This window comes from Phenylobacterium sp. T106 (genome assembly GCF_057219735.1).
Genome location: NZ_JBXVWA010000015.1, coordinates 1 through 81,797, shown reverse-complemented (window position 1 = coordinate 81,797; position 81,797 = coordinate 1). Strand labels below are relative to the sequence as shown.

At 71.4% G+C, this 81,797-nt stretch carries 81 protein-coding genes; 42 read left to right on the top strand and 39 right to left on the bottom strand.

The window, feature by feature from the left end; all coding sequences use genetic code 11:
• Positions 1–119: 119 nt before the first annotated feature.
• Positions 120–1,643, bottom strand: a complete 1,524-nt coding sequence (locus tag AC2D8W_RS21980) for a carboxylesterase/lipase family protein (RefSeq protein WP_484673324.1) — start codon at positions 1,641–1,643, stop codon at positions 120–122.
• Between the two features lie 118 nt (positions 1,644–1,761).
• On the opposite strand from AC2D8W_RS21980, the gene AC2D8W_RS21975 reads away from it, so the two are divergent.
• Complete coding sequence (locus AC2D8W_RS21975; protein ID WP_293483455.1) at positions 1,762–2,055, top strand: DUF1330 domain-containing protein; 294 nt, start codon at positions 1,762–1,764, stop codon at positions 2,053–2,055.
• Between the two features lie 2 nt (positions 2,056–2,057).
• Positions 2,058–2,804: an AAC(3) family N-acetyltransferase gene (locus tag AC2D8W_RS21970; RefSeq protein ID WP_484673323.1), complete on the top strand. Its 747-nt coding sequence runs from the start codon at positions 2,058–2,060 to the stop codon at positions 2,802–2,804.
• Between the two features lie 12 nt (positions 2,805–2,816).
• On the opposite strand, the gene ligD is transcribed toward AC2D8W_RS21970, so the two are convergent.
• The 3 genes from ligD to otsB are packed head-to-tail and all read right to left on the bottom strand — an operon-like array spanning position 2,817 to position 7,581.
• On the bottom strand, positions 2,817–5,447 hold the full coding sequence (gene ligD / locus AC2D8W_RS21965) for a DNA ligase D (protein ID WP_484673322.1): 2,631 nt from the start codon (positions 5,445–5,447) through the stop codon (positions 2,817–2,819).
• Positions 5,447–6,856: an alpha,alpha-trehalose-phosphate synthase (UDP-forming) gene (gene otsA, locus AC2D8W_RS21960; RefSeq protein WP_484673321.1), complete on the bottom strand. Its 1,410-nt coding sequence runs from the start codon at positions 6,854–6,856 to the stop codon at positions 5,447–5,449. Before otsA ends, ligD begins: the two co-directional genes overlap by 1 nt.
• Complete coding sequence (gene otsB, locus AC2D8W_RS21955; protein ID WP_293483463.1) at positions 6,853–7,581, bottom strand: trehalose-phosphatase; 729 nt, start codon at positions 7,579–7,581, stop codon at positions 6,853–6,855. Before otsB ends, otsA begins: the two co-directional genes overlap by 4 nt.
• A gap of 135 nt (positions 7,582–7,716) precedes the next feature.
• Between otsB and zwf the strand changes: the two genes are divergently transcribed.
• Positions 7,717–9,180 carry a glucose-6-phosphate dehydrogenase gene (zwf, locus tag AC2D8W_RS21950; protein ID WP_484673320.1) on the top strand — a complete coding sequence of 488 codons (1,464 nt, stop codon included), beginning with the start codon at positions 7,717–7,719 and terminating at the stop codon, positions 9,178–9,180.
• A 206-nt stretch (positions 9,181–9,386) separates the two neighbouring features.
• Here the strand turns inward: zwf and AC2D8W_RS21945 are convergent, their stop codons facing one another.
• Positions 9,387–11,270, bottom strand: coding sequence for a glycoside hydrolase family 15 protein (locus AC2D8W_RS21945; protein ID WP_484673326.1), 1,884 nt, complete (start codon positions 11,268–11,270; stop codon positions 9,387–9,389).
• Between the two features lie 259 nt (positions 11,271–11,529).
• On the opposite strand from AC2D8W_RS21945, the gene pgl reads away from it, so the two are divergent.
• From pgl to glk, 3 genes are read left to right on the top strand one after another with little or no spacing between them, the layout of a single operon-like run.
• Complete coding sequence (pgl, locus tag AC2D8W_RS21940) at positions 11,530–12,189, top strand: 6-phosphogluconolactonase (RefSeq protein WP_484673319.1); 660 nt, start codon at positions 11,530–11,532, stop codon at positions 12,187–12,189.
• Between the two features lie 6 nt (positions 12,190–12,195).
• Positions 12,196–14,022, top strand: a complete 1,827-nt coding sequence (gene edd, locus AC2D8W_RS21935; protein ID WP_484673318.1) for a phosphogluconate dehydratase — start codon at positions 12,196–12,198, stop codon at positions 14,020–14,022.
• Positions 14,019–14,990: a glucokinase gene (glk, locus tag AC2D8W_RS21930; protein ID WP_484673317.1), complete on the top strand. Its 972-nt coding sequence runs from the start codon at positions 14,019–14,021 to the stop codon at positions 14,988–14,990. The genes edd and glk overlap by 4 nt, the downstream gene beginning before the upstream one ends.
• A gap of 4 nt (positions 14,991–14,994) precedes the next feature.
• Here glk and AC2D8W_RS21925 read toward each other — a convergent pair whose 3' ends face one another.
• The 3 genes from AC2D8W_RS21925 to AC2D8W_RS21915 are packed head-to-tail and all read right to left on the bottom strand — an operon-like array spanning position 14,995 to position 17,770.
• The gene (locus AC2D8W_RS21925; protein ID WP_484673316.1) at positions 14,995–15,816 is read right to left on the bottom strand and encodes a hypothetical protein; all 822 of its coding nucleotides are present in this window, start codon (positions 15,814–15,816) and stop codon (positions 14,995–14,997) included.
• Positions 15,813–16,589: an enoyl-CoA hydratase/isomerase family protein gene (locus tag AC2D8W_RS21920; protein ID WP_293483475.1), complete on the bottom strand. Its 777-nt coding sequence runs from the start codon at positions 16,587–16,589 to the stop codon at positions 15,813–15,815. The genes AC2D8W_RS21925 and AC2D8W_RS21920 overlap by 4 nt, the downstream gene beginning before the upstream one ends.
• A gap of 14 nt (positions 16,590–16,603) precedes the next feature.
• Positions 16,604–17,770, bottom strand: a complete 1,167-nt coding sequence (locus AC2D8W_RS21915; protein ID WP_484673315.1) for an acyl-CoA dehydrogenase family protein — start codon at positions 17,768–17,770, stop codon at positions 16,604–16,606.
• Between the two features lie 124 nt (positions 17,771–17,894).
• Between AC2D8W_RS21915 and AC2D8W_RS21910 the strand changes: the two genes are divergently transcribed.
• The 6 genes from AC2D8W_RS21910 (at position 17,895) to AC2D8W_RS21885 (ending at position 22,957) form a co-directional block, all read left to right on the top strand.
• Entirely contained in the window at positions 17,895–18,629 is a 735-nt protein-coding gene (locus tag AC2D8W_RS21910; RefSeq protein ID WP_484673314.1) for an IclR family transcriptional regulator, read from the top strand.
• An 11-nt stretch (positions 18,630–18,640) separates the two neighbouring features.
• Positions 18,641–19,876 (top strand): CaiB/BaiF CoA transferase family protein, encoded by a 1,236-nt coding sequence (locus tag AC2D8W_RS21905; RefSeq protein ID WP_484673313.1) that lies wholly within the window; start codon positions 18,641–18,643, stop codon positions 19,874–19,876.
• A 104-nt stretch (positions 19,877–19,980) separates the two neighbouring features.
• Positions 19,981–20,802, top strand: coding sequence for a diaminopimelate epimerase (gene dapF, locus AC2D8W_RS21900; RefSeq protein WP_484673312.1), 822 nt, complete (start codon positions 19,981–19,983; stop codon positions 20,800–20,802).
• Positions 20,799–22,079 (top strand): tRNA (N(6)-L-threonylcarbamoyladenosine(37)-C(2))-methylthiotransferase MtaB, encoded by a 1,281-nt coding sequence (mtaB, locus tag AC2D8W_RS21895; RefSeq protein WP_484673311.1) that lies wholly within the window; start codon positions 20,799–20,801, stop codon positions 22,077–22,079. The genes dapF and mtaB overlap by 4 nt, the downstream gene beginning before the upstream one ends.
• Positions 22,076–22,513, top strand: coding sequence for a GFA family protein (locus tag AC2D8W_RS21890; protein WP_484673310.1), 438 nt, complete (start codon positions 22,076–22,078; stop codon positions 22,511–22,513). The genes mtaB and AC2D8W_RS21890 overlap by 4 nt, the downstream gene beginning before the upstream one ends.
• A 9-nt stretch (positions 22,514–22,522) precedes the next feature.
• On the top strand, positions 22,523–22,957 hold the full coding sequence (locus tag AC2D8W_RS21885; RefSeq protein WP_484673309.1) for a GFA family protein: 435 nt from the start codon (positions 22,523–22,525) through the stop codon (positions 22,955–22,957).
• Here the strand turns inward: AC2D8W_RS21885 and AC2D8W_RS21880 are convergent.
• Positions 22,954–23,592, bottom strand: a complete 639-nt coding sequence (locus AC2D8W_RS21880; protein ID WP_484673325.1) for a trimeric intracellular cation channel family protein — start codon at positions 23,590–23,592, stop codon at positions 22,954–22,956. The genes AC2D8W_RS21885 and AC2D8W_RS21880 overlap by 4 nt on opposite strands.
• Positions 23,593–24,294: 702 nt before the next feature.
• Between AC2D8W_RS21880 and ftsY the strand changes: the two genes are divergently transcribed.
• A complete protein-coding gene (gene ftsY / locus AC2D8W_RS21875; RefSeq protein ID WP_293479099.1) occupies positions 24,295–25,239 on the top strand; it encodes a signal recognition particle-docking protein FtsY in 945 nt (314 codons plus the stop codon).
• Positions 25,236–25,820, top strand: coding sequence for an inner membrane-spanning protein YciB (locus tag AC2D8W_RS21870; protein WP_293479097.1), 585 nt, complete (start codon positions 25,236–25,238; stop codon positions 25,818–25,820). Before ftsY ends, AC2D8W_RS21870 begins: the two co-directional genes overlap by 4 nt.
• A gap of 5 nt (positions 25,821–25,825) precedes the next feature.
• Here AC2D8W_RS21870 and AC2D8W_RS21865 read toward each other — a convergent pair whose 3' ends face one another.
• The 9 genes from AC2D8W_RS21865 to AC2D8W_RS21825 all read right to left on the bottom strand — a co-directional run bounded on the left by AC2D8W_RS21865 (position 25,826) and on the right by AC2D8W_RS21825 (position 30,403).
• Positions 25,826–26,020 carry a hypothetical protein gene (locus tag AC2D8W_RS21865; protein ID WP_484673308.1) on the bottom strand — a complete coding sequence of 65 codons (195 nt, stop codon included), beginning with the start codon at positions 26,018–26,020 and terminating at the stop codon, positions 25,826–25,828.
• 78 nt (positions 26,021–26,098) lie between these two features.
• Positions 26,099–26,356, bottom strand: a complete 258-nt coding sequence (locus AC2D8W_RS21860) for a hypothetical protein (protein ID WP_484673307.1) — start codon at positions 26,354–26,356, stop codon at positions 26,099–26,101.
• Between the two features lie 61 nt (positions 26,357–26,417).
• Positions 26,418–26,930: a DsbE family thiol:disulfide interchange protein gene (locus AC2D8W_RS21855; protein ID WP_484673306.1), complete on the bottom strand. Its 513-nt coding sequence runs from the start codon at positions 26,928–26,930 to the stop codon at positions 26,418–26,420.
• Positions 26,927–27,064, bottom strand: a complete 138-nt coding sequence (ccmD, locus tag AC2D8W_RS21850) for a heme exporter protein CcmD (protein WP_293479089.1) — start codon at positions 27,062–27,064, stop codon at positions 26,927–26,929. Before ccmD ends, AC2D8W_RS21855 begins: the two co-directional genes overlap by 4 nt.
• 1 nt (position 27,065) lies before the next feature.
• Positions 27,066–27,794, bottom strand: a complete 729-nt coding sequence (ccmC, locus tag AC2D8W_RS21845; protein WP_293479087.1) for a heme ABC transporter permease CcmC — start codon at positions 27,792–27,794, stop codon at positions 27,066–27,068.
• A gap of 91 nt (positions 27,795–27,885) precedes the next feature.
• Entirely contained in the window at positions 27,886–28,611 is a 726-nt protein-coding gene (locus AC2D8W_RS21840) for a Spy/CpxP family protein refolding chaperone (RefSeq protein ID WP_484673305.1), read from the bottom strand.
• 79 nt (positions 28,612–28,690) lie between these two features.
• Positions 28,691–29,356 carry a heme exporter protein CcmB gene (gene ccmB / locus AC2D8W_RS21835; RefSeq protein WP_484673304.1) on the bottom strand — a complete coding sequence of 222 codons (666 nt, stop codon included), beginning with the start codon at positions 29,354–29,356 and terminating at the stop codon, positions 28,691–28,693.
• A complete protein-coding gene (gene ccmA / locus AC2D8W_RS21830; RefSeq protein ID WP_484673303.1) occupies positions 29,353–29,955 on the bottom strand; it encodes a heme ABC exporter ATP-binding protein CcmA in 603 nt (200 codons plus the stop codon). Before ccmA ends, ccmB begins: the two co-directional genes overlap by 4 nt.
• Positions 29,956–30,025: 70 nt before the next feature.
• Entirely contained in the window at positions 30,026–30,403 is a 378-nt protein-coding gene (locus AC2D8W_RS21825) for a GxxExxY protein (protein WP_484673302.1), read from the bottom strand.
• Positions 30,404–30,661: 258 nt separating this feature from the next.
• Between AC2D8W_RS21825 and acnA the strand changes: the two genes are divergently transcribed.
• Entirely contained in the window at positions 30,662–33,361 is a 2,700-nt protein-coding gene (gene acnA / locus AC2D8W_RS21820) for an aconitate hydratase AcnA (protein WP_293479080.1), read from the top strand.
• 97 nt (positions 33,362–33,458) lie between these two features.
• Here the strand turns inward: acnA and AC2D8W_RS21815 are convergent, their stop codons facing one another.
• The gene (locus AC2D8W_RS21815; RefSeq protein ID WP_484673301.1) at positions 33,459–33,989 is read right to left on the bottom strand and encodes a GNAT family N-acetyltransferase; all 531 of its coding nucleotides are present in this window, start codon (positions 33,987–33,989) and stop codon (positions 33,459–33,461) included.
• A 63-nt stretch (positions 33,990–34,052) separates the two neighbouring features.
• Between AC2D8W_RS21815 and AC2D8W_RS21810 the strand changes: the two genes are divergently transcribed.
• Positions 34,053–34,556 carry a DUF2939 domain-containing protein gene (locus AC2D8W_RS21810; RefSeq protein ID WP_293479077.1) on the top strand — a complete coding sequence of 168 codons (504 nt, stop codon included), beginning with the start codon at positions 34,053–34,055 and terminating at the stop codon, positions 34,554–34,556.
• A gap of 37 nt (positions 34,557–34,593) precedes the next feature.
• Positions 34,594–35,379 carry a dienelactone hydrolase family protein gene (locus AC2D8W_RS21805; RefSeq protein ID WP_293479075.1) on the top strand — a complete coding sequence of 262 codons (786 nt, stop codon included), beginning with the start codon at positions 34,594–34,596 and terminating at the stop codon, positions 35,377–35,379.
• Here AC2D8W_RS21805 and AC2D8W_RS21800 read toward each other — a convergent pair.
• Positions 35,376–36,142 (bottom strand): IS5 family transposase gene (locus AC2D8W_RS21800; RefSeq protein ID WP_484673300.1). Its coding sequence is split into 2 segments (ribosomal slippage): positions 35,376–35,818 and positions 35,818–36,142, totalling 768 coding nucleotides; the frame shifts between segments, so codons are not numbered across the junction. The genes AC2D8W_RS21805 and AC2D8W_RS21800 overlap by 4 nt on opposite strands.
• 368 nt (positions 36,143–36,510) lie before the next feature.
• Between AC2D8W_RS21800 and rbfA the strand changes: the two genes are divergently transcribed.
• The 7 genes from rbfA (at position 36,511) to AC2D8W_RS21765 (ending at position 43,518) form a co-directional block, all read left to right on the top strand.
• Entirely contained in the window at positions 36,511–36,948 is a 438-nt protein-coding gene (gene rbfA / locus AC2D8W_RS21795) for a 30S ribosome-binding factor RbfA (protein ID WP_293479073.1), read from the top strand.
• Positions 36,949–37,917 carry a tRNA pseudouridine(55) synthase TruB gene (truB, locus tag AC2D8W_RS21790; protein ID WP_484673299.1) on the top strand — a complete coding sequence of 323 codons (969 nt, stop codon included), beginning with the start codon at positions 36,949–36,951 and terminating at the stop codon, positions 37,915–37,917.
• On the top strand, positions 37,895–38,164 hold the full coding sequence (rpsO, locus tag AC2D8W_RS21785) for a 30S ribosomal protein S15 (RefSeq protein WP_293479069.1): 270 nt from the start codon (positions 37,895–37,897) through the stop codon (positions 38,162–38,164). The genes truB and rpsO overlap by 23 nt, the downstream gene beginning before the upstream one ends.
• 233 nt (positions 38,165–38,397) lie before the next feature.
• Entirely contained in the window at positions 38,398–40,545 is a 2,148-nt protein-coding gene (pnp, locus tag AC2D8W_RS21780; protein WP_484673298.1) for a polyribonucleotide nucleotidyltransferase, read from the top strand.
• A 251-nt stretch (positions 40,546–40,796) separates the two neighbouring features.
• The gene (locus AC2D8W_RS21775) at positions 40,797–41,753 is read left to right on the top strand and encodes a prolyl oligopeptidase family serine peptidase (RefSeq protein WP_484673297.1); all 957 of its coding nucleotides are present in this window, start codon (positions 40,797–40,799) and stop codon (positions 41,751–41,753) included.
• Positions 41,754–41,899: 146 nt separating this feature from the next.
• Complete coding sequence (locus AC2D8W_RS21770; protein ID WP_484673296.1) at positions 41,900–43,126, top strand: serine hydrolase domain-containing protein; 1,227 nt, start codon at positions 41,900–41,902, stop codon at positions 43,124–43,126.
• Positions 43,123–43,518, top strand: coding sequence for an HXXEE domain-containing protein (locus AC2D8W_RS21765; protein ID WP_484673295.1), 396 nt, complete (start codon positions 43,123–43,125; stop codon positions 43,516–43,518). Before AC2D8W_RS21770 ends, AC2D8W_RS21765 begins: the two co-directional genes overlap by 4 nt.
• Positions 43,519–43,686: 168 nt before the next feature.
• Here the strand turns inward: AC2D8W_RS21765 and dnaA are convergent, their stop codons facing one another.
• From dnaA to mutM, 6 genes are all read right to left on the bottom strand, one after another.
• Positions 43,687–45,171 carry a chromosomal replication initiator protein DnaA gene (gene dnaA, locus AC2D8W_RS21760; RefSeq protein WP_293479059.1) on the bottom strand — a complete coding sequence of 495 codons (1,485 nt, stop codon included), beginning with the start codon at positions 45,169–45,171 and terminating at the stop codon, positions 43,687–43,689.
• A 412-nt stretch (positions 45,172–45,583) separates the two neighbouring features.
• A complete protein-coding gene (gene rpsT, locus AC2D8W_RS21755) occupies positions 45,584–45,853 on the bottom strand; it encodes a 30S ribosomal protein S20 (protein WP_293479057.1) in 270 nt (89 codons plus the stop codon).
• A gap of 119 nt (positions 45,854–45,972) precedes the next feature.
• Positions 45,973–46,530: a DUF5655 domain-containing protein gene (locus AC2D8W_RS21750; protein WP_484673294.1), complete on the bottom strand. Its 558-nt coding sequence runs from the start codon at positions 46,528–46,530 to the stop codon at positions 45,973–45,975.
• Position 46,531: 1 nt separating this feature from the next.
• Entirely contained in the window at positions 46,532–47,311 is a 780-nt protein-coding gene (locus AC2D8W_RS21745; protein ID WP_484673293.1) for an enoyl-CoA hydratase, read from the bottom strand.
• A 28-nt stretch (positions 47,312–47,339) separates the two neighbouring features.
• Positions 47,340–48,200 carry a TraB/GumN family protein gene (locus AC2D8W_RS21740; protein WP_484673292.1) on the bottom strand — a complete coding sequence of 287 codons (861 nt, stop codon included), beginning with the start codon at positions 48,198–48,200 and terminating at the stop codon, positions 47,340–47,342.
• Positions 48,197–49,060, bottom strand: a complete 864-nt coding sequence (mutM, locus tag AC2D8W_RS21735; protein WP_484673291.1) for a bifunctional DNA-formamidopyrimidine glycosylase/DNA-(apurinic or apyrimidinic site) lyase — start codon at positions 49,058–49,060, stop codon at positions 48,197–48,199. Before mutM ends, AC2D8W_RS21740 begins: the two co-directional genes overlap by 4 nt.
• Before the next feature lie 103 nt (positions 49,061–49,163).
• Between mutM and AC2D8W_RS21730 the strand changes: the two genes are divergently transcribed.
• Both AC2D8W_RS21730 and ubiB read left to right on the top strand, forming a co-directional pair.
• Positions 49,164–49,922: a class I SAM-dependent methyltransferase gene (locus tag AC2D8W_RS21730; protein WP_484673290.1), complete on the top strand. Its 759-nt coding sequence runs from the start codon at positions 49,164–49,166 to the stop codon at positions 49,920–49,922.
• Between the two features lie 7 nt (positions 49,923–49,929).
• Positions 49,930–51,423 (top strand): 2-polyprenylphenol 6-hydroxylase, encoded by a 1,494-nt coding sequence (gene ubiB, locus AC2D8W_RS21725; RefSeq protein ID WP_484673289.1) that lies wholly within the window; start codon positions 49,930–49,932, stop codon positions 51,421–51,423.
• 19 nt (positions 51,424–51,442) lie between these two features.
• On the opposite strand, the gene AC2D8W_RS21720 is transcribed toward ubiB, so the two are convergent.
• Positions 51,443–52,012 carry a hypothetical protein gene (locus AC2D8W_RS21720; protein ID WP_484673288.1) on the bottom strand — a complete coding sequence of 190 codons (570 nt, stop codon included), beginning with the start codon at positions 52,010–52,012 and terminating at the stop codon, positions 51,443–51,445.
• Positions 52,013–52,124: 112 nt separating this feature from the next.
• Here AC2D8W_RS21720 and coaBC point away from each other — a divergent pair, with 112 nt between their 5' ends.
• From coaBC to AC2D8W_RS21700, 4 genes are all read left to right on the top strand, one after another.
• Positions 52,125–53,315 carry a bifunctional phosphopantothenoylcysteine decarboxylase/phosphopantothenate--cysteine ligase CoaBC gene (gene coaBC, locus AC2D8W_RS21715; RefSeq protein WP_484673287.1) on the top strand — a complete coding sequence of 397 codons (1,191 nt, stop codon included), beginning with the start codon at positions 52,125–52,127 and terminating at the stop codon, positions 53,313–53,315.
• Positions 53,316–53,318: 3 nt separating this feature from the next.
• Positions 53,319–53,777, top strand: coding sequence for a dUTP diphosphatase (dut, locus tag AC2D8W_RS21710; RefSeq protein WP_484673286.1), 459 nt, complete (start codon positions 53,319–53,321; stop codon positions 53,775–53,777).
• A gap of 44 nt (positions 53,778–53,821) precedes the next feature.
• Positions 53,822–54,598 carry an exodeoxyribonuclease III gene (gene xth / locus AC2D8W_RS21705; RefSeq protein ID WP_484673285.1) on the top strand — a complete coding sequence of 259 codons (777 nt, stop codon included), beginning with the start codon at positions 53,822–53,824 and terminating at the stop codon, positions 54,596–54,598.
• Positions 54,599–54,673: 75 nt separating this feature from the next.
• Positions 54,674–55,459 carry an SDR family NAD(P)-dependent oxidoreductase gene (locus AC2D8W_RS21700; RefSeq protein ID WP_484673284.1) on the top strand — a complete coding sequence of 262 codons (786 nt, stop codon included), beginning with the start codon at positions 54,674–54,676 and terminating at the stop codon, positions 55,457–55,459.
• Positions 55,460–55,472: 13 nt separating this feature from the next.
• Here the strand turns inward: AC2D8W_RS21700 and AC2D8W_RS21695 are convergent, their stop codons facing one another.
• From AC2D8W_RS21695 to AC2D8W_RS21680, 4 genes are all read right to left on the bottom strand, one after another.
• Positions 55,473–56,408 carry an oxygenase MpaB family protein gene (locus tag AC2D8W_RS21695; protein WP_484673283.1) on the bottom strand — a complete coding sequence of 312 codons (936 nt, stop codon included), beginning with the start codon at positions 56,406–56,408 and terminating at the stop codon, positions 55,473–55,475.
• Positions 56,409–56,449: 41 nt separating this feature from the next.
• Entirely contained in the window at positions 56,450–57,886 is a 1,437-nt protein-coding gene (locus tag AC2D8W_RS21690; RefSeq protein ID WP_484673282.1) for an amidase family protein, read from the bottom strand.
• A gap of 1 nt (position 57,887) precedes the next feature.
• The gene (gene dapB, locus AC2D8W_RS21685) at positions 57,888–58,664 is read right to left on the bottom strand and encodes a 4-hydroxy-tetrahydrodipicolinate reductase (protein ID WP_484673281.1); all 777 of its coding nucleotides are present in this window, start codon (positions 58,662–58,664) and stop codon (positions 57,888–57,890) included.
• A 164-nt stretch (positions 58,665–58,828) separates the two neighbouring features.
• Positions 58,829–59,290 carry a hypothetical protein gene (locus AC2D8W_RS21680; RefSeq protein WP_484673280.1) on the bottom strand — a complete coding sequence of 154 codons (462 nt, stop codon included), beginning with the start codon at positions 59,288–59,290 and terminating at the stop codon, positions 58,829–58,831.
• A 147-nt stretch (positions 59,291–59,437) separates the two neighbouring features.
• On the opposite strand from AC2D8W_RS21680, the gene AC2D8W_RS21675 reads away from it, so the two are divergent.
• Entirely contained in the window at positions 59,438–61,729 is a 2,292-nt protein-coding gene (locus AC2D8W_RS21675; protein WP_484673279.1) for an NADP-dependent malic enzyme, read from the top strand.
• A 900-nt stretch (positions 61,730–62,629) separates the two neighbouring features.
• Here AC2D8W_RS21675 and AC2D8W_RS21670 read toward each other — a convergent pair.
• Entirely contained in the window at positions 62,630–63,163 is a 534-nt protein-coding gene (locus tag AC2D8W_RS21670; protein ID WP_484673278.1) for a hypothetical protein, read from the bottom strand.
• A gap of 61 nt (positions 63,164–63,224) precedes the next feature.
• Between AC2D8W_RS21670 and AC2D8W_RS21665 the strand changes: the two genes are divergently transcribed.
• Complete coding sequence (locus AC2D8W_RS21665; RefSeq protein WP_484673277.1) at positions 63,225–64,517, top strand: Hsp70 family protein; 1,293 nt, start codon at positions 63,225–63,227, stop codon at positions 64,515–64,517.
• 133 nt (positions 64,518–64,650) lie between these two features.
• Here the strand turns inward: AC2D8W_RS21665 and AC2D8W_RS21660 are convergent, their stop codons facing one another.
• Positions 64,651–64,848, bottom strand: coding sequence for a hypothetical protein (locus tag AC2D8W_RS21660; RefSeq protein WP_484673276.1), 198 nt, complete (start codon positions 64,846–64,848; stop codon positions 64,651–64,653).
• Here AC2D8W_RS21660 and AC2D8W_RS21655 point away from each other — a divergent pair.
• Positions 64,847–65,500, top strand: a complete 654-nt coding sequence (locus tag AC2D8W_RS21655) for a PEPxxWA-CTERM sorting domain-containing protein (RefSeq protein ID WP_484673275.1) — start codon at positions 64,847–64,849, stop codon at positions 65,498–65,500. The genes AC2D8W_RS21660 and AC2D8W_RS21655 overlap by 2 nt on opposite strands.
• A gap of 42 nt (positions 65,501–65,542) precedes the next feature.
• Here the strand turns inward: AC2D8W_RS21655 and AC2D8W_RS21650 are convergent, their stop codons facing one another.
• On the bottom strand, positions 65,543–68,377 hold the full coding sequence (locus AC2D8W_RS21650) for a M16 family metallopeptidase (RefSeq protein WP_484673274.1): 2,835 nt from the start codon (positions 68,375–68,377) through the stop codon (positions 65,543–65,545).
• 502 nt (positions 68,378–68,879) lie between these two features.
• On the opposite strand from AC2D8W_RS21650, the gene AC2D8W_RS21645 reads away from it, so the two are divergent.
• The 4 genes from AC2D8W_RS21645 to ftsH all read left to right on the top strand — a co-directional run bounded on the left by AC2D8W_RS21645 (position 68,880) and on the right by ftsH (position 73,290).
• Positions 68,880–69,839, top strand: coding sequence for a LysR family transcriptional regulator (locus tag AC2D8W_RS21645; RefSeq protein WP_293479012.1), 960 nt, complete (start codon positions 68,880–68,882; stop codon positions 69,837–69,839).
• 133 nt (positions 69,840–69,972) lie between these two features.
• Positions 69,973–70,770, top strand: a complete 798-nt coding sequence (locus AC2D8W_RS21640; RefSeq protein ID WP_484673273.1) for a PEPxxWA-CTERM sorting domain-containing protein — start codon at positions 69,973–69,975, stop codon at positions 70,768–70,770.
• A gap of 180 nt (positions 70,771–70,950) precedes the next feature.
• Positions 70,951–71,184 carry a 30S ribosomal protein S21 gene (rpsU, locus tag AC2D8W_RS21635; RefSeq protein WP_111275467.1) on the top strand — a complete coding sequence of 78 codons (234 nt, stop codon included), beginning with the start codon at positions 70,951–70,953 and terminating at the stop codon, positions 71,182–71,184.
• 219 nt (positions 71,185–71,403) lie between these two features.
• Positions 71,404–73,290 (top strand): ATP-dependent zinc metalloprotease FtsH, encoded by a 1,887-nt coding sequence (ftsH, locus tag AC2D8W_RS21630; protein ID WP_484673272.1) that lies wholly within the window; start codon positions 71,404–71,406, stop codon positions 73,288–73,290.
• 72 nt (positions 73,291–73,362) lie between these two features.
• On the opposite strand, the gene AC2D8W_RS21625 is transcribed toward ftsH, so the two are convergent.
• Together AC2D8W_RS21625 and AC2D8W_RS21620 are read right to left on the bottom strand one after the other, a co-directional pair.
• The gene (locus AC2D8W_RS21625; RefSeq protein ID WP_484673271.1) at positions 73,363–74,181 is read right to left on the bottom strand and encodes an SDR family NAD(P)-dependent oxidoreductase; all 819 of its coding nucleotides are present in this window, start codon (positions 74,179–74,181) and stop codon (positions 73,363–73,365) included.
• A gap of 84 nt (positions 74,182–74,265) precedes the next feature.
• Positions 74,266–76,083 (bottom strand): PQQ-dependent sugar dehydrogenase, encoded by a 1,818-nt coding sequence (locus AC2D8W_RS21620; RefSeq protein ID WP_484673270.1) that lies wholly within the window; start codon positions 76,081–76,083, stop codon positions 74,266–74,268.
• 130 nt (positions 76,084–76,213) lie between these two features.
• Here AC2D8W_RS21620 and folP point away from each other — a divergent pair, with 130 nt between their 5' ends.
• A complete protein-coding gene (gene folP / locus AC2D8W_RS21615) occupies positions 76,214–77,041 on the top strand; it encodes a dihydropteroate synthase (protein ID WP_484673269.1) in 828 nt (275 codons plus the stop codon).
• Here folP and AC2D8W_RS21610 read toward each other — a convergent pair.
• Genes AC2D8W_RS21610 through AC2D8W_RS21600 form a run of 3 tightly spaced genes read right to left on the bottom strand, consistent with a single transcriptional unit; the run spans position 77,014 to position 78,385 of the window.
• Positions 77,014–77,535 (bottom strand): SRPBCC family protein, encoded by a 522-nt coding sequence (locus tag AC2D8W_RS21610; RefSeq protein WP_484673268.1) that lies wholly within the window; start codon positions 77,533–77,535, stop codon positions 77,014–77,016. The genes folP and AC2D8W_RS21610 overlap by 28 nt on opposite strands.
• A complete protein-coding gene (locus AC2D8W_RS21605) occupies positions 77,532–78,086 on the bottom strand; it encodes an SRPBCC family protein (RefSeq protein ID WP_484673267.1) in 555 nt (184 codons plus the stop codon). Before AC2D8W_RS21605 ends, AC2D8W_RS21610 begins: the two co-directional genes overlap by 4 nt.
• The gene (locus tag AC2D8W_RS21600; protein WP_293479646.1) at positions 78,083–78,385 is read right to left on the bottom strand and encodes an ArsR/SmtB family transcription factor; all 303 of its coding nucleotides are present in this window, start codon (positions 78,383–78,385) and stop codon (positions 78,083–78,085) included. Before AC2D8W_RS21600 ends, AC2D8W_RS21605 begins: the two co-directional genes overlap by 4 nt.
• 131 nt (positions 78,386–78,516) lie before the next feature.
• Here AC2D8W_RS21600 and thiD point away from each other — a divergent pair, with 131 nt between their 5' ends.
• The 4 genes from thiD to AC2D8W_RS21580 all read left to right on the top strand — a co-directional run bounded on the left by thiD (position 78,517) and on the right by AC2D8W_RS21580 (position 81,681).
• Positions 78,517–79,317: a bifunctional hydroxymethylpyrimidine kinase/phosphomethylpyrimidine kinase gene (thiD, locus tag AC2D8W_RS21595; protein WP_484673266.1), complete on the top strand. Its 801-nt coding sequence runs from the start codon at positions 78,517–78,519 to the stop codon at positions 79,315–79,317.
• Positions 79,314–79,880, top strand: coding sequence for a nucleotidyltransferase family protein (locus AC2D8W_RS21590; RefSeq protein ID WP_484673265.1), 567 nt, complete (start codon positions 79,314–79,316; stop codon positions 79,878–79,880). Before thiD ends, AC2D8W_RS21590 begins: the two co-directional genes overlap by 4 nt.
• A gap of 113 nt (positions 79,881–79,993) precedes the next feature.
• A complete protein-coding gene (locus AC2D8W_RS21585; protein WP_293479652.1) occupies positions 79,994–80,629 on the top strand; it encodes a LolA family protein in 636 nt (211 codons plus the stop codon).
• A 245-nt stretch (positions 80,630–80,874) separates the two neighbouring features.
• The gene (locus AC2D8W_RS21580) at positions 80,875–81,681 is read left to right on the top strand and encodes an exodeoxyribonuclease III (protein ID WP_293479654.1); all 807 of its coding nucleotides are present in this window, start codon (positions 80,875–80,877) and stop codon (positions 81,679–81,681) included.
• Positions 81,682–81,797 lie beyond the last annotated feature (116 nt).

The following is an 81,797-nucleotide window of genomic DNA, read 5'->3' as shown; positions in this document are numbered from 1 at the left end:
CGGCTCGATCTTCGCCCACTGCTCGTCGCTGAACCAGAATTCGTTGCTCATGATCCACCTCCGCAGAGCTTGAATCACGATTTGGCAAACACCATCAACAAGCTGATCGAGTTTTCACCCTAGCGGGCCCCGGCCTCCACGTAGTCGCGCCACGCCTTCTGGAAATGGCTGCGCGGCTGCGGCCCTTCCGCGCCGAACTCGATCTGGCGCTCGCCGGCCAGGTCGAAGCGGGGCCAGGTCACGCCTGCGGCCCGGCCGGGGTTTCCGGTCCTGGCGAAGTTGGCCCAGTAGGCGTTCATGGCCTCGGTGAGGGGCAGGTCCTCGGGCGCGAACCGCGCGCGCGGCTGGCCGAAGACGAAGCGCACCTCGTCCACGTGGCCCGCGCCATAGGGCTTGCGGGCGCGCTCGGCGGCCGGGACGTACGAGAAATAGAACAGCCACGTCGGGTTGCCGGCCTTCGCATGCAGCCGCGCCAGGGCCCGGTCGGGCTCGGTGATCGTGCTGACCGTGACGAGGTCGTTGATGACCCGCCCCTTGTCGCCCGAGCCCTGCGGATCGAACACCTTCAGGATCGCCTCTCGCCGGTCGGCGGGCAGGGCGTCGAACATGGCCGCGGTGGGCCGCGTCAGGCTGGCCTCGTTGGACGTGCCCCCGATGATCAGCGGGATTTTCATCTGCCGTCCGGCCCCAAAGCCCGAGATCACGGTCTCGACGTAGAGCCGGCCGTCCATCATCGGGAACGGCCGCCCCGGCGCGGTGACGCCGCCGCCGCTTCCCGCCAGCGCCGACAGCGGCAGCCTGCGCAGGGCCGCCGCCGCCTCGGGCCCGTCGCCCGTGACCCCGGCGGCCTGGGCCAGCTTCAGCCCGTTGGCCTCGGCCTCGGCGCGGGGCGTCGGCCCGGTCCGCGCGAAGCCGGACTCCACGACCGCCTTCTGGAACAGGCCGCGGGCTTCCGGCGAGATCATCATGTTCAGGATCGACATGGCCCCGGCGCTCTCGCCCACCGCGGTCACGTTGCCTGGGTCGCCTCCAAAGGCGGCGATGTTGGCCTTCACCCACTTCAGGCCGGCGATCTGGTCCATGTTGCCGTAGTTGGCGGTCAGCCCCGGCTCCCGGCTGAGCGCCGGGTGGGCGAACCAGCCGGCGCGGCCCAGGCGGTGGTTCACGCCCACCACGATGACGCCCTTCTTCGCGAACTCGGTCCCCTCGGTGTCGGCGCCGAACGCGCCGATCGCCTGGCCGACCCGGAACGCGCTGCCGTGGATCCAGACGATGACCGGCAGCCTGGCGCCCGGTTTCGCGCCCGCGGGGCGCACCACGTTCAGGTAGAGGCAATCCTCCACCATCTGGCAGCTCGGCGGGGCCTTGGTGGCGTCGCGCGCGCCGGTCCAGCCGGGGGCCGCGCCCGGTGGGCGCCAGCGCAGGTCGCCCACCGGCGGCAGCGCGAAGGGAATGGCGTAGAAGTGGTCGACCCCGTCCGCGCGGGCGCCCTTCAGCGACCCCTGCCGGATCTTCAGCGTGACCGGCTCCCCGGCGGGCGCGGCGGACGGCGGCTGGTAGGCCTGGGGCGCCTGGGCCCACGCGGCCAGCGGCGCGACGGCCAGGCCGAGGGCCACCAGGGCGGCCACGGTGCGACGGATCATGTCTCCCCCCGGAGAAGGTGGTCTTTGCCCCCGACTAGCCGCCGGCTGTTGCGCGATTGTGTCGTGGCCGATCCGCCCCGAGGTTCATCCCGGCCCGAACTCGCTCTACCGTGGCGGAATGGTCGCCTACGTCATCAACGAGATCGTCGTCACCGAGCCCGAGCGGTTCCAGACCTACGCGAGCCAGGTCCCCGCGATCCTGGCGAAGTACGGCGGCGCCTACGTGGTGCGCGGCGGCGCGCCCGAGCCGGTCGACGGCCCCACGCCGCCCGAACGGCTGGTGGTCCTGCGCTTCGAGAGCCGCGCCGCCGCCCGCGCGTGGCGGGAGTCCCCCGAGTACCGCGCGATCCTGCCGATCCGGGAGGCGACCTCCACCAGCCGCGTCTACATCGTCGACGGCTACGAGGGCTGAGCTTGCGGACGCCGGACGACGTCGCCGCCGACCTCGCCAGGCTGGGCGTCGCGCCGGGCCGGGCCGTCATGGTCCATGCGTCGCTGCGCCGGATCGGACCCGTGGCGGGCGGCACGGCCGGCGTCGTGGCCGCGCTCGACAAGGCCGTGGGGCCCCACGGCGGGCTCCTGATGGTGATGGGCTCTGCGGACGGCCCAGAGCCGTTCGATCCCCTGACCAGCCCCGTCGATCCGGACGTCGGGCGCCTCGCCGAGGCGTTCCGTACGGCGCCGGGCACGATCGTCACCGACAACCCGGAAGGCCGCTTCGGCGCCCGCGGCGGCCTCGCGGGCGCCCTGCTGCAGGACGCGCCCTGGGACGACTACTTCGGCCCCGGCTCGCCCCTGGCGCGGCTGGTGGGGCTGGACGGCGCGGTCCTGCGCCTGGGCGCCGACCCGGATACGGTGACCCTGATGCACTACGCCGAGTACCTCGCGCCGGTCCCCGACAAGCGCCGCGTGGTCCGCGAGCGCTGGGTCGCCGCCCCCGGCGGGCCGGTGCGGCGCACCGTCGCCTGCCTCGACGACAGCGACGGCATCGTGCCCTGGGACGGCGAGGACTACTTCAAGCTGATCCTGGAGGCCTATCTCGCCACCGGCGCCGGCGCCCGCGGCCGGGTGGGCGACGCCGCCTCCGAGCTCCTCGACGCCCGTGACCTCGTGGACTTCAGCGTCCGCTGGATGGCCGACAACCTCGTCCGCGCGTCGTGAGCGGCGCCGGGGTCAGCCCCCCTTCAGCCGCCTGATCGCCTCGGCGAGCGGCCGCTCGGCGTCGAAGTAGTCGGCCCAGGCCTTGGTCTTCGCCAGCGCGGCGGGCGCGGTGCGGATCGTCCAGGCCTTGGGGTTGAGGCCCTTCTTCACCTGGGTCCAGGTCAGCGGAAAGCTCACCGGGGCCAGCGGCCGCGCGCGAGGCGACAGCGGCGCCACCGCCGTCGCCATGCGGTCGTTGCGCAGGTAGTCCAGGAAGATCCGTCCCTTGCGCCTGGCCTTCGACATGTTGACCACGTAGCGGTCCGGCGCGTCGGCGGCGATGGCGAGGCAGATGTCCTGGGCGAAGGCCTTGGCGATCTTCCAGTCGGTCTCGCCCTTCCCGTCGGCCAGCGGCGTGACCACGTGCAGCCCCTTGCCGCCCGTCGTCTTGCAGAAGGCGGCGAGACCCACCGCCTCCAGGCGCTCGCGGACCTCCCTGGCGGCCTCGATGACCCGCTCGAACGGGATGTCCTCGTCGGGGTCCAGGTCGAAGACCAGGCGGCCGGGGACCTCGGGCTGGAAGGGCTGGCAGTTCCAGGGGTGGAACTCCGTGGCCGCGATCTGCGCCAGCGCGATGAGGGCTTCCAGCCGATCGGCCTGGAGGTAGGGCTTGTGGTCGCCGAAGACCTGCACCTCCGAGATCAGCGCCGATGAGCCCTTGCCGGCGTGGCGCTGGAAGAACCGCTCGGCGCCGATGCCGTCGGGCGTTCGGACGATCGAGCAGGGCCGGCCCTTGAGGTGCGGCATCATCCAGGGGCCCACGGCCTCGAGGTAGCGCGCCAGGTCCAGCTTGGTGACGGGCCGGCCCTTGCCGTCGTCGGGCCACAGGGCCTTGTCGGGGCTGGAGATCGTCACGCCCAGCACGACGTTTCCGGCCGCCGCGGGCGTCTTGCGCGGCGCGGGCGTCGCGAGCTCGGCCTCGGCGACGGGCTCGGGCGGCTCAGCCTCCACCTCGCGGGCGGGCTTGTCCTCGCGCAGGCCCTTGAAGGCGCCTTGCCGGACGTTGCCGTCCGCGGTGAAGCCGGCGAACTCGATCTCGGCCACCAGGTCCGGCTTCGCCCAGTTGATGTCGCCCGCCTTGCGCGGCGCGCCCGGGCCCGTGAACGGGCTGCGGTCGGCGGCCACCGCCTCCAGCCTGGGCAGCACGCGGGCGACCTTGTCCCGCCCGAAGCCCGTGCCCACCCGGCCGACGTACACCAGCTTGTCGCCGCGATGGACGCCCACCAGCAGCGAGCGCAGCTGGCCGGGCTCGCCGGTCCAGCCGCCGATCACCACCTCGTGCCCCGCCCGGCATTTCGACTTCTGCCACGCGCCGGTGCGGTCCGAGCGATAGGGCGCGTCGAGCTTCTTCGAGACGATGCCCTCCAGCGACATGCGGCACGCCGACTGCAGCACCGCATCGCCCGCCGTCTCGAAGTGGTCGACGTAGCGGATGCGCCTGGCCGGCGTCCGGCCCGCAGCCTCGAGCGTCGCGGCAAGGCGCGCCTTGCGTTCGCTCAAGGGCCGCTCGCGCAGGTCCTCCCCGTCGAGGAACAGGGCGTCGAAGGCGAAGAAGATCAGGTCCTGCGTCTTGCCGTCCGAGAGCGCGGCCTGCAGGGCGGGGAAGTCCGGCGAGCCGTTGTGGTCCAGCGCGCAGGCCTCGCCGTCGTAGATCCCGTCGGGCAGGCCCGCCGCGTCGGCGGCGATCTCGCGGAACTTGGCGGTCCAGTCGAGCCCCTTGCGGGTCTTCAGCGTGGTCCGGCCCGCTTCCACGCGAAGCTGCAGGCGGTAGCCGTCGAACTTGATCTCGTGCGCCCAGCCCGCGCCCTGCGGGGGCCGCGCCGCCGGCGTCGCGAGCTGAGGCGGCACGAAGCCCGGCAGGGCGGCGGCGCGGCGGCCCGGCGCCGCTTTCGCCTTGGCCGCCTTAGCCTTCGCCGCCTTCGCGGGCGCCGCTTCCGGCGGCGTGTCGTCGGCGCGGTTCGATCGCCAGACGTCCTTGCCCGAGGCGCGGCCCTTGCCGGTCATGAAGCGGCTCGGCCCCTTGCCCTTGCCTTCGGCGATGGCCTCCATCGGGCGGCCCGAGGCCACCGAGTCGGTCTCCGCCTCCACCAGCGCTTCCCCGTGCGCGTCCACCGACCAGCCGTCGTGGTGCTTGATGAGCAGCCAGTTGTCGCGGGTCTCGCGCTCGCGCCGCTTCATGCGCACCAGCACCCACGAGCCCTTCATCCGCTCGCCGTCCAGCGTGAACTTCAGGTCGCCCTTCCTGAGCCCGACCCGCGGGTCGCCCTCCGGGGTCCAGTAGCCGCGATCCCACAGCATCACCGTGCCGCCGCCGTACTCGCCCTTGGGGATCGTGCCCTCGAAGTCGCCGTAGTCCAGCGGATGGTCCTCGGTCTGCACCGCCAGCCGCCGGTCGGCCGGGTTCAGCGACGGGCCCTTGGTCACCGCCCACGACAGGAAGACGCCGTCCAGCTCCAGCCTGAAGTCGTAGTGCAGCCGTGTCGCCGCATGCTTCTGCACGACGAACCGCAGCCGCTTCGAGGCCGTGGTGCGGTCGGCGCCCGCCGGCTCTGCGGTCTTGGAGAAGTCCCGCATGGACCGATAGCGGGCCAGCTTGTCGGCCATCACACGGCCAGCCCCTGGCGGACCGCGCCCTCGTCGGCCAGGGCGGCGACGAAGCTGTCGCGCCACGCGGTGACGTCCTCGCGGACCACGTTCTCGTACAGCGCCTGCCAGCGCCGGACGCGCTCGGCCTTCTCCATGCTCAGCGCCCGCTTCAGCGCGTCGGCGATGTCCTCGGGGCTGTTGGGGTTCACCAGCAGCGCCTCTTCCATCTGGCGCGCGGCGCCGGCGAAGCGCGAGAGCACCAGGACGCCGGGGTCCTCGGGATCCTGCGCCGCCACGTACTCCTTCGCGACCAGGTTCATGCCGTCGCGAAGCGGCGTCACCAGCCCCACGCGCGCCGCGCCGTAGATGCCGGCCAGCTCGTCGCGGCGGTAGTTCCGGTTCACCCACCGGAACGGCGCCCAGTCCACGTCGGCGAACTCGCCGTTGATGCGGCCCGAGAGCGCGTCCAGCCGGCCGCGGATCTCCTGATACGCCTCCACCGACTCGCGGCTGGGGGGCGCGATCTGCAGCATGAGCACCTCGCGGCGCAGGTCGGGGTTCTGCTGCAGGAACGTCTCGAACCCGAGGAACCGCTCCTCCAGGCCCTTGGAGTAGTCCAGCCGGTCCACGCCGACGATCAGGTGGCGGAACACGGTGCAGGCCGTCATCAGGTCGCGCATCCGCCGCGCCCGCCCGCTTTTCATCATCCGGGCGAAGTCGTCGACGTCGATGCCGATCGGGAAGCTCCCGGTCTCGACCGTGCGGCCGAAGGCGCGCAGCCGGCCGGGCGGCAGGGTCACCCCGTCGGCCTCGTTCAGCACGTACTCCTCGAACGCCTGCTGGTACTCGGCCGTGTGGAAACCGATGAGGTCGTAGTCGAACATCGACTCCACCAGCTGGCGGTGTCGGGGCAGGTTGATCATCACCTGGTGCGCCGGCCACGGCACGTGCAGGAAGAAGCCGATCCGGTTCTTCACCCCCAGCCTGCGCAGCTCCCGCGCCAGCGGGATCAGATGGTAGTCGTGGATCCAGATCAGGTCGTTCGGCTGGATCAGCGGGCGCAGGGTCTCGGCGAACCGCCGGTTCACCCGCCGGTAGCCCTCGCCGAACGCGCGGTCGAAGGCGGCCAGGTCGGTGCGGTAGTGGAACAGCGGCCACAGCGTCTTGTTGGCGTAGCCGTTGTAGTACTCGTCGAGATCGATCTCCTCGAGATCGACGGTGGCCGTGGTGACGCCGCCCTGCTCGACGATGTTGAGCTCGCCCGTGAACTCGGGCGTCGTCTGGCCCGACCAGCCGAACCATACGCCCGAGTACTGCTTCAGCGCCGCCGCCAGGGCCATGGCCAGGCCGCCGACGCTCTCCTCGCCCTGGGCCGCGGGCGGGTTCACGCGGTTCGACACCACCACGAGGCGTTGCGGGGCCGTCATCGCGCCGACTCCAGCCAGGCCAGGACGTCCTCGACGTTGCGAAGCCCGAACAGCGCGTGGGTCTCGCGCGGCCGGCCGACCAGCACGCCGAAGCCACCCTGGCGGGCCACCTCGGCGAAGCCGTGCTCGTCGGTGGCGTCGTCGCCGGCGAACACCGGAACCGACCCGGCGAACGGCGCCTGCCGCATGAAGTCGCGGATGGCGTCACCCTTCGACGGACCGGGCGTGCGCAGTTCTTCCACCATGTCGCCCTCCTGCAGCGTCAGTCCTGTTTCGGCCGCGAGGCGCCGCGCGAGCAGGCGCGACTCCGCGGCGCGGGCGCGCGCCAGCCGGAAGTGCAGCGCGACGCTGGCGCCCTTCTCCTCGACCATCAGGCCGGGATCGCGCCCGGCGAAGGCGCGCAACGCCTGCGCCGCGGGCGCCAGGCCCGGATGGGGCTCGACCCGGCGCACCTCGCCGTCGGCGTCGCGGCGCACGAGGCCGTGGACGGCCGACACGCACGGGATGCTGCCGTCGAGGATGCGGTCGATGTCCTCGAGCGTACGGCCGCTCACCACGGCGAGCCGCCCCTCGAGCGCCCGTCCCAGGCGCACCAGCAGGCGCGTCCGGCGCAGGTCCGGCCTCACGTCCTGCGGCCGGGGCGCAATGGGCGCCAGAGTGCCGTCGAGATCCAGGAACAGCGAAACCTCCGACAGCCGCAGGGGCTTCGGGGCGGGTGGCGTCACGACTGCGACTTCAAACGACATCACGCTCCAGACCGACCTGCCCAGAACGCTGCGCGGGCGGTTTTGATCCTGGGCCGGGCCGCGCGCGGGGGCCGCAGGCTTGACCCGTCGGCCCGGCCGCGCTCTCTCCAGGGCATGCCCGACACGCCTCAGTCCGACGCGATCGTCCTCTTCGGCGCCACCGGCGACCTGTCGCGGCGGATGCTGCTGCCGTCGCTCTTCTTCCTCGACGTGGACGGCTTCCTGCCGCCCGGCGTCCGCATCGTCGGGACGGCGCGCGGCGAGCTCACCCGCGAGGCCTTCGTGGAGACGGTGCGGCGCGTGCTGGACGAGCGCGCCGAGGAGATCGACGAGGCGGCCTGGACGCGCTTCGCCGCGCGGCTGGACTACGTGGGCGCCGACGCCACGACCCCGGAGGGCGCCGCGCTCCTGAAGCCGGCGCTCGAGGGCGCCGAGCGGCCCCTGTTCTTCCTGGCCATCTCCCCCAGCCTCTACGGGCGCGTCTGCGAGGCGCTGCACGTGGCGGGCGTCGCCGGCGAGGGCTCGCGCATCGTGCTCGAGAAGCCCATCGGCCGGGACCTCGGCACGTCGCGGGAGATCAACGCCGCGCTGTCGGACATCTTCGACGAGAGCCAGATTTTCCGGATCGACCACTACCTGGGCAAGGAGACGGTCCAGAACCTGATCGCCCTGCGCTTCGCCAACACGCTGTTCGAGCCGCTCTGGAACTCCCTTTCCATCGACCACGTGCAGATCACCGTGGCCGAAACCGAAGGGGTCGGCGCGCGCTGGCCCTACTACGACGAGTACGGCGCCCTGCGCGACATGCTGCAGAACCACATGCTGCAGCTCCTCTGCCTCGTGGCCATGGAGCCGCCGGCCGACATGGAGCCGGACTCGGTGCGCAACGAGAAGGTGAAGGTGCTGCGCAGCCTGCGACCGTTCACCCGCGCCGACGCCGCCGACAAGTCCGTGCGGGGCCAGTACGGCGCGGGCGTGGTGGCGGGCCGTGAAGCCGCGGCCTACGAGGCCGAGCGCGGCCAGAAGAGCGGCGTCGAGACGTTCGTGGCGCTGCGGGTCGACATCGACAACTGGCGCTGGGCCGGCGTCCCCTTCTTCCTGCGCACCGGCAAGCGGATGCCCGAGAAGCGCACCCAGATCGTCGTGCAGTTCAAGCCGGTGCCGCACTCGATCTTCGGCCAGGCCTCGACGCACGACCTCGTGGCCAACCGCCTCGTGATCGACCTGCAGCCGGACGAGGACATCAACCTTACCCTGATGAACAAGGCGCCGGGGCTCACCAAGGGCGGGATGCGGCTGCAGTCGATGCCGCTCTCGCTTTCGCTCCTGCGCACCTACGAGGGGCCGGGCGCGCGGCGGCGCATCGCCTACGAGCGCCTGCTCCTCGACGTCATCCACGGCGACGCCACCCTGTTCGTCCGCCGCGACGAGGTGGAGGCGGCCTGGGCCTGGGTCGACGGAGTCGCCCACGCCTGGGCCGAGGCGGGCCTGCAGCCCAGGCCCTACGCCGCGGGCAGCTGGGGTCCCCCCGGAGCCTTCGCCCTCATCGAGCGCTTCGGCCGCGACTGGCGCGACTGATCCTGACGCCCTGCGCGCAGGCGGGAAGGGGCGCTCGCCCAGCCCGTAGGGCGCCGCAGGCGCTCGATTGAACCGCGGAGGACGCAGAGAAGAACGCAGAGCGCGCAGAGACCTCCGCGCCCTCCGCGCCACCTCCGCGATCTCTGCGGTTCAGAAGGGCGGCTCCACCATCGCCCCGCGGCCGGAAAGGGACGAGGCGCCTTGTCCTATCGGATGCTCTGCCAGCTCTTGGAGAGCAGGTTGGCGCAGTTGATCAGGCCGACCAGCGAATAGGTCTGGGGGTAGTTGCCCCACAGCTCCTGGCCATCCAGGGCCATGTCCTCGGACAGCAGGCCGGCCGCCGTCCGCCGCTCCAGCATCTCCTCGAAGAGCTTGCGCGCCTCCTCGGTGCGGCCCGACAGGTGCAGGGCCTCGATCAGCCAGAAGGTGCAGAAGTTGAAGGCGGTCTTCGGCAGTCCGAAGTCGTCGGGGATGGCGTACCGCAGCATGTACGGCCCGCGGCGCAGGCCGCGCTCGACGGCCGCCATGGTGGCCTGCATGCGCGGATCGTCAGCCGGCAGGAACCGCACGTCCACCAGCTGCAGCAGGCTCGCGTCCAGCTCGTCCCCGTCGAAGGTGGCGGCGAAGCGGCCTTCCTGCGCGTTCCAGGCGCGGGTCTCGATGGTGCGGCGGATGTCGGCCGCCCGCGCGTTCCAGTAGGCCGCCCGCTCGGCGAGGCCCAGGCGCGCGGCGGCGTTGCCCAGGCGGTCGCAGGCGGCCCAGCACATCACCGACGAATAGGTGTGCACCGCCTCGCGCCCGCGGAACTCCCACAGGCTGGCGTCCGGCTCGTCGTGCAGCTCGAAGGCGCGCTCGCCGATGGGCTCCAGGGCGCGGAAGTCGTCCACCGTCGCCGGGCGCAGAAGCCGCTCGTCGAAGAAGGCCTGCACCGTCGAGAGCACGATCTGGCCGTAGACGTCGTGCTGCAGGTGCTCGTGCGCCTGGTTGCCCACCCGCACCGGACCGATGCCGCGATAGCCGGGCAGGTGCGGCGCGATCCACTCGGTCAGCACGGGCTCGAGCCCGACGCCGTAGACCGGCTGCACGTGGCCCGCCTTGCCCGAGGCCGCCGTCGGCAGGTCGAGGCCGGGAAGCGCGCGCTGCTCGGGGCGGATCGCCGACGGCTTCATGTCGCCGCGGTTCGCCTGGTCCACGAGGTTGCGCAGGTAGCCGAGGTAGTTCTCCAGCATGTCGGCCGCGCCCAGCCGGTTCAGCGCCTGGACCACGTAGTAGGCGTCCCGCAGCCAGCAGTAGCGGTAGTCCCAGTTGCGGCCGCCGCCGTCGTCGGCGTCGTGCTCGGGGATCGAGGTGGTGAGCGCCGCCACGATCGCCCCGGTCTCCTCGTAGGCGCAGAGCTTGAGCGTGATCGCGGCGCGGATCACCGCCTCCTGCCATTCCAGCGGCACCGTCAGCGTCCGCACCCAGCCGCGCCAGTAGTCCGTCGTCTCGCGCAGCATCCTCTGGGTGGTGGTGGAGACGTCGGCCTCCAGGCCCTCGTCCGGTCCGAGGAAGAAGCCGATCGGCTCCTCGAGGCGGAAGGCCCGCTCGGCCGCGACGTGGCTCACCGGGGCGTCGGTGGTCAGCCGCAGCGTCACCGCCTCGCCCACGTAGCGGATGTGGTTGGAGCCGACGGTCTCGTAGCATCGCCGCTCGCCGTAGTTCATCACCGGGCGCAGCCGCATGCGGATCCGCGGGGCGCCGCTCAGGGGCCGCACCATGCGCACGAACGCCAGCGGCCGGTACTGCCGGCCGTGGTGCCGGTAGCGGGGGCAGAAGTCGAGGATCTCCACCGCCGCGCCGTCGGCGTTGCGGATCTCGGTGCGCAGGATGGGCGTGTTGCGCAGGTAGGCCTGCCGGGTCTCCACCGCGCCTTCCACCTCGAGGGTCCAGACGCCGTCCGCCTCACCCGGCTCGGCGCCGGACAGCAGGGCCGAGAACATCGGGTCGCCGTCGACGCGCGGAACGCAGGCCCACACATAGCGGCCCGCCCGGTCGATCAGCGCGCTGGCGGCGCAGTTGCCGATCGGAAACAGGTCGAGGGATTGGTCCAGGTGCCCGTCCTCCGGTTCGGCGCAAGCGGGAACGGCCGCGCCCCGCCGGCCGTCCGCCGATGGCGAAACGCCGCGCGCGAACCTTGGCTCCCGGCGACGGCGCCGCAGGCGCAAGCCGATAGAGCCACAGAATGCGCGGAAGCACGCGGAAGGGCGCCCGGCGGCGGGCGCCTCCAGCTTGTTCCGTGTCGTTCCGCGTGTTCCGTGGTTAGCCTTGAAAGTGGCTCGCGCGGCCGGGTTGCGCGTTATGAGCGGATCCATGATCGAAACCTTCCCGAACGCCCCGGCTCTGGCCGACGCCGCCGCGCAGGCGGTCGCCGCCGCGCTGGCCGAGGCGGTGACGGCGCGCGGCCGCGCGTCCCTCGTGGCCACCGGCGGCCGCTCGCCCGGGCCGATCTACGACCGTCTGGCCGGCGCGCCGCTGGACTGGACCCGGATCGCGGTGACCCTGTCCGACGAACGGTGCGCGCCGTCCGACGATCCCGTGTCAAACGCCCGGCTGGTGCGCGAGCGCCTCCTCGTCGGTCCCGCCGCGGAGGCGACGTTCCTGCCCCTCTGGCCCGCGCCGGAGCCGGCGGCGGTGGCGGCCCTCACGCCCTTCGACGCGGTCATGCTGGGGATGGGCGAGGACGGCCACGTGGCCTCGCTGATCCCGGGCGATCCCGGCCTGGAGGACGCCCTGACCACGGCGGACCCGTTGCGGTCCGTGCCGGCCGGCCTGGGCCGGCCGCCGGTCGCGCGCATCACGCTCACGCTATCGGCCCTGCGACACGCTCGGGCCATCTTCCTTCTGGTCGCGGGAGAGACTAAGCGCGGGGTCGTCGAGCGGGCGCTCGCCGGCGACGACCTGCCGGTGGGCCGACTCCTCTCGCGCGCGAAGGCGCCGGTTCGCATCTTCTGGACCCCCGACGGAGGTTGAACGCCCATGGCTCCGCTGAACCCCGTCACGGCCGAGGTCACGCAGCGCATCGTCGAGCGCAGCCGCGAGAGCCGCGCCGACTACCTGGCCCGGATGGCCGCGGCCCGCGAGGCCGGCCCCGGGCGCGGCAAGCTCTCCTGCGCCAACTGGGCCCACGCCTTCGCCGCCCAGCCCGACGACGACAAGCAGCGACTGCGCAATCCAGCCGCGCCCAACGTGGCCATCGTCTCGGCCTACAACGACATGCTCTCGGCGCATCAGCCCTACGAGCGCTTCCCCGACATCATCCGCCAGGCGGCGCGCGAGGCCGGCGCCACGGCGCAGTACGCGGGCGGCGTCCCGGCCATGTGCGACGGCGTCACCCAGGGGCGGCCCGGCATGGAGCTGTCGCTGTTCTCGCGCGACGTGATCGCCATGGCGACGGCCGTGGCGCTGACCCACGACGCTTTCGACGCGGCCCTGATGCTGGGCATCTGCGACAAGATCGTGCCCGGCCTCTTCATCGGCGCGGCCTCGTTCGGGCACCTGCCGGTGATCTTCGTGCCCGGCGGCCCGATGACCAGCGGAATCTCCAACGCCGAGAAGGCCCGCGTCCGCGGCCTCTACGCCGAGGGCAAGGCCACGCGCGACGAGCTGCTGACGTCGGAGATGAAGAGCTACCACGGCCCCGGCACCTGCACCTTCTACGGCACCGCCAACTCCAACCAGATGATGATGGAGATGACCGGCCTGCACCTGCCGGGCGCGGCCTTCGTCACGCCGAACACGCCGCTGCGCGACGCGCTCACCGCCGCCGCGCCCCGCCGCGCCGTCGAGATCCGCGACGGCGCGAACGACTACACGCCGTTCTCGGCGGTGGTCGACGAGAAGAGCCTCGTGAACGCCGTCGCCGGGCTGCTCGCCACCGGGGGCTCGACGAACCACACCCTGCACATCCTGGCCATGGCGCGCGCCGCGGGCGTCCAGATCACGTGGGAGGACTTCAACGACCTGTCGCGCGTCACCCCGCTGATCGCGCGCGTCTATCCGAACGGCAGCGAGGACGTGAACGCCTTCCACGCCGCGGGCGGCATGAGCTTCGTGACCCGCCAGCTGCTCGACGCCGGCCTCGCCCACGAGGACGTCATGACCGTGGCCGGCCGGGGCCTGCGCCGCTACCAGCAGGAGCCCTTCCTCGACGCCGGCCGCCTCGTCTGGCGCGAGGGCGCTCCGGCCAGCCTCGACCGCGACATCCTGCGGCCGGCCGACGACCCGTTCCAGCGCGAGGGGGGGCTGCGCATCGTGACCGGCGCGCTCGGCCGCGGGGTGATCAAGACCTCGGCCGTGAAGCCCGAGCATCGGACGGTCGAGGCGCCGGCCATCGTCTTCGACGACCAGGACGCGCTGCTCGCCGCGCACCGCCGGGGCGAGCTCGAGCGCGACTTCGTGGCCGTCGTCCGGTTCCAGGGACCGCAGGCCAACGGCATGCCCGAGCTGCACTCGCTGACGCCGGTCCTGGGCGTGCTGCAGGACAAGGGCTTCAAGGTGGCGCTGGTCACCGACGGGCGGATGAGCGGCGCCAGCGGCAAGGTGCCGGCCGCCATCCACGTCACGCCCGAAGCCGCGGCGGGCGGGCCGCTCGCGCGCGTGCGCACGGGCGACGTCATCCGCCTCGACGCCGAGGCCGGGGTGCTCGACATCCGCCTCGATCCCCGCGAGCTGATGGGCCGCGAGGCGGGGCCTGCGCCGCCGTCCGCGCCGGGCTACGGGCGCGAGCTGTTCGGCTGGATGCGCCGCGCGGCGGGTCCGGCCGACACCGGCGCCTGCGCGCTGTTCGAGGCGGCGGCGTCATGAAGCCCCAGTATGTCGGCATCGTGGGCGACGTGGGGGGCACGAACGCGCGCTTCGCCGTGGTCGACGCCCAGGGCCACGTCCGCAACCCGCGCAGCTTCGCCAACAAGGACTACGCCAGCCTCGCCGACATCATGGCCGAGTACATCGAGACCACCGTCGGCCGGAAACGGCCGCCGCGGGCGGTGATCGCCGTCGCCGGGCCGGTCCTGCACGGCGAGATCGAGTTCACCAACCTCGACTGGGTCGTCTCCGAGGGCGACCTGCTCGCGCAGTTCGAGTTCGAGGCGGTCCGGCTGATCAACGACTTCGCCGCCCAGGCCATCGCCTGCCCGCTGCTCGAGGGGCCTGACCTGCGCGTCCTCGGCCCGAACCTGGCGAAGGGTCCCGTGGACTGTCCGATGGTGGCGCTGGGCGCCGGCACGGGCTTCGGCGTCGCGGCCCTGGCCCGCAGCGCCCGCGGCGACGTGGCGCTGGCCACCGAGGGCGGGCACGCCGCCTTCGCGCCGACCGACGAGGTCGAGGTGGAGGTCTGGAAGCGGCTCGACGCGCGGTACGGCCGGGTCTCGATCGAACGCCTGCTGTCAGGCCAGGGCCTCTACGACCTCTACTGCGTCCTGGCCGAGCTGGCCGGCAAGGCGCCCGAGCTGGCGGACGAGGCCATGGTCACCCGCGAGGGCCTGGTCGGCGATCCGCTGGCGTCGGCGGCCCTGGACCGGTTCGTGGGCATCCTGGGCGCGGTGGCGGGCGACCTGGCCCTGACCTTCGGCGCCCGAGGCGGGGTCTTCGTCTCCGGCGGCATCGCCCCGCGCATCGCCGAGCGCCTGGCCGGCGGCGCCTTCCGCGCGCGTTTCGAGGACAAGGGCCGCCTCTCCGACTACGTGCAGACCGTGCCCACCTACCTGGTGCTGCATCCCTATCCCGCGATCCTGGGCGCCGCCCGCCAGCTGGAGCTGCTCGAGCGTCTCTGAGGCCTCAGCAGGCGGGGGCGGGGCTCACGCGGCGGATGTTGACGCTCTCGTCCACCGACGAGGCGCCGGCGCGCTCCACGCGGCGCTGGGCCAGGGTGATCACGCGCCCGTCGCGGCTCGAGACCACGGCGTCGGTGGTGAAGTCCTGGCGCACCCCGGTCGAGCCGCCCACCGCCGCGCGCGTCACCCGCACCGTGCAGCCGGCCTTCAGCACGCGCACGTCCGACAGGGCCCGGCCCGGGGGGCTTCGGCGGAAGTCGGTCACCACCTTGGAGCCCAGCGGCGTCGGGCCCACCGGCTCCATGATCGCCATCAGCCGCACGTCGCCCAGCACCATGTCCTGCGCGGCGTACAGCGGCTCCTGCGCAAAGCGCTGATGGTAGATGTTGCGGATGGTGTCGAGCCGCGGCAGGGCCGAGTCCACCCCCGCCAGCACGCGCGTCTTGAACGCTTCCCAGTTGTCCAGCCCCGCCAGCGTCCCGTCGTGCCGCAGGCGGAACTCGAGCGGGACCCCGATCAGCGCCTTCAGCGCCGTCTCCATGGAAGGTCCGGACGAATCCGTCAGCGACGCCTCGCGCAGGGTGTAGCGCAGCTTCAGCCCGTCGGGCGTAACGCCCAGGACCTCGACGTCGAAGGCCTGGCTGTTGGTCTGGCTGGCGTCGCCGTCGGCGTTGCGCTCGGCGTACCTGGCCTCGCTGCGGAAGCGGTACAGGTCGCCCACCGCGTCCGGCCGCGTGCGCACCGTCACCGACTCGGCCGCCTCCTGCGCGCCGGCCGGCCACGGCAGGGCGAGAGCCAGGGCCGCGGCGACGAACGCTTGCCTCATCGCCCGACGAAGTTCCCGACCCGGCGCTCGGCCACCGAGCGCACGCCCTCGGCGTAGTCGGCGGTGTCGCGCAGCCAGCCCTGTTCGGCGGCCTCCTTGTCGGTCTGGGCGCGCACCGCGGCGGCCAGGTCGCCGCGCATGGTCTTGCGCGTGGCGACGATGGCCAGCGGCGCGTTCTCGGCGATCTCCTTCGCCAGGCGCAGCGCGGCGCTCCGCAGCTCTTCCAGGGGGACCACCTCGTCCACGAGGCCCCAGGCCAGTCCGTCCTCGGCCTTCACGCGGCGGCCGGTCAGGCACATCAGCTCGGCCTTCGAATGCCCCACCAGCCGCGGCAGGGTGTGGGTCAGCCCGAAGCCCGGGTGGAAGCCCAGCTTCACGAAGTTGGCCGCGAACCGGGCGTCGGGCGAGGCGACGCGGAAGTCGGCCATCACCGCCAGGCCCAGGCCCGCGCCCACCGCCGCGCCCTGCACGGCGGCCACGATCGGCTTCTTCGCCGAGAACAGCCGCACCGCCTGGTCGTACAGGGGGTTCACTGCGCCCAGCCCGCCCTGGTCCTCGCGCCGCACCAGGTCGGCCCCGGCGCAGAAGTTCTTGCCCTCCGCCTGCAGCACCGTGCAGCGCAGCGCCGTCTCGCCGTCGATGGCGTCCAGCGCATCGGCCAGGTCGCGCATCAGCTCGACCGAGACGTGGTTGTGCGGGGGCTTGTCGATGGTCACCACGGCGACGTTGCCGTCCACCGCCACCGACACGTGCTCGCCGAATTGCGTCTGCATCTGGTCCCCCGTCCCTATTTCCGCGTGCCCAGGAGGTTCCGGGCCACGACCCACTTATGCACCTCGCTGGGCCCGTCGTAGATGCGCATCGTGCGCAGCTTGGCCTGCATGAGCTGCAGCGGCAGCTCCTTGGTCATGCCCATGGCGCCGAACGCCTGCATGGCGCGGTCCACGGTCTCGTACGCCATCTCGGTGGCGAACCACTTGATCATGCTGATCTCGGACCGCACGTCGCGGCCGTTGTCCAGCTTCCACGCGCAGTCGTAGGTCATCAGCCGGGCCGCATGGATCTTGGTCGCCGCCTCGGCCACCCAGAACTGGATCGCCTGGCGCTCCGAGAGCGGCACGCCGAACGTCTTCCGCTGCGGGACGTACTCGATGACCATGTCCAGCGCCCGCTGGGCCATGCCTACCGACCACGCCGCCATCTGGATCCGGCGGGTGCCCAGCCGCACCTGCATCGGCGCGAAGCCGGCGCCCTCCTGGCCCAGCAGCTTCCAGCCCTCGACCCGGCAGTCCTCCAGGGCGATCTCGTAGCTGTACTGCCCGCCCAGCATGGGGATGCGGCGCAGGATGTTGAAGCCGGGCGTGCCCTTGTCGACCAGGAACGCGCTCATCCCGCCCCGGGCGCCCTTCTCCTTGTCGGTCACCGCCATCAGGATGGTGAAGTCGGACTCCGCCGCCCGCGTGATCCAGATCTTCCGGCCGTTGATCACCCAGTCGTCGCCGTCGCGCCGGGCGAAGGTGGTCATCCCCGCGGGGTCCGACCCTGCGCCGGGCTCGGAGATGCCGATGGCCGAGCTCAGCTTGCCGGCGACGTAGGGCGCCAGGTACGCTTCGCGCTGGCGGTCGTTCACCGTCGCCATCAGCATCCGCAGGTTCGGGCTGTCCGGCGGCAGGGTGTAGGGCGTCACGCAGCGCCCGATCTCCTCCTCCACGCCCACCATCGCCAGCATCGGCAGGTCCGAGCCGCCCACGTCCTCGGGCGCGTCCAGGCCGAACAGCCCCAGTTCGTGCGCCTTCGCGTCGAGCCGGGCGTGGTCCTCGGGCGACAGCCCCAGACCCTGGCCCTCGGCCTCGCGCTGCATGACGCCGGCCTCCAGCGGCATCAGCTCGTCCTTCACGAACCGCGCCACCAGGTCCTTCAGCATCCGGTGCTCTTCCGAGAGCTCGAAGTGCATGGGGTTCCCTCTTGTCCTTGGCGGCCATTGAACAGGCCTGCGCGAACGGATACTAGGCTCCTGAGCATTCGCCCATATGTGGACAGCATTTCCACATACGTGGAAGGTTGCTCCGGGAGACTGGATGAGCGAGGCGGTGAAATCGGCCAAGCGGGCGCTGGAGATCCTCGAGGTCTTCGCGCGCCACCGCCGGCCGCTGGCGCTGAAGGAGATTCTCGACGCCCTGGGTTATCCCTCGTCGTCCGGGTCGGCCCTGCTGAAGTCCCTCGTGGCTCTGGGCTACCTCGACTACGACCGCGAGCGCCGAACCTACTTCCCCACCATGCGCATCGCCGTCCTGGGCGCCTGGGTGCCCGGCGCGCTCTTCGGCGACGGCCAACTGTTGCCCGCGCTCGAGGCGCTGGCCGCGCGCACCGGCGAGACGGTGATCCTGGCGGTGCAAAGCGACCTCCACGCCCAGTACGTCCACCTGATCCATTCGGCCGAGCCGCTGCAGGCCCGCGTCCAGCCCGGGACGTTGCGGCCGCTGGCCCGCTCGGGGCTGGGGCTCGTGCTGCTCTCGGGCAAGGCCGACGCCGAGATCGAGCGCCTGCGCCGCCGCATCAACGCCACCCGCGAGGGCGGCGAGACGCGCGACGAGCTGATGGCCCGGGTCCGCGAGGTGCGCGCCCGCGGCTACGCTTTCTCGAAGAACGCCATCTCCCCCGGCGTCGGCATCATCGGCGCGGCCCTGCCCAAGGGTCCCTTCGGCCGAATGTCGGCCGTCGGCGTCGCGGCGGCCGTGCCGCGGCTCGAGGCGCGGGAAGAGGCGATCGTTGCCGAACTGCGGGCGATGATCCAAAGGCTGGAAAACGCGTGAGGGACGATCCGATGACGAGCGGCAAGGCCACCAGCCAGATGGGCGCGAAGCCGACCGGCCCGCTCGCGGGCATCCGCATCCTCGACCTCACGAGCGTGGTGAACGGCGCCTACGGGACCCAGATCCTCGCCGACCAGGGCGCCGACGTGATCAAGCTGGAAGATCCCGGCTCGGGCCGCGGCGACGGCGGCGACATCATGCGCTGGGCGGGCCACCTGCCCGAGGGCGCGCCCAAGGGCCTGGGCCCCATCTTCCTCACCATCAACCGCAACAAGCGCTCGATCCTGCTCGACCTGAAGACCGAGCGTGGGAAGAAGGCCCTCCACCGCCTCATCGCCTCGTGCGACGTGCTCACCTCCTCGATCCGCTACGAGGGCATGAAGCGCCTGGGCCTCGCCTACGAGGACGTCTGCGCGATCAAGCCCGACATCGTCTTCGTCCACGCCGCCGGCTACGGCTCGGACGGCCCCTATGCGGGCGAGCCGGCCTATGACGACCTGATCCAGTCGGCCAGCGGCCTCGCCGACGTCCTGCCGCGCACCGACGGCAACCCTGTCCCGCGCATCCTGCCCACCCTGGTGGCCGACAAGGTCTCGGGCCTCTTCTTCGCCCAGGCGGTCACCGCCGCGCTCTTCCACCGCCAGCGCACGGGCGAGGGCCAGTTCGTGGAGGTGCCGATGTTCGAGTGCGTCACCAGCTTCCTGCTGGTCGAGCACCTCTACGACCACACCTTCCAGCCGCCCACGGGCCAGTGGGGCTACCAGCGGGTCATCAACCCCAACCGCAAGCCGTTCAGGACCAAGGACGGCTACATCGGCCTCCTGCCCTACACCGACCGCCAGTGGGACCAGTTCTTCGACGCCGCCGGCTTCGGCGAGCAGGTCAAGAACGACCCCCGCTTCGCCGACTACGCCACCCGCGCGAAGCATACCCGCGAGCTCTACGGCCTGATCGAGCAGGCGGCCGCCACCAAGACCACCCAGGAGTGGCTGGATATCCTGAAGCCGCTGTCGATCCCCGTGGTGAAGACCAATACCCTCGAGGACCTGGACGCCGACCCGCACCTCGCGGCCGTGGGCTTCTTCCAGGAGCACCACCATCCGGACCTCGGCGCCTACCGCCTCATGAAGCCCCCGGTGAAGTTCTCGAAGTCCCCCAGCAATATCCGCCGCCACCCCCCCAAGCTCGGCGAGCATACCGAAGAGATCCTGGCGGAGTTCGGCGCCGCGGAGGGCGAGGGAAACTAGGGAGACCGGGCCGCGCCTTCTGCGCGCATCGGGGCCTCACGACCGTAGGCCGGCCAGAGCGCGTTTCGTGCGCGCGCGGCGCGTTTCGCCTATATAGCCGGCCCATGAGCCGCCCGTTCCTGAAGATGAACGGGCTCGGCAACGACTTCGTCGTGGTCGAGACCCGCAGCGCGCCGTTCGAGCCGACGGCCGAGGAGGTGCGCGCCATCGCGAACCGCGAGACGGGCGTCGGCTGCGACCAGCTCATCGCCATCGACAGGGCCGAGGGCGCCGACGCGCGCGTCCGGTTCTGGAACGCCGACGGCGAGGAGGTCGGCGCCTGCGGCAACGGGACCCGCTGCGTGGGCTGGCTCCTGATGCAGTCGTCGGGCAAGGACGAGGCGGTGATGGAGACCGCCGCGGGCCGCCTGGTCGCCACCCGGGCCGGCGAGCGCCTGGTGAGCGTCGACATGGGCGAGCCCCGCCTGGACTGGCGCGAGATCCCCCTGGCCGAGGCGCACGACACCGCCGCCCTGCCGGTGGCGCTGTACCACCACGCCGACCTCATGGCGCCCCCCGGCTGCGTGTCGATGGGCAACCCGCACGTGGTCTTCTTCGTGCCCGAGGTCACCCAGGCCCCGGTGGCCGAAGCCGGGCCCGCCGTGGAGACGCATCCGCTGTTCCCCCAGCACGTCAACGTGGGCTTCGCCGAGATCAGGGCGCGCGACCGCATCCGCCTGCGCGTGTGGGAGCGCGGCGCCGGCCTCACCCAGGCCTGCGGCACGGGCGCCTGCGCGGCGCTGGTGGCGGCCGCCCGGCGCGACCTGACGGGCCGCCACGCCACGCTCGAGCTGGACGGCGGCGAGCTCTTCATCGAGTGGCGCGACGACGGCCACGTGATCATGACCGGCCCGGCGGCCGTGGACTTCACGGGCGAGCTGCCGTGAGCCGCGACGTCGATATCGTCACGTTCGGCTGCCGGCTGAACGCCTACGAGAGCGAGGTCATCCGCACCCGCGCCGCCGAGGACGGGCTTTCGGACGCCGTGGTGTTCAACACCTGCGCGGTGACGGGCGAGGCGGTGCGGCAGGCCCGCCAGGCCATCCGCAAGGCGCGGCGCGAGCGGCCGGGCGCCCGGCTTATCGTCACCGGCTGCGCGGCGCAGATCGACCCCGCCGCCTTCGCCGCCATGCCCGAGGTCGACCTCGTGCTGGGCAACGCCGAGAAGAGCCAGGCCGGCGCCTACGCCCCGCTGTCGCAGGCAGACGGGGCCGAGCCCCCGCGCGTGCGCGTCAACGACATCATGAGCGTGCGCGAGACGGCCGGGCACCTGATCGACGGCCTGAAGGATCGGGCCCGGGCGTACGTCGAGGTGCAGAACGGCTGCGACCACCGCTGCACCTTCTGCATCATCCCCTACGGCCGCGGGAACTCCCGCTCGGCCCCCGCCGGCGAGGTGGTGGAGCAGGTCCGGAAGCTGGCCGCCCAGGGCTATCGCGAGGTGGTGCTGACGGGCGTGGACGTGACCAGCTGGGGCGCCGACCTGCCCGGCCGGCCGACCCTGGGCCAGCTCGTGGCGCGGATCCTGAAGCTGGTCCCCGAGCTGCCGCGCCTGCGCCTCTCGTCGATCGACGCCGCCGAGATCGACCCCGACCTGATGCGGTGCCTCGCCGAGGAGCCGCGGCTGATGCCCTACCTGCACCTGTCGCTGCAGGCCGGCGACGACATGATCCTGAAGCGGATGAAGCGCCGGCACAGCCGCGCCGATGCGCTGAAGCTGGTGCGCGAAGTCCGCGCCGTGCGGCCGGACGTGGCGTTCGGCGCCGACCTCATCGCGGGCTTCCCGACCGAGACGGACGAGATGTTCGCCAACACGCTGAAGCTGGTGGAGGAGGCGGATCTGGCCTTCCTGCACGTCTTCCCCTTCAGCCCCAGGCCGGGCACGCCGGCGGCCCGGATGCCGGCCGTGAAGCGCGACGTCGTCAAGGCGCGCGCGGCCGCGCTGCGGAGCGCAGGTGCGGCGGGGCTGGCGCGCCACCTGGCGCGGCAGGCCGGGCGGACGCTGTCGGGCCTGGTCGAACGCCCGGGCGTCGCGCGCGCCGAGGACTTCACCGAGATCGCCTTCGAAGGCGAGGCGCCGGTGGGCGGGATCGTGGACCTGCGCGTCACCGGGCGCGACGAGCGGCGGCTGCTGGCACGCACGCTGCACATGGCGCCGGCATGAGCATCACCGGCGGCTGCCAGTGCGGGGCCGTCCGGTTCCGCGGGGCGCGTCTGGGCGAGGCCAGCATCTGCCACTGCCGCATGTGCCAGAAGGCCACCGGCGGCCTGTTCGGGCCCTATGTCGCGCTCGAGGAGCTGGAATGGACGCGCGGGGCGCGGAAGCGCTTCCAGAGCTCCAACAAGGTCTGGCGGGGGTTCTGCGAGGCCTGCGGCACGCCGCTGACCTGGGAGCACGCCGCGGGCCTCACGTCGGTGATGATCGGCGCGCTGGACGATCCCGCGGCCGCGCGGCCCGGCGAACAGCTGGGCAGCCCCGCCAAGCTGCCCTGGGTCGACGGGCTCCCGGACCTCCCGACCCACGCGCCCGACGAGCCGCGGGCCGCCGCGCATCTGGCCAGCATCGTCGGCCTGCAGCATCCTGACCGCGACACCTGAGGAGGCGGCATGACGTTCACCGGCGGATGCCAATGCGGCGCGGTGCGGTTCGAGGCGGGGCGGCTGGGACGGTCCAGCATCTGCCACTGCCGCATGTGCCAGCGGGCGACGGGCGGCTTCTTCGGGCCGTACGTGGACGTGTTCGAGTTCCGCTGGATCCCCGGGCCCCCGAAGTACTTCCAGAGTTCCGAGGCCGTGAAGCGCGGCTTCTGCGAGGCCTGCGGCACGCCGCTCAGTTTCGAGATGGGCGACAGCGTCGGCGTCTCGATCGGCGCCCTGGACGACCCCGAGGCGGCGGCCCCGGCGACCCAGCTGGTCTGGCCGGCCAAGCTCTCGTACGTGGACCACCTGGGCGACCTGCCGCCCTGGACCCATCCCAGGACCGGCGAGAGCCCGTCCGAGGCCTTCGCCGGCGTGGTGTCGAAACAGACGGACAGGCCCTAGGGCGCAGCGTCGGGCGGCGGGCCGCGGCCGGGGAAGCCCGGCATCCGCCAGCCGAACAGCATCGCGCCCGCCCGCAGCGCGAAGGCGCAGAGGAAGCCGAGCACGCCCGCGACTCCCGGCGCGAGGCCCATGGCGTCCAGGCCGACGAAGACGCCCGCGCCCAGGAGCGCCGGGGTGATGTAGAGCTCGCGCTTCAGCAGGATCGACGGCTCCTCGGCCAGGACGTCGCGGATGACGCCGCCGAACGCCGCCGTGAGCACGCCCATGACCACCGCCGAGAAGGCCGGCACGCCCAGGGACAGCGCCTTCAGGGCGCCCACGACGCAATAGGCCGCCATTCCCAGCGCATCGAGCCAGTTCAGCATCCGCTCGCCCCGCCGGCCCCAGCCGAACACCCAGACGGCGGTCGCGGCGGCGAGGCAGACCGCCACGTACTCCGGCTTGGCCACCCAGAAGACGGGCGCGCCGATCAGGAGGTCGCGCAGCGTGCCGCCGCCCACGCCGGTGACGGCGGCGAAGAAGCCGAAGGTGATGATGTCGTGCTTGCGCCGGGCGGCCGCCAGCGCGCCCGAGGCGCCGAACACGGCCACGGCGGCGTAGTCGAGCACCATCAGCGTGGTCGCCAGCGGATCCATGCGCCCCTTGATGCGGTCGACCGCGATCCACCGCAAAGCAAATTCCCTTCCCGCTTGCGGGAAGGGGGGACCGCCCGCCGAAGAGCGGGTGGTGGGAAGGGCAAGCGGCCGGCAGGGGAGCGGGTCTCGAACGCGGGGACTGAGGCTTACCCTTTCCACCCCTCGCTCTACGCCCTTCGGGCTCGGCGAGCGGTCCCCCTTTCCCGCAAGCGGGAAAGGAAGAGGGTGCGGGTTGCACTTTCCCTTCCCAGGGTGGTGGGAAGGGCGAGCGGCGGGCAGAACGCGTGTCTCGACCGCAGCGCCTGGGGCTTACCCTTTCCACCCCTCGCTCTACGCCCTGCGGGCTCGGCGAGCGGTCCCCCTTTCCCCGCAAGCGGGAAAGGAAGGGGGGCGCGGGTTTCACCTTCCCTTCCCGCAAGCGGGAAGGGGGGACCACCCGCCGAGCGAAGCGGAGAGCGGGTGGTGGGAAGGGCGAGCGGCGGGCAGGGGGCGTGTCTCGATAACAGCGCCTGGGGCTTACCCTTTCCACCTCTCGCTCTACGCCCTGCGGGCTCGGCGAGCGGTCCCCCTTTCCCGCAGGCGGGAAAGGAAGAGGGTGCGGGTTGCACTTTCCCTTCCCAGGGTGGTGGGAAGGGCGAGCGGCCGGCAGGGCGCGTCGCGCCCGGTTTCCAGGTCGGCCGGAGACGGCTAGAAGCCCGCCCCATGTCCGAACCCAAACGCGGTTGGTTCCAGAGGCTCACCGAGGGCCTGACGAAGTCGTCGAAGCAGATGGGCGAGCAGATCGCCCAGGTGTTCGTCGCCAAGGAGCCGCTCACCCAGGCCAAGCTCGACGAGCTGGAGGAGATGCTGATCGAGGCCGACCTCGGCCCGCACTCCGCCGCCCGCATCACCGAGCGCTTCGCCGCCGAGAAGTTCGGCAAGGACGTCGACGAGGCCGAGATCCGCGAGGCGCTGAGCAAGGCCATCGGCGAGGAGCTGGCGACCCGCGCGGGCAGCTTCGAGCCGCTGGCCGGCCCGCGGCCCTACGTGGTCCTGTTCATCGGCGTGAACGGGTCGGGGAAGACCACGACCCTGGGCAAGATCGCCACGGACCTGGTCCGCCAGGGCGCCAAGGTGCTGGTGGTGGCCGGCGACACCTTCCGCGCCGCCGCCGTCGAGCAGCTCAAGATCTGGGCCGAGCGGGCCGGGGCCGACTTCATGGGCCGGCCCACGGGATCGGACGCCGCCGGACTGACGTTCGACGCCGTGCAGAAGGCGAAGGACGAGGGCTACGACGTGGTGCTCGTCGACACCGCCGGACGCCTGCAGAACAAGCAGGGGCTGATGGACGAGCTGCTCAAGATCATCCGGGTGGTCAAGAAGATCGATCCCGACGCGCCGCACGAGACGCTGCTGGTGCTGGACGCCACCGTCGGCCGCAATGCGCTCGCCCAGGAGAACATCTTCGGCAACCAGATCGGCGTGTCGGGGATCGTGATGACCAAGCTGGACGGCACCGCCCGCGGCGGCGTGCTGGTGCCCGTGGCCCAGGCGTCGGACAGCCCGATCAAGCTGATCGGCGTCGGCGAGGGCGTGGACGACCTGCAGCCCTTCGACGCCCACGCCTTCGCCCGCAGCCTCGTGGGCCTTTCGGAGCCCATCAGATGAGCGATTCCAGCCGCAGGCACTGGGTGCGCTGGTTCGTCGACTATTCGGCGCTGGCGATCTTCCTGGCCGCCTACTTCGCCACGGGCCGCAATCTCGTGCAGGCGAGCTGGTGGCTCGTCGGCGGCTCGGCGCTGGCCCTGGCCGTGGGCCTGGCCGTGGAGCGGCGGATCGCGCCCTTCCCCGCCATCGCCGGCGGCGCGGCGCTGCTGTTCGGCGGGCTCACGCTGGTCTTCGACGACGCGCGCTTTCTGAAGATCAAGCCCACGATCATGAACGGGCTGTTCGGCGCCGCCCTGCTGGTCGGCCTGGCCATGCGCAAGAACCCGCTGAAGCTGGTGCTGGGCGACGCCTTTACCATGCCCGAGCCGGTGTGGCGGCAGCTCACCCTGCGCTACGCGGGGATGTTCTTCGCGCTCGCGGCGATCAACGAGGTGGTCTGGCGCACGCAGCCGGACACCGTCTGGGTGGTGTTCCGCTTCCCCGGCCTGATGATCCTGACGCTCGTCTTCACACTCAGCCAGGTGCCGCTGCTGATGCGCTACATGAAGACGGAAGACCTGCCGCCGCCGCCCACCGAATAGGGCGCTCAGCGCTTCGGGAAGCTGATGTTCGCCGGCCGCAGGTGCGGGTTCGAGATCCTGTCATAGGAGGGCTCGGGCAGGCCGCCCACGATCATGTCGAGCAGGTCGGCGCCCTCGGCGGCCGGCGGCGGCTCCTGGTAGAGCTCGCGCCATAGGGCGGCGGCTTCCTGCCGAATCCGACTGTCGCGCTGGGTGGCCATGATGCTGCTAAACCCGCAGCCCCGAACCGTGTTCCCAGATAAATTCTAGTTAATTTCGAGCCTTAGCCGTCCGACCGGTCACACGCGGATGTCGATCAGGGACCCTGGGCGCAGGATCTTCTGCGGCGCCTCGGCGCTGGACGGCGAGGCGGCGGTCCGGGCGGCCGCGACCGTCGCGCCCGAGGAGACCGGCGCCGAGACGGGCGACGGGGCGGGCGCCTGCGCCTGGCCCATGGCCTGGGCGAAGAACGCGCGCTGGGCGGCCATGCGGTCGCGGTCCTGGGGCTGTGGGCCCTGGTGCGACGGCGGCAGGATGTTCGGGCGAATGGTGGTCACGGGGCTGGCCGAACATGGTTAACGGGTCCGGCGACATTGCCGCCGGTCCCTCAACGCGCGGTTAACGCGCGCGGTTCGCGAGCCGCGTCGCGTCGGCCTCGGTGAGCGGCCCGGTGTGCTTCTCGATGACCTTCCCGTCCGCCCCCACGAGGTAGGTCTCGGGCACGCCGGTGACGCCGAACTCGACGCCGGCCCGGCCGGCGCGGTCCACGAGCACCTCGGCGAAGGGGTCGCCCAGGCGGGTGAGGAAGGCCTGCGCATTCGACGGCGCGTCCTTGTAGGCCACGCCGACCACCCGCACGCCGCGGCCCTTCAGCCCCATCAGCACCGGATGCTCCACCTCGCAGGGGGCGCACCAGGACGCGTAGAAATTGACCAGCGCGGGCCCCTGCACGGCGCTCCGCAGGCGGACGGGCTGGCCTTCGGCGAGCGTGGGAAGCGTCAGGTCGGGCATCTCGCGGCCGACCAGGGCCTTGGGCTGGACCTGCGGATCGCGCCGCAGGGCGTAGAAGTAGAAGAGGCCGCCCAGGGCGACCAGCGCCACCAGCGGCAGGGCGGCGAGCCAGCGGCTCACTTGCGGTCCAGCTCCTCGAAGCGCTTCCGCCAGCGCCGCGCGTGCGCCAGCGACGTCCAGAGCATTCCGGCGAACACCACGGCGGTGACGGCGAACGCGGGGATGATGAACTCGGCGTACTTCGCGTCGAACACGTCAGCCCCTCGCCGTCCGCATCGCCGCCGCCTCGGCGCGGCGCTTCCAGACCTCGCCGCGGATGCGCACGAGCCAGAGCGAGCCGAAGGCGGCCAGGTAGGCCACGCCCATGATGAGCAGCGGCCAGAGGAAGACCGGCGCCAGGGTGGGCCCGTCGGCGCGGAAGACCGAGGCGCCCTGGTGCAGCGTGTTCCACCATTCCACGCTGTACTTGATGATCGGCAGGTTGATGGCGCCGACCAGCGCCAGGATCGCGGCCGCGCGGCTGGCCTTGGTCTCGTCGTCGAGCGACGCCCGAAGCGCGATGTAGGCCAGGTAGATGAGGAACAGCACCAGCACCGACGTCAGGCGCGCGTCCCAGACCCAGTAGGCGCCCCACATGGGCCGGCCCCAGAGCGCTCCGGTGACGAGCGCCAGGAAGGTGAAGGCGGCGCCCAGGGGAGCCGCGGCCTGGGCGGCCGCGTCGGCCAGGGCGTGGCGGAAGATCAGCGACAGGAAGCTCGCCACCGCCAGGCAGACGTAGATGAACATGCAGATCCACGCCGCCGGCACGTGGATGAACATGATCCGCACCGTCTGTCCCTGCTGGTAGTCGTCGGGGACGTTGAAGCCCAGCCACAGGCCCCAGACCCCTAGGCCGACGGCGATCAGGCCGAACAGCGGGGCGGCCCAGCGTGAGAACGCCATGAACCGCTCGGGATTGGACAGGAAGGCGGGCGCCCAGCTCATGTGCTCGCCATAGGGCCCGGCGCGGCCCCCCGCAAGCGCCCGCAGCGGGGACGCAGGCGATCGCGAGGGGCCGTGGGCGACGCCGCCCGGCTCAGAGGCTGCTCGGGGGGGAGGGCGGCGCCGGGGGGACCGGCGGCGCGGGCGGCGCGCGAAGCACGACCGGCATCGGACCGGGCAGCACCATCGGGCCCACCGCGGGGCCGACCAGCATCAGCATGGGCATGGAGTCGAACGCCTTCCGCTGGGTGGCGTCGAGCTGCCCGTAGAAGGTCCTCACGGCCGCGATCCGGCGGCCGGCCTCGGCCTGCTGCTCGGCCATGCGGGCCTGCATGTCGTCGAGCCGCTGCAGGGTCGTGCGGCCGTCGCCGCGGCTGCGGTCGAGGCGGACATCCTGGCGGCCCTGCCGCTTCGTCGCCTCGAGGAACGCGTTCAGCGCCGGTCCCTGGTCGGGGCGAAGCTGCAGCGCCCGGGTCAGGTACTCCGCCCGGCCCTCGCCATGGTCGATGTGCGCGAAATCCCGATGGGCCGAGCCCAGCTCGCGACCGTAGCGGGCCGCCTCCAAGGCCGCCTCGCGCGCGCGTTCGCCGGCCTCGCGGGCGCGGGCCGCGGCCTCGTAGGCGCGCTCTCGCGCGGCCTCCCGGGCCTCGCGGGCCTGCTCGCGGCTGGCCATCGCGGCCTCGCGGCTCCGGATCATGGCGTCGCGGGCGTCGGCCTCGGCTTCACGGGCGGCGGTTTCCGGGCTCGCCGCCGCGATCGCGCCGCCCGCGCAGAGCGCGAAGGCCGCGCCGGCCAGCAGCCAGGTGGTGGTGGTCGTCATGTCGGCGTCTCCTGCAGGCCCCTCCGAGGGCCCAGGATGCGACGGCGCGATCCCGACGCCAGTTAAGCTTTGGTCATGGTCAGGACAGCGCGTTGCGGCAGGCGGCCGCCATGGCGATGGGCCCGACCGCCGCCGTCGCCAGCGCATAGGCGCCCAGCAGCGCGAAGCCGCCCGTCCAGGGCAGGCCCGCGGCGAAGGCGTCCAGCGCGCCGCCGCCGAAGATGATCGGCGGCACGAACAGCGGCAGGACGATCACCGCCGTCAGCAGCCCGCCTCGCCGGGCGCCGAGGCTGAGCGCGGCGCCGATCCCCCCCAGGAAGGCGAAGGCGAGGCCGCCCAGCAGCGCGCAGGCCAGGGTGAGCGGCGCCGAGGCGGGACCGGCCCCGAGGCCGATGGCGGCCACGGGCGCGGCCAGGGCCAGCGGGGCGCCGTTCGCCATCCACTGGCCGAGGCACTTGATCAGGCAGGTGAGCTCGAGCGGCGCGGGCGAGAGCACGAGCTGGTCCAGCGCGCCGTCCTCGTAGTCCCGCTCGAACAGGCGCTCCAGCGACAGCAGCGAGGCGAGGGCGAGGGCGACCCAGGCCGCGCCCGGGGCGATGGCGGCGAGCCGCGTCGGCTCGGGCCCGATGGCCAGCGGCAGGAAGGTGGCCACGCCGGCGTAGAAGGCCACGGCGACCATCGGGCCGCCGCCGCGCCCCCAGGCCAGGGCCGTCTCGCGCGCGAGCAGGGCGACGAGCCGGTTCACGCGGGCAGCTCCAGGCTCAGGGTCGGGATCGGCAGGGGATCGTGCACGGCGGCCAGGATCAGGCCGCCTTCCGCCAGGTGGCGGCGCATTAGGCTTCCGAACGTCTCGCGCCAGCGGGCGTCCAGGGGGCTGAGGGGTTCGTCGAGGAGCCAGAGCCCGCGCGGCGCCGCCAGGAGCCGCGCCATCGCCAGCCGCCGCCGCTGGCCCGCGGACAGGCGCCGCACCTCCAGCCGCAGCAGCGGGACGAGCTCGAGCGCCTCGGCCGCCGCCTGGGCGGTGGCCTCCGAGCCGCCGCACCAGCGGCTCCAGAACGCCAGCTCCTCGGCCGCCGTGCGCGCCGGCTTCAGCCCGTCGGCGTGGGTCACGAAGTGCAGCCCGCCGCCGCGCGCGTCGTGCGGGTCGACGTCGCCGAAGCCGATGGCGCCGCCTTCGAGCCGCACGAGGCCGGCCACCGCGCGCAACAGGCTGGTCTTGCCCGAGCCGTTGGGGCCGGTGAGCGCGCACGCCTGCCCCGCCTGGAGCGTCAGCGACACCCCCTCGAACAGCAGCCGCCCGCCCCGCCGCAGCGCCGCGTCCTCGATGTTCAGCGTCCGGATCAACCTGACCGCCCGATCTTACCGCAGAGGACGCAGAGGATTTTCGCGGAGGACGCAGAGGGTTCGTAGCGGTTCATATGCCGTTGGCCACCCGCCAGATCCCCTCCTTGAGGGTGTTGACGTTGAAGTTCAGGACGTAGCCCAGCCTGAAGCCCCCGAGGCGCAGATAGCTGATCACCTGCGCCCGATGCACCTCGACGAGGCGCTCGACAGCCTTCACCTCGACAACCACGAGGCTCTCTACAAGGAGATCGAGGCGATAGCCTAGGTCAACCTGCACTTCCTCATAGCGAACCGGCAGCGCGAGCTGTCGCTCGCATCGAAGGCCCGCCTTGCCGGTCTCATAGGCGAGGCAGGCCTCATACGCATTCTCAAGAAGCCCAGGACCGAGAGCGCGATGCACCTTGAGGGCGCAGCCCAGGATCTTCTCGCCCACAGCGTTCTCGTTCATCTGCCCTCCGCGACCTCCGCGAAGACCTCTGCGCGCTCTGCGGTCAAGTTGGGCGCCGGCCGGGCAACCAGCCCTCACGCGTCGCGCCGTCGTCGCATGCATGGACGGCGTAAGAGGGCGGGTCTATGAACGTGTCGGCCGCCGCACCTGGGGGGAGCCAACGCCGCGCGGAGACGAACCCTGTGAGTCCGTCTCTCCGATAGCGCGCGATCCCTCGGGTGGTCCTGGGTGGCCGGAACAGAGAAAGGATCTCCCTCTATGGCGTCCGTGGACACCCTCAAGACCCGCCGTCTCCTGACGGTCGGCGACAAAGCCTACGCTTACTACAGCCTTCCGGCCGCCGAGGAAGCGGGGCTGACCGGCATTTCGCGGCTTCCGATCTCGATGAAGGTCCTGCTCGAGAACCTGCTGCGCAACGAGGACGGCGTCTCGGTCGGCGCAGACGACCTCAAGGCGGTCGCCGCCTGGCTCGACAACAAGGGCAAGGTCGAACACGAGATCAGCTTCCGTCCCGCCCGCGTGCTGATGCAGGACTTCACCGGCGTGCCCGCGGTGGTCGACCTGGCCGCCATGCGCGACGCCATGACCAAGCTCGGCGCCAACCCCGAGAAGATCAACCCGCTGAACCCGGTGGACCTCGTCATCGACCACTCGGTGATGATCGACTACTTCGGCACGTCGAAGGCCTTCGCGCAGAACGTCGAGCGCGAATACGAGCGCAACATGGAGCGCTACAACTTCCTGCGCTGGGGCTCCTCGGCCTTCAACAACTTCCGCGTCGTGCCGCCCGGCACCGGAATTTGTCACCAAGTGAACCTGGAGTACCTGGCGCAGACGGTCTGGACGAACGCCGACGAGGGCCAGGAAGTGGCCTACCCCGATACCGTCGTCGGCACCGACTCCCACACCACCATGATCAACGGCTTGGCCGTGCTGGGCTGGGGCGTAGGCGGCATCGAGGCCGAGGCGGCCATGCTGGGCCAGCCGATCCCGATGCTGATCCCCGAGGTCATCGGCTTCAAGCTGACCGGCGAGCTGCCCGAGGGCACGACGGCCACCGACCTGGTGCTCACCGTCACCCAGATGCTCCGCAAGAAGGGCGTGGTGGGCAAGTTCGTCGAGTTCTACGGCCCGGCGCTCGCCAACATGACCCTCGAGGACCAGGCGACCATCGCCAACATGGCGCCGGAGTACGGCGCCACCTGCGGCTTCTTCCCGGTCACCCAGGCGACCATCGACTACCTGGCCGCCACCAACCGCGATCCGGCCCGCGTGGCCCTCGTCGAGGCCTACGCCAAGGCCCAGGGCATGTGGCGCGACCCGACCGATCCGGATCCCGTCTGCACCGACACGCTGGAGCTCGACCTCGGCACGGTCACGGCCTCGCTGGCCGGTCCGAAGCGCCCGCAGGACCGCGTGGTGCTCACCTCGGCGGCCGACGAGTTCAAGGCCGCCCTCGCCGGCGACTTCGGCAAGGCCGACACGCTCTCCGAGCGCTACAAGGTCGAGGGCGAGAACTACGACCTCGGCAACGGCGACGTGGTGATCGCCTCGATCACCTCGTGCACCAACACCTCCAACCCCAGCGTGCTGATCGCGGCGGGCCTGGTGGCCAAGAACGCTGTCGAGAAGGGCCTGCGGGTGAAGCCGTGGGTGAAGACCTCGCTGGCGCCCGGAAGCCAGGTGGTCACCGACTACCTGAAGGCCGCAGGGCTGACGAAGCACCTCGACGCGCTGGGCTTCAACCTGGTGGGCTACGGCTGCACCACCTGCATCGGCAACTCGGGCCCGCTGCCCGAGCCCGTGAGCGAGTCCATCCAGAAGAACGACCTGGTGGCCGTCTCGGTGCTGTCCGGCAACCGCAACTTCGAGGGCCGGGTGAACCCGGACGTCCGCGCCAACTACCTGGCCTCGCCGCCCCTGGTGGTGGCCTACGCCCTGGCCGGCTCGATGCTGACCGACCTGGCCAACGACCCGCTGGGCGAGGGCAAGGACGGCAAGCCCGTCTACCTGCGCGACATCTGGCCGAGCACCGCCGAGATCGCCGCCCTGCAGCGCAAGCACGTCACCAACAAGATGTTCGCCACCCGCTACGCCGACGTCTTCAAGGGCGACAAGAACTGGCAGGGCATCAAGGTGAAGGGCGGCCAGACCTACGAGTGGGACATGACGTCCACCTACGTGGCCAACCCGCCCTACTTCGACGGGCTGGAGATGGAGCCGAAGGCCGTCACCGACATCGTCGAGGCCCGCGTCCTGGCCGTGTTCGGCGACTCGATCACCACCGACCACATCAGCCCGGCCGGCTCGATCAAGGCGACGTCGCCCGCCGGCGTCTACCTGCGCGACCGCCAGGTGCCGCAGTCCGAGTTCAACTCGTACGGCGCGCGGCGCGGCAACCACGAGGTGATGATGCGGGGCACCTTCGCCAACATCCGCATCCGCAACCGGATCACGCCCGACATCGAGGGCGGGGTCACCAAGCACTTCCCCTCGGGCGACGAGATGTCGATCTACGACGCGGCCATGCGCTACCAGGGCGAGGGCCGGCCGCTGGTGGTGTTCGCGGGCAAGGAATACGGCACCGGCTCGTCGCGCGACTGGGCGGCCAAGGGCACCAAGCTGCTGGGCGTCCGGGCCGTGGTGGCCGAGAGCTTCGAGCGGATCCACCGCTCGAACCTGGTGGGCATGGGCGTGCTGCCGCTGCAGTTCCTGCAGGAAGGTTGGCACAAGCTGGGCCTCACCGGCGAGGAGATCGTCACCATCCGCGGCCTCACCGACCTGGCGCCCCGCAAGCAGCTGATCGTGGAGATGTACCGCCCGAGCGACGGCCGCATCGCCCGCTTCCCGGTCCGCTGCCGAATCGATACGCCCACCGAGCTCGAGTACTTCAAGCACGGCGGCGTCCTGAACTACGTGCTGCGCGGCCTGGCCCGCGCGCCGGTCGCGGCCGAATAGTCCGCCCGGACCTGCCGACGCCCGCCGCGGCGTGGACTGGAGCCTCGGGCCCGCGCCCGGGGCTCCTTTCACGAGCGGCCCGTCGGTCACGGCGCGCCTACCGCGCCGGCCGCTCCATGCGGAAGAAGGCGCTGGGGGTCGCGAACCCCATGTCGCGGTCGGCCTGGCGGATCATGCCGATCCGCTCCAGCACCCGCTGGGAGCCGTAGTTCTGCGGCTCGGTGAAGGCGATCAGGTAAGGCGCCTCGGTGTTGGCGAAGGCCCACGCCGCGACCGCCCGGGCGGCTTCGGTGGCGAGGCCCTGGCCCCAGAACTCCGGCCGGAAGGCGTAGCCCAGCTCGAACTCGTCCGTGGCGCGCCACAGGCTGAGGCCGGCGCGGCCCACGAACACGCCCTCGCGGGTGTGGACGCACCACTTGGAATGCCCCCGCCGCGCGTGCTCGGACACGAAATCGTCCAGGACCGCGGCGATCTTGGCGTCGTCCCAGACGCCGCCCATGTAGCGGCCGACCTCGGGATCGCGGTGCAACTCGGCCAGGAGACCGAAGTCGTCCGCGGTGAACGGACGGAAGGTCATCCGCGCCGTTTGCAGGATCGGCGGGTCCGGATCGGAGCCTTGCGCGTTCATCTGCGGTTTCGGTTCGCCATGCGATGCCGTCCTGTTGTAGCGCAGCTTGGGTGGAGGATGCACATGCGCGGATTCGTGATCGCCGTTCTGGCCCTGGCGCTGTCGGCCTGCGCCACCGTCCAGAAGCTGGACGCGGCGAGCGACGTGCACGCCCTGCTCATCTCCATCCGCGACAACGACCGCGCCGCCTTCGACGCCCTGGTGGACCGGCCGGCCCTGCAGCGCGAGATCGAGGGCCGCCTCGTCGCCGAGGCGGGCAAGGACAGCCGCGTGCCCGCCGGCCTCGCCGCCATCCTTGCGCCGAGCCTGGCCCGGATGGCCGGAGACGCCCTGATCCAGCCCGACGTGTTCCGGGCGGTGGCGGCAAGCTACGGCTACCGCAGCGACACCAAGATCCCCGGCCCGATCGGCATCTCCACGCTGCTCCGGCCGCTGCCGGACGGGCGGGTCTGCGCCACGAGCAAGAAGGACGGACCGTGCCTGCTCATGTTCACGCACGCGCCCGACGGACGATGGAAGCTGTCCGGCTTCGAAGGCGACGTCGGGATGCTGCGCGTCCGCCGCTGATCGCGCTAAGCTGCTCCGTCGACGGGGGAGCGAGGACATGGGCTACGAAGCGGCGCTGAAGGACTACGCGAGGTTCGATTTCACCCATGACGGCCGGACGTTCCCCGTCTGGACGCGCGGGTCGGGCCCGGCGGTGATCGTGATGCACGAGATGCCGGGGCTGCACCCGCAGGTCATCCGGTTCGCCGACCGGGTGGCGGCCGCGGGGATGACCGTCTACTGCCCAAGCCTGTTCGGAAAGCCGGGGAAGCCCGCGAGCCGCGGCTACGCGCTGCAGAGCATGCTGGGCGTGATCTGCGTCCGCCGCGAGTTCACGATCTGGGCGAAGGACAAGTCGAGCCCGGTGGTCGACTGGCTGCGGGCCTTGGCGCGCAAGGCGCACGCGGACTGCGGCGGCAAGGGCGTCGGCGCGGTGGGCATGTGCTTCACGGGCGGGTTCGCGCTGGCGATGATGACCGAGCCTTCGGTCGTGGCGCCGGTGCTCTCGCAGCCGTCGATGCCCGCCGGCGCGGCCAAGGACAAGGGCGGCATCGACGCCACCGAGGCCGAGATCGCCTGCGCGCGCCGCCGGTTCGCCGAGGAGGACCTGTCGATGATCGGCCTGCGCTTCAAGAGCGACAAGCTGGTCGGCGACGCGCGCTGGGAACGCTACCGCCGCGAGTTCGGCGACCGCTTCGAGGCCATCGAACTGGAAGACGAGGACGCCGCGCCGTCGTTCATCCCGCCGCACTCGGTGCTCACCCTGCACCTGAAGGAGGACGGCCCGACCAAGGCCGCCGAGCAGCGCGTGATCCAGTTCTTCCGCGAGCGCACCGGGGCCTAGGGCGTGGACTCATAAGCTCGCATCCAGAGTCTCGCTGAGGCGAGGAGGACGGCGGCGAGGAAGTTCCTGGCGAGCTTGTCGAAGCGGGTTGCGATGCGCCGGAAGTGCTTCAGTTTGCAGAAGAAGCGCTCGACCTGGTTTCGCTGGCGATAGATGGCTGGATCGACGGAGCGCTGCACCTTTCGGTCGCGCTGGGTCGGGATGTGGGCGCAGCCACCGCGCTCTCGGACAAGGTCAATGATGGCTTGGGCGTCGTAGCCACGATCAGCGACAAGCGCCTGGGCCGGAGGTAGGCCTTCGATGAGTTCGGCGACGGCGGCCTTGTCCGAGGCCTGTCCGGCCGAGAGCGTGATCCTGAGCGGCAAACCGTCTTGGTTCACCAGGGCGTTGATCTTGGTGCTCAGTCCTCCACGAGAACGGCCGATGGCGTGATCCGGGCCCCCTTTTTTCCACCGGCAGCGTGCTGGTGGGCCCGGATGATGGAGCTGTCGATCAAGTGCAGCGACTGCGGCGAGGTCGCCGCCAGCGCCTCGAAGACCCGCAACCAGACCCCGGCCTTCGCCCACCTGTTGTAGCGGTTGTAGACCGTCGTGTGCGGACCGTAGCGGCCCGGCAGGTCACGCCAGGGCGATCCCGTCCGCAGCACGTAGAAAATCCCGTTGATCACCCGACGGTCGTCGACCCGGGCCACACCCCGCGGCTTGTTCGGCAGCAGTGGCTCGATCAGCCGCCACTCCGCCTCGCTCAGATCGTATCGCGCCATCCTCGGCTCCTTTCGGAGCCTTGAATCGAGCGTCGCCCACCGCCGCAAGCTTTATGGGTTCAGAACCTAGTTCTTCCACTCCGGGAAGGGCTTATCGCGGATCGCCGACGGCCTTCCGTGCGGACGCCGCAGGCGCTCTCTTGGACCGCGGCGGACGCGGAGAGCGCAGAGATCTCCGCGTCGCCTCCGCGATCTCCGCGGTTGAATCGGGCGGCTCCTGCGACAGGGAAGCCGTCCCCCAACCCCTGGCTCGAGGGCCGGGGCGGGCGAGCGGTCCCCCTTTCCCGCCGACGGGAAAGGAAGTAGAAGCCGCCGCTTTCCTGCGCGGGCGTCCGATCCGCCCGCCAGGTCGCTGAAGGCCGACTTCCATGAAACGACCCCATTCCAGCGGCCGCGCGGCCCCGAAAGGTCCGTCGCAGCGGCAGCTCCGCGCCGGCGAACTGGTGCGCCATGCGCTGGTGGAGATCTTCCGCGAGGAGGAGATCAACGATCCCGTCCTGGCCGGCGTGTCCGTCACCGTCACCGAGGTGCGGGTGAACCCCGACCTGCGCCACGCCACCGTCTTCGTCGAGCCGCTGGGCGGGGAGAACGCCGACGAGGTCGTCAAGGCGCTGAACCGGCACGCGAAGTTCGTGCGCGGCCACCTCGGCCGGATGATCGACATGCGCTTCACGCCCGACCTGCACTTCCGCCACGACGAGAGCTTCAACGAGGCCGCGCGGATGGCGAAGCTGTTCGACGACCCCCGCGTCCGGCGCGACCTGACCCCCGACGCGCCCTCGGACTCCTGGAAGGACGAGGACTAGGTGGCTCGCCGCAAGAAGGGGCAGGCGATCTCGGGGTGGATCAACCTCGACAAGCCCTACGACCTGACGTCGACCCACGCCGTGAGCCGCGTCCGGCGGCTGTTCGACGCCCAGAAGGCGGGCCATGCGGGCACGCTGGATCCGCTGGCCACCGGCGTGCTGCCGATCGCCCTGGGCGAGGCGACCAAGACCGTCCCGTTCCTGGTGGACGCCGACAAGAGCTACCGCTTCACCATCGCCTGGGGCCGCACGACCGCCACCTACGACCGCGAAGGCGCGACGCTGGCGGAGTCGGGCGTGCGCCCGACGCTGGCCCAGGTGCAGGCCGTGCTGCCGCGGTTCATCGGCGAGATCGACCAGGTTCCGCCCGCCTACTCGGCGATCAAGGTGGACGGGGAGCGCGCCTACGACCTCGCCCGAGCGGGCGAGACGGTGGAGCTGGCCGCGCGGAAGGTGCGGATCTTCGACGCCCGCGTCGTGGACGCCGAGGACGAGGACCACGTGACGCTCGACGTGGATTGCGGCAAGGGCACCTACGTCCGCGCCCTGGTCCGCGACATCGCCGAGGCGCTGGGCGCGTGCGGCCATGTGAGCGCCCTTCGCCGCACGCGTGTGGGGGCCTTCACCGAGCAATCGGCGGTGGCGCTGGCGTTTCTGGAGGATTTGGGCTATGAGGCCCGCCAATCGGAGGCCCTGCTTCCGGTCGAGACCGCACTGGACGACATCCCGGTGCTGGCCGTGACCGACGAAGACGCCTTCCGATTGAAGCAGGGACGATCGATCGTTCTCGTTCCCCGACAGGTCGAAGCGGTGAAGGCCAGGCTCAAGCCGGGCTCACGCACCGTTTCCGCGATGGCGGGCGGGTCGATGGTGGCGCTCTGCGAGATGCGTGCGGGCCGGCTCGAACCTTCGCGCGTCTTCAACCTTTTAAGAGCGGAGAAACCCGATGTCGATCACGGCCGAACGTAAAGCCGAAGTCATCAAGACCCACGCCCGCGGCGACGCGGACACGGGCAGCGCCGAAGTCCAGGTGGCGATCATGTCCGAACGGATCGCGAACCTCACCGAGCACTTCAAGACGCACAAGAAGGACAACCACTCGCGCCGGGGCCTGCTGAAGCTGGTTTCCGCCCGCCGTTCGCTCCTCGACCACCTGAAGAAGTCCGACGCGGCTCGCTATCAGGCGCTCATCGAGAAGCTCGGCCTGCGCCGCTAGGTTGAAGTGACCGGACCCGTTCCCCGCCTGGGGCCGGGTCCGTTTCGTTTGAAGGCTGCTCCTCCGTCACAGGCCGGAGGTCCGATGCAGCGCCCGGAGCCAAGGCTCCATCCCATACGCCGAGGGTCGCAACGAGATCCTCTTGAGCCTGTGCCATTGGAGAGGATTTCGGAAGACCGATCCCCTGTCCGCCCCCGCCGGGAATACGCCCGCGGGACCAGAAAGAAGCCAAGATGTTCGATATCAAACGCAAGACCATCGAGTGGGGGGGCAAGACCCTCACGCTCGAAACCGGCCGCATGGCCCGTCAGGCCGACGGCGCGGTCCTCGCCACCTACGGCGAGACCATCGTGCTGGCCACCGCCGTCTACGCCAAGAGCGCGAAGCCCGGTCAGGACTTCTTCCCGCTGACGGTGAACTACCAGGAGAAGTTCTACGCCGCGGGCAAGATCCCCGGCAGCTTCCCCCGCCGCGAGGGCGCGCCCTCGCAGAAGGAAACCCTGACCAGCCGCCTGATCGACCGTCCGATCCGCCCGCTGTTCGTGAAGGGCTTCAAGAACGAGGTCCAGGTGGTCGCCACCGTGCTGGCGCATGACCTCGAGAACGACCCCGACATCGTGGCCATGGTCGCCGCCTCGGCCGCCCTGGTGCTGTCCGGCGCGCCCTTCATGGGCCCGATCGCCGCCGCCCGCGTGGGCTTCATCGACGGCGAGTACGTCCTCAACCCGACGCTCGACGAGATGAAGGAAAGCCGGATGGACCTGGTGGTCGCCGGCACCGAAGACGCCGTGATGATGGTGGAGTCCGAGATCCAGGAGCTCTCCGAGGAGCAGGTCCTGGGCGGCGTGACCTTCGCCCACAAGTCGATGCAGCCGGTGATCGATGCGATCATCGAGCTCGCCGAGCACGCGGCCAAGGAGCCCTTCGAGTTCCAGCCGGACGACACCGACGCCATCAAGGCCGAGATCAAGAAGGTGGTCGGCGCCGACCTGGCCGCCGCCTACAAGATCGTCGCCAAGATGGAGCGCCACGCCGCCGTGGGCGCCGCCAAGGAGAAGGCGGTCGCCGCGTTCGGGAAGTCCGAGGCGCGTCCCGACGGTCTGGCCCCCGACAAGCTGGGCGCCATCTTCAAGGACCTGGAAGCCGACGTCGTCCGTCGCAACATCCTGGACACCGGCGTGCGCATCGACGGCCGCAAGGTCGACCAGGTGCGACAGATCGTGGCCGAAGTGGGCGTCCTGCCCCGCGCCCACGGCTCGGCCCTGTTCACCCGCGGCGAGACCCAGTCGCTCTGCGTGGCCACCCTGGGCACCGGCGACGACGAGCAGCTGATCGACGCCCTCGAAGGCAAGTACTTCGAGAAGTTCATGCTGCACTACAACTTCCCGCCCTTCTCGGTGGGCGAGACCGGCCGCATGGGCGCCCCCGGGCGTCGTGAAGTCGGCCACGGCAAGCTGGCCTGGCGCGCCCTGCGCCCGATGCTGCCCGCCTACGACGAGTTCCCCTACACGATCCGCCTCGTGTCCGAGATCTTCGAGTCGAACGGCTCGTCGTCGATGGCGACCGTCTGCGGCGGCTCGCTGGCCCTGATGGACGCCGGCGTTCCCATCAAGAAGCCGGTGTCGGGCATCGCCATGGGCCTGATCCTCGAGCAGGACGGCTTCGCGGTCCTCTCCGACATCCTGGGTGACGAAGACCACCTGGGCGACATGGACTTCAAGGTCGCCGGCACCGCCGACGGCATCACGTCGCTTCAGATGGACATCAAGATCGCCGGGATCACCGAGGAGATCATGAAGAAGGCGCTCGAGCAGGCCAAGGGCGGCCGCGAGCACATCCTCGGCGAGATGAAGAAGGGCCTGGAGGCGCCGCGCGAGCAGCTCGGCGAGTTCGCCCCGAAGATCGAGACGATCAAGATCCCGGTCGACAAGATCCGCGAAGTGATCGGTTCGGGCGGCAAGGTGATCCGCGAGATCACCGCCGAGACGGGCGCCAAGGTCGACATCGGCGAGGACGGCACGATCAAGATCGCGGCCGCCGAGCAGTCGAAGATCGACGCAGCCCGCGACTGGATCAAGTCGATCGCCAGCGAGCCGGAGGTGGGCCAGATCTACACCGGCAAGGTGGTGAAGATCGTCGACTTCGGCGCCTTCGTGAACTTCTTCGGCGCCAAGGACGGCCTGGTCCACGTGAGCCAGATCGCCGACAAGCGCGTCGAGAAGGTCTCGGACGTCCTTTCCGAAGGCCAGTCGGTCAAGGTGAAGCTCCTGGGCTTCGACGACCGCGGCAAGACCCGCCTCTCCATGAAGGTCGTCGACCAGGAGACCGGCGAGGACCTGTCGAAGAAGGACGAAAAGGCCGAGGAGAAGGCCGACGCGTAAGCGACGGCTCGATCGGAAGACCTGAGGAGGGCGGCCGGAGCGATCCGGCCGCCCTTTCCCGTTCAGCCTGCCGCCCCCGGTCGGGTATTGGCGCGCCGCCCTTGGCGACGCTAGCGCCTCACCCGTTCAGACGGAACCGTCTGAACGGGACAAATGAGGCGCTAAATCAAGAACTTGAGCGCGTCTCGATCCGAAAACCGGTTCCCACTTTTCGGAACGCGCTCTAGGGTCGCCGTCAGAGGGGATCGTCCATGAACAGGCTCCGCCGCGCTGCGCTCGCCGTCGCACTGGCCCTTGGGGGCGGCTCCGCTCTGGCGCAGGATCCGGCTCCGCCGCCGGTGGCGGTCCCCGGCCCGCCGCTGAGCGGCTATCCCCGAAGCGCGCTCCGCGCGCCGACGCCCGCCGAGCTGAAGACGGCCACCTATGTGCGCGACGTCGTCTACGGACACCGCGACGGCATGGCGCTGACCTACGACGTCTTCAGGCCGGTGAAGAAGGCCAACGGCGCACTGGTGGTCAACATGGTGTCGGCCGGCTACCGCTCGTCCTGGGGCCCGCCGGAGGAACGCCAGGCTCGCTACCAGGCCCTGATCGACAAGGGCTTCACGGTGGTCGCGCTCTATCACGCGTCCGCTCCGCGCTTCCAGGCGCCCGACGCCGTCGCCGACGTCCGGCTCGGGATGCGCCACATCCGGCTGCACGCCGCCGACTACGGGGCGGACCCCGGACGCATCGGCGCCTGGGGCGCCAGCGCCGGGGGCCACCTGGCGCTCGTCGCCGGCATGATGGCCGACGACGGAAACCCCGCCGCGACGAACGCTCTGGAGCGCTCGGGCAACCGGATCGCCGCGGTCGTCGCCTATTTCCCGCCGACCGATCTGGCGGTTCTCCTGCAGGGCCGCCTCAGGCCCGGGGCCCTCAATGTCGACCCGAGCCTCCTGCCGGCCATCTCGCCGATCCACAGCGTCGACCCGGACGATCCGCCGACTCTGCTCCTGCACGGCGACGCGGACCGGGGCGTGCCGGCCGCACAGTCGGAACTGATGCGCGCCGCCCTCGACAGGGCCGGCGTTCAGAACGAGCTGAGGCTCTTCGCCGGGGCCGATCACGACTTCTACGTCAAGGGCGACCCGGCCAAGACCGACGCCTACGCGACCGCGGCCATGACCGCGATGGTCGGCTGGTTCGAGCGGCATCTTCGGAGATAGGCGATGACATCGGGCGACATCCGCCTTCAGGCGCGCCGGTCACGGTCGGTGGTGCGCGAGGCGCGGGGGCGCCGGGTGGCGGCGCGGTAGGTAAACGGGCAGCATGGGGTCGAGCCGGCCAGAACGTCGCCGGGCGGGAGGGGAACATGGTCGGATTGGTGATGGATCGTCGCGCCTGGATCGGAGGCGCGGCGGCCGCCGCGATGGCCGGTCGCGCCTGGGGCCAGTCGGGCGAGGTCGCGGCGCCCAACGTGCTGGACACCACGCCCGAGAACCAGGCCGCCACCTTCCGCAACCAGGACCAGACGCGGCCCGTGCGGGCGATCCGCCGCGGGACGTCGGTCCGCGCGCTGCCGTCCCATGCGCGGTCCCTGGAGGCCCTGACCTTCCGCAGCGGCGGCGCCACGAGGTCCGTGGACGACTACATGACCCGCCGGCGCACGGCGGGGCTGCTGATCCTGAAGCGGGGCGAGATCGCGCTCGAGCGCTACGGCATGGGCAACACGCCCGAAAGCCGCTGGACCAGCTTCTCGACGGCCAAGTCGATGACGGCGACCCTCGCCGGCGCGGCGCTGCACGACGGCGCGATCCGCAGCCTGGACGATCCGGCGGAGCGCTACCTCCCGGCGCTGAAGGGCTCCGCCTACGAGGGCGTGACCGTCCGCAACATCCTTCGCATGTGCTCGGGCGTGGCCTGGAAGGAGGACTACGATCCCAGCGGCGCCTCTGACGTGGCGCGCTTCGGCCGGGTGCTGGCGGAGGGCCGGCCGGGCGGCGTGATCGAGCTCATGCGAACCCTGCCCCGCGCCGCGCCGCAGGGGACGAAATTCAACTACTCGACGGGCGAGACCTGTGTCCTCGGGGCCATCGTCGCCGCCGCCACCGGCCGGCGTCTGGCCGACCTCTATGCCGAGAAGATCTGGGGGCCCGCCGGTATGGAGGCGGACGGCTACTGGCAGCTCGAGTCCAGGGACGGGCTGGAGCTGGCGGGGCTGGGCGTCAGCGCGCGCCTGCGCGACTTCGGCCGCTTCGGGCAGTTCATCCTGGAGGACGGCGTCGCCGGCGGCCGACGCGTGCTGCCCGCCGGCTGGCGCGATCTGGCCGGCCGGCCCGACATTCCCGCCACGGGCTTCGGGAAGCTCGAACCGGGCTACCCCCTGGGCTACGGCTACCAGTGGTGGGTCCTGCCCCCCGGCGGCGTCCACGACGGCGCGTTCACGGCCGAGGGGATCTTCGGCCAGTTCATCTACGTCCACCCTCGCGAGCAGGTCGTGGCGATCGTGTGGAGCGCCTGGCGGAAATCGTGGGAGGGGGACTCCGAGTTCGAGACCTACGATCTCATCGGCGCGGCGGTGAACGCGCTGCGGGCGTGACGCCCGATCGGCGGCGCGGGCTGGCGGCGGGCCTGCTGGCCGCCGCGCTGACGCTGCACGATCTGGAGGAGGCGGTCGGCTATCCGCTGCAGCGCGCCGCGATCCTGGAGATCCTGCCGGGCGCGCCGCCCGTCGCGGTGTTCTGGACCATGTTGGCCCTGGTGACGGCGGCGGGCGTCGGCGTCGCCCTCTGGGCCGGCCGCGGGCCCGGCTCGCCCGCCAAGGCGGCCGCGCTGCGCACGATCGCGGCGATCCTGCTGGTCAATGTGCTGGTCCCGCACGTCCCCGCGGCCGTGGCGCTGGGCGGCTATGCGCCCGGCGTGCTGACGGCCGTCGCCCTGAACCTGCCGGCCGGCCTCGTCGCCCTGCGGCTGCTGCGCGCGCGGGCATAGCAAAAGGCCCGCGTCTCCGCGGGCCCCTCGCCAAGCGTCTTCAGGATCGCGGCGCCTGGAGCCTCACCCGTTCAGACGGAACCGTCTCAACGGGAAAATGAGGCTCTAGATCAATAGCTTGAGCGCGTTCGGATCCGAAAACCGGTTCCCACTTTTCGGAACGCGCTCTTAGCCGCGAAGCTTGCGCAGGAGGACGTCGATGTCGCGGGCGATGACCGCGTCCTCGCCCTTCAGCTGCTCGATCCGGCGGACGGCGTGCAGGACGGTGGTGTGGTCGCGTCCGCCGAAGCGGCGGCCGATGTCGGGCAGGGACCGCGTGGTGATCTGCTTGGCCAGCCACATGGCGACCTGCCGCGGGCGGGCGACGGCGCGGGCCCGGCGCTCGCTGATCAGGTCGGCCTGCTTCAGCGCGTAGTGCTCGGCCACCGCCTTCTGGATCATGTCGACGGTCACCTTGCGCTCGGTGACGCTGAGGTGGGGTCGCAGGATGGCCTGGGCCTCGTCGAGCCCCAGCCGCGCGATGTCGCCGCCCACGCGGGCGATCAGGGTGTTCAGCGCGCCTTCCAGCTCCCGCACGCTGTCGGTGAAGCGGTCGGCCAGGAACTGCAGCACCTCGGCGCGCGCGGCCGGCACGAAGCCGCCCTGCTGGGCCAGGGTGTGCAGCTTCCGCTCCAGGATGCCCAGGCGCAGGCTGCGGTCGGCGGGCTCGATGCCGCAGACGAGGCCCGCCTGCAGGTGGCTGCGCAGGCGCGGCTCCATCTCGGACAGCTCGGTCGGCGAGCGGTCGGCGGTCAGCACGACCCGGCGGCCGTCGTCCACCAGGGCGATGAGCGTGTGGAAGAGTTCCTCCTGCGTCTGGGTCTTGCCGGCCACGAAGTGGACGTCGTCGATCAGCAGCAGGTCGGCGTTGCGCAGCTCGTCCTTGAACGCCGCGGTCTGGCGCGTCTGGATCGCGTTGACGAAGGTCGTCGTGAAGCGTTCGGCGGACAGATAGACCACGCGGCGGCTGGGCTGGGTGCGCATGGCCTCCCAGGCCAGGGCGTTCAGCAGGTGGGTCTTCCCGAAGCCGTAGGGCCCGTGGAACATCACCGGGTTGAAGTGGCCGTCCGCCCAGCTGGCGACGCGGCGTGCGACCGCGAAGGCGAACTCGTTGGCCGGGCCCGAGACGAAGGTGTCGAACGTATAGCGTTCCTGCAGGCCCTGGAGGCGGCCCTGACGCGCGGCGACGGGCGCCACGGTCTCGGCCTCGATCTCGAAGACAGATGCGGTCATGGGAGCTCCGGCTTGGGGGGCGGCCGAAAGCGTGACGGGCGCGGTTGGGGGGGAACCGTTGGCGGCGACCGGCGGATTGCTGCTGAGGGAGGCGCTCTCCACCTCCATGCGGCTCTTGAGGTCGAGGCGCCGGCCCAGCGGGTCGTTCTGCGCCCACAGCTCCCCGATGCGGCGCCAGGCGTTGTGACGGATCCAGTCGCGGGCGATGCCGGTGGCGGCCACGAGGCAGACTTCGTCGCCGCTCTCCCGCAGGGCGGCCTGACCGAGCCAGGAACCGAATGTCGCGTCGCCCAGCTCACGCTTGAGAACCTGGCACGTCTTGCTCCAAACGGCCGTGGCCGGCGCATTCGCCATTGCTCCCGCAGCCCCCCCGCTCGTCATCCTTAACAACCCCAATTGAGTTCTCGCTGACCAGCCAGGGCCCCCAACCCCCTGACGCCGAATTTTTTAACGCAAACAGATGCTTACGCGGCGAGCGCAGTTCGCCCCGCCGCTGTCCCGGTTGTCCCCGGGACCAAGGAAAGAACCTGTAAGAGCCCCGACACTAATTTGGGACCGTGGGGGGTCAACGGTGATTCTTTGCCCCGTCGAGACTTATTTCTGTTGACTCCCAAGGGACCCTTTTCAGTCCAAGGGAAAGCCCGAAAACCGGGTGTGGAAGCTGAGCCGTTTGGTCGCAGACGACGGGTTTTCGGGCCCATTTCGAGCACAAAAAATGAGCGCCCCGGAACGGGGCGCCGCATCAGAAATCCTAGGGGATAAGAGGGGAAACCCGAGGGTCCCCGCCGCCGCCTCAGGCCGCCGACATCTTCTTCAGCCGGGCGGCCAGGCGGGACACTTTCCGCGAGCCGGTGTTCTTGTGGACCACGCCCTTGGAGACGGCCCGCATCAGCTCGGACTGGGCCTCCACGAACGCGGCCTTGGCGGCGCCGGCGTCGCCCGAGGCCACGGCCTCTTCGAACTTGCGCAGGAAGGTGCGCACGCGCGAGCGGCGGGCGGTGTTCACTTCGGTGCGGCGGGCGATCTTGCGGACCGCCTTCTTGGCGCCGGGCGTATTGGCCATTCGGAACTCTTCTTCAAACGGTCGGGCCCGCCGGTGGGCCGGCGGGCGAAATGGGAGGCGCGGATATACTGAAACGGCGCCCGCCGGTCAATGCGTGCGGGCGCGGATGATCGCCGGCGTCAGGCGTTCGCGTCATAGGCCTTCCGGAGCCAGTCCAGCGCCTGGGCGTCCAGGTCCTCCGGACGCGCCAGCGCGAGGCCCACGGGCATGCTCTCGTGGATGCGGTTGGGCCTCAGTCCCGCGGCCGGCGCGGCGTCCAGCCGCAGCCCCACGTCCAGGCGGGTCCTGGTCGTCGGCTGCACCCGCGCGAAGGTGCGGCGCGGGCCGACGAGCGAGACATAGGTCTTGCGGGTCTGGACGGTGACGTCGCCGAGCGCCAGGGCGGCGGCGATCACCGCATCGTAGACGGGCCGCAGGGCGGGGCGGTCGGCGAACTGGGCGTCGACCAGCTCGTCGGCGCTGGCCGTCATGAAGTCGGGGTAGCCGAAGGTTTCCCAGCGCAGCAGCTGCGCGGAGTAGCCGGTGACGCCCTGGGCCTTCAGCCAGGCGCGCAGGGCGTCGACGTCGGCCAGGGCCGCGGCGGCGATGCGGGCGTTCCAGGCGGCGACGTCCTGCCCGGTCTGGCGTTCCAGCCGCGCCGCGTTCTCGTCCCGGAAGACCCGCCAGTCCTGCGCCATCTCAGCGACCCTTGAAGTCCGGCTTCCGCTTGTCGATGAACGCGGCCATCCCCTCCTTCTGGTCCTCGAAGGCGAAGAGCGAGTGGAACAGCCGCCGCTCCATCGTCACGCCGGTGGACAGCGTCGTCTCGAACGCCGCGTTGACCAGCTCCTTGTTCATCATCACGGCCAGCATCGACTGCCCGGCGATCCTGGCGGCCGCGCCGAGCGCCTCCTCGATCAGCTTGTCGGCCGGCACCACGCGGCTGACGAGCCCGGCGCGCTCGGCCTCGGCGGCGTCCATCATCCGGGCGGTCAGGACCATGTCCATCGCCTTGGCCTTGCCGACCGCACGCGGCAGGCGCTGCGTGCCGCCGATGCCGGGCATGACGCCCAGGTTGATCTCGGGCTGGCCGAACTTCGCGGTGTCGGCGGCGATGATGATGTCGCACAGCATCGCCAGCTCGCAGCCGCCGCCCAGGGCGAACCCGGCGACGGCGGCGATGATCGGCTTTCGGAACCGCTCCAGCCGCTGCCCGGCGGCGCCGAAGAAGTTCGACTGGAACATCTCGGCGTAGGACTTGTCGGACATCTCCTTGATGTCGGCGCCGGCGGCGAAGGCGCGGTCCGAGCCGGTCAGCACCACGCAGCGCACGTCGTTGTCCGCCTCGGCTTCGTCCAGGGCGTGGGACAGCTCGGCGAGCAGTTCGCTGTTGAGCGCGTTCAGCGCCTGCGGCCGGTTGAGGCGGATCAGCGTGACGCCCGCGCTCGGGGTTTCGACGATGAGGGTCTCGTAGGCCATGTCCGCTCCCGATGGTTCGCGAGCCGACTTACGGCCCCGTGACGGAATAGCCAAGCGCGCGCAGGCGGGCCGGCACGCCCTCGGGCCCGACGAGGTGGCCCACGCCCACCACCACGACGGTGCGGCCCGAGCCCCTCAGCCGCGCGTCCAGCTGCCGCGCCCAGTCGGCGTTGCGGTCGGCGACCAGTCGCCGGAAGAGCTCGGGCGAGGTGCGGCGCAGCGGCTGGAGCGCCCGGGCGTCGAGCGCGCGGACGTCGCCCGCCATCCACGCGCGCACCAGGGCCGCGAAGGCCTGCGGGTCGCGCTCCATCGCCTTCAGCGTCCACCGCAGCGCGGCGAGTTGGTCGGCCGCGGGCGCGCCGTCCAGGAGGGCGATCTGCTGCGCCGGCGTCTCCAGGGCCCGGCGCCGTGCGCCCGCGGGGACGGCGGCGCCGACCGCCGCCTCCACCCCGGACTCGCTGGTCGCGCCGGCCTTGCGGTAGGCGGCGGCCGCCAGCGCGACCTCGGCGAACCAGGGCTCGAGCCGATCGAGCGTGAGCGGATCGACGCCATAGGCGGCGGCGACCTTCATCAGCCGCCGGGCGTCCGCGGGCGGAAGCTGGCGGAAGAGCGACTGTCCCAGCGGCAGGACGCCCGACTCCGCGGCGATCCGCGCCGACTCCTGCTGCGTCGCGGCGTCCACCGGCAGCTCGAACCAGACGTCGTCGGCGCGGGCGAGCGCGGCGTCGAGGCCAGGCGGCCGCCAGTCCAGGCCGGGCGGCAGGACGTGGATGGAGCCGAAGATCACCAGCTCGGAGTCGGCGTCCTTCACCGTCCAGAGGGGCGGCCTGGCGGCGGCCGGCGCGGCGACGGCGAGCGCGGCCGCGAGCGCGGCGGCGACGGCCTTCATCGCTGGCAGGCCGGGCAATAGAAGGTCGAGCGGCCGGCCTGCACCCGGCGGGCGATGATCCCGCCGCAGCCCTCGTTGCGGCAGGGCTGGCCCTCGCGGTCGTAGGTGCGGAAGCTGTGCTGGAAGTAGCCGAGGGCGCCGTCGGCCTGGGCGAAGTCGCGCAGCGTGGAGCCGCCGGCCGCGATGGCCTCGGACAGCACCGCCTTGATCTGCGGGACCAGCACGCCCAGCCGCGCGGCCGAGATGCGGCCGGCGGGGCGGAAAGGCGAGATCCGCGCCCGGTTCAGCGCCTCGCAGACGTAGATGTTGCCCAGGCCCGCGACGATCCGCTGGTCGAGGAGCAGGGTCTTGGGCCCCTGGCGGCGGCCCTGGAAGGCGGCCTTCAGGTGGGCGGCGTCGAAGGCGTCCGACAGCGGCTCCGGCCCGAGGCCCGCGAACCAAGGGTGAAGCTCCAGGGTCGAGCTGTTGACCAGCGCCATGTAACCGAAGCGGCGGGGGTCGTAGTAGGTCACCCGCACGCCGGCGTCGGTCTCGAAGACGATGTGCGCGTGCTTGGGATCCGGGTCCGGCGCGTAGTGGAAGCGCCCGGGCCGGCTCTCGCCCTCGGGCCGGGCGATCTCGAAGCGGCCGCTCATGCCCAGGTGCATGACGAGCGTGTCCTCGCGGTCGAGGCGGGCCAGCAGGTACTTGGCGCGCCGCTCCAGCCTGAGGACGGTCGCGCCGGTGAGGACCTGCACGAAGCCGGGCGGCAGGGGGAAGCGCAGGTCGGGCCGGCGGGCTTCGACGCGCGCCAGGCGACGGCCCTCCAGGACCGGCGCGAGTCCGCCGCGGACCGTCTCGACTTCCGGAAGTTCGGGCATGCCTCCGGCTTGGCATGCCGCCGCGCATGCGCCAAGGGCCCAACATGCGCCGGCGGGGCGGTTCGCCTTTGCGGTCGGACCCCGGGAGGCTAGAAGGGCGCCCATGACGGGACCTTCCGCCACCTTCGGCTTCCGCGACGTGGACGCCGCCGAGAAGCCGGGCCTGGTGCGCGGCGTGTTCGACCGCGTCGCGCGGCGCTACGACCTGATGAACGACCTGATGAGCGCGGGCGTGCACCGGCTCTGGAAGGACGCCGTCGCGGCGCGCCTGAACCCGCAGCCCGGCGAGCTCATCGTCGACTGCGCGGGCGGCACCGGCGACATGGCGCGGCGGTTCGCCCGGATGGCGCGGCGCGCGCAGGAGCGCCGCGGGGGCGCGGACGCCCAGGTCTTCGTGATCGACTACAACGCCGAGATGATCGCCGCCGGGATCGAGCGGGGCATAGTCCCCGAGATCTCGTGGGCCGTGGGCGACGCCCAGCGGCTCCCCCTGCCGGACGGATGCGCCGACGCCTACGTCATCAGCTTCGGCATTCGCAACGTCACCGACATCCCCGCGGCCCTGCGCGAGGCGCGCCGCGTGCTGAAGCCGGGCGGCCGCTTCCTCTGCCTGGAGTTCTCGCGGCCGGTGACCGAGGCGCTGCGCGCGGCCTACGACGCCTATTCGTTCAAGGTGATCCCCGAGATCGGGGCGCGGGTGGCCAACGACCGCGAGAGCTACCAGTACCTCGTGGAGTCGATCCGCCGGTTCCCCGACCAGAAGACGTTCGCGGGCATGATCGCCGCGGCGGGCTTCGGCCAGGTGGGCTGGACCAACTACTCGGGCGGCGTGGCGGCGCTGCACACCGCGCGGGCCGTCTGAGCGGCGCATGGCTTCGCTCGGCGCCTACCTGCGGCTGCTCGGGGCCGGCTGGACGCTGCTCCGCAACGACGCGCTGCTGCCGCGCGAGCTCGACGCCTACTATTCCGCGGGCGCGCGGACCCTCGCCCGGACGCTCAGGGTCTTCGCGACGCGGCGCGAGGGCCGGCCGGGCGAGCGGCTGGCGCGGTCGCTGGAGCCGCTGGGGCCGGTGGCGATCAAGCTCGGGCAGTTCCTGTCCACGCGGGCGGACATCTTCGGCCGCGTCTTCGCCGAGGACCTGGGCCACCTGAAGGACCGGCTGGCGCCGTTCCCCACGGCGCAGGCGCGGGCGGCGGTGGAGGCCGACCTCGGGCGGCCTCTCTCGGCGCTCTACGACACGTTCGGCGAGCCGGTGGCGGCGGCGTCGCTGGCCCAGGCGCACGAGGCGGCGCTCCGCGACGGGCGGCGGGTGGCCGTGAAGGTGCTCCGCCCGGGGATCGAGCGGCGGGTGGCCGCGGATTCCGCCGTGCTCGCCCTGGCCGCGCGGCTGATGGAGCGCTGGGCGCCGCCGGTCCGCCGGCTGGAGCCGCGCAAGTTCGCCGCCACGGTCATCCGCGCCACCGAGCTGGAGCTGGACCTGCGCCTGGAGGCGGCGGGGGCCGACGAGCTCAGCGAGGTGATGGAGAAGGACGGCTACATGTCGGCCCCCCGCGTCGTCTGGGACGGGGTGGGCAAGCGCGTGCTGACCATGGCCTGGGCCGAGGGGCTTCCGCTCTCGGACGACGCGGCGCTGGAGCAGCCGGGTCTCGACCGCAAGACGCTGGCCGACAATCTCACCCGCGCCTTCCTGGCCCAGGCGCTGGACCACGGCGTCTTCCACGCCGACCTGCACGAGGGCAACCTCTTCTGCGCGGCGCCGGCGCGCCTGTTCGCCGTGGATTTCGGGATCATCGGCCGGCTGGGCGCGCCCGAGCGGCGGTACCTGGCCGAGATCCTCTGGGGCTTCCTGAACCGCGACTACCGCCGCGTGGCGCAGGTCCACTTCGACGCCGGCTACGTGCCGGCGCGGCACAGCGTCGAGGCCTTCGCCCAGGCGCTGCGGGCGGTGGGCGAGCCGGTGTTCGGCCGCACGGCCGACGCGGTGGCCATGAGCCGGGTGCTGACCCAGCTGTTCGAGATCACCGCCCTCTACGACATGCACCTGCGGCCGGAGCTGGTGCTTCTGCAGAAGACCATGGTGACCGTAGAGGGCGTGGCCCGGCGCATCGATCCCGACCACAACATCTGGGCCGCCGCCGAGCCGGTGGTCCGCCGCTGGATCGCCCGGGAGCTGTCGCCGGTCAGCCGCGTGAGGCAGCTGGCGGGCGAGGCCGAGGCCGCGATCCGCAACATCGCCCGGCTGGCGGAGCCCGCGCCCGTGGCGGTGATCGAACCCCCGACGCCGGGCCGTCCGCTGCTCTGGTTCGCGCTGGGCGCGCTCGCGTCGGGCCTCGCGTTCGTCGCCGGCTGGCTGCTCGCCTGATCCCAGGACGCGGACGGGTCTACGCGTCGTCGTCCTCGCGACTGCGGCGGGCGGACTGGCTGCGCCGCGCCTCGCGCGTCTTCTGCTCGGCCCAGTAGGCCGGGCCGTCGTCGGGGTGGAACATCGTCCGCGGCGCCCCGTCCTTGCTGGCGACGGCGAAGGTGTTGCTCTTCGCGTCGTAGAACAGGGTGTCGCCGTTGCGGCGCTTCAGCGTCTGCGTGCCCTTCGGCGGGTCCGAGACGAAGGCGTGGGCCTTCTCCACGAAGGCCTGGAGGCTGTCGGCGCCGAACGCCTCGCCGTTGCGGGCGAAGGCGCGGCGGGCGTTCTCCTCGGCGGAATAGCGCCGGCTGGCCGACCACATCGGCTTGCCGTCGACGAGCTTCACGGGGTCGTCGCGATGATCGACGCCGGACCTGTCGTCGCCGCCCTGGCCCCGCGCCGACGTCTCCGAGGCGAGCTCGTCCCGCCTGTCCCCGGCCGGCGCCGCCCGGTCCCCATCCTTCTGCGCCACGGCCGACGGGCCATTGTCGCAGCCGCTGATCGCCACGGCGGCCACGGCCGCGAGCAGAAACGTCCTGATTGCCGACATCGTTTTCTCCAGCCTCAAGCTGTGCCGGAACAAACCTAGAACACAAGCCAGGGTGTTTGTCGAGTCCCCGCCAATGACCTACATCGGGGCCCTCTGAAGCGGGGCGGCGCCTGTGAGTGAAAGACGGGTTCTCCTGATCGTCGGCGGCGGGATCGCGGCCTACAAGGCGCTGGAGCTCACGCGGCTCCTGCGCAAGGCGGGGGTGGCCGTGCGGCCAATCCTGACCAAGGCCGGCGCGGAATTCGTGACGCCGCTCAGCCTCTCGGCGCTGGCCGAGGACAAGGTCTACAGCGAGCTCTTCAGCCTCACCGACGAGGCCGAGATGGGCCACATCGAGCTGTCGCGCTCGGCCGACCTGGTGGTGGTGGCCCCGGCCACCGCGGACCTGATGGCCAAGGCGGCCAGCGGCCTGGCGGGCGACCTGGCCTCCACGACGCTCCTGGCCACCGACAAGCCCGTGCTGATGGCCCCGGCCATGAACGTGCGGATGTGGGACCATCCCGCCACGCGGCGGAACCTTGAGCGGCTGAAGGCCGACGGCGTGCTGTTCGTGGGGCCCGACGAGGGCGCCATGGCCTGCGGCGAGTACGGCCCCGGCCGGATGGCCGAGCCGCCGGCGATCCTGGCGGCCGTCCAGGCGGCGCTGGCCGGCGCCGCGGCGCGCCCGCTCGCCGGACGGCGGGCCATCGTCACCGCCGGCCCCACCGCCGAGCCGATCGACCCGGTGCGCCTGATCACCAACCGCTCGTCGGGCAAGCAGGGCTACGCCATCGCCTCGGCCCTGGCCGCCCTGGGCTGCGACGTCACGCTGGTGAGCGGCCCCACGGCGCTGCCCGCGCCGGCCGGCGTCACCCGCGTAGACGTGGAGACGGCGCGGCAGATGCTGGCGGCCTGCGAGGCGGCGCTGCCCGCCGACATCGCCGTCTGCGTGGCCGCGGTGGCCGACTGGCGGCCGCAGAACGCGGGCGACCGCAAGATCAAGAAGGGGCCGGAGGGGCCGCCGCCCATCGCCCTGGTGGAGAACCCGGACATCCTGGCCACGCTGTCCCGGGCGGCGGCGCGGCCCCGGCTGGTCGTCGGCTTCGCGGCCGAGACCAACGACGTCGAGGCCAACGCTCAGGCCAAGCTGGCGAAGAAGGGCTGCGACTGGATCGTCGCCAACGACGTCGCGGTCGAGGGGACCATGGGCGGCGACGAGAACGCGGTGGCCATCGTCTCGGCCGGCGGAATCGAGCGATGGGACCGGATGCCCAAGGGCGAGGTCGCCCGCCGGCTCGCCGCCCGCATCGCCGAGGAGTTCTAGCCCGTGTCCGGCCCCACCGTCCCGATCACCCGCCTGCCGCACAACGCCGACCTGCCGCTGCCGGCCTACGAGACCGCCCAGGCCGCCGGCATGGACCTGCGCGCCGCGGTGCCGCACGACGAGCCCCTGATCCTGCGGCCGGGCGACCGCCAGGCGGTGCCGACGGGCCTGGCGTTCGCCCTGCCCGACGGCTTCGAGGGACAGGTCCGTCCGCGCTCCGGCCTGGCGCTCAAGAACGGCGTCACCTGCCTCAACACGCCCGGCACCATCGACGCCGACTATCGGGGCGAAGTGAAGGTGATCCTCATCAACCTCGGCGCCGAGGACTTCACGATCCGCCGGGGCGACCGCATCGCCCAGCTGGTCGTGGCGCCGGTGACGCAGGCGCGCTGGGCCGAGGTCGAGCGCCTGGACGACACCGCCCGGGGCGCCGGCGGCTTCGGGTCCACAGGCGGCCGTTGAGCCGCCGAACGGAACCTCGCGCCGCGGCCGCGCCTTCGGCCGCCATGCGGATCGCGACCTACAACGTCAACGGGGTGAACGGGCGGCTGGAGCATGTGCTCGCCTGGCTCGCCGACACGCGGCCCGACGTCGCCTGCCTGCAGGAGCTGAAGACGACGGACGACAGGTTCCCCGCGGCGGCGTTCGAGAAGGCGGGCTACGGCGCCGTCTGGCACGGGCAGAAGAGCTGGAACGGCGTGGCGATCCTGGCGCGAGGCGTGACCCCGATCGAGACGCGGCGCGGCCTGCCCGGCGACGAGGCCGGGGCGCAGGCCCGCTACATCGAGGCCGCGGTCAAGGGCGTGCTGGTCGGATGCCTCTACGCGCCCAACGGCAACCCGGTCGGCAGCGCCAAGTACGCCGCCAAGGAGGCCTGGTACGCGCGCTTCATGGCCCACGCCGACTGGCTGCTGGACACCGGGCAGCCCGTGGCGCTGGTGGGCGACTACAACATCATGCCCACCGACCTGGACGTCTATGTCCCCGAACGCTGGCGCGACGACGCCCTCTTCCAGCCGTCGCTGAAGGACACCTACGCCTGGCTGCGCGAGCGCGGCTGGACCGACGCGCTGCGGGCCGTGTTCGGCGACGAGGCGCGGGTCTACACCTTCTGGAAGTACTGGCGGAACAGCTTCCAGCGCGACGCCGGCCTCCGGATCGACCACCTGCTGCTGAGTCCGACACTGGCTCCGCGCCTCGAGGCCGCCGGCGTGGACCGCCACCACCGCGCCAAGGAAGGCTCGAGCGACCACGGGCCGGTCTGGATCGAGCTCTGGCGCTGACGTCGCCGGCCTGCGTTCCCCGCCCGCGCGTCCGGCGATAGGCTGCGCGCCGGGTGTATCGGCTTGGGGTGCGTCATGGGTCGGCTTTCGGGAAAGGTCGCCGTCGTCACGGGCGCGGCCGCGCGCGGCGAGGGCGACGGCAACGGCTCGGCCACCGCCATGCTGTTCGCGCGCGAGGGCGCCCGCGTGGTGCTGGTGAACCGCTCGGCCGAGCGGGCGGCGGCGCTGGAGGCCGCGATCCGCGCCGAGGGCGGCGAGGCCAGCGCCTTCGCCGCCGACGTCACGCGCCCTGACGACACCGAGGCCATGGCTTCCTTCGCGGCCGACCGCTACGGCCGGCTCGACATCCTGGTGAACAACGTTGGCGTCGGCGCAGGCGGCAACACGGTCACCGTGTCGCTCGACGACTGGCATCGCCTGCTGGAGACGAACCTCACCTCGGCCATGCTGTGCTGCCGGGTCTGCATCCCGCGCATGCGGGCGGGCGACGGCGGATCGATCGTCAACATCTCGTCCACGGCCGGCCTGCTCGGCCTTTCCGGGACGCCGGGCGCCGTGGCGTACGCCGCCACCAAGGCCGGGCTGCAGGGCCTGACCCTCTCGGTGGCGGCCGACCATGCGGCCGAGGGCGTCCGGTCGAACTGCCTGGTGGTCGGCACCGTCTACACGCCCCTGGTCGCGGGCATGGGCGAGGAGGCCCGCGAGCGCCGCGCCAGGGCGGTCCCGCTGCAGACCGAGGGCACCGGCTGGGACGTGGCCTACGCGGCGACCTACCTTGCGAGCGACGAGTCGCGCTGGGTCACCGGGGTGCTGCTGCCGATCGACGGCGGCTTCGTGGGGGTGCGGCCCTGGCCGCGCTGAGGCCGGCGCCCCCTCAGGCCTGAGCCGGGGCGACGGCGGGCGCGGGGCCGGTCAGCTCGGCGGCGCGACGGCGGGCCCGGGCCTCGGCGCTGTTGGTCAGCGCCCACCGCATCCCCGCGCCGAGCGTCCGGACGCCGGCCCGCGTCGTGGCCCGGCGCACCGGCGAGAGCCGGAAGCCATGCATCCGGGCCGCCCAGTCCGGCAGCAGGTCCTTGGCGGCGTCGAAGGCCAGCGTCATGGCCGGCGCCGCGGCGGGGCTCGGCGGCGGCTGCGAGAGCAGCGCCGCGGCCACCGCGCGCGTGCGCTGATCGTAGCGGAGGTGCGGGCGGACCGCCTCGAGGTAGGCGGCGATCCCCTCGCGGGTGGTGGGTGGGTCGGTCGCCCCCAGCCGCCGGGCGACTTCGGCCACCTCGCCGTAGTAGCGGTCCTGCTCGGCGTCCGGGAAATCCGGATCCACGTAGCGCAGGTAGGCGGCCAGGAACGCGCTCACCTCGGCCACGTGCACATAGGTCAGCAGCTCGGGGTCGTCGGCGGCGTAGGGCCGGCCGTCGGGAAGCGCGCCGGTCACGCCGGCATGGATGTGCTTCACGCGGTCGATGTAGCCCTGGGCCTCGGCGCGGTCGCCATAGGTGGTCCCGGCGATGAAGCGCGCGGTGCGGCCCAGGCGGCCGCGCATGTCGCGCCGGAAGTTGGAGTGGTCCCAGACCCCGGCCAGCGGCCCCGGGTGCAGCATCTGCAGGAACAGCGCCGCGATCCCGCCCACCATCATGCTGGTGAAGTCGCCGTGCACCTTCCAGCAGGCGCTGTCGGGTCCGAAGAGGCCGGTGTCGGCGCGGTTGCGCTCGACGCTGTCGTCGCCCGTGCCGCCGACCAGCTTGCGGATCTGGCCGACGACGGCCTGCCGGACGAGCAGGGGCGGGCGGACGAGGAGGGGCGGGCTGGCGGGCATCGGTAGCCAAGATAGGGGCTGGGCGGCCGGGCGGAAGGCGCTCAGGGCGGGGGCGGCTCGAAGCCGCGGATGTTCTCGTCGATGGCCTGGGCGATGGCGAGGGTGCGGGCGTCCCCGCCGCGCGGCCCGATGATCTGGGCGCCCACGGGCAGCCCGCCCGGCGTGCGCCCGGCCGGGACAGCGGTGGCCGGCAGGTGCAGGGCGGTGGGCAGGGCGATCCAGGTGAGCATCGAGCTGTAGGGGATGGACCGGCCGTCGCTCGTGGCCAGCGTCCGCCGCGTGAAGGGCTTGCGGTCGTGGGGGAAGGCGGGAACCGGGGCGATCGGCGCCAGGATCACGTCACGGCGCTCGAACGCCTCGCCGATCTCGTAGCGGAGACGCGCCCGGACCGCGTCGGCGGCCATCCATTCCCGGTGCCGGGCGGTGTAGGCGCGCGCCAGGTGGCCGGCCGAGAACGGGTCGTCGCTTGCGCCCATCAGGCCGGCGAACGCGCGGGCGCGCTCCATCTGGCGCAGCGTCCGCGGCGGCAGGTCCTCGCCGAGCACCGCGCCCAGCAGGGTCTGGTAGGCGAACAGCAGGCTCCTCATGTCCACCGGGCAGGCGATCGGCTCCACCTCCGCGCCGGCGGCGCGCAGTTCCTGCGCGAAGGCCTCGATCACCGCGCGCACCTGGGGGTCGAGGGGGCACATGGGGTCGTCGAGCCACAGGCCGATCCGCGTCTGGGAGAGATCGGCCGGCGGCGCCTTGGGGGCGAGCGGACCGGCCTCGATGACCGACAGCAGCAGGCGCAGGTCGCGGGCGGAACGGGCCATGGGGCCGATCACGTTGAGGTCCCGCTCGGCGTAGGACCCCGGCCGCGGCGGGACGTGGCCCCGCTGGCTGACGAGGCCCCAGGTGGGCTTGTGGCTGAACACGCCGCAGAAGCTGGCGGGAACCCGCAGGGAGCCGCCGATGTCGGAGCCGATCTCGAGCGCCGTGACCCGCGCGGCCAGCGCCGCCGCCGCGCCGCCCGAGGACCCGCCGGGCGTTCGCGCGGGATCCCAGGGATTGTTGGTCGCGCCGTACAGGGGGTTCGTGCTCTGCCAGTCAGCGGCCATGACGGGCACGTTGGTCTTGCCCCAGATCACCGCCCCGGCGTTGCGCGCGTGGTGGACGGTGTCGGCGTCCTCGGTCATGCGGCGCCGGTATTCCGCCAGGCCGGACGAGGCGGCCATTCCCGCCACATCCAGCGTGTCCTTGATGGTCATGGGAAGCCCGGCCAGCAGCCCGAGCGGCTCGCCGCGCCCCCGGGCGTCGTCCACCGCCCGCGCCGCCTCCAGCGCCCGTTCGGGGTCGGCGGCCACGACGGCGTTGAGCGCGGCGTGGGTCTCGGCGTGCCGGCCGAGCGCGGCCTTCAGCAGTTCGACCGCGGAAACCCGCCGGGCGGCGAGGGAGGTGAGCTGCTCGGTCGCGTCGCGGTCGAGGAGGTCGCCGGCCACGTCAGCCTCCCTTCATCCCCAGGACGTCCTGCATGTCGTAGAGGCCCGGCGGCTGGCCCACCACCCAGCGGGCCGCCGCCACGGCGCCGCGGGCGAACAGGCCGCGGTCGCGTCCCGAGTGGCTCAGCGTCAGGATCTCCTCCTCGGCCGCGAAGGTGACGCTGTGCTCGCCCACGATGCCGCCGCCGCGCAGCACCGAGAAGCCGATCTCGCCGACCGGCCGCACGCCGGTGATGCCGTCGCGGGCGCGGCGCTGCACGCGGGCCAGGTCGACGCCGCGGCCCTGGGCCGCCGCCTCGCCCAGCATCAGCGCGGTGCCCGAGGGCGCATCCACCTTGTGCCGGTGGTGCGCCTCGAAGACCTCGATGTCCCACTGCTCGGCCGGCAGGGCCCGCGCCGCCTGGGCCACCAGCCCCATCAGCAGGTTCACCCCCAGCGAATAGTTGCCGGCGAAGACGATGGGAACGCGCTGGGCGGCCTTCGCGATCGCCGCGCGCTGCGCGTCCGAGGCGCCCGTCGCCCCGATCACGAGCGCGGGCCGTCCCGCCTCGGCCGCCCGCCCGGCAAGCTCCACCGAGGCCGCGGGCAGGGTGAAGTCGATGATCACGTCGGCGGCCGCGAGCGCGTCGGCCACCGTCGCCAGTCCGGGCGCGTCCGCGTCGGGCCGGTCGAAGCGCGCGGCGACGGCGAAGGCCGCGTCGGCGCTCACCGCCCTGTCGACCGCCTGCCCCATGCGGCCCAGCGCGCCGGCGATGGCGATCCTGATCGGGTCGGACAAGAACGTGGCTCCGCTTCCGGCGTTGGCCCGCTAGTTCTCGCGAGCCGCACGGGCGGGTCAATCCGAAACGGCGCGGGAGGGCCGCGGGTGCGCTCCCGCGGTTCCGGGCGCAAACAAAAGGGCGGCCCGCGAGGGCCGCCCTTTCGCGTCGTCGGCCGTGAGGCCTACTTCTTCAGCATCTGCTTGATCTCGGCCTGGGTGGCGTTGACCGCGGCGGTCTTGCCCTTCACGGCGAGGTTCGCGGTTTCGACGGCGAAGGTGTCGGCCCCCATCTTGATGGTGGCGGTCTGCTTGCCGTCGGCGCCGGTCTTCACCTCGGTGATCTGGCCGATCGTGAGGCCGGTGTTGTCGACCACCGACATGCCGGTCGTGACGCTGGCGTTGGTCCCCGCGGCCGCGGCGCTGTCCGCGCCCGTCGAAGGCATGGCCGGCGTGGCCGGATCCGCGGGCGTCGCAGGGCCCGCGCCCGGCTCCGCGGGCTGGGCCGGCGTGGCCGGCGTCGCGGGGGTCGCCGCATTCGGCTGGGTGCTGCCCGCCGCCGAGCCCGTGTCGGGCGTTTGGGCGAAGGCGGGCGCGCCCGCGAGGGCGATCGCCGCGGCGGCGGCGAGAGCGACACGATGATTCATAAGAATAGTCCCTTGTGAGGCCCCCATTCCCCGGCAGGCCCTCAACTGGCGGCCGCGGGGGATTGTTCCATCGTTGTCCGGGCCGCGCGGCCTCTATAGGTTGGCCGCTTCACGCGTGGGGCGCGCCGAGGGGACGGGCGGGAATACATGGATCAGGTCGAGAAACGCTCCTTCACCGACGAAGAGGCGCTGAGCTTCCACCGCTATCCCACGCCCGGGAAGATCGGCGTGCGGGCCACCAAGCCCATGGGCACCCAGCGCGACCTGTCGCTGGCCTATTCCCCCGGCGTTGCGGTGCCCGTCCTGGCCATCGCGAAGGACCCCGAGCTCGCCTACGAGTACACCTCCAAGGGCAACATGGTGGCGGTGATCTCGAACGGCACCGCGATCCTCGGCCTCGGCAACCTCGGCGCTCTGGCCTCGAAGCCGGTGATGGAGGGCAAGGGCGTCCTCTTCAAGCGCTTCGCCGACGTTGACGCCATCGACATCGAGATGACCACCACCGACCCGGACGAGATCATCACGGTGGTGAAGAACATCGGCGTGACCTTCGGCGGCATCAACCTCGAGGACATCAAGAGCCCCGACTGCTTCCGCATCGAGACCGAGCTGCAGGAGCTGCTGGACATCCCGGTCTTCCACGACGACCAGCACGGCACCGCGATCATCTGCGCGGCCGGGCTGATCAACGCCTGCGAGATCACCGGACGACGGCTCGAGGACGTCAAGGTCGTGCTGAACGGCCCCGGCGCGGCGGGCATCGCCACCCTGGGCCTCATCAAGGCCATGGGCGTGAAGCACGAGAACGTCGTGGCGGTCGACCGCAAGGGCGTGCTCTGGCGCGGCCGCCCGGACGACATGAACCAGTGGAAGTCGGCTCACGCCGTCGATACCGACAAGCGCACGCTGGCCGACGCGCTGAAGGGCGCCGACGTCTTCATCGGCGTCTCGGCCAAGGGCACGCTGACCCAGGAACTGATCAAGACCATGGCGCCGATGCCGATCATCTTCGCCATGGCCAACCCCGACCCGGAGATCCTGCCCGAGGAGGTCTACGCGGTGCGCGAGGACGCCATCGTGGCGACCGGCCGCTCGGACTACCCGAACCAGGTCAACAACGTGCTGGCCTTCCCCTACCTCTTCCGCGGGGCGCTCGACGTGCGCGCGCGGCAGATCAACATGGAGATGAAGATCGCCACGGCCCGGGCCCTGGCGCAGCTCGCCCGCGAGGACGTGCCCGACGAGGTGATCGCCGCCTATCACGGGGTGCAGCTGAAGTTCGGGCCGAAGTACATCATCCCCACCCCCTTCGACCCGCGGCTCCTGTCCTACATCCCGCCGTTCGTCGCCAAGGCGGCCATGGACACGGGGGTGGCGCGCCGGCCGATCGCCGACATGGAGGCCTACCGCGCCAGCCTGGCGCAGCGCATGGACCCCACGGCGGCCTTCTCGCAGAAGCTGCAGGGCGCGGTGCTGTCCGCGCCGGAGAAGAAGATCGTCTTCGCCGAGGGCGAGGAGCAGGCGGTGATCCGCGCCGCCTACGCCTTCCAGACCCAGGGCCTGGGCAAGGCGGTCCTGGTCGGCCGCGAGGAGTTGGTCCACGAGAACATGCTGGCCGCGGGCATCGACCCGGCCGAGGCGGGGCTGGAGATCCTGAACGCCCGGGTCTCGTCGTGGAACGAGGCGGCGGTGGACCACCTCTACGGCCGCCTGCAGCGGGAGGGCTACCTGCGGCGCGACATCCAGCGGCTGATCAACCAGGACCGCAACGCCTTCGCCGCCTCGATGGTGGCGCTGGGCCACGCCGACGGGATGGTCACCGGGGTCACGCGCAACTTCGACCAGGCGCTGGAGGAGGTGCTGCACGTCATCGACCCAGCGCCCGACGGCCGCATCATCGGCATGAGCGTGGTGATGGCCAAGGGCCGCACCCTGTTCATCGCCGACACCAACGTCACCGAGATGCCCGTGGCCGAGGAGCTGGTGGAGATCGCCATCGAGGCGGCGCGCGCGGTGAAGACCCTGGGCTACGAGCCGCGGGTGGCGTTCATGAGCTACTCCACCTTCGGCAATCCCATGGGAGACCGGTCCGAGCGTGTCCGCGAAGCCGTGCGGATGCTGGACGAGATGCACGGCCTCGACTTCGAGTACGAGGGCGAGATGCCCCCCGAGCTGGCGCTGGAGCCGGAAAGCCGCGGCGCCTACCCGTTCATGCGCCTGACGGGTCCCGCGAACGTCCTGATCATGCCGGCCATCCACTCGGCCGCGATCTCGACCCAGCTCATCAAGTGCCTGGGCGGGGCCGAGGTGATCGGCCCGATCCTGGTGGGCCTCGACCGCCCGGTGCAGATCTGCCCGCTGGGCGCCTCGGTCTCCAAGATCCTCCAGATGGCCACCGTCTGCGCCTACGACCGCCCGCTGATGGAGGTGGGGGAGTAGAGCGGCCGGCTAAGCGGCAGCTGATCTGTCCGCGCGCCTCCTCGGTCGATTCAGTTCCTCATTTGTTCTTGACATTTTGGCGGTCTGTGCGTACAGTCTTCGCGCGTTGATCACTGCGTAGCGCTATCCGCTGGTGAGCGGGCAAGGGCCGCAGCAAGCCGCGACGCACCCTGTTTGCCAATGTCGGCGCATCCGCCGCTGCGCTTCCGCGCGCCTGCGCGGCCCATCACTTTCCTGGAGAACAATCATGACCTTTGGTCAGGTCAATCCTGCGCGCTTGGAGGGCGAGGCTCTCAGGCGCTGGTACCTGCGCTCACCGGCAGAGATTGAAGAGGCGCGCCGACAGAGGGCGGCGCGGGCTTACGACAGCTTCTTCCAGCGAGCCAGTCCCGCCACGGAGCCGAATGGCGCGATGGTCCATCGGAGCCGACTGGGCTCTGAAGACGCAACCGAAGTTGTATGGACAGACAGTCCGGACGACCGCTGGCGAGGCGAACGCATCGCCGGCTTCGCCAAGAGGTCCCTCGCTGCTTCCGCCAGCGGTCCAGACACACGCCCTCGCGCGACGGAATGGAATTGCATCAATTGTCATGATCGATCTTCGCTGCCGTTGCCGCCTCCATTTGGGCCGCTTCCGTGGCCGATAGGGCCGCTTCCGTCTTTCCGAGGTATCCCTTCGTCGCCTGGACCAGGGGGCGGAAAGGAGCATCCGAAGCAGTGCGATCGGCAGTATGAGTCTGACTCAGAGCTCTGTGGCCGCCAGCCGAAGCCCGAAGATCGCGCCGTTTGCCGTGCTTCGGCGTCGGAGCGCCGCGCCTACTGCATTAAGTCCAAAGGGGAGGTGGGCTTCCCGCCCCTGGACACCAGCGCTCGCCTTCGCGGCCGCTAGGGGCTGTGACCCTATTCCGCATCCACCCACGCTTGAACGTTTTCATGGATTGCTCTGGAAAAGCAGAAGTCACTTACCTGGGCTTCTGTCGACGGATTGGTCGTCCAGAAATGGACAAACTTCCAGACCGTAGAAAGGCATGTCAGAACGCCCGGCAGCGCATCGTTCGGAAGAAGCAATGACGCTGCAAAATCCCTTCCATTGAGGGGCTCGGGGTAAGCGACGATGTGGCCGACTGGATCATCTGCGCCAAACTGCCGTTCGCTGCCAAATGGCGAGAGCCATACGCCGACTCGCTTACCCTGGTGAACGCGAGGCGCAATGACTCGGCCTGTGATGTTCACACCTCGTGTGCACAATAGCCTGCCTTGAAGCCCTTCTTCCGTGGGCACGGCTTCAGGCGCCATCCCCACGAAGAGCTCCCAGTCCCATGTGTCGATCTCCACCAACCATCGACCTTGGTGGCCGACAGGATTCTGTTCCGACGCGACCATCGAGAGCCTCCTCAGACCCTCGTTCGTACCGTTTTCGTTCCGCAGCAGCAATCAACTCCTTCCCCGCCCACCGCCGTTCTGCTAAGCCCGCCGGCCCTTCGGCGGGCGGCGCATGTACAGCCTCGGCATCGACTTCGGGACCACCAACACGGTGCTGGCTCTGGCCGGCGCCGAGGGGCCTGCGCGGCTGGTGACCTTCCCCGCGCCCGAGGGGGAGCTCTTCGCGTTCCGTTCCTGCCTCAGCTTCCACGCGCCCGAGGACCGGCCGGGGGAGCGGGAGATCGCGGCGGGGCCCTGGGCGATCGAGGCCTATGTCGAGGATCCCGCCGAGACCCGGTTCATCCAGAGCTTCAAGAGCTTCGCCGCCCAGGAGAGCTTCACCGAGACCCAGATCCTGGGGCGGCGCTACCGCTTCGAGGACCTGCTCTCGACCTTCCTGCTCAAGGTCCGCGACTACGCCGGCGACGGCCTGGGCGAGCTGCCGGACCGGGTGGTCATCGGACGGCCGGTGAAGTTCGTCGGCGCCAATCCCAGCGAGGCGCTCGCGCTCTCCCGGTACGAGACCGCCTTCCGCCGGATGGGCGTGCGCGAGGTGCGCTACGCCTACGAGCCGGTGGGCGCGGCGTTCTTCTTCGCGCGCGAGCTGGACCACGACGCCACCGTGCTGGTGGGTGACTTCGGCGGCGGCACCAGCGACTTCTCGATCATCCGCTTCGAACGCCACGGCGGCGAGATGCGGGCGATCCCGCTCGGCCGCGCCGGCGTGGGCGTGGCGGGCGACGCCTTCGACTACCGGATCATCGACCACCTCGTGTCGCCGGAACTGGGCAAGGGCGGCGACTACGTCTCGTTCGGCAAGACCCTGCCGATCCCCTACAAGTACTACGCGGCCTTCGCCCGCTGGGACCAGCTGGCCCTGCTGCGCGCCAGCCGCGACATGCGCGAGATCCGCGCGCTGGCGCGGGAAGCGGTCGAGCCCGAGCGGATCGCGGCGCTGATCGAGGTCCTGGACGAGAACTATGGCTACCAGCTCTACCGGTCGGTCTCGCGGCTGAAGGAGAGCCTGTCGTCCGCCGAAGGCGACGTGTTCCGCTTCGAGGCGGGCTCGATCTCGATCGTCAAGCCCGTGGCCCGGACGGACTTCGAGCGCTGGATCGCCCCCGAGATGGCCCTGATCGAAGGCGCTGTCGATGCGGCGCTGGAGGACGCGGGGCTGGCGGCCGACGCCATCGACCGCATCTTCCTGACCGGGGGGTCGTCGCTCGTGCCGGCCGTGCGCAGCGTCTTCCATCGCCGCTTTCCTGCAGATCGCATCGAGACGGGGGCCGAGCTTGAGTCGATCGCGGCGGGCCTCGCCCTGATGGCCCGCGAGCGTGACCTGACGCGCTGGACCACCACGGCCTGACCCGCGGCGGGCAAGCAAAACTCTGGCCTTCGAAGAATTCCCGCCGTAGGGCCCGACCTTCTGTCGGTTGTCCGACATTCTGGGAAGATCATCTTGAAGCGGGTGCAACAACGCGCTCCCGATTGCGCGGGTTTCATCCCAAGAAGTTGAGATAATCTTCGGCCCAGAGGCGGGAACGAGCCATCGCGGCCGCCCTTGTTAACGCCACGATGGCGTACCGTGGCATGTTATGGGCGATAACCTTGAGCGCTGGAGCAGCGTTGCTGTGGACGCCCGGTCGCGCCGAGGCGGCGGCGCCTGACTGTTTCTCGCGGCAGTCGTCGATCCCCATGGGATCTCCCGCGGCGACGCCGGGCCGCCTGCGCGCGAACATGATGCGGATCTCCACCCCGCCGCCGGCCGCGAGGCCGGCCCCGCGGGTGCGCAAGGCCGTCGCCGTGGGGCGGCCCACCGCGCACCGGCCGGTGAAGCCGCGCCGGATCGCGCGCGCGCACCGCAAGCCGACCGTCCGGCGCGCGGCGCCGCGCCATGTCGCCGCCGCGCGGCCCGTTCGGGCGCCGACGCCCTACGTCGTCGCCGAGCGCGAAATCGCGAACGCGCCCTTCATGCTCCTTACCACCATCATCTGCGAGAGCGGCCCGCCGGTCTTGCTCGCCGAAGGTCCGCCGGGCGGGACGGGCGAGGGCGGGTTCCCGGGGCTTCCGTCCGACGAACCCGGGACGGACGACGTGGTGATCATCGGGCCGCCCGGAACGCCGCCGCTGTTCCCGCCCCACGTCGACGAGCCTCCGCTGCTCCCGGACGGCGTGCTGCCGCCGATTGTGCCCCCGGGGCCGACCCCGCCGCCCGTCGAGCCGCCGACCACCCCCATCCCCGAGCCGGGGACGTGGATGCTGATGATCCTCGGATTCGGCGGCGTCGGCGCGGCGCTGCGGCGCCGGGCGGCCGCGCGCGCCCAGGGTCGCACCCGTTCAGAAGCTTGAGCGCGCCGGGTCCGAAAGCCGGTTCCGATGCCTGGGAAAGCCCTACGGCCGCCGCCGAAGGTCGGGCGACTCCAGGTCGAGCTCGCCCACCGGGATGATCTCCAGCTTCGGGAGCCGCTTGGCGAGTTCCGGCGCGAACGTCTTGGCGTCGCCCGCGACAATCACGCTGGCCGTCGCGGGGTCGAAGACCCTGCGGGCGAAGGCCTGCACCTGGCCTGCCTCCACCGCCTCGACCTTGGCCGTGTACTGCGACAGCTCTTCCAGCGGCACGCCGTAGAGGGCGTAGTTGCCGAGGATCCCGGCCAGGCCTTCCGAGGTGGCCACGCTGCGCCCGTAGCCGCCCACGAGGACGGACTTCCGCGCCTTGAGCTCGTCGGCGGCCGGCGGGGCGGCGGCGAGCTTGCCGAGCTCGTCCTTGATCAGGTCCAGGACCTGCCCGGCGGACTCGTTCTTGGTCTGGGCCGAGGCGCGCATCGAGCCGGTCGTCCGCGCCGCCGAGATCCGGGCCGACGCGCCGTAGGACAGGCCGCGCTTGATGCGGATCTCCTGGTTCAGGCGGGCCGAGTAGCCGCCGCCCAGCACGTTGGTGGCGAGGATCGCCGGATAGTAGTCGGGGTCGCGGCGCGGGATCGCGGGCTTCAGCACGTTGACCGAGGCCTGCCCCGTGCCCGGAATGTCGATGGCGACGGCGCGAGGTTCGGACCTCGGGCTCACCGTGGGCGCGGGCGGCAGCGGGGCGGCCGGCCTCTTCCAGTCTCCGAACGCCGCCTCGGCCATGGCGAAGCCCTGTTCGGGAGAGATATCCCCGGTCAGCACCAGCACCGCGTTGTCGGGCCGGAACCAGGTGGCGTGCAGGCGCGCCAGGTCGGCGGGCTTCAGCCGGGGCAGCGACTGCGGCGTCCCCTGGGTGGCGTGGCCGAACGGCGTACCGCCGAAGACCACCGGCGCGGCGGCCAGGCCCGCGACGTCGCCGGGCTGTTGGTAGGCGACCCGCAGCCCGTCCAGGGCTTGCTCGCGCTGGCGTTCCAGCTCCTCGGCGGCGAAGGCCGGGTTGCGCGCCACGTCGGCCATGATCGCGAGGGCGGGACGCAGGTTGTCGGTCGCGACGTTGAGGGTCACGGAGGACGACTCGAGCCCCCCGCCGGCGCTGAGCGAGGCGCCGAGGCTCTCGACCTGGCTGGCGATCTGCTGCGCGGAGCGGGTCCGGGTGCCCTCGGTCAGCATGCCCGCCATCATGTTGGCGGCGCCCGCGAGCCGGGGCGGATCGGCCCATGCGCCCGTCTTCACCAGCAGGTCGGCGGTGACCAGCGGCAGGTCCGACGAGCGGGCGACGATGACGCGAAGCCCGTTCGCCAGCGTCCGCTCGGCCGGCTTGGGAAGGACCGGCTGCACCGGCTCCCCCACGGACGGGGGCTTCTGCCGCTCGGCCTCGGGCGCGAGCGTGAACACCGGACCGTCGTAGGTGGCGACCTGGGCCGGCGGCGCGGGCCGCGTCTCGGCCTTCTGCCCGGCGGGCCGCTCGCTTTCGGCGCGGTAGCGGATCGTCATGCGCCGATCCTCCGCCAGGTACTTGCGCGCCACGCGCTGGACATCCGCGGCGGTCACGGCCTGGAGCCTGGCGAGTTCCGTGTTCACGGCCTCGGGATCGCCGTCGACCTTCAGCGCGTAGCCGATCGCGCTGGCCCGGCCCTCGATGGTCTCGCGCTCGCGCAGCGCGGCCGCCACCAGTTCGTTCTTGGCCTCGGCCAGCTCCGCGGCCGTCGGCGGCGCCTCGCGCAGCCGCCGGACCTCGGCCAGCAGGGCGGCCTCGCCCTCGTCCACGCCGTGCCCGCTGGACATGATGGCGCCCACCAGGAAGAGGCCCGGGTCGCGCGGCAGGTCCGCGTTGGAGAACGCCTCGACCGCCAGCTGCTTCTCGTAGACGAGGCTGTTGTAGAGCCGCGAGGACTTGCCGGCCGACAGCACCGCGTCCAGCACCTTCAGCGCGGGGGCGTCCGGGTCCGACGCCGCGGCGCCCTGGTACGACACGATCACCGCCGGCAGCGGCACATTGGGCCCGTAGCCGTCGAACACGCCCGCCTGGGTGCGCGGCGGCTCCTTCACCGTGACCCGCGGAAGCGGGCGCGGCGGGTTCTTCAGGCCCGCGAAGTACTTGTCGACCCAGGCGTCCAGCTGGGCCGGGTCGAAGTTGCCCGCCACGATGAGGGCGGCGTTGTCGGGCCGGTAGTAGGTCTGGTGGAAGGCGCGGACGTCGTCGATCGTCGCCGCGTCCAGCTCCTCGATGGAGCCGATGCCGGGCCGCTTGTAGGGGTGCGTCGTGTAGCTGGCCTGCGGCAGGTAGAGCGCCATCAGGCGGCCGTACGGCGAGGCGAGCACGCGCTGGCGCAGCTCTTCCTTGACCACGTCCCGCTCGGACTTGAACACCGCCTCGTCGACCACCAGCGACGACAGGCGGTCGGCCTCCGCCCACAGCAGCCGCTCGAGGTGATTGGCGGGCACGATCTCGTAGTAGTTGGTGAAGTCGTCGGCGGTGGAGGCGTTGTTCTCGCCGCCCACGTCCTCGGTGAGCCGGTCGAAGGTCTCGGACGGCATGTTGCGCGTCGCCTTGAACATCAGGTGCTCGAAGAGGTGCGCGAAGCCGGAGCGCCCTTCCGGGTCGTCCTTCGAGCCCACGCCGTACCAGACCTGGACCGCCACGTTGGGCGTGGTGCGGTCCACCGAGGCATAGACCTTCATCCCGTTGGGCAGGGTGCGGGTGGTGAACCGGATGGGGGGCACTTCGGCGGCCGCGGCCGGGGCGGGCGACAGCGCCGCCGGGGCCAGGACCGAGGTCGACAGGAGCAGCGCCAGACCGGCGGCGCGGAAGGTGCGGAACATGGATGATCCCGGATGAGGCGAGGTGGGAAGTCCTTAGCACCAACCGGGATCGCGGGAGATTACGAGGTTTTCATGTCGCCCTCTCCCCTCGGGGAGGGTGGGGAGAGGGCTCCATGACGGCGCACCGTGTGGGGAATGTGCGCCGGGAGGGTTGGTCCGCCGCCCCGGCGCCTTGGGGCCGGGCGGCGGGACCGGGGCGAGTCCTGTGGGGAGAGGAGGAGCCCGCCCGTCTCTCGCCTCTTGGGGAGAAAGGCGAGGAGATCTCGTCGTCAGTCGGTGGCGGCGACCCCGCGCCCCAGGCCGGCGACTGTCCGCACGCGCCGGTGGAGGGGGAGGGCAGGATCGCCGCAGAGCTTCATCGGCTGCACCATCGTCTTTCGTCGTTCCGGCCGCCGGGAGCGCGGCCTTCGGTCCCGAGGGACGCAGCAGATACGGTCGCCGGCGGCAGCCGGGCGATCAGCGCTCTTGCAGGTTGGGTCTGCACAACCGCAGAATGGCGGTCATGTTCGATTGGAATGACCTCAAGGCGTTCCTGGCCGTGGCCCGCGGCGGCTCGACGCTTGCGGCGTCGAAGGCGCTCGGGGTCAACCAGACCACCGTGGCCCGCCGCATCGAGAGCCTGGAGCACGACCTGGGCTTCAAGCTGTTCGAGCGGGGCCAGACCGGCAGCCGGCTGACCGAGTACGGCCAGGCCCTGATCGGCGACGCCGAACTGGTCGAGCGCGCCGCCATCCGCTTCGCCAACCAGGCGGCCGGCCAGCTCCGCGGCGTCTCCGGCGCCCTGCGGCTGACGACGAACGAGCTCGTCGCAAACACCATGGTCATTCCGGCGCTCGTCGAGTTCCGCAAGGTGCATCCCGACGTCCAGGTGGATCTGGTCATCACCGACCGCAGCCTCGACCTCGAGAACGGCGAGGCCGACCTCGCCATCCGCACCAGCCAGACGCTCGCGGTGTCGGACCTCGTGGCGCGGAAGATCTGCGACCATGACATGGCGCTCTACTGCAGCCGCGACTACGCCGCCCGGCGCGGCGCGCCGCGCTCGCCGGCCGACCTGGTGGACCACGACCTGATCGACGTCACCGCCGAGATGGGCGAGATCCCCGGCGCCACCTGGATGATGCGCCACGCCGGCGGCAAGCCGCCGATCACGCGCTCGAACAGCATGGGCAGCCTGGTGCACGCGGTGAAGGCCGGCCTGGGCATCGGCGCCCTGCCCTGCACGATCGGCGACCTGGACGCCGACCTGCTGCGCTGCTCCGACGAGATCGAGGAGGCCAGGACCTCCTCGTGGATCGTGACGCGCCGCGAACTCAAGGACACGCCCCGGGTGCGCGCCTTCATCGACTTCATGGCGCCCTACCTGCAGCAGCAGATCCGGCTGGTGGAGGAGCGGGGCCGGCAGCGCATCGCCGCCGACGCCGCGACCGTAGTGCCCTTCCCCACCAAGACGGCCGTCTGACCAACGCCACCCTCACGCGTTCTGTATGACGGCGTTCTCCCGTTTCAGGGGAATCCGATAGCGTCCCCGGCAAGGCCTCGGTAACCCTGCGCTACGGGGCCGGACGGAGCGTCCGGCAAGAGGGGGTTTCAGAATGAGTTCGACCGAGCGCAGCCGTGGGCTGTCAGGCTGGAAGCGCGCCGCCGTGGGCGCCGTCGCCCTGGCCGCCGCCGCGATGGCGTCCACCACCGCGTCGGCCGCGACCTACGTGAAGCTGCTCAGCTCGAGCATGAACACGCAGTTCCAGGCCTACATCCAGGGCGTGGGCAACGTCTATTCGAACGGCATGGCCTTCCAGGTGAAGGACTCCGACGCGCTGGGCAACGTCACCGGGCCGGCCTACGAGCTGTTCGGCTTCTGCGTCGACATCTATCACTCGATCGGCATCGGCCACCTCAACCTGGTCTATTCGTCGAACCAGGACCCGCTGATCGTGAACCCGCTGCCCACCGACTTCGGCGGCAATCCGATCAGCCCCACCCAGCTCAACGCGCTGACCGACCTGATCGACACCGGCTACATCATGCGCCAGCAGGCGCTGCTGAATGGCCCGCTCACCTTTGACACGCATATGCGGCTTGCCGCGATCCAGGCCGCCGTCTGGGCGACCGAAGTGCCCAGCCGGGACATCCACGTGATCAAGGGCAACCTGACGGTCTCGCAGTTCGCGACCTACCAGAGCTACTTCAACGACTACTTCACCGGGAACTACACGTCGCTGGCCGACGCCAACGACCGGTTCTACGTGATCTCGAACCCGAACCGGCAGTCGTTCGGCATCGGCTGGCCGATCCACGGCGTGCCCGAGCCGGGCACGTGGGCGCTGATGCTCATCGGCTTCTTCGGCGCGGGCTCCGCCATCCGTCGCCGTCAGACCGCCGAGGCCGCCTGATCCCGGGCTGAAGGAGCGCGCCGGCATTTGCGGCGGCGGCGTGGACACGCCCCGCCGCTTCTGCTATCTGGCCGCGCTCTGAAACCCGAAGGGTCGCACCTTCGGGCGAACTACATTTTGCTCGCTCGCCGCCTTTTGCCGGCTGAGGTGGGCGGCAAGCGTGCAAACAGGAGAAGTCCTCTGGTTCAGATTTTCGTCCGCGACAACAACGTCGACCAGGCCCTCAAGGCGCTGAAGAAGAAGATGCAGCGCGAGGGCTCGTTCCGCGAGATGAAGCGGCACGTCCACTACGAAAAGCCGTCCGAGAAGCGCGCCCGCCAGAAGGCGGAAGCCGTGCGCCGGGCGCGCAAGCTGGCCCGCAAGCGCGCGCAGCGCGAAGGCCTGATCGCCGCGCCGAAGAAGCCGTCGCGCTGAGACGAACCGCCCCGCGGGCCTGCGTCATGATCCGCGGACCCGGGGCTAAAAGCTGGCACGATTGATGCTTATGTGAAGGGCTGCGCCACCGGCGCGGCCCTTTTCGCGTACATGGCCAAGGCGAGGCGTACCGTCGCGGCCGCGATGCGTTAAGTGGTCTATCAGCCGTTGGCGTCCTATCTTGGGTTTCCGGACGTCACTCCGAAGGGTCGGTCCTCTATGAACCTCCGAAATCTCGTCATCTGGGGCGTCATCGTCGTCGTCCTGGTCGGGCTCTACAGCATGATGACGGGCGGCGGCCGCGGCAGCACGAACGCGCGTGAGATCACCTACTCGCAGCTGCTCTCCAAGGTGAACGCCGGCGAAGTCAGCCAGGCGACGATCCAGGGCCCCATCGTCGACATCAAGGACCGTGCGAACCGGACGTACCGGGCGATCACGCCGAACAACCAGGAAGACCTGGTCCAGCGCCTCGAGAAGCAGGGCGCCGACATCTCGGTGAAGTCGGCGAACGGCCCCGGCTGGCTGGGCTTCTTCCTCAACGCGCTCCCGATCCTGCTCCTGATCGGCGTCTGGATCTTCTTCATGCGCCAGATGCAGGGCGGCGCCCGCGGCGCCATGGGCTTCGGCAAGTCCAAGGCGCGCCTGCTCACCGAGAACAAGAACCGCGTCACCTTCGACGACGTGGCCGGCGTGGACGAGGCCAAGGAAGAGCTGACCGAGATCGTCGACTTCCTGAAGGACCCGCAGAAGTTCCAGCGCCTGGGCGGCAAGATCCCGAAGGGCGCCCTGCTCGTCGGCCCGCCCGGCACCGGCAAGACGCTGCTGGCCCGCGCCGTCGCGGGCGAGGCGGGCGTGCCCTTCTTCACCATCTCGGGCTCGGACTTCGTGGAGATGTTCGTCGGCGTCGGCGCCAGCCGCGTGCGCGACATGTTCGAGCAGGCCAAGAAGAACGCGCCCTGCATCATCTTCATCGACGAAATCGACGCCGTGGGCCGCCATCGTGGCGCGGGCCTGGGCGGCGGCAACGACGAGCGCGAGCAGACGCTGAACCAGCTGCTGGTCGAGATGGACGGCTTCGAGGCGAACGAGGGGATCATCCTGATCGCCGCCACCAACCGCCCCGACGTCCTGGACCCGGCGCTGCTGCGTCCCGGCCGCTTCGACCGCCAGGTCGTGGTGCCGAACCCGGACATCACCGGCCGCGAGCGGATCCTGCGCGTGCACATGAAGAACGTGCCGCTGGCCGCCGACGTGGACGTCAAGACCGTGGCCCGGGGCACCCCCGGCTTCTCGGGCGCCGACCTCGCCAACCTGGTGAACGAGGCCGCCCTGATGGCCGCGCGCAAGAACCGCCGCATGGTCACCATGCGCGACTTCGAGGACGCCAAGGACAAGGTCATGATGGGCGCCGAGCGCCGCTCGATGGTCATGACCGACGAGGAGAAGAAGCTCACCGCCTATCACGAGGGCGGCCACGCCCTGGTGACGCTGAGCGTTCCCAACACCGACCCGGTGCACAAGGCCACGATCATCCCGCGCGGCCGCGCCCTCGGCATGGTCATGCAGCTTCCCGAGCGCGACAAGTACTCCATGAGCTACCAGCAGATGACGTCGCGCCTGGCGATCCTGTTCGGCGGCCGGGTCGCCGAGGAGCTGATCTTCGGCAAGGAGCACATCACCTCGGGGGCCTCCTCCGACATCAGCCAGGCCACCAAGCTGGCGCGGGCGATGGTCACCAAGTGGGGCTTCTCGGACCGCTTGGGCGCCGTCGAGTACGGCGAGAACCAGGAGGAGGTCTTCCTGGGCCACTCCGTGGCGCGGAACCAGAACGTCTCGGAAGAGACCTCGAAGATCATCGACGAGGAAGTCCGCCGGCTGGTGGAAGGCGGCGAGCAGGAAGCCCGCCGCATCCTGACCGAGAAGCTGGAGGACCTGCACAAGCTGGCCCAGGCCCTGCTCGAATACGAGACCCTGAGCGGCGACGAGCTGGTGGGCGTCCTCAAGGGCGTGGCGCCCAAGCGCGAGGAGGCCGAAGCCCGCAAGCCGACCGGCCCGTCGGTGGCCGTCCCGATCTCGCCGAAGCCGAGCGCCGAACCGGCCTGACAAGGCTGGATCGCAGACAGGAAAAAGGGCGGCCGCAGCGATGCGGCCGCCCTTCGTCCTTGGGGGCGCGGGTCAGCCCAGCGGCTTCTGGTAGATTTCTTCGTCGTCGTCGCCCGTGCCCGGCTCGGCCATCTTGCGGTGCTGCTCGGCCATCACGCTCTCGGGCGTCACCGCGGCCATGGCGGCCTGCACCTTGTTCCTGAGCCCGTGCACCACGTCGCCTTCGCCCTTCATCATGGCGGTGTAGCCGGTGCGGGCCACGTCGGCGGGATCGTCCTTCTTGCCCTGGCCCACCTTCGTGTCCTGCATCCCGGCCCGCTCGAAGAACTCGGTGTCGGTGGCGCCGGGCAGCAGCGTGGTGACGCTGACGCCCGTGTCCTTCAGCTCGTTGCGCAGAGCCCAGGCGAAGCTGTCGATGAACGCCTTGGTGCCGTTGTAGACCGCCTGGAACGTGCCCGGCATCAGGCCGGCGATCGATCCGGTGAACAGGATGCGCCCGCGGCCGCGCTCGACCATCGGCCGCGCGACCCGCTGCACGAGGTAGAGCGTGCCCGTCACATTGGTGTCGATCACATGCCGCCAGGCCGCCACAGGCTGTTCCAGGAAGGCGTGGCCCAGGCCGTGGCCTGCGTTCGCCAGCAGGTGGTCCACCGGACGGTCGCCGACCAGCTCGAGCAGGCGGTCGACCCCGTCGAGGGTCGCCAGGTCCGCCATGAGGCGCTGCACGCGCACGCCCATGGCCTCGAAGGCCTGCGCAGCCTCGACGATCTCGGGCCGATCGGCGACGACGATCAGGTCGTGGCCATCCTCGGCGCACAGCATGGCCAGTTCATAGCCGATGCCGGACGAGGCGCCGGTGACGACGGAAAGCGGACGGAGATCTTCTGACATGACAAGGGGTCCTCGAAGCGGCGGGAACGAGCAACCGCCGAGCCCCTGAGGCTGTTCCGTGGCGGCGCCCCGCGGGACGCCGGCTCAGCCCACGAAGATCCAGTTTCCCGTCAGGCCCGACATCTGGACGCCGACCAGAATCACCTGCGCGCCGCCCCCGACGCTGACGACGGTGTCGCCGCCCACCTGGGCCACCGTGAAGGTGCTGCCCGGATCCAGGCGCACCTGATCGCCTTCGCCCCGGTTGAAGTCCAGCACCCGGTCCACGCCGGCGGCCCCGAAGCTGTTGAAGATGTCGGCGCCCGCGCCGCCCGAGGCCGTGTCGTCGCCGAGGTCGCCCGAGATGAAGTCGGCCCCGTCGCCGCCGCGCAGGATGTCGTTTCCCTGGCCGCCCCGGACAAGGTCGGCGCCTGTCCCGCCCTCGCAGATGTCGTCGCCCAGGTTGCCGTAGACGATGTCGTCGCCCTCGTCGCCGAACAGCCGGTCGTGGTCCTTGCCGCCGACCACCCAGTCGCCGCCCTCTCCGCCGGAGACGGTGTCGTTGCCCATGTTGCCGTGCACGTCGTCGAAGCCGAAGCCGCCGAAGATCTGGTCGTCGCCGTCCTCGCCCCGCAGGTAGTCGAGACCGTCGCCGGCGGCGGCGCGGGGGCTCAGGCGATGGATGTCCCCGTCCAGGCCGATCAGGTACAGGCGCCCGCGGCCGTCCACCGCGAACGAGGCGATCTGGTCGATGTCGCCGCCGCCCGAGACCGCGAGCTGGGCGTTGCGGTTCATGAAGTCCTGGGCCTGCCCGCCGGCGTAGGAGACCGTCCAGACGTTGCCGCGCACGAAATCGCCGAAGACGTAGAGCCCGTTCGCGCCGCCCGGCCCGTGGTAGACGTAGCCGCCGGTGACCGAGACGCCCGAGAACAGCGGCGTGGTCCGGTCGTAGTCGAGGATCGGATCGGTGAGGCCGGCCTGCGAGCCGGGCGAGAAGGTGACCAGGCCTTCCTTGATCTTCCAGCCGAAGTTGAGGCCCGCCGACCCGGCCGGCGCCACATTGACCTCCTCGCGCGCCGCCTGTCCCACGTCGGCGATCCAAAGGTCGCCGGTGGCGGAATCGAAGCTGGGCCGCCACGGGTTCCGCAGGCCGTAGTGGAGGATCTCGTCGGCGCCTGGGACCGCGCCAGCGAAGGGGTTGCCCGCGGGGATCGCGTAGTTGCGCGCCGCGTCGCCCGGAAAGGCGTCGGCGTTCACGTCGATGCGCAGGATCTTGCCGAGCAGGCTGTCGATGTTCTGGGCGTTGTTCTGCGGATCCCCGCCCGAGCCGCCGTCGCCGGACGATATGTAGAGGAAGCCGTCGGGTCCGAAGTCCATCCAGCCGCCGTTGTGGTTGGCGAAGGGCTGGTCGAACGTCAGGATCAGGCGCGCCGAGGCGGCGTCGGCGTGGTCGGCGTCGGCGCGGCGGTACTCGCGCACCTCGGTGTCTCCCGCCGCATTGGTCAGGTTCACGTAGAACAGGCCGTTCGAGGCGTAGTTCGGGTGGAAGGCGAGGCCCAGCAGTCCCTGCTCGCCCCCCGCCGCCAGGCTGTTGTCGGGCAGGTCGAGGAAGGCGTCGGCGTTCACCTGCCCGCTGTTCAGGTCGAGGATTCGGATCCGGCCGGTGTGCTGCTCGACGATGAACAGCCGGTCGGGGTCGCCGGGCGGCGAGGCGGCGAACAGCGGCGACGACAGCCCCGAGGCCACCCGGGTCGCGTCGATGAGGTGCGAGCCGGCCTGCGTGTCGGCGGCCGAGTGGCCGTAGATCACGTCGTCGCCCGCGCCCCCGAACACGCGGTCGGACCCGTCGCGGCCGGAGATGACGTCGCCGCCGGCGCCGCCGTTCAGGGTGTCTCGCGCGCTGCCGCCCACGATGTCGGCCATCGGTCCCTCCTTGCCTCGGGGGGAACGCTGCTGCGCGCCCAAGGCGAGATCATGACAACCTGAACGAGGTTCGGGCTCGTGTCGCGGGCGGTGGCTGGGCGAGGCCGCGCAAGATGCTAAGGGTGCGGCCATGACCCGCGCGCGACCCAAGGTCATGGGGATCGTCAATGCGACGCCCGACAGCTTCTCGGACGGCGGCCGGTTCCTGGCGGCGGACGCGGCGCTGGCCCATGCCCGGCGGCTGATCGCGGAAGGCGCCGACATCCTCGACCTGGGGGCGGAGTCGACGCGGCCCGGCGCCGAGCCCGTCCCCGCCGAGGTGGAGATCGGCCGCATCGTCCCGCTCGTGACGGCGCTGCGGGCCGAGAGCGACGTGGCGATCTCGGTCGACACGATGAAGCCGGAGGTGGCGCGCGCGGCCGTGGCCGCCGGGGCGGCGATGTGGAACGACGTCACCGCCCTGCGGCACGCGCCCGACAGCCTGGAAACGGCCGCCGGGCTGGGCTGCGGCGTGGTGCTGATGCACATGCAGGGCGAGCCGCGGACCATGCAGCACCGGCCGCGCTACGACGACGTGGTGGGCGAGGTGGCGGCGTTCCTGTCGGCGCGTGCAGAGGCCGCGTTGGCGGCCGGGGTGGCGCGCGAGCGGATCTGGCTCGACCCGGGGATCGGCTTCGGCAAGGACATGATCCGCCACAACCTGCCGCTGATGGCGGGGCTCGATCGCATCGTGGCCCTGGGCTTCCCGGTCCTGCTGGGCGCCAGCCGCAAGAGCTTCATCGGCGCCGTGAGCGGCGGCGCGCCGGCGGACCGGCGGCTGGGGGGCTCGATCGCCGCGGCCCTCGCGGGCGCGGCCGCGGGCGTCGCCGCGGTGCGGGTCCACGACGTCTTCGAGACCGTTCAGGCGCTGGACGTCGCCGCCGCCATCGATCAGGCCAGGGACGCCCAGTCCGCATAGAGCGGCTTGGCCAGCCGCTCCCGTTCCTTGACCCGGCTCCATGGCGTCGCGACGCCGTCAGCGGCGTCCTCGATCGCCTGCAGATGGGTGTGCCAGCCAGGGCCCACGTCCTTGGCGTCCGAGGGGGCCAGGCCCGAGTGGGTCAGGGTCAGCCGGCAGCCGTCGCCGTCGGGCTCCAGGTCCCAGCGCACGAGCGAGGTGTTGGAGCCGTCGAGCTCGGACCATTCCCACGCGAAGGTCTTCATCGGCTCCGACAGGACGATGCGGCCGAGGCTGCGGTAGTTTTCCTCCCTGAAGTCGAGCTCGATGACGCCGCCGACCTCCAGGCGGTCGATGGTGACGGAACTGGCGAACCAGCTCGACAGGCGCTCCGGCAGCGTGATGGCGGCCCAGACCTTCTCGAGGGGTCTCGCATAGCGGCGAACGAAGACCACTTCGACGGTCGCGCCCGTCCGGCGGAGAGCGCCCAGGTCGTCGGCGGGGGGCTTGGTCATGAGCCGGCGTCCGAGGGCTGGGCGAAGGCCGCGAGGGTGTCGCGGTAGCGTTCCCCCATGGCGGCCTCGCGTTCGGCGCTCCAGGGCGTGCGAATGCCCTCGGCCGCGCCGGGCAGGGCCTCGAGGAACGTGTGCCAGCCGGCCGCCGACCCGAGGTACTTGGGCGGCAGCGCCGTCTGCGTCAGGCGCAGGCCGCAGCCCTCGGGCTTGGGCCAGAGTTCATAGCGCACATAGGCGTCGTGGTAGCGGGGATCTTCCACGTCGGGCCAGGTATGGGCGAAGCGCCGCAGCGGCTCGAGCTCGGTGATCACCCCGTCCACGATATAGTCCATGTCCCGGAACGTGATCCGGTACAGGCCGCCCAGCCGGAGGTCGACCTCCACCTCCGTGAACCAGTCGGCGATCCGTTCGGCCACGGTGATCGCCGCCCACACCTTCTCGACAGGCTTTCGGATGGTGCGCTCGAACACGATGTCGAAGCGGCCGTCGTCGCGGGGGATCACCTGGCCCAGCTCGTCGCTGATCAGGCCGGCGAAGGGTCCGGGCTTCATTGTTCGCGCTCCAGATGCTGTTCGAGACGGTCGAGGCTGCCGGCCCAGAACCGTCGGTAGGGCATGAGCCACGCGTCCAGGTCGGCCAGCCCGTGCGGCTCGAGGCGGTACAGCCGCCGCTGGCCGTCGGCGCGCACGCGGACGAGGCCCGCCTCACGCAGCAGCTTCAGGTGCTTGGAGACGCCGGGCTGGCTGAGGCCCAGCGCGTCCACCAGATCGCCGGCCGGCCGCTCGCCCTCCCGCAGGATGTCCAGGATCCGCCGCCGGTTCGGCTCCGCCAAGGCCTCGAAAGGGCTCATGCGGCGTATATATGCAACGAAGGAAATATAACTCAAGCAGAAAGTTTCGGCTGCCCGATCCGCCCGCCGCTCGGGAGCTGGCGCCCGGCCGCCGGGGTGGCCATGCGGGCCCGCGCACGGTATCGGCAGGCATGACCGCACAGGGACGAGTCCTCATCATCGCCGGTTCGGACTCCGGCGGCGGCGCGGGAATCCAGGCCGACATCAAGACCGTGACGGCCCTGGGCGGGTACGCGGCCACGGCGATCACGGCGGTGACCGTACAGAACACCCTGGGCGTGACCGGCGTTCATCCCGTCCCGCTGGACGTGGTGGCGGCCCAGGCGCGGGCCGTGCTGGGCGACATCGGGGCCGACGCGATCAAGACGGGCATGCTGGGCGACGCCGAGACCGTGGCGCTCGTCGCCGAGCTGCTGGACGAGGCCGGCGCGCCCGGCGTGGTGGACCCGGTCATGGTGGCCAAGGGCGGCGCCTCGCTGCTCGCCGCCGAGGCGGTGGGCGCGGTTCGCGAGCGGCTGGTCCCGCGCGCCGCTCTGCTCACGCCCAACGCGCCCGAGGCCGAGGCGCTGACCGGCATCGCCTGCGCCTCGACGGACGACCTGCGCCGGGCGGGGGAAGCGCTGCTGCGCGCGGGTGCGCGCGCCGTGCTGATGAAGGGCGGTCACGTGGCCGGGGACCGTGTCGTGGACATCCTGATGACGGCCGACGGCGAGACGGCCTTCGAGGGCGAGCGTATCGAGAGCCGCCACACCCACGGCACCGGCTGCACCCTGGCCTCGGCGTGCGCCGCCGGCCTGGCGCAGGGACTGCCCCTGACCGCCGCCGTGGCGCGGGCCTGGGACTATGTGCACGAGGCGATGCTGCGCGCGCCCGGCTTCGGCGTGGGCCATGGGCCACTCGACCACGGCTGGCCGCTGCGGGGCCGCGCGTGAGCCTGGAGGCCGAGCTGGACGCCATCCTGCGCCGCTCGGAGCCGCTGGCGCAGGTGCTGCGCACCATGCGGGAGATCGCCCTGCCGGACTGGCTCGTCTTCTCCGGCGCGGTCTACCAGCGGGTGCTCAACCACCTGGGCGGTCGGCCCCTGGACTACGGGATCAAGGACTACGACGTCGGCTACTTCGACGCGTCGGATATCAGCTACGACGCCGAAGACGCGGTGATCCGACGCGTGGCCGCGGCGTTCCAGCCGCCGCTGCGCGACCTGGTGGAGGTGCGCAATCAGGCGCGCGTCCACGTCTGGTTCGAGGGCAAGTTCGGCGAGCCCTACGCCCCCTTGTCCGGCACGGCCGAGGCCCTGACGCGGTTCGAGAGCCCGATGTTCGCCGTGGGCGTGCGGCTGGAGGCCGACGACAGGCTCACCATCGTCGCGCCCTTCGGCCTCGAGGACCTGTTCGCGCGGCGGCTCCGGCCCAATCCCCTGCGCCCCAGCATCAACTTCGCACGGACCGTCGCGCGCGCCACCGCGCGCTGGCCGGAGATCGAGGTGGCCGCCTAGGCGCCAGCCCCCCGGCCTGAGCCGGCCGGAACGACGCCCGCCGCCCAGGCGTTGCCTTGCGCCCTATTGCCGCCGCGCTGGCGCGATAGGACCCTGGGCATTACGGAGCAAGCATGACCCTCACGAGACGGACCCTGACCGTCGCCCTGGCGACGACCCCGCTGGCGTCGCCGGCGCTGGCGCAAGGCGCGCTGTCGGCGGCCGACCAGGCCCTGGTGAGCCGCGCCATCGCCTACCTGGAGGGGCTCAACGAGGCGCGCGGCCGGTTCGTCCAGACCGATGCGCGCGGGCGCTCGGTGACCGGCCAGCTCTTCATGAAGCGGCCGGGGAAGGCGCGGTTCGCCTACGATCCGCCCTCGGGCCTGCTGGTGGTCTCCGACGGCGGCGTCGTCTCGGTGCAGGACAAGCGTCTCAAGACCTTCGACGCCTACCCCCTCAGCGCCACGCCGCTGTCCCTGTTCCTGGCCAAGACGATCCGCCTCGACCGCGGCGTACGGGTGACGCGGGTGCAACGCATGCGCGATGGCTTCGCGATCACGGCCCGCGACGGGAACAAGCAGACCGCGGGCGAGATCACGCTGTCGTTCACCGAGGCGCCGCTGACCCTCGCCGGCTGGACGGTCACCGACGCGCAGGGGCGGCCCACCCGCGTGCAGATCCAGGGGCTGGCTCGGGCGTCCGGCCTCGACAAGTCATTGTTCGTGCTGAAGGATCCCCGCCCGAAGAACCCGGGGCGCGGCAAGGTCTGACGAGGCCTCGAGTGTGACTCGAAGGACACACGCAAGCTTCACCGTGAAAGTCCTTTGACTTTCTGTCGTACTGTGGCGATATTATCACTACGTCGTCGGCGCGGGATCGTGTCGACGAGTCCGTGCCGGAACCTATCCCCTCCCGGCGGCGGCATGAGAGACGACTTACACGGCCCGGGCGCAAGTCCGGGCCTTTTCTTGTCCCGCGTGTGGCGCCTGTCCCCGATCGCGCTATAGGCCCCCGGATGCGACTCCGTCTCTGCACCTGGAACGTCAACTCGGTCCGCCTTCGCGCGGAGCAGGTGGCGCGGTTCGTCCGCGAGCAGGCGCCCGACGTCCTGTGCCTGCAGGAGATCAAGTGCCGGGAGGGCGAGTTCCCTGCGGACGCCTTCCGCGAGATGGGCCTGCCGCACCTGCGGGTCGCCGGCCAGAAGGGCTGGCACGGGGTGGCCATCGCCTCGGCCCTGCCCATCGAGGACGCCCCGCCGCTGGACGTCTGCCGCGAGCGCCACGCCCGCTGCGTGGGCGGCGTGATCGCCGGCGTCGAGGTCCACAACTTCTACATTCCCGCCGGCGGCGACATTCCCGACCGGGCGCTGAACGCCAAGTTCGACCACAAGCTGGACTTCTACGAGAAGCTGACGTCCGAGCTCGGCAAGCGCGACCCCGCCGACCCGCTCGCCATCGTCGGCGACCTCAACGTGGCGCCGGGCGAGTTCGACGTCTGGAACCACCGCTACATGTCGAGGATCGTCAGTCATACGCCGGTGGAGGTGGAGGCCTTTCGCGCCATGGAGGCGGCGCTGGGCCTCGTCGACCCGCTCCGCGCGCTGCGCCCCGAACCCGAGAAGCTGGCCTCGTGGTGGAGCTACCGGGCGCGGGACTTCCGCATGTCGGCCCGCGGCCTGCGACTGGACCACATCCTGCTGAGCCCGGGCCTGCGGGACGCCGCGTGGCGCCTCGGCGCGCCGGCGGCCCGCATCCACGACGACGTCCGCGGCTGGGAGCGCCCCAGCGACCACGCGCCCGTCAGCGCCGACCTCGTGCTCTAGGACGAATCCACATTCAACGCAGCCAGAGCATGATGGCGGCGATGTGGATGAAGGCGAGGAAGTGGTCGGCGCGCCGGTCGTAGCGTGTGGCGAAGCGTCGGAAGTGCTTGAGCTTG

Excerpts from the sequence above, each read along its gene's own strand:
- AC2D8W_RS21980 (WP_484673324.1), bottom strand. The coding sequence starts at position 1,643 with ATGATCCGTCGCACCGTGGCCGCCCTGGTGGCCCTCGGCCTGGCCGTC.
- AC2D8W_RS21975 (WP_293483455.1), top strand. The coding sequence starts at position 1,762 with ATGGTCGCCTACGTCATCAACGAGATCGTCGTCACCGAGCCCGAGCGG.
- ligD (WP_484673322.1), bottom strand. The coding sequence starts at position 5,447 with ATGGCCGACAAGCTGGCCCGCTATCGGTCCATGCGGGACTTCTCCAAG.
- otsA (WP_484673321.1), bottom strand. The coding sequence starts at position 6,856 with ATGACGGCCCCGCAACGCCTCGTGGTGGTGTCGAACCGCGTGAACCCG.
- zwf (WP_484673320.1), top strand. The coding sequence starts at position 7,717 with ATGCCCGACACGCCTCAGTCCGACGCGATCGTCCTCTTCGGCGCCACC.
- pgl (WP_484673319.1), top strand. The coding sequence starts at position 11,530 with ATGATCGAAACCTTCCCGAACGCCCCGGCTCTGGCCGACGCCGCCGCG.
- edd (WP_484673318.1), top strand. The coding sequence starts at position 12,196 with ATGGCTCCGCTGAACCCCGTCACGGCCGAGGTCACGCAGCGCATCGTC.
- glk (WP_484673317.1), top strand. The coding sequence starts at position 14,019 with ATGAAGCCCCAGTATGTCGGCATCGTGGGCGACGTGGGGGGCACGAAC.
- AC2D8W_RS21925 (WP_484673316.1), bottom strand. The coding sequence starts at position 15,816 with ATGAGGCAAGCGTTCGTCGCCGCGGCCCTGGCTCTCGCCCTGCCGTGG.
- AC2D8W_RS21920 (WP_293483475.1), bottom strand. The coding sequence starts at position 16,589 with ATGCAGACGCAATTCGGCGAGCACGTGTCGGTGGCGGTGGACGGCAAC.
- AC2D8W_RS21915 (WP_484673315.1), bottom strand. The coding sequence starts at position 17,770 with ATGCACTTCGAGCTCTCGGAAGAGCACCGGATGCTGAAGGACCTGGTG.
- AC2D8W_RS21910 (WP_484673314.1), top strand. The coding sequence starts at position 17,895 with ATGAGCGAGGCGGTGAAATCGGCCAAGCGGGCGCTGGAGATCCTCGAG.
- AC2D8W_RS21905 (WP_484673313.1), top strand. The coding sequence starts at position 18,641 with ATGACGAGCGGCAAGGCCACCAGCCAGATGGGCGCGAAGCCGACCGGC.
- dapF (WP_484673312.1), top strand. The coding sequence starts at position 19,981 with ATGAGCCGCCCGTTCCTGAAGATGAACGGGCTCGGCAACGACTTCGTC.
- AC2D8W_RS21890 (WP_484673310.1), top strand. The coding sequence starts at position 22,076 with ATGAGCATCACCGGCGGCTGCCAGTGCGGGGCCGTCCGGTTCCGCGGG.
- AC2D8W_RS21885 (WP_484673309.1), top strand. The coding sequence starts at position 22,523 with ATGACGTTCACCGGCGGATGCCAATGCGGCGCGGTGCGGTTCGAGGCG.
- AC2D8W_RS21880 (WP_484673325.1), bottom strand. The coding sequence starts at position 23,592 with ATGGATCCGCTGGCGACCACGCTGATGGTGCTCGACTACGCCGCCGTG.
- ftsY (WP_293479099.1), top strand. The coding sequence starts at position 24,295 with ATGTCCGAACCCAAACGCGGTTGGTTCCAGAGGCTCACCGAGGGCCTG.
- AC2D8W_RS21870 (WP_293479097.1), top strand. The coding sequence starts at position 25,236 with ATGAGCGATTCCAGCCGCAGGCACTGGGTGCGCTGGTTCGTCGACTAT.
- AC2D8W_RS21865 (WP_484673308.1), bottom strand. The coding sequence starts at position 26,020 with ATGGCCACCCAGCGCGACAGTCGGATTCGGCAGGAAGCCGCCGCCCTA.
- ccmC (WP_293479087.1), bottom strand. The coding sequence starts at position 27,794 with ATGAGCTGGGCGCCCGCCTTCCTGTCCAATCCCGAGCGGTTCATGGCG.
- AC2D8W_RS21840 (WP_484673305.1), bottom strand. The coding sequence starts at position 28,611 with ATGACGACCACCACCACCTGGCTGCTGGCCGGCGCGGCCTTCGCGCTC.
- AC2D8W_RS21825 (WP_484673302.1), bottom strand. The coding sequence starts at position 30,403 with ATGAACGAGAACGCTGTGGGCGAGAAGATCCTGGGCTGCGCCCTCAAG.
- acnA (WP_293479080.1), top strand. The coding sequence starts at position 30,662 with ATGGCGTCCGTGGACACCCTCAAGACCCGCCGTCTCCTGACGGTCGGC.
- AC2D8W_RS21815 (WP_484673301.1), bottom strand. The coding sequence starts at position 33,989 with ATGAACGCGCAAGGCTCCGATCCGGACCCGCCGATCCTGCAAACGGCG.
- AC2D8W_RS21810 (WP_293479077.1), top strand. The coding sequence starts at position 34,053 with ATGCGCGGATTCGTGATCGCCGTTCTGGCCCTGGCGCTGTCGGCCTGC.
- AC2D8W_RS21805 (WP_293479075.1), top strand. The coding sequence starts at position 34,594 with ATGGGCTACGAAGCGGCGCTGAAGGACTACGCGAGGTTCGATTTCACC.
- rbfA (WP_293479073.1), top strand. The coding sequence starts at position 36,511 with ATGAAACGACCCCATTCCAGCGGCCGCGCGGCCCCGAAAGGTCCGTCG.
- rpsO (WP_293479069.1), top strand. The coding sequence starts at position 37,895 with ATGTCGATCACGGCCGAACGTAAAGCCGAAGTCATCAAGACCCACGCC.
- pnp (WP_484673298.1), top strand. The coding sequence starts at position 38,398 with ATGTTCGATATCAAACGCAAGACCATCGAGTGGGGGGGCAAGACCCTC.
- AC2D8W_RS21775 (WP_484673297.1), top strand. The coding sequence starts at position 40,797 with ATGAACAGGCTCCGCCGCGCTGCGCTCGCCGTCGCACTGGCCCTTGGG.
- AC2D8W_RS21770 (WP_484673296.1), top strand. The coding sequence starts at position 41,900 with ATGGTCGGATTGGTGATGGATCGTCGCGCCTGGATCGGAGGCGCGGCG.
- dnaA (WP_293479059.1), bottom strand. The coding sequence starts at position 45,171 with ATGACGAGCGGGGGGGCTGCGGGAGCAATGGCGAATGCGCCGGCCACG.
- rpsT (WP_293479057.1), bottom strand. The coding sequence starts at position 45,853 with ATGGCCAATACGCCCGGCGCCAAGAAGGCGGTCCGCAAGATCGCCCGC.
- AC2D8W_RS21750 (WP_484673294.1), bottom strand. The coding sequence starts at position 46,530 with ATGGCGCAGGACTGGCGGGTCTTCCGGGACGAGAACGCGGCGCGGCTG.
- AC2D8W_RS21745 (WP_484673293.1), bottom strand. The coding sequence starts at position 47,311 with ATGGCCTACGAGACCCTCATCGTCGAAACCCCGAGCGCGGGCGTCACG.
- AC2D8W_RS21740 (WP_484673292.1), bottom strand. The coding sequence starts at position 48,200 with ATGAAGGCCGTCGCCGCCGCGCTCGCGGCCGCGCTCGCCGTCGCCGCG.
- mutM (WP_484673291.1), bottom strand. The coding sequence starts at position 49,060 with ATGCCCGAACTTCCGGAAGTCGAGACGGTCCGCGGCGGACTCGCGCCG.
- AC2D8W_RS21730 (WP_484673290.1), top strand. The coding sequence starts at position 49,164 with ATGACGGGACCTTCCGCCACCTTCGGCTTCCGCGACGTGGACGCCGCC.
- ubiB (WP_484673289.1), top strand. The coding sequence starts at position 49,930 with ATGGCTTCGCTCGGCGCCTACCTGCGGCTGCTCGGGGCCGGCTGGACG.
- AC2D8W_RS21720 (WP_484673288.1), bottom strand. The coding sequence starts at position 52,012 with ATGTCGGCAATCAGGACGTTTCTGCTCGCGGCCGTGGCCGCCGTGGCG.
- xth (WP_484673285.1), top strand. The coding sequence starts at position 53,822 with ATGCGGATCGCGACCTACAACGTCAACGGGGTGAACGGGCGGCTGGAG.
- AC2D8W_RS21700 (WP_484673284.1), top strand. The coding sequence starts at position 54,674 with ATGGGTCGGCTTTCGGGAAAGGTCGCCGTCGTCACGGGCGCGGCCGCG.
- AC2D8W_RS21695 (WP_484673283.1), bottom strand. The coding sequence starts at position 56,408 with ATGCCCGCCAGCCCGCCCCTCCTCGTCCGCCCGCCCCTGCTCGTCCGG.
- AC2D8W_RS21680 (WP_484673280.1), bottom strand. The coding sequence starts at position 59,290 with ATGAATCATCGTGTCGCTCTCGCCGCCGCCGCGGCGATCGCCCTCGCG.
- AC2D8W_RS21675 (WP_484673279.1), top strand. The coding sequence starts at position 59,438 with ATGGATCAGGTCGAGAAACGCTCCTTCACCGACGAAGAGGCGCTGAGC.
- AC2D8W_RS21665 (WP_484673277.1), top strand. The coding sequence starts at position 63,225 with ATGTACAGCCTCGGCATCGACTTCGGGACCACCAACACGGTGCTGGCT.
- AC2D8W_RS21655 (WP_484673275.1), top strand. The coding sequence starts at position 64,847 with ATGGGATCTCCCGCGGCGACGCCGGGCCGCCTGCGCGCGAACATGATG.
- AC2D8W_RS21660 (WP_484673276.1), bottom strand. The coding sequence starts at position 64,848 with ATGGGGATCGACGACTGCCGCGAGAAACAGTCAGGCGCCGCCGCCTCG.
- AC2D8W_RS21650 (WP_484673274.1), bottom strand. The coding sequence starts at position 68,377 with ATGTTCCGCACCTTCCGCGCCGCCGGTCTGGCGCTGCTCCTGTCGACC.
- AC2D8W_RS21645 (WP_293479012.1), top strand. The coding sequence starts at position 68,880 with ATGTTCGATTGGAATGACCTCAAGGCGTTCCTGGCCGTGGCCCGCGGC.
- AC2D8W_RS21640 (WP_484673273.1), top strand. The coding sequence starts at position 69,973 with ATGAGTTCGACCGAGCGCAGCCGTGGGCTGTCAGGCTGGAAGCGCGCC.
- ftsH (WP_484673272.1), top strand. The coding sequence starts at position 71,404 with ATGAACCTCCGAAATCTCGTCATCTGGGGCGTCATCGTCGTCGTCCTG.
- AC2D8W_RS21625 (WP_484673271.1), bottom strand. The coding sequence starts at position 74,181 with ATGTCAGAAGATCTCCGTCCGCTTTCCGTCGTCACCGGCGCCTCGTCC.
- AC2D8W_RS21620 (WP_484673270.1), bottom strand. The coding sequence starts at position 76,083 with ATGGCCGACATCGTGGGCGGCAGCGCGCGAGACACCCTGAACGGCGGC.
- folP (WP_484673269.1), top strand. The coding sequence starts at position 76,214 with ATGACCCGCGCGCGACCCAAGGTCATGGGGATCGTCAATGCGACGCCC.
- AC2D8W_RS21610 (WP_484673268.1), bottom strand. The coding sequence starts at position 77,535 with ATGACCAAGCCCCCCGCCGACGACCTGGGCGCTCTCCGCCGGACGGGC.
- AC2D8W_RS21605 (WP_484673267.1), bottom strand. The coding sequence starts at position 78,086 with ATGAAGCCCGGACCCTTCGCCGGCCTGATCAGCGACGAGCTGGGCCAG.
- AC2D8W_RS21600 (WP_293479646.1), bottom strand. The coding sequence starts at position 78,385 with ATGAGCCCTTTCGAGGCCTTGGCGGAGCCGAACCGGCGGCGGATCCTG.
- thiD (WP_484673266.1), top strand. The coding sequence starts at position 78,517 with ATGACCGCACAGGGACGAGTCCTCATCATCGCCGGTTCGGACTCCGGC.
- AC2D8W_RS21585 (WP_293479652.1), top strand. The coding sequence starts at position 79,994 with ATGACCCTCACGAGACGGACCCTGACCGTCGCCCTGGCGACGACCCCG.
- AC2D8W_RS21580 (WP_293479654.1), top strand. The coding sequence starts at position 80,875 with ATGCGACTCCGTCTCTGCACCTGGAACGTCAACTCGGTCCGCCTTCGC.